This window comes from Paenibacillus sp. FSL R7-0333, from assembly GCF_038000365.1.
GTDB lineage: Bacteria > Bacillota > Bacilli > Paenibacillales > Paenibacillaceae > Paenibacillus_AQ > Paenibacillus_AQ silagei.
Map to the genome: position 1 here is coordinate 4,727,616 of NZ_JBBOBZ010000001.1, position 115,343 is coordinate 4,842,958.

Genomic DNA, 115,343 nt, shown 5'->3' on the forward strand with positions numbered 1-115,343 from the left:
GTCCGCCAGAATCTTGTCCAGCGAATCCGGTGCGCCCTCCGCTCTGTTCAGCAGCCCCCCGCTTCTCTCCTGCTGCTGCATCGCCACGGTCAGCTCCTTGCTGGCATCTCCCTTCAGCAGAGAGATTATCGGGCTTAGCATTGTCAGCAGAACCAGCAGGCTGAGCACCAGTCTGGCGTACCGTTCCATGGATTTGCTGGGCAGCAGCATCTCCACGAATGCAGCCATCAGCACGACGAGAATCAGCTCATGGAGCCAACTGCTGAGCCAGGACATGGCGCACCTCCTTGTCATTTCGTTCTAGCGCATCATCACGGTCACATTGCCCGCAGTGAGCATAATGGTTACAGCCAGGAAGAACATCAGCGAGACGGCGGCCAGCGCCGCGAAGACATAAATCATGCTTTTGCCGATCGTCTGCAGGCAGGTCACGATCGGTGTCTCGCCCAGCGGCTGCATAACGGCGGCGGCCAGATTGTAGATCAGGGCGAGGATCAGAATTTTGATTGCCGGGAACGCGCACAGGAAGAGGATAATGATCACTCCCGACAGCCCGATGGCGTTCTTCACCAGCAGTGAGGCCGAGATGACCGTGTCCGTGGCATCCGCGAACATTTTACCGATCACCGGCACGAAATTCCCTGTAATATATTTGGCCGCACGTATGGTCACTCCGTCTGTAACCGAGCTGGTAATCCCCCGGACGGAGATCACGCCGAGAAACACCGTCAGCAGCACCCCGAGCAGCCCGGCCCCGATATTGCGCAGCAGGTTCGCCAGATGGGTCAGCTTGTATTTCTCAGACATTGCGCTCACCAGATGCAGCACCGCCGAGAAGAACAGCAGCGGGAAGACCAGCGTATGAATCAGCGTGCCTACGGTATGGATCATGAATACGATCAGCGGATGGGTCACCGACACCGTGACGATATTGCCCATTGAGGCCAGCAGCGCAAACAGCAGCGGAATCATAGCCATCATGAAGTCGATCATCCGGTCGATGGCATCCTTGGCATAGCCGATAGCGACATTGAAGCTGTTAACAGCTATGACCAGCACCACCATGTAGCAGAGCATATAAGCGATCTTGCTGACGGATTTCCGTTCAAAAGCGGTCTGCAGCGTCTCCAGAATCATACTCAGCACACTGATCATCACAATCGTGACCAGCAGCTTGCCGTTGTAGAGCACCTCATGCCACATGAAGTTCATCAGGCCGGACAATACGCTTTTGAAGCTTAAGCCCTTATCTCCCGGCAGCAGCATATCCATCAAGGAAGGTGTCCGTCCCTCCGGGAAAAATCCACCGTAATCCTTCATCAGCTGGTCCCAGTAAGACTCGACTTTGTCTTTTGGCAGATGCTCCACCTGCCCTTTCACCCACTGGTCAACAGGAGACGTAGGGCCTCCGCTGCCGCCTGTAGCCGGAGCTGAAGGAACAGGGGACCCGCTTGCAGTACTTGCCACACTTCCCGCGCTTGCAGCATTCGCAACACTTGCCGCACTTGCCGTGCTTCCACACAGCAGAAGCAGCTGGAGCACCAGCAGCAGGGCTGGCAGAAGCAGGAGCGCCTTTCCCCCTTTTGGCGGCCGAAAAATACTATGCTCCTGCATTCCCCTCACCTCCGCTCTACTCCAACTTGTCCGGCATGTCCGCTGTATCAGGCTGGCAGCAGCTTCATGACCGTTTCAATAATAATGCTGATAATCGGAACAGCCAGCACCATGATCAGCACCTTGCCGGCCAGCTCAATCTTGGAAGCAATCGATTCCTGCCCGGCATCCCTCACGATCTGCGCCCCGAATTCCGCGATATAGGAGATGCCGATGATTTTGAACACGGTTTTGATGTGGATCATTTCCATCCCGGAGGACTCCGCCACCCGCTCCAGCGTACCTAGAATCGTTCCGATCTTGCCGATCAGGAACAGGAAAATCAGGATGCCGGCCGCCGTGGTCAGCAGGAAGGCGAATACCGGCTTTTGTTCCTTCAGGACGAGGATAAGGACCGTCGCCAAGATGCCAATTCCCACAATCTGAATGATTTCCATAACTCCAGCCTATTGAAAAAGAAAAATCGTTTTGATTTCCTGCAGCAGCCCATCCAGCATCCGGATGACCATAAACAGGACGATGATAAAGCCGACAATCGTTACCCAGTGGGCGATATCCTCTTTGCCCATCTGCTTAAGCACCGTATGGATCATGGCGATAATGATGCCGATGCCGGCAATCTGAAAGATCGCGTTGACTTCAATATTCATTCCTGGCACCTCGCTAAAAGATCAAAATGACGATCAATGCTCCAAGCAGCAGACCCAGGCTTTTACTCACCTTCTCATACTTGCCCTGATCTTCTCTGGCCGCTGTCTCCTCCTGCTTCAATTGCTGTAAAGCCAGTGCAATATGCGTGCTCTGATTCGGCCGGTCACTGGTTCCGAGCGTGCAGCTTAGCTGCCGGATGATCTCCTTCTCCGTGCCCCGCAGCGATGCGCTGCTCCAGTGGGCTTCCATCGCCCGCCGGATGGCCTCTTCCGCACTGTAGTTATGCGGCGGGTTCATCTCCTCCGCCGCCGTAAGGAAGAAGGCCTGCAGCGGCTCCTTCGTCTGCATTCCAATCCGGCGCAGCGCCTCCGGCAGCGGCGTGTAGCCGTACTGGATCTCGGTCTCCAGCCGCTGGAGCGCTGCAATCAAGGCCCGGATATGTCTCGGCCGGTCAGCATACTGGGCCGCCCGCTTGAAGCCGGCCAGGGTTCCCGCCAGCACGATCAGTACCGCGCCAAGCAGCTTAAGCATGGCGGTCACCCCCTGACACCGGCTGCTGCTCCGGCGAGACCAGCAGCAGACCCCGCTTCTGGGCGTCCAGAATGCGGAAGGACAAGCCAGAGGCTCCGCGGTGCAGTATCACATACCGCTCGAACATCCGGTGCTCCAGCAGCCCGCCAAGTCCGGGCCGCCGGGCAAGCTCGGACACTTCCTTGCCGTGCGCAGAAGCGACCACCGAGATCCCGGCGTGCAGCGCCTCGGTCACCGCCTCTGCATCCTCCATGCGGCCGATTTCATCGGCGATCAGCACATCGGGCGACAGGGAGCGGATCATCATCATCATGCCCTCCGCCTTGGGGCAGCCGTCCAGAATGTCCGTACGCGGCCCGACATCGAAGGCCGGAATTCCCCGGCGGCTGCCTGCGATCTCAGAGCGTTCGTCGACGATGCCGACCTTCAGCCCCGGCCGGCTGCCTTCCCGGCCGCCGCTTGTACCTGCCGACAGCTGCCTGGCCAGATCGCGCAGCAACGTGGTCTTGCCATGCTGCGGCGGGGACAGAATCAGCGTATGCATCACACGCTGCCGCCCCCGGTCCAGCAGATACGGCAGTACGCCGTCGGCGATGCCGTGCACCTCACGAGCAATCCGCACGTTGAAGCCGGTAATATCACGCAGATGCTCCACGCCGCCCCCGCTCAGCACCGTCCGGCCGCAGAGACCGATCCGGTGTCCGCCCGGAATCGTGATGAAGCCCTTGCGCAGCTCCTCTTCCATCGTATAGAGGGAATGATTGCTGATGAGGTCCAGCAGCCGGTGCGTATCCTCCCGGTCCGGCCGGTAAGCCTCGCAGGGAAGCTGGGTCAGGGTGCCGCCGGCACCGATGAAATGATACTTGCCGGAATAGTTGATCTCCAGCGGCCGTCCCTCACGGACGCGAATCTCCTCCACCTTGTCCAAGAGCGCAGCGGGGAGGCCACCGAGCAGCGCTCTTACTTTTTCGGGAAACAACAGAAGCCAGTCATTTGCCATACCAGGTACCCCCAAGCTGTCCTCTACTAAATAGCTTTATTTCATATTTATGCTTGTACTTATGCTTTATGCCTATCATCTATCATTTCTTGAGAATCCCGAATAAGAGAATAGCCACCCCGCAGCCAATCCAGCCGAGCTTCCCCCAGGACAGCTGCTCTGCCATCCCTGTAAGGCCCACAGCCGTGGTCAGAATGAGAATCGTAGGGCCGACAAGCGCCAGTCCCGAATTGACAGCCAGTGCCTTATCCACCTGATTCAGCTTCAGCATAATCAAAGCCGCCGCAATCTCTACACTGCCAGACAGCAGCCGCAGGGCCGACATCCAGCTTACATACTTGTCCAAATATCCCAACTCCCTTTTCCAAATCTATGGGCCCGCCCGCCATTTTCACTGCAAATCAAACAAGCTGTTATCCATGGATATGCGGAAGGGGGCGACTTTAGACAAGAAGAAATGGGGATACTAGCACAGATTTCAGGAGGTGTGAAAGATATCATAGTGCCGCTCTCCATAAAAAAATATCATCGGTATGATAAATTTAATTTTTCCGTATCCAAAGATAACCAGCAAAGAAGGGGATCACAGTCATGCAAGTTCGTAATTTCGTAGTACCGCTTGTATCAGGAACGATAGGCAGACAGGTAAAAGAGGTAGCGATTATTATATTTTCGGCCTTCCTAGTAGCAGCCGGCCTGCGGTTATTCCTGATTCCGCATCAGCTGCTCAGTGGCGGTGTAGCCGGGACAGCTTCCATCATCGGATATTTGACCCATCCAAAGTATATTTCGTTGTATTATTTCGCCATCAATCTCCCGATCCTGATCTGGGGCTTCGTCGCCGTGGGCAAAAAGTACATCTGCTATAGCATGCTGTCTGTACTCTCCACCACCTGGTTCCTGAACGTGATCCCTGTGGTGAAGCTTACCAAGGACCCGATTCTGGCCAGTATCTTCGGCGGGGTGATTATTGCGGGAGGGGTTGGCTTCTCACTGCGGGCGGGAGGATCTTCCGGAGGCTTCGACATTCTCGGCTCCATCATTACCCGCAAGCGGGATATTCCCATGGGGACGGTGCTGTTCGTAATGGACGGTCTCGTCATTCTGTGTCTGGGCTTCTTCAAAAGCTGGGATTCCGCGCTGTACGCGATGCTCTGTATCTTCGTCAAAAGCCGGGTGGTGGACATGATCCACATCCGCCATATCAAGCTGACCTGCTTCATCGTCACGAAGGAGCGCGAGAAAATGCTGAACCGGCTGACCAGTCTGCCGCACGGCATCACGGTTGTGAACGCCGAGGGCGGATACAGTCACGAAGGCAATACGATGCTGATGACCGTAACCACCCGCTATGAGCTGGCAGATCTGCGCAAGACGATTCTGGAGACCGATCCGAAATCCTTCGTTAACGTGCTGGAGACGGTAGAGATTATGGGCAGGTTCCGGCGGCTGAGCTAGCGAGTGCATCATGCAGGCCATTCCTATCCTTATGTATGATACACAAAAGAGTGCTGTTCTCCGCTTTTGCGGGGAACAGCACTCTTTTTGTTTTGCGTCTTAGACCTATTGTTGAATTATAATCTGCGGCTTAGCGGCGGTCCTGTGGACCTCCAACGAAGGCTTGCTCTTGTGTATCCAGGTTATAGGCGGTATGCAGCGCCTGGATGATTTGCTGCAGGTTGCCGGATTCAATCACACAGGATACCTTGATCTCGGAAGTGCTCACCATCTTGATGCTCACGCCTTCATTCGAGATCACCTCGAACATTTTGGCGGCAACCCCCGGGTGGCTGACCATCCCGGCGCCGACAATCGACACCTTGACCAGACTGTCCTCGGAAGTCACTTCACGGTAAGGCAATACGCTGTGCAGCCCTTCGATGACCTCTTTGGCCTTCACAAGATCTCCAAGCGCTACAGTGAAGGAGAAGTCAGCCGTCTTGTTCTGCACTCCGCTCTGCACGATAATATCGACATCCACACCTTCATCGGCCAGCTTGCCGAATACCTGGGCGAGTACCCCCGGCACATCTGGAACTCCCAGAATACTGATCCGGGCCACATTTTTATCATAGGCAATTCCGCTAACTACTACACCTTGCTCCATGCTTGCTTCCTCCTTCACCACAGTACCTTCATTATGGTTAAAGCTTGATCTGACGACCAGCTTCACTTGATATCGTTTGGCATATTCCACGGCACGCGGATGCAGCACGGCTGCCCCGAGATTCGCCAGCTCCAGCATCTCGTCATAGGAGATTTCCTTCAGCTTGCGCGCCGTCTTCACAATCCGCGGGTCAGTAGAGTAGATTCCGTCTACATCGGTATAAATCTCGCAGACATCCGCCTTGATGGCTGCAGCCAGCGCAACCGCTGTCGTATCTGAGCCTCCGCGGCCCAGCGTAGTGATCTCGCCATCCAGCGTCATGCCCTGGAAGCCGGCTACAATCACAATCTGCTCCCGCTCCAGCGACTCCAGCACCCGGCGCGGAACAATCTCACTGATCCGTGCCCGGCCGTGGGTCTCATCGGTGCGGAACCCGGCCTGCCAGCCTGTATAGGATACGGCATTCCGGCCGATTCCGTGAAGCGCAATCGACAGAAGCGCAACGGAGATCTGCTCCCCGGTAGTCATCAGCATATCCATCTCGCGTGCGGGGGGCTGACCGTTCAGCTGATTCGCCTGATCGATCAGATCATCTGTGGTATCTCCCATAGCGGAGACCACCACAACGCAGCGATGTCCTTCATCCTGCTTGGCTGCGATCCGCCCGGCGACCCGCTTCATACGTTCAATGTCGCCGACGGAGCTGCCCCCGAATTTCATGACATAAAGTGACAAAGTTCCATTCACTCCCTATTTCGCTCTAAAGTAGCTTAAATTTTGGTTAATGCTTTAACACAGTATAATACGAAAATCATAACATGCGTTAATGGTTTCACAAAATAAAGTGCCCATTTTTGATGAACCCGGCCATAACCCCGAACCCTCACAGCCGGAATCAGGGGCACTAATGCTCCTCATTCGCTCATATAGCCCGCTTTGGGCCAATTCAGGGGCACTAATGCTCCTCATTCGCTCGTCCAGCCCGCTTTGGGCCAATTCAGGGGCACTAATGCTCCTCATTCGCTCGTCCAGCCCGCTTTGGCCCAATTCTGGTGCACTAGTGCACCTCATTCGCTCATCCAGCCCGCTACGGCCCAATTCAGGGGCACTAATACCCCTCATTCGCTCATCCAGCCCGCTCCGGCCCAATTCAGGGGCACTAATGCTCCTCATTCGCTCGTCAGTCCGTTTCGGCCCAATTCAGGGGCACTAATGCTCCTCATTCGCTCGTCCAGCCCGCTTTGGCCCAATTCTGGTGCACTAGTGCTCCTCATTCGCTCGTCCAGCCCGCTTTAGCCCAATTCTGGTGCACTAGTGCACCTCATTACTCCCTTCACTCCACATTCTGCCCCACCTGAGACGTCCGCCAGAGGGATTTATCCCTTTGTTTCCCTATATGCCGTACGCTTTCTGCAAATCTGAGGGATTTATCCCTTTGATTTACCCTTCCTCTCCACTTTTAGCTTAATCTGAGGGATTTATCCCTTTAATCCCTCCGTTCAGCTAACATTCCACTATATCAGAGGGATTTATCCCTTTCATCATTTTCATCCCTTTTCCCTTCACTTCTTCCCTCTCCCCCAGCCTGACACAGCAAAAAGACCTCCGCCGCATCAAGCGGGGAGGCCCTCAAGTTACATCTGAAATCCAAAAAGGCTCTACGCGCGGGAGATATATTTACCTTCGCGGGTATCGACCAGAAGAACATCTCCTTCATTGATGAACAGCGGTACCTGGACCGTATGACCGGTCTCCAGAACAGCGGCTTTGGTTGCGCCTTGAGCCGTGTTGCCCTTCACGCCCGGTTCGGTCTCGGTAACCTTCAGCTCTACGCTGGTCGGCAGGTTGATCCCGAGGATTTCGCCCTGGTAGCTGACGATATTCACGGTCATGTTCTCTCTAAGGAAGTTAAGCTCCCATTCAAGCTGCTTGGCTGTCAATTCGAACTGGTCGTAAGTCTCGTTGTCCATGAACACATGCTCAGAGCCGCTTGCATACAGGTACTGTACGCCACGGTTCTCGATGATGGCGCGGCCAATCGTTTCACCGGCACGGAACGTGCGCTCAACCGTATTGCCGTTACGCAGGTTCTTCAGCTTGGAGCGGACGAAGGCTGCGCCTTTACCCGGCTTCACGTGCTGGAAATCTAGGACGGTGAAGATGTCCCCTTCTACTTCTACGGTCAGGCCTGTCTTAAAATCGTTAACTGAAATCACAAAAAATCCCTCCTGGAATCCATAAATGAACTGAATGATAGTGTCTTACAGTACCAAATAATCCTTCGATGAATGTGTCAGCAGCGTGATGCCGCTCTCGGTAATGACAATATCATCTTCAATCCGTACGCCGCCAAGGCCCGAGAGATAGATTCCCGGCTCCACGGTGACAACCATCCCCGGCTGGATGACTTCATCCGCCAGCTTGGACAAGCGCGGCCATTCATGTACTTCCATCCCGAGACCATGGCCTGTGCTGTGGCCGAAGTATTCACCATACCCGTAGCGGGTGATGATATCTCGGGCCAGGGCATCACATTCACGGCCGGTCATGCCGGGCTTGATATGCGCCAGCGTATGAAGCTGCGCTTCAAGCACAATATCGTAGATCTCCTTCAGCTTAGGGTCCGGTGATCCCAGAGCAATCGTGCGGGTCACATCGGAGCAGTAACCGTCCAGGAGCGCGCCGAAATCGAAGGTGACGAATTCGTTGTTCCCGATAACCTTGCTGCTCGCTACACCATGCGGCATAGCTGAACGCTCACCGGAAGCGACGATTGTATCGAACGAAGACGAAGTTGCACCATGCGTACGCATGTAGAATTCCATTTCCAGATCGACATCGCGTTCCGTCATGCCCGGCTTGATCACATTCAGGATATGACTGAAGGTGGCGTCTGCCAGATCGGCAGCCCGCTGCATCACAGCCAGCTCTTCCTCATCCTTGAACATGCGCAGGTTCTCAACAGCCTTCGATACCGGTACCATGGCTGCCGGGGCAAGAGCCTCCGCATAAGCGGTGTACGCACTGAAGGTCACATCATCCTGCTCGAAGCCGACACGGACTTGTCCGCCCTTCGGCAGCAGTTCCCGCACGGTGTCAATGAATTTCGAGTCATGCTGTACCACCTTGAGGCCATTCACCTGTTCCGAGGCCTGTGTCATATACCGGAAGTCCGTCAGCAGATAACTGTCATCACCGGTAACCAGTACGTACCCGGAGGAGCCGGTGAACCCACTCAAATAGCGGCGGTTATATCCGCTGGTAATTAACATCGCATCCAGTCCCAGTTCCTGCAGAACCTTACGCAGCTTGGAGACGCGCTTGTTGCCCATTTTCATTCTCCTCTCGAAATAGCCACATTGTATTTTACCATAGCGGCAGGCCAACTGAGAAGTTTTTTCGAAGGGCCTAGGCTAGCTTCGTCTGCTGTTCGCGTTTGCGTTCATCCGTATACTCGATGGCCGCCGTATATCCGATGAATAATCCCCAGAGCAGGAAGAGACAGAATTCGCTGATCACCGTGTCCCACGGCAGCTTGAACGGCGGCTGGAGCAGGAATAAGCGCGAGCAAGCCAGGAACAGGACCGACCACCACAGCACCCCGTACAGCATCCCCGGCCAGGGCCCGTTAAGCTTCCGGAACACCAGCACATAGATTAGGGACGAGAGTACCGACAGAATGATAAAAAATAAATATCCGAGCAAATACCCGGCAGGCGTCACCAAAAACTCATGCTTAAAAAAAGGCTCCGCCAAAAATCCCGGAATAACCTTAGTGAAGTGCAGAACATACATCAGCCAGTGCAACCCTCCCCAGATTAAACCGGCGAAATAACCCAGTTCAATGGAGAAATAAAAAGGATTCGTCTGGACGCTTTTGTGCTTGCTTGAAGAACTCATAGAGCTCCCTCTCTTTCGGTATGGGGTTAATCCGGTTTCCACTCCGCTCTCTACAGCTAGTATGTACAGCTAAAGGCAATCCAACTAGTAATGTGTTTAAAAATTAGTTACAATGTATTATATAAATCATATCAATATACGGGAAGGTGAATTGGTTGTCCCAGGAAACTCCCAGTTACGGCGGCCAAGCCGTCATCGAAGGCGTCATGTTCGGCGGCAAGCATGTCAACGTAACAGCCGTAAGACGAAAGAATCAGGAGATTACATTTTTGGAGGTGCCGAAGAGCGATAAGAGCTGGGTCCTTAAACTGCGCAAGATTCCGCTGCTTCGCGGCATTGTCAGTATTATAGATTCCAGCGCCAAAGGCTCGAAGCATCTGAACTATTCGGCAGAATCCTATGCCGAGGATGAGACGGAGCCGGAAGAGCTTGCCAAGCAGCAGGCGAAGAACAAGAAGAAGGACGAAGGCTGGAGCCTCGGAATGATCTTCGGCGTAGCTATAATGGGGATTCTGTCTTTCCTGTTCGGTAAGCTGATTTTCACGCTGGTCCCGGTATTCGTAGAAGATTTTTTGTTCAAAAATGTATTTGACAACTATATTCTGCACAACCTTGTGGAAGGCGGCATCAAGCTGATTCTCCTGCTCGTCTATCTCTGGGCGATCTCGCAGACGCCAGTGATCAAGCGGCTCTTCCAATATCACGGAGCTGAGCACAAGGTCATCAGCGCCTTTGAAGCCGGTGAAGAGCTGACCGTAGCGAACGTACAGAAATACAGCCGTCTGCATTACCGCTGCGGAAGCAGCTTCATGATGCTGACGATTATCCTCGGTGTAATTATCTACTCGGTCGTCCCGTGGGATTCCCTGATGGAACGGGTACTGCAGCGTATCGTTCTTTTGCCGGTGGTCATCGGAATCTCGTTCGAGGTACTGAAGGGCACGAATGCGGTAAGAGATATTCCCGGCCTTAAGTATCTGGGGTACCCTGGCCTGTGGCTGCAGCTGCTGACTACCAAGGAACCGAAGGACGATATGGTAGAGGTTTCGATCGCTTCCTTCAACCGGATGCGGGAGCTGGACGCTGCAATTGAAGCAAAAGGATATTCGGAGGCAAGTGTGTCAGGCGGCATTTTGGATCCTGCGAAAGGATGATTAGCCAATGATCAGACATGCTTTGATATTTTGGATTACGACAGCTCTTGCCGTATGGGGCCTGATGGTAGATATTATGGCACGCGGCCTGATGGCCTTGTCCATCTTCATCCTACCCCTGATTCTGCTGGGACTGTTGTATTACGCCTACAAAGTGGCCCCCGGTAGAATGGGAGGCGGACCCGGACGTCCGCGCACTAAGGTTAAGCCTTCGGCCAAGACGATGTCCAAGGTTGCCGGCATCCGCAAGACCACTGGCTCACCGGGCAAGCGCAAAAGCTATCCCTTCCAGGTCATCGAAGGCAGTAAGGGTAAGAATGACGATCAGTTGCCCAAATATCACTGAATACTGAATGTAACGAAGCAGAGCTGCAAAAGGCATCCCCACATGATTTCATCACGTGGGGATGCCTTTTTTCTGGTAAGATAAGAATTTATATGTTGTGGTTTAGTTACCGCCTTGGAGCAGCGGGCTGAAGGATTGCCCTCCTGGTGTAGGACGGCGGTGCCGGACGATAGTTAGCGAAGAACTCTTCTCCGGCTGCGATGCCCGCTGTATACAAGGCGTCGGTCTGTGCCTGCGTGATATGAAACTGGGTGGTGGAGATGCCCAGCGTAGGGATTTTGACCGTACGAACGAATTTATCCGTCTCAATATATCGTTCATCATGCGCGGAGAGCATCGTCTCCACCATCGCCTCCAGCATGCTGAACGGCCCTGTAATATGATGCGGCTGCGGAGCTGTCTTCCCAATCAGCTGATAGCCTATGGTCGGTGTCCTGCGCAGCGGTGAGAGGAAGCCGTCCTTCTTCTCATCGAACAGCCAGAGCGGGAAATTACTCAGCACCCCGCCGTCCACCATATAGACCAGCTGCCCGCTGAACGGCTTCCCCCTTGCCGCCTCTCCGGCCAGCATCAGGATCACCGGATCAAAGAAATACGGAATGCTGCAGCTCATCCGCACAGCCTTGGCGACTTCGAAGCTGTCAGGCTCTATCCCGTACAGCACCAGATCGTCGGGCAGCACCACAATCCGCCCGTTGGTGATGTCTGACGTAATTACCCGCAGCTTGCCGCGCGGCAGGTCCCGGAATCTTACTACCCCCTTATTCAGCAGCAGGCCGCGAATCCACGCTTCCAGCGTCTGGCCTGAGTACAGCCCCTTCTTGAGCAGCACACGCAAGGCCGGCCCAACGAAGGCGGTGTTGTAGAGCGCTCCCCGCTTCAGGAAGGAGGTGAACGGTGTCCGCCGGATAATCCGGCTCATGGTCTCTCCGCTGTACCCCGCTGCCAGCAGCGAGGCAATGATCGAACCGGAAGAGGTTCCTGCTACCCGCCCGAAGGTACGGCCCGCGCGTTCCGTCGCCTCCACCGCACCTGCCAGGGCAATTCCTTTGACTCCCCCGCCTTCAAATACCGCGTTAATCTCCATACATGGCAAACCCCCGTTCCATAGAATGTATTGTTATCTATGAGCACGGGGGACTATTCATGACTTAACTCTTGAAATAGAAGCTGAGCAGACTGGCTAGCCCGTAAGGGTCACGGACCACAATATCATTCGCCCGGAAAAGGATGCTGCCAGCCACCTCATCGTATTTCTCATTATATTTGAGCTGGTTGATAATCTGATCTCCGCTCTGCCATTCCGCAGTCTGCTTGGTATCCCCTACCTTGTAGGAGGCAAGACCGATATACAGCTTAACCTTCGTTCCTTTAACCTCGTTCACCCACCAGTCCACCAGCTTATCATAACGGGCAGCGCTGAAGGAGAGGCTCCAATAGACCTGCGGGGCAACATAATCGATCCAGCCGCTCTGAATCCAGGTGCGCACATCCGCATACATGTCATCATAGGCTGACACCCCTGCTGTAGTATCTGAGCCGGTGCTGTCCGCTTTTTTGTTGCGCCATACCCCGAACGGGCTGACCCCGTAAGAAACGGACGGCTTCGCTGCATGAATCTCCTGCCCCAGCTGACGGATGAACTGGTTGATATTATCCCGCCGCCAGTTGCCTTTGCTGCTAATCCCTTGTGAATTGAAGGTCTTGAAGGCCGTATCATCGGCAAAAGCTACATTGGACGGATAGAAATAATCATCCAGATGTACCCCGTCGATATCATACCCTCTGACCACCTCCATCACCGTGTCAATAATATGCTGCCGAGCTTCCGGAATTCCCGGGTTTATGTACAGCTTGTTCTCCGCCTTGACGATCCAATCCGGATGAAGCTTGGCTACATGGTTAGGGGCTAGACTGCTGGTAGAAGCGTCTGTCGTAGCCCGGAACGGATTGAACCAGGCGTGCAGCTGCATTCCCCGGCTGTGGGCACTGCTAACCATATAGGCCAGCGGGTCGTAGCCGGGCTCCTTACCCTGAGTCCCGCTAAGCACCTTGGACCAGGGCACGATCTGTGAAGGATAAAGTGCATCTCCAGACGGTCTGACCTGGACGAATACACTATTGAATCCGGCCGCCTTCAGCTTGTCCAGCAGGCTGTCGAACTCCTTCTTCTGCTTGTCGGGATTGCCTGCCGAAGACGTCGAGGGCCAATCCAGATTATACACAGTGGATACCCAGGCGCCCTTCATCGCCTTACTGGTCTTGGCACCAGGAATAGAAGGTACGGTTGGTGACGGTACCGTTGGTATTGGCACAGACGGCGTAGGTGGTACAGTTGGTGTAGGCACTGACGGAACTGACGGCACCGCAGGCGTTGAAGGCCCGCCGATCTCCTTGCCGGAATATAAGGAAATATGCTTCGTCGCCTGATCCCAGAGTACTTGAAGCCCAAGCTGCTCGCTTACAAACCGCAGCGGCACCATGACCCGGCCCTGTGTAATCTGCACAGAAGTATCCAGACGGACGGCTGTACCGTTAACGATAGCACTTGTTTTGCCGCTGGTCAGCTGCAGTACATTATTATCCTTGCTTATGGTTGCTGTTTTACTGGCCTGATCCCATTTCACACCGGCCCCCAGTCCCTGGCTAATCACTCCAGCCGGCACCATCGTAACATTAGTACGTGTAATATACGGCGGCACATCCGGATTCAGCGTCTCCCCATCCAGTTCAATGGTGATTTGCACAGAAGCTGCGCGCACACCCGGCGTCCATACAGGCAGACATAGCATAATCACGAGCAATCCTACGATCCATTTACGGTAATTCATAATTCCTCCCAGGTCTTGAAGTTGTATAGACAAAAAAATAGCCCTCTCGTCCTTGGGTCAGGGAGAAGGCCGTTCTTTTGTAAACGGAATCCTTCCTTAGTGAAAAAGGAACGGTATCCGTTTTGACGTAAAAAAACTGGAAAGGTTGCGCTAATCAAACAAAAAAAGCCACGTTTATGAATCGCTGGCTATCTCATGGTGAATATCGTACAAGGTCTGCACACGCGCTTCATCCCGGCGGAAATACTCCACCAGCGTTTCGATCCGGGTGATGGAATCCCAGCTCAAGTGATGCTCAATGCCTTCAACATCCTTATAAATATGCTCTTGCTGTACCCCAATAATCCCGAGGAACTCCTCCAGCAGCTGATGGCGGTCCACAAGACGTTTCCCCACTTTTTTTCCTTTGCTTGTTAGGACAAGCCCACGATATTTCTCATAGATGAGATATTCGTCCTTATCCAGTTTTTGGATCATCTTGGTCACAGAGGAGGGATGGACTTCCAGCCCCTCGGCAATATCCGAGACCCGCGCATAACCCTTCTCGTCGATGAGCTTATATATGCGCTCCAAATAATCCTCCATGCTGGGTGTTGGCATTCTAGCTTACCTCTTTTCTATAATGAGCGTAACGGTGGGACCGGGCCTTGCTCTAACAATGATACATGCTTCTGCCGCTCCTTGGCAAGTCCTGCCGGTCATCCGCTTCCCCGCTTAGTGATGTTTACCATGATTCCATTCGCCTGCGGATTGGCACAATAACGGTATCCTCATCCCGAAGGAGCGTGAAATAATGACCTTAATCACACCCGAACGCCCTCCTGCCAAAAGACAGCGCAAGCCCACCGGACTGTTCATCCCGGAGCTGGTTTTCTTCGAGCCCGATGCGCTCAATTATCCCAAAGGGGAGCGGATCATGGAATGGGTCAAGTCCCGGAATATTCCTTACCGCATGACGACCTCGCATAACCGGATTACCAATCTGCCGGGCGAGACAGAAGTCGAGCAATACAAAATCGCCAAACGGACGCTTGTGGTCGGCTTGCGTAAAACGCTCACTTTTGACCAGTCGAAGCCGTCTGCCGATTATGCGATTCCGATTGCCACCGGGTGCATGGGCCACTGCCATTATTGTTACCTGCAGACCACGCTTGGAGCGAAGCCCTACATCCGTGTCTATGTCAACACCGGGGACATCATCGATGCAGCCAAAAAATACATCACCGAGCGTTCCCCGGAAATCACGACGTTCGAAGCGGCGTGTACCTCCGATCCGCTCGGCCTTGAGCATATTACCGGCTCGCTGACGGAACTGATCGAATTCATGGCGGAGGAGCCGCTCGGGCGGCTGCGCTTCGTGACCAAATACCAGCATGTCGAGCCGCTGCTTAAGCTGAAGCATAACGGCCATACCCGTGTACGCTTCAGCGTGAACGCCGACTATGTGATCAAAAACTTCGAGCCGGCCACCTCACGCTTCGAGGAGCGGATTGAGGCCGCCGGACAGATCGCCCGTGCCGGATATCCGCTGGGCTTCATCATTGCCCCTATTATCTGGCATGACGGCTGGGAAGACGGCTACAGCGAGCTATTGGAGAAGCTGGCGCATGCCCTGCCGCCGGGGATTGGCCAAGGGCTGACCTTCGAGATGATCCAGCACCGCTTCACCAAGACGGCCAAGACCGTCATCGAGAAGCGTTATCCCAAGTCGAAGCTGGAGATGGACATCGAGAAGCGCAAGAAGAAATGGGGCAAATGGGGACAGAATAAATATGTCTACCCGGACGAACAGCAAACCGCCCTGCGCGAATTCATCACAGAGCGGATTTTTGAACATTTTCCGGAAGCGGCTATTGATTATTTCACTTAAGTCCCTAATTAGAAAATCAGCCAGCGCGGCGTGATGCCCTGCAGCCAAATCGTAATGCGGAACATCTGGTCGGTGAACAGCAGGATGCCCATGAATACCATCAGCCCGCCGCCCAGCTTCATCAGCAGGTTTGAGTATTTCAGGATCTTGCGCGCCCCGCCCAGGAAAAAGGCCAGTCCGAAGAACGGCAGGGCAAAGCCGATACTGTACGCCGTAATCATCGTAAACCACGTTCCCGGATCACTGGCCGATAGCGCGATAATGGCTGTTAGAATCGGTCCGATACACGGTGACCAGCCTGCCGAGAACCCGATGCCGAAGATGAAGGAGCCCAGGTACCCGGCAGGCTTCCATCTCAGCTCCAGCTTGCGTTCCCGGAGCAGGAACTGCGGCTGGAAGACGCCCAGCAGGAAGAGCCCCATGACAATAATAAGGATCGCCGATAATTGACGGATCAGATCCCGCTGGCCGTTGAAGAATTCACCGAACAAGCCGGCTCCAAAGCCAAGCGTATAGAACACTGCCGAGAAGCCCAGAATGAACGCCAGCGTATGCGAGAGGGTCCGGAGACGGACCTCTTTGCTGTTGCTGCCGCTCTTCAGCTCCTGCACCGATAAGCCGGTAATATAAGATAGATAAGAAGGATAGAGCGGCAGGCAGCAAGGCGATATGAATGACGCCACTCCGGCGGCAAAAGCGATTCCTGCATTCAGGTTGGACACGGGCGCATCTCCTTCCATAGTCGGGGTCACTCGGGTCACTTCATGTAGCAGCAGTACAGATACAGTTATGTAGTTGGTGCTGAGGGCGGCCGGTTATCCTCCTGTTTGTTAGGCTGGCAGCCCTTTTTTGCCGATGAGGGTTAGGGTCAATAGTGCAATTAACAACAGAACAATCGTTGCTCCAGGAGCCAGATTCCATACTCCAGCAATGACCAGTCCGCCAATCACGGCAATCTCGGCAATCGCCACGGACAGAATAACCGAAGACTTGAAGCTCCGTGACAGCAGCAGACTAATGGCCACAGGAATGGTCAACAGTGCAGAGACCAGCAACGAGCCGACAATCTTGATCGCCGTACTGATTACCAGAGCCGTTAACACCGTAATCAGCATATTGAGCAGCTTCACCGGAAGTCCGCTGACACTGGCCGCGTCCTCCTCGAAGCTGAGCAGGAAGAATTCCTTGAAGAATAAGGTCACGACGACCACAACGGCAATCGTTACGATGCCCACCACGATAAGATCAGTAGTATTGAGCGTATAGATGCTGCCGAACAGATAGCTCATTACATCTGCATTATACCCTTTGCCCAGGGTGAAAAAAAGGGAGGCCAGCGCTACACCGCCCGACATGATGATGGCAATGGACAGCTCGGCGTAGCTTTTATAGGCTTTGCGCAGCTTCTCAATCGCAAATGAGGCCACAACCGCAAAGACCAGCCCCGCCCCGAGCGGATAAAAGCCAGTCAGAAAGCCCAGCGCTACCCCGGCAATCGTAACATGCGCCAGCGTATCTCCGATCATAGACAGACGCCGCAGCACCAGAAAAACGCCGATCAGCGGCGCCGTAATGCCAATCATCAGCCCGCCGGCCAGCGCCCGCTGGAAAAAATCACTATACAGGATTTCCAAGATGATGTTCTCCTACCTTTCAAATATAAACCTTTCATTGCAAAAGCTTTTAGCCATCCCTCCCAAACCCTCCCTTCCCGAAGGGAGGGCCCCAAGGGCTCCGCCCTCTGGACACCCGCTGAGTGCAATTGGCGTGGGAGGAACGACTTGCGGCGTTTAGAGACGTTGGCGGAAGGATCGCTTTGCCTCCCTGCGGGATACGCTTAACAGCAGGCGGGATCTACATACGTCACAAGACTAAGATCAGTAGATTAAGATCAAAAGACTAAGATCAAAAGATTAAGGGATCGTCCTATGTTGTACAATGGACGATCCAAGTGATAGACCGTCCTATATTGTACAATGGACGACCTGAGAAATGATAAACTGAACGCTGCTGCAAATCTATTGCACTATGTACAATAGAATTCTAACTTTTAAGCCAAAAATTAATTTCTGTTGTATTTTGTACATTAGAAATTTGAAAAACAGCATAGAAAAGGGCCATTCTCAAAAATCTAATGTATAAACTACAATAGAACCGGAAATTAAGCACTACAGTGAGCAATCTAATGTACAAAATGCAATTGATGCACTAATTCGACCTGCTCGACGTATTCAAGACAAGGTGTGCTGCAAATTATCGACGGCGCAGTCCTGCACATCATGCGAGTGGCGGCAGTAGAAGTTGATTTTACCGTTCTTCTGGACGGGCTCGCTGCCCAGGTAATTCTTCATCATGTCGATATCATGCGAGACCATCAGGAAGGTCATATGGTGATGGGCATGCATGTGCATGATCAGCTCGAAGAATCCGGCCTGGGTCTCGGCGTCAATACCGACGGTAGGCTCATCCAGAATCAGCAGATCCGGGTGGTTGATCAGCGCACGGGCCAGGAAGACACGCTGCTGCTGGCCGCCGGACAGCTGGCCGACTCTTTTCTCGGCAATATCCTGAATCCGCATCACTTCAAGCGCATCCTCACACTGCCGGTGCTGGGCCTTCGAGACCCGCCGGATCAGGTTCTTGTTGTTATACAGGCCGGACAATACGACCTCACGGACAGTGGCCGGGAACAACGGGTTGAACGCATTCTTCTGTGGTACGTAGCCGATCCGCTCCCAATCCTTGAACTTCCGGACAGGCTGGCCGAACAGCCGGATCTCTCCGCTTGAAGCAGGCAGCAGGCCGACGATCATCTTAAGCAGCGTAGTCTTGCCCGCACCGTTAGAACCGAGGATCCCGAGGAAATCACGTTCTTTTACCGTATAATTCAGATTCGAAATTACCTTCTGTTCCCCATAGGAGAAGGACAAATCCTGTATTTCGATCATATGCTGATGGCAGTCCAGGGATACCGGTTGCATGTGAAGTACCGCCTTTCACTTATACTTTCCTTATTATTGTAAGGCCAGAATGAGATTTTGCAAATTTTTCTCCATTAAGGTGAAATAATTGTCCCCGTTCTTCTGCTGGGCCTCGGTCAGCCCTTCTACCGGATTCAGCACCATCGTGGATACCCCGGTCTCACTTGCCAGTGTCTTAGCCAGCTTATCAGATACAAGCTCCTCGAAGAAAATATAACGGATGCCCTCTGCCTTAACCAGCGCCGCCAGCTTCACCAGATCCTGCCCGCGCGGCTCAGCATCCGGCGATAGCCCCATGATAGCATGCTGGGACAGGCCGTAGTCACGCGCCAGATACGAGAAGGCCTGATGAGATACGACAATCTCCTTGCCGGGCAGCTTGCCCAGCTCTTCGGTGAACTTCAGATCCAGCGCGCTCAGGCGGTCGGCCAGCTTCTGGTAGCGCTCCTCATAGCCTTCAGTATGCGCAGGATCAACGGATTGAAGACTATCCTTGATATTCTTAGCCATCACAAGCGCCGACTTCGGACTTACCCAGGTATGCGGGTCGGTGTGCAGGCTGTCGCCATGCCCGTCTGCTTCAGCCTCTTCACCTTCCTGCTCATGGCCGTGATCATGCCCATCGTCTTCATCCGTTGTAATCAGCTTCACCCCTTGGCTAACCTCTACAGCCTTAGTCTTACTGTCACGGTCAAGGCTCTTGAGGAAATTAGGTACCCAGCCCTCCAGACCAGCTCCATTATAGAGGAACAGCTGCGCCTTGGAGGTACTTATGATATCCTGGCTGCGCGGGGTCCAGTCATGCGGCTCTACCCCTACAGGAAGCAGGTTGATAACATTGGCATCTTCGCCGCCGATTTCGGCAGTGAATTCATATATTGGATAAAAAGTAGTTATAACGTTCACTTTTCCTTCCACAATGCTTCCGTTGCTCTTCGGTCCGCATGCGGCCAGTGACAGCGTAAGCAACAGGACAGCGGCGAGCAGCAGCCCTTTTTGCAAGCTTTTTGTAACCATTTCTCTATCGACCCCTTAAATCGTAAAATTTACTATCAGAATTATAATAGTAATCGTTACGATAAGTCAACTCCGATCTACATTTCGTAGTCTGCAAGCTGCCTTCTACCCGGTTATCTTGGAGCAAAAAGAAGCAATCCCCGCTGCCTGTGGCCTGCGGAGATTGCTGTACGGTCATTATGCGGTTGCTCTTGGCAGCCTTATTTCACAATCGCTCCGTTCGGCATGCTGTCCGGCACGGTAGCAATGGTCAGCTGCTCGCCCTTGGAGGCGGCCAGGATCATGCCCTGCGACAGCTCACCGCGCAGCTTCACCGGCTTCAGGTTCACAATGCAGATCACCTTGCGCCCCACCAATTCCTCCGGTGTGTAGAACTTTGCAATACCGGATACCACTTGGCGCTGCTCATAACCAAGATCCAGCTGCAGCTTCAGCAGCTTATCCGCTTTCTTCACCGGCTCGCAGGCGATGACCTGGGCTACGCGCAGCTCTGCTTTGGCGAAATCGTCGATGCCGATTTCTTCCTTATGCTCCTCTTCCTCCGGATCGGCAGCCGCCGCCTCCGGAGTCACCGCTCCCGGCGCCGCCTCTGCAGCGGCCGGCTTCCCGGCTCCCATCGCTTCGGCGATGTACGCTACTTCCTGCGCCACATCCAGGCGCGGGAAGATCGGGTCGCCCTTCACCAGCTTAGTACCTGCTGGAATCAGGCCGAAGGACCTGCCGCTCTCCCAGGTGGTCAGCTCGCCCGGCTGAATGCCCAGCTGCTCCCAGATCTTCTCCGGAGAGCCGGTCAGGAACGGCTGGAGCAGGATGGACGCAGTGCGCAGTCCCTCGACCAGATGTCTCATCACCGAAGCCAGCTCCCCGCTGCGGCTCTCGTCCTTGGCGAGCACCCAAGGCTGGGTCTCGTCAATATACTTGTTCGTCCGGCTGATCAGCGCGCCGATTGCAGTCAGGGCTACGGAGAATTCCATCTTCTCCATCGCTTCTTCTACCTTAGCGTAAGTGCTCTGCACCATCGCCTCAAGCTCACCATCAAATGCGGTAACCTGCCCGGCATAAGCCGGAAGCTCGCCGCCGAAGTATTTCTCCACCATCGCCCCCGTCCGGTTCAGCAGGTTACCAAGATCATTAGCCAGATCGTAGTTAATACGGTCCACGAAGCTCTCCGGCGTGAAGGTTCCATCCGAGCCGAAGGGAACCTCGCGCAGCAGATAATAGCGCAGGGCATCCAGGCCATAGCGGTCAATCAGCGTCACCGGATCGACCACATTGCCCTTGGATTTGGACATCTTGCCGTCCTTCATCAACAGCCAGCCATGTGCGAAGACCTTCTTCGGCAGCGGTTCGCCGAGCGCCATCAGAATGATCGGCCAGTAGATGGTATGGAAGCGGACAATTTCCTTCCCGACGATGTGTACATCTGCAGGCCAGTACTTGTCATACAGACTGCGGTCCTCGGAGCCGTAGCCAAGGGCCGTGATGTAGTTGGTAAGTGCATCGATCCATACATAGACTACATGCTTCTCGTCGCCTTTTACCTTAACACCCCAATCAAAAGTCGTACGGGATACAGCCAGATCCTCCAGACCCGGCTTGATGAAGTTGTTAATCATCTCGTTCTTACGGGATTCCGGCAGGATAAACTCCGGGTTCTCTTCGTAAAACTTCAGCAGGCGGTCAGCATACTTGCTCATGCGGAAGAAGTAACTCTCCTCCTTGACCAGCTCCACCGGATGACCGCTGTCCGGACTTTTTCCTCCGGTAATCTTGCCGTCAGCATCTCGTTCAATATCCACCAGCTGGGTCTCGGTGTAGAAGGTCTCATCCGAAATACAGTACCAGCCTTCGTACTCCCCTTTGTAGATATCCCCCTGCTTCAGCAGGCGGTCAAAAATATCCGCAACCACCTTCTTATGGCGCTCCTCCGTGGTACGGATGAAATCATCATTCGAGATGTCCAGCTTCTTCCACAGATCCTTAATGCCGACTACAATCCCGTCCACGAACTCCTGAGGGGTCTTCCCGGCCTTCCCGGCCTTCTCTTCAATCTTCTGCCCATGCTCGTCCGTTCCGGTCAGATAGCGAACCTCATAGCCGCGCAGCCGCTTGTAGCGGGCCATCGCATCACCGGCTACCGTGGAATACGCATGCCCGATATGCAGCTTGTCACTCGGATAATAGATCGGTGTTGTCAGATAAAAGGTTTTGTTCTCACTCATTACTTCATCATCCCTTCGTTATCCCTAATCGTCCATTTCACACAAAAAACTCCCGCCCCTCTATGGGGCGAGAGTAAACTCACGCGATACCACCCAACATTCCCCGGCTCCTCACAGAGCGCAGGCTTCGTCAGTTCCTTAACAGAACTGTCCATTAACGCTGGAACACGCCATGTGCTTACGCAGACCCCGGCTTCAGGCCTTCCGCTCGAACACAGTTCCTCCCGGACCATCTTCAATCTGGCGTTCCATACCGGCTCCCAGCAGCCCCGGCTCTCTGTAATGGTGTCCACATCTACTTATCCGTTCCTCGGAATATCACTTATTATTCAAAATATACCCATCCCGGCGGCCTGTGTCAAGTCGTATGCAGCGGCTTGTCCCCGGATGGCTGCTCTTTGCGCGGCGGCACCGGGTCAAGGCCTCCCGGATGGAAGGGATGACAGCGGGCGATCCGCCTGGCAGCGAGCCATGAGCCCTTAAGCGGCCCGTGGACCTCAATCGCTTCCAGCGCGTAAGCCGAACAGGTCGGGTAGAACCGGCAGGTAGCGGGCTTGAGCGGTGAAATGAACTTGCGGTAGACCCGGATAGGAGCCTGTACCGTTCTTCGTATGCTAGCCATACTCAGCGTCCCTCTTTGCTGCGGACGGCCCCGGCCGGCTCTTCTTCTCTTCCCTGCTCACAATCCTTGCAGTAGCCGAAGACCTCGAATTTATGCTTGACCACCCGGAACTGATCCGGCGGGTCGGTTAGATTCATCGGGCAGAATTGAATGGGGTACGTCTTCATACACTGCAGACAAATCATATGGTGATGATGGTGATCCTGACTGCAGCTTGCCTTGAATTTGACGCCTTCTTCAAATACAATCTGCTCCAGTACCCCCAGCTCCTCCATAACGCGCAGGTTACGGTAGACGGTATCGAAGCTCAGCCCGCTATACTTGCGGCCCATATGCTCATATACATCCTTCGCAGACAAATATCCCGTATTCTCGCCGAATAATTTGGCAAGCGTCTTGCGCTGATCGGTGATTCGCAGCCCCTGCCCCGACATGGCTTCCAGGATTTGATCTGTCGACAGCATTCGCTCATCTCCCATAACATTAGATCGTTTGTGTTGCACTCTCTTTATAATGCCCCAAAAGCATTGCCCCGTCAATAAAAGCGCCTGTTGCCTGCCCACATCCATGAACTTCCGGCAGATTACAAAACGGCAGCCGCCCCATCAGGAGCGCTGCCGTTTTGTATTGTAGAAGAAATTATTTTTTCGCCGGAAGCGGCGTGAAGACAAAGTTCACAGGCAGGTTACTGCCGGAGGCGACGGAGAACACAATCTCCACACGCCCTTCATATTCTCCGGTGCGGTAGATGACAGCATTCGTGTCTGAGGATAAGCCTAATACGCCCTTATTGGGCAGGTTCACCATTGTACCGTTTACGATCAACGGCCCCAGATAAGGACCCCCGCGCGGATTGAAGGTGATCAGCGTGTTTGCTGCAACACGATCCAGTACGATTTTGTACAGTACCCCGAAGTTACCGGCGTTAGAAACATATGTTCCATTCATTGGATCAAGGCCGTCCAGGTTTTTGTCCATTTTATTGTCGCCCAGAAGCAGCTTGCTTTGCGTGGTACCCACCAGCTCGGTCACGTTCATGACGCGGGTAGAATCGGGGAAGGTTCCCCGGGTATGCACGCCGTCAATGTCAAGAATCGGCAGATAAGGCAGCTCGGCGACAGGATCTTTGCTCTGCTCCACCATAACTACATTATACTGAATCGGCAGATCACTGAACAGGTCTGCGCTCAGCGACATTACGTCTTTGGGCTTCATGGCGATTTTGTTCAGGTCTGTCATAATCGGAAGACTTTGCCCAGGCTGCAGGGTAATTTGCGATTGGGCCAAGCCGGTAACCATGGAATTGAAGTATTTCTCCATCGATACTTTTCCAGTATATTCCGGTGAGGTCACCGGTCCGGCAATTCCTAGATATTGGATGTTAATAGTTGTCGGATACAGGTTGTTATTCGTTGCAATCACATAGAGCTTCTGTCTGGTAGCCATATTGTTCATATGATGCACCAGGAAGCGCGTATTGCCCACTGAACTCTCCCGGTACAGTACACCTTCCGTCTGAACGGTCTCCGGGCTGTTACTGCGGATCAGGGTGTAGCTTTCGGACGACAACGTATACGGCAGGTTAGGGAGCGCCGGAATCATCCCGCCGTCCATACTGATGATATCCCCCGGAATGGTGAACAGCTTCGTTACTTCATCCTGTGTATACAGTTGTTCATTGGTGATTGTAATCATCTTCTCAAAAGTACTGCTAAGACCGTGCTTGTCCGTAACCGTCAGCTGAATGGACAGCGGTCCCGGGGTGAAGTACGCCAGGGAACGATTGTTCCAGGTTGCGGTCAGCTCTTCATTCTCAGGATCATAGCTGGTATCGGTAAGGACTACCGGCTCACCCATTTTGTATTCTTCTTTATCTGTTGTGAATTGGGCTACTGGCGGCTGATTAGGCTGCAGTACCTGAATGGTTACCGGATAAGGGTCACTCCACATGTTGTTGGCATCCCGTACCGAATACATAACCGTATAGAAGCCCGGCTGATCATAGATATCCTGCTTGTTGTCGCTCCAACGCTCTTCAACAATCGGCGTACCGTTCGGGGAAGAGCTGTAGGTAACATAATTCACAGTAGTCTCGCCGGCATAGATTTCTTTGGGCTGAACTGTGAAGGAGGCAGTCGGCTTCGTATTCAGCGTAAGAATAACCCGCTTCTGCACATTGTCCACGGTATAAGGAATATTAAGTGCATAGGTAATGGACGTTAACGGAATCATGAAGGTGCCTTTGAACTGGTAAGCCGGTCCCTTCATAGTGAACTTGGTACCATTGACGGTATAGATTTTGCTGTCGGTCTTGAACCGCATAATGCTGGTACCCTTGGTCACAATGACCTCTTTGGTTTTGGCGTCATAGGTAAAGGCAACGCCGACCATTTCCACCATTGCGCGGATCGATACGTAGGAGACGCCGTTCTTGACTGCCATCGGCTGATTGGCGGTGTAAGGCGTTCCGTTTCTGAACATCTTGTTGCTGTTCATCATCAGAATAAGCTGGCCTGCCCCTGCAGTAGAGGTAGTAGTCATGCTAGGGGTTACAGGCGTATCCGTTAACGGAGTAGCCGTAGGCACAACGGCATCCGTCGGCACAGTACCGTCCACAGGAGCAGCTGTTGCGCCTGGAACCTCAGTAGCAGCCGGAGCTGGAGTCTCTGTTATTGCTGGAATGCCTTGAACCGGTGATGCTGTAGGAACAGGTGTTGGTGTGGGTACCACTGTACCTGCAGGCGGTTCAGTCATTAACGGAGGCAACGGGTCTGTTGACTCAGGCTGAAGCTGTGTTTCAGAAGTATCCACCGCTGCGGCAACATGGCCTGTTACGGTTTGTGTGCTGACTGGAGCTGCAAAAGCCGGAACGGCTGCTGCTAATTGTGATACAGCTAATACTGTTACCAAGAACATTTTCCTAAAATTCATTGTACGACTCCTTCTGCTCCCATTGTAGTGTATAAGGCAGTATATTTAATGCTTTCTGTCCACCTTATAATCCCCGCAAAAACGCAACCGCCCTCTTCAGGACGTCAGCATATTTTGCCACGTTCATTTTACAAAACATAGTATTAGACGCAAGCAACGGAGAAAAGTTTCATTCTGTGTAAAGAAAGATCAATATAAATCCAATTAGCTCCATTATTAATGGGGTGCCCCCACCTGTCACCAGGAGAGTATAATAGTAGCAGACTTCATGTGAAAGGAGTATTTAAGCTGAAATGAATCCATCTGAAGGGTTATACAAACTTATCGACGCCCGCTGTGTTAATCCGGCTGGATCTGAATCTGAAATACATAAGTCAGACAGGCATACCCTCCTCATAGGAATTAAAGGCAGCTGCGAAGTTGAAGCTAAAGGCTTTTGCTCTGAATTTGGTTCTTGCGATGTACTGCTGCTGCTCCCTGATACACCGTGGCGCTTGTTAGTGAAGGAGAAGCACTCTCTGGAATACTGCTGTTTTACCTTTGATGTGTATACTATGGACGGACAGCATACGCTTCAGCGCGGAGAGCTGGAGGCCGATATTTTCCCGCCTGCCCATTGGTCTGAAGCGTTAGCTAAGACTGACCTGATCTGCTCTTGCTGGCAGGGCAGCAGCTGGGAAAGAATGGAGTCATCTATCCGTTTCCAGGAATTGCTGCTTCAGTTATGGAGACCAGACAGTTCGGAGACTAAGCATCGCACTCCCTCAACTGCAATAATTGACCAGTCCAAAGCCTATATAGACAGTCATTTCGGGCAGCCCATGACCAGAGAACAGCTTGCCGAAATGACAGGAATGAGCGTCGCCCATTATTCCCGGCTGTTCAAAAAACAGGTGGGCCGGAGCCCGATGGAATATCTGAATTCTGTCCGCATTCGTCATGCGGGTGATTTGTTGCTCCGCTCTGAAATGACGCTCCGTGACACAGCGCACCGTGTAGGCTATCAGGATGAGTTCTATTTCAGCCGTAAATTCAAATCAGCCATTGGCATTTCACCATCTGTATATGTTAAAAAACACCGTATGTCCACTCGTATTGCCTCCATGGCCCATCCCTACACCTCTCATTTGCTGGCATTAGGTTTAACGCCTTATGCGGCATTGATTAATAATTCATGCGGATCTGCCTATAGCTTGAATAACGTTATCAGCTTGGGGCATGATCAGCCCGACCTCGGCAGACTGGCAAATGCCCGGCCGGAGCTGATTATCAGCTTCGAACATTCAGATTATGCGGAACAGGACAAAGCAGGCTTGTTCCCCCATATTGCCCCAACGTGTACCGTGCCATTTGAAGGGGATTGGCGTGAGCATCTCCGGATAATTGCGAGAGCGGTGAACCGTCTGGAGATCGCCCGGCAGTGGCTTGAGGCATACGAAGAGCTGGCTGAGAGTCTTCGGCTCAGTGTCAGAGAAAAGCTGAAGGACGAAAAAGTTGCTGTGGCGCAATATGAGAACGGGTGCTTCCGCCTGTTCGGCAACCGTAACTTGGGTACCGTGCTGTATAAAGATTTGCAGCTTGAGAGACCCCGGCAATTACTGAATGTAGAGCATTCCATTCTTCTTACTCCAGATCAGCTTTCGGAATGCAGTATTGACCATCTGATTCTATTTACATCGGGTAACTCCGCACAGCGTGATTTGATCCATCGTTCGCTAGCTTCACAAGAAGCATGGAGGGAGTTAAATGCCGTACGAAAAGGAAACGTCTACGAGGCCGCTGATTCAAGTCTCTATTCCTGTTACACCTCGCTGGCCCACGATTTATTTCTGCGCCGTTCAAGCGAATTGCTCCTGAGCCATATGTCCAGGCGATGAGCATTTTTGTCCATGGCACCCACCTATGCCACTCCTTATAATTAAGTCGTGATAATGATTATCAAAATCAATTACGAAAGGTGTGTGGCTTGTGTTTCCTTATACTCGAAAGTTCAAAGACAAATTTAGCCGTGGAGTCATCGGCCTGCTTGGAGTAATAATGCTGGGGCTTGTCGTTGGATGCAGCAACAGCGTGAATAATGGAGGTTCGGCGGTTGCCGGTTCCACCTCTCCAGTACCTGCCAAGACGGCTGAAAATACGGATACCCGTATCATCTCAACCATTAAGGGAGATATAGAAATTCCGGCACATCCGAAAAAGGTTGCGGGCATGCTTTATGTTTTTGCTGACCATCTGCTGGCACTTGGAATTGAACCTCATGCAATGGTTACATACAACGATCTGGGATTCCCCCAATACCTGTCAGACCAAATGAAGGATACTATCGTTATTGGCTCAGGAGAAGCACCTAACTTGGAAGCACTGCTCGAAGCGGAGCCGGATCTCATTCTTGCTTCTAAGACACTGAACGAAGCGAACTATGAGCAGCTATCAAGGATTGCGCCAACGATACTTTTCGACAATGAAAATGAAGATGATTGGACCCGATTCCGGCAAACGGCAGAAATCTTCGGAAAAGAAACTGTGGCTGATCAGGTCCACGCCGATTATGAATCAAAGATAGCTGCGGTAAGGAACGAATTGGCTGCCACTGCTGCCACTGAGACTGTCGCCTATATGCGAATACAGGACAAGCAATTGCAGCTGATTCAACCGGGAGATAATTTTACGCTCTTCGGCCCTCTGGGACTAACCCCCGCTTCCACAGAAGGTATAGATTTCAAGGACTCATGGAATGTAGCCATCTCCGAAGAAGTACTTCCCGAACTGAATCCTGACCGTATGTTCATCATTCTTCGTCCAGGTGACAGTAATCAGACGGCTCTGGATAATATTATGAGCACTTCAATCTGGGCCAACCTTACAGCTGTCAAGAACAAACATGTGTATATCGGTGATGCAAATCTGTGGTTTGCCGGCTATGGCCCAATCGGACTAAGCAAGGTTATCGATGAAATCTCGAATGCCTACCTGCCGGAATCGTGAGGGACGAGCCATGACTCCCACTCCTGACAGCCTGCTCATACGAACGATACGCGACAGAAGAACCATACAGGAATTTAATGGAATGCCCATTGCCCGGAGCACACTGCTCAACTTGCTGGACAATGCGGTATGGGCACCTTTTCATTCCAAAAAAGAGCCTTGGCGATTCATCCTGTTCACAGGGGAGGGCCGGACAATATTTGCCGACGCTATTCTGAAGACACGCCCGGAAGCATTCGTTCAACAATTCGGTGCACAGATACATGATACGTATTGCAGGCGGATTCCGGTCCACCTCATCGTGATCATGCATAGCGCCCTTCCTCCAAAAGCCTGGGAGGAGGCCCTGGCAGCAACTGCCGCTTTGATTCAGAACATTCAGCTGCTGGCCTGGGAACAAGGAATCGGCGTGGTATGGAAGACCACTGCTTTTAATGAAGATTCCTCATTTCGGTCAGCAGCAGGTGTAACTCCTAACGAGAAAATCGTTGGCACCTTGCATATGGGATATTTCGATCCCGAAGACAAGCCTGCTCCAAAACCGCGTACTGCTGCTGTAGACTTGCTGACAGTTATAGAAGGCAATCATTCGGATAAGTGTTGACAAGAGATCGTGGTCGGTTCCTGCTTTAAAAAAACAGAGGGCTGTCCCGCAAGGCCATTTCACGGCTTTCTGGGACAGCCCTAATTACTGGAAAAGCAGACTTACTGTGCTTCAGCCGTCCCGAACCTGCTGCGGTATTCCTTGGGTGTCATTCCCGTCTGCTTCTGGAACACCTTGGTGAAATAACGGCGTTCCTGATAGCCGACGCCCAAGCTGATGGCCGTGATGCTCTTATCGCTGCTGGCGAGCATGAATTTGGCAGCATCAATCCGCTGCTGCGTGACATATTCCACGAAGGTTACCCCGAAGCGGTTCTTGAACAGCAGGCAGAAATAACTGCTGCTGATGCCAATCGTATTCGCCACCTCATCAATGCCGAGATCCGCATGGAGCCGCTCTGTAATGAACTGTGCGGCTTGATTCATCAGCTGCTCCGGTGTTTTTTTGGCTGGCTCATCAGCCGCAGGCACTTCCTGAAACAACGGGATGCTGTTGTACAGCTTATCCTTATACTGCCTGCTGCGAATCCGGGAGCCGATCTCACGCACCTTGTCGCCAAGCTCCCCGTAATGAATCGGCTTGCAGATATACTCCTTCACCCCCAGCCGGATCGCTTCACGCGCATAATCGAATTCCTGGTAGCCGCTGAGCAGCAGCACTTCGCTCTCCAGCCCCATCTCGCGCAGCTTGCCGATGAACGTCAGTCCGTCCATTACCGGCATACGGATGTCACATAGCACCAGATCCGGCGGCTGCTCCTCAGCAAGGCGCAATGCCTCCATCCCGCTGCGGGCCATCCCCGCAACCTCCATCCCCATGTCCTGCCAGGGCAGCACAGTATTGAGATTGCTCAGAATAGGCGCTTCATCGTCAACCAATAATACTTTTAGCATAATGGCCTTCCCCCTGCCCGTATTTCGGAATGACGCACTGGATGATCGTTCCTTCCCCAGGACTTGCACATATGAAAATCCCATATCTGTTACCGTATTCGATCCGTATCCGGTCTGCGACACTGCGCACACCCAGCCCCCGCCGCTCCAGATGAATGCCCTGCCCGGGCTTGCCTGCCGGCTGCTGCTCTGCCGGATCATTCACCATATATTGAAACATCGATAGCTGGGACGGGGTCATCCCGATTCCGTTATCCTGTATCCGCAGCACCAGATTGCCTTGGGTCTCCCACACCTTGACACTCACCAGACCCTTATACCCGATCCCCTCAAAACCATGCTGAATGCTGTTCTCCACCAGCGGCTGGAGCGTAAGCTTCAGAATTCCGCAGCCCAGCAGCTCTGGCGGAATTTCAAGCTCATAATCGAACAGGTCCTCGAACCGGAACTTCTGGATATCCAGATAATTGCGCAGATGCTTAACCTCTTCCTCCAGCGTAATCTCATCCCTGTCCTGAATGCTGATCCGCAGAATACTCGCCAGCCGGTAGACCATCTCACTGACCTTGCGGCCTTCATTCTGCACCGCCAGCACATTGATCGATTCCAGCGTATTGAACAGAAAATGCGGCTTGATCTGCGCCTGCAGCACACGCATTTCCGCCTGATTCTTGCGCTGCTGCTCCACATGAACCCGATTGAACAGCATGTTGATTTTGTCCATAAGATCATTGAAGCCTCTGGCCAGCAGCGTCATCTCATCATTACCCTTCTCCTCGACACGGGTAGTAAGGTCTCCGTCCTCCACCCGGCGCATGAAGCGCACGATCACAGCAATCCCGCCTGTAATCCGGTTCATGAAGAACAGATTGAAGATGACAGCGCCCAGAAGGCACAGGAACATCACTACGACGAACCAGCGGGCGAACACCGTCACCTCATGAGACAAAGTATCCCAAGAAGTGATGGAGACCAGACTCCAGGGATACTCCTTGAGATGGTAGACCGACAGAATGCTTTTCTCGCCGCCGAACTGTGTCTTGAAGCTCTGAAAGCCGGGCTTAAACGTAATCTCCTTCGTGGTGAAGCCGCGGAAATCCTGCCCGTCCAGCTGCCTGTCCGGGTCCAGCAGAATCATCCCGTCATCGTTAACCAGCATGAAAGACACCTTCTGGTCGGTGCCGCCAATCTTAAGATTGCGAAAAATCGACTCGAACTCCCAGTTCTTGATCTGCACCACCAGAATGCCGATATTCTGAAAGAAGCTAAGCTCCTTAATCAGCCGGATTTGCGTAAATACAGCCTCCGTCCCGGTCAGCTCAGGGTACTCATGCGGGGCCAGCCATTTCGGAACCCCGTTCAGCTTCATGACCTCCTGGTACAGCTCGCTGCCTTTGAACTTATCATAGGGCAGGGTGCGGAAGTTCTCCTTGTTGAAGACCGACACGATCTCCGAGCTCCCTTTTCCGTTGAAATTATACAGGAAAGCATAGCTGATTGACGGATGATTATAGAGCAGACTGCGGAAATTGCGCTGGCTGGCATTCAGGCTGAGCTGCTCGGCATCGGTTAAATCCTGCTTGGAGGGATCATCCGCACTGAGTGCCATATGAAAGACCGAGGTGGCAATTCCGTTGTCAGTCACATTGTCCATATCCTTGAACACATTAGAAATGCTGTAACTGATCGCTTTGAGCGAATATTCGGACTGCTGGCTGTATTTCTTCTCAATGGAATTATAAGTCACGAAGAACATAATCATGCCAAGAATGAACAGCGGAATGATAATCAGGCCTAAGAATGCCGTAAACAATTTGTAGCGCAGATTCATCGGCTGTTGCTCCTGACATGATTGATATTATCCTTTTACACTGCCTGCGGTGACGCCTTCAATAATCTTCTCTTGCAGAACCGCATAAATCACGATGACCGGAACCACACTGTAGACAATCCCCGCCGACATCTGTGCGTAATTCATCTGATACTGATCGCGGAACTGGACCATCCCCACCGGGAGCGTACGCAGCTCGTCATTGGAGAGAAAATAGTTGGCCAGCAGGAACTCATTCCAATTTCCCAGGAAATTAACAATGAATACCGTAACCATCGCCGGAACTGTCAAAGGTACAATAATTCTAGCAAATATACCCGGGGCCTTCAAGCCATCCATGACCGCCGCTTCTTCAATTTCACTGGGCAGCGAACGCATGAAGGCCGCCAGAATAATGATCGTGAACGGGATCGCATTAGCAATGTAAGGAATAATCAGCGCCCAGTGGGTATTGAGAATATGCAGCTTGCGGACAATCGTGTAGATGGGCAGCATCAGCGCATTATTCGGAATCAGCATCCCGATCAGGACCAGCGAAAAGAGGATGCCGTTCCACTTCCCCTGACGCATCCGCGTGACCGCGAAGGCAAACATAGACGCCAGCAGAATAGACACTACAGAGGCCAGAACCGAAATATATAAGCTGTTGAAAAAATAAGTACTGATCTTGGCATTCACCCAGGCTTCCACGTAGTTTGACCATTCGAAGCTCTTCGGAATGCCGAAGGGGTTGAGGGCAATCGCATTATTATCCTTCTTCACCGAAGAGAAAAGGACGAAGAGGAACGGAAACAGCACAATCACCAGATACCCCAGCAGGGCGATGTGCGGCAGACTTTTTTTCAGCGGGCGCGACATCAGTATTCAATCCTTTCCGTACGGCGGGCAAACACCAGCTGGTAGAGGGCGGTTACCACGAGTGTGAACAAGAAGATCAGAACAGCGATCGTATTGCCGTACCCGTATTTGAAATTGGTAATCGCATACTTAATCATATAGGTGGCCATCACCTCGGTTGAGCCCGCCGGACCTCCTTTGGTCATAACAATGACGATATCTGCAGCCTTCATCGCTCCGGCAATCGAGAGCATAATCACCACCGAGATGATCGGTACGATCAGCGGCAGAGTGATGCGTGTAGCCCGCTGGAACCCTGTAGCGCCATCGATGGCCGCTGCTTCATCCAGCTCACCGGGAATGGAGAGAATCGCCGCTAGCACCATCACAATGTAGAATCCGGTCCACTGCCAGGCATTTGTAATCAGAATCGACAGCATGGCGAACCGTTCGTCCGACAGCCAGTAGACCGGCTCAATGCCGACCAGACCCAGTACTTTATTGAACAATCCAATGTTCGGCTCGTAGATGAAGCCCCAGAGAATGCCGATAACCGCTGTAGACATAATGGATGGCATGAATACCGCCGTCTTGTACAGTCCCTTTAGCTTCTTCACATTCGCAATCAGTAAGGAGAAGAACACAATCAGCGGCACCTGTATGCCTACGGAGAAGAGAATGAACCACCCGTTATTTTTCACAGAAATCCAGAAGCGTTCATCTCCCAGCGCTTTCTTGAAGTTATCCACTCCGGCGTATTTGACCGTCTCGGATACACCGTTCCAGCTGGTGAAGCTATAGTAGATCGAACTAAAGATCGGATAGATGAAGAACATAATGAACAGCACCAGTGCCGGAATAACGAACAGAATGAACACCAGAGGATTTCTCAGTGCCTTATTCATAGCTACCTCCATATTGCTTTTCTTTTGAAAAATGCACCCTGGAGCAAGCACCAGGGCACATGAATATACGACACACTTAAGATTTGAACTCGAAGCATGGTCGTCACTGCGGTGAACATTTGGACTTCCGGCCGCTGTTGTCCCCAGATTTCTTTATTTTTACCGCTGTTCGCGGTAGAAATCCGGTGACAAAGGCGGACGCTACCGCTCCTCCAGCTCCAAATTTCCCCTCCGTTTCTTTTTGCCTTTTGTTAATTTCTTTAGTGCCTTTTTATACAGTTTACCGCTTCTTCTTATTCCACTGCCGCGTTGGCCTCTTCCTGAATCTTCTGGAGTGCTTCGCCCATCTTCTCAGGAGTCGTCTGCCCGCCGATCAGGCTCTGAATCTGGATATTACTGATTTCAGTGGTGACATCCGCCTGAACCAACGAGTCAAAGGCCGGGAAGGAGGACTGGGAGCTGTTCAATACCGCGACAATCTCACTCATCAGATCATCCGTAATGTTCTTGTTCAGCACAGCCTGATCGATCTTCATGGCAGGCAGGACTCCGTCCTCTACCAGACCGCGCAGCTGCATCTCTTCATTAAACATATTCTTAATGAAGGATTTCACTGCTGCAAGCTGCCGCTCATCTTCACCCGCCGAAGCCGAGAAGCCATAACCATTGTTCACATCGCGCATCAGCGCCGTCTGATCCCCCACTCCGCCTTCAACCGCCGGAATATTGAAGAAGCCGACCTTGCCGATTAGACCTTCGCCGGATTGGCCGGCTTTGAACACGGAAGACTTCCAGGTCCCGTCATACATCAGGATGGCTTCACCGCTGGTGAACTGGGTCGTATATTCAGCATATTCGAAGCCCAGCTCTCCCTTCTTGAAGTAGCCTTTATCCACCCATTCCTTATATTTCGCCAAGCCTTTGATAACATTCGGATCATTCCACTTCGCTTCACCGGTAGCGAACTTCGCGGTCACATCCGGTCCGGCATAGCGCGACCAGAGATGGTTGGCCAGCATCAGCGGTACCCAGCCTGCTTTGGAGGCACCGGCCATCGGCACTTTACCATCCGCTTTAATATCGGCCAGCTGCTTCTCCAGTTCGGCGAAGGTCGTTGGAGCCTTCCAGCCCTTACCGGTATAGTATTCTTTATTATAGAAGAAGCCTTCTCCAGAGCCGCCGATCGGCAGGCCGTAGATTTTGCCTTCATAGGTGAACGGGTCCAGATTGGAGAACTTGTCTTTGATGCCTAATTCATCAAGGATCGGGGTCAGGTCCAGCAGCTTGCCTTCTTTGGCATAGATCTTGGAGTCCGGGCTGCCGAACAGGTCGAAGATCTCCGGAGGGTTACCAGCCGCCATTTCACCGCGCAGCTTTTCCTTACGGTTCACATCCGAATCTACGCCATCAAGCTTGAAGGTCAGTCCAGGCACATCCGCCTGCACCTTGCCCACCACATCCTCCAGAATAGCCAGTCGTTTCTGTTTGTCCGCTCCAACCTGGGTATGACGGATCGTCATTTCAAAAGGCTCAGCATTAGCCGGTTCTTCCGTTGCGGGAGCATTGGTAGCAGCAGCCTCTTCCGTCGCAGCAGGCTCTGTCGTCGGAGACGCATTATTCTTGTTGCCTCCACAGCCAGCCAGCAGCGCCGAGCTAACGAACATCAGGGACAACAGCAGTGTTAGACTTTTTCTCATTACGGGTGACCCTCCCTATTTAATGGTTTCCCTTACAACTCTTATTATAGAAAACCAGATTTGTTACCGTAAGGTTAAGATTCATCTTCAATAGGGATAAAATCCTCTAATGGAAGCGGATTCAGTCAGGTTTCCTGACATAGAAAAAAGCGAAACTCCTCAGAATAGAAGCTTCGCTTTCGATAATTAATATATGCAATTAGACCAATGCGGTCTGCATACGGCCTTCTTCAATCAGCCGGTACGCACGCTGCACTTCTTCATCGGAAGGTGACTCTACCCCTTCAAGCTCATAGGGACGGCCAAGCTCCTTCCATTTGTAGATGCCCATTACGTGATAAGGCAGGATTTCGAACTTCTCTACTCCATTAAGTGTGCCAATGAACCGTCCAAGATTCTGTAGATCCTCTTCCTTGTTGTGAATGCCTGGAACATAGACATGGCGAATCCACATTTTACGGTTATTATCGGATAACCAGCGGGCCAGCTTCAAGGTACGGTCGTTGGACTTACCGGTCAGCTTGATATGCGCTTCATCATCAATATGCTTCAGATCCAAGAGCACCAGGTCAGTAACATCCAGCAGGTCGCTGATTTTCGATCCATCATTATAGCCATTGGTATCAAGCGTGGTATGCAGATTCCAGCGTTTCTTCACCTCGGTGAACAGTTGCTTCACGAAATGCGCCTGGAGGGTTGGTTCACCGCCGGATACGGTCAGGCCGCCGCCGGACGTTTTATAATAATTCAGGTAAGGCTCAATTTCCGCCAGTACTTCCTCGACGGTCATTTCCTTGCCTTCATTGAGTTCCCATGTATCCGGGTTGTGGCAGTATTGACACTTGAGCAGGCAGCCCTGCATAAAAAGCACGAAGCGGATACCCGGGCCATCCACCGTTCCAAATGTCTCCAAAGAGTGGATATGTCCTTTAAGCATGAGATGTCATCCTTTCGAAAAAAACTTAAAATTTTAACCACTTTCAGACAAGAGTGTACCGCCCTCTTGCAAGGGCGGCAGCTCTTTGATTGATTTCAGTTCTTGTAGAACAAGAATGCTTCTTACATGGAATCGTGGAATGTACGGTTGATAACATCCATCTGTTGTTCACGGGTCAGCTTGATGAAGTTAACAGCATAGCCGGATACGCGAATGGTCAACTGTGGATAGTTCTCTGGGTGATCCATAGCGTCAAGCAGCTGCTCACGGTTAAATACGTTAACGTTCAAGTGCTGAGCGTTATTGTGGAAGTATCCGTCCATCATGAAGACCAGGTTGGACTTACGGGAATCTTCGTCTTTACCCAGCGCCTTAGGAACGATGGAGAAGGTATTCGAGATACCATCCTGTGCATCGGAGTAAGGAAGTTTGGCAACAGAGTTCAGGGATGCCAGGGCGCCCTTCTTGTCGCGTCCGTGCATTGGGTTAGCACCAGGAGCGAATGGTTCGCCTTTTTTACGTCCGTCAGGAGTAGTACCAGTCTTTTTACCATATACAACGTTTGAAGTGATAGTCAGTACCGATTGAGTCGGCACAGCATCACGATACGTTTTGTTTTTGCGGATCATCGACATGAAGGTTTCAACCAGTTCAACAGCAATGCCGTCAACAGCGTCGTCGTTGTTACCGTAGCAAGGGAATTCACCCTCAGTTTCAAAGTCGATAGCAATACCTTCTTCGTTGCGGATTGGCTTAACCTTAGCGTATTTGATTGCGCTCAGGGAGTCAGCAGCAACGGACAGTCCGGCAATACCGCAAGCCATAGTACGCAGAATGTCGCGGTCATGCAGCGCCATTTCGATACGTTCGTAGGAATATTTGTCATGCATATAGTGAATGATGTTCAGCGTATTGACATAAGTCTTAGCCAGCCATTCCATCATTGGTTTGAAGCGTTTCATTACTTCATCATAATCCAGGTATTCAGAAGTGATCGCAGGATATTCAGGACCTACCTGAGCACCGGATTTCTCATCTTTACCGCCATTGATCGCATACAGCAGAGCCTTAGCCAGGTTGGCACGGGCACCGAAGAACTGCATTTGCTTACCGATACGCATTGGGGATACGCAGCAGGCAATCGCATAATCTTCACCCCAGTATGGACGCATTACATCATCGTTCTCATATTGGATAGCGCTGGTCTCAATAGATACTTTGGCACAATATTTTTTGAAGCCTTCAGGAAGCTTCTCAGACCACAGTACAGTCAGGTTTGGTTCTGGAGCAGGTCCCAGATTGTACAGGGTATGCAGGAAGCGGAAGCTGTTCTTGGTTACGCGGGTTGTGCCGTCTTCAGCCATACCACCGATGGATTCTGTAACCCAAGTTGGGTCGCCGGAGAACAGGTCGTTATAGTCAGGCGTACGCAGGAATTTCACGATACGCAGCTTCATTACGAAATGGTCAACGATTTCTTGAGCTTGCTCTTCAGTCAGAGTACCTTCTTCAACGTCGCGTTGAACATAGATATCAAGGAAGGAAGATACGCGTCCAAGGGACATTGCCGCACCATTCTGTTCTTTAACAGCTGCCAGATAACCGAAGTATACCCATTGTGTAGCTTCTTTGAAGTTCGTAGCCGGTTTGGAGATGTCCATACCATGAGCTGCAGCCATTTGTTTCAGTTCGCCAAGAGCACGCATTTGCTCGGACAGCTCTTCACGCAGACGGATAACATCTTCTGTCATGGAGTCAACTTCAAGCTCAGCCAGTTGCTGCTTCTTGTCTTTAATCAGGAAATCAATACCATACAGAGCAATACGGCGATAGTCGCCGATGATACGTCCGCGGCCATAAGCATCAGGAAGGCCTGTGATTACGCCGGATTTACGCACAGCTCTCATATCTGGTGTATATGCATCAAATACGCCTTGGTTATGCGTTTTGCGGATGTTCGTGAACATGTCAACGATATTCTGCGGAAGCTCGAAGCCGTAAGCCTTAGTAGCATCGATCATCATCTTGATACCGCCGAACGGCTGAATGGAACGTCTGAAAGGCGCGTCAGTCTGAACGCCGACAATCTGTTCCTTATCCTTGTCAATGTAGCCAGGAGCGTGGGAAGTGATGGTGGAGACAGTATCGAGGGAAACGTCCCATACGCCGCCTCTTTCTCTTTCTTCCTTGCTCAGCTGGGAGATAATCTTCCACAGTTCAGTTGTATTGCTGGTAGGTCCAACCAGGAAATCTTCAGTTCCTTCATAAGGCTTGATGTTCTTGGCAATAAAGTTGTTAACGTCAACTTTCTTGGCCCAGACACCTTTTGTGAAATTTCTCCAACCTGATTTTGCTTCTAATACTTCTTTTTCAATCACCGACATGCTAAATCCCTCCATTTATATTTATTATATTTGTAGAGATCGCGGGCTTGAAGGTTAATCCCGTGTCTCGTGATCCCGAGGCTAATAGTTGTTATAAAATTCACAATCACATCTTCATAACGGGGATCGTTGTCTATATAAACATTTTAGTTTATTTTCTGAAAAAGGACTGTGACAAATATCACTCTTTCGGTGATATTTGTCACTTCCATCCAGTCCCATATTAACCTTTAACCTTATTCTTTGCCAGGCAACCGTTAATTAGTTATCGAATTTGCCGTAGAATGCGTTGCGGTATACATCAGCAAGCTCGGAGACCAGCGGCATTTTAGGATTGGCAGTAGTACATTGGTCTTCAAATGCACGGTCAGCCAGATAGTCTACACGGGATTCAAAGTCCTTAGGATCGAAACCAAGAGCCGAGAAGGATTCTTCGATACCGAGTTTTTTGTTCATGTCGCGGATTGCATTGATCAGGCTGGTTACGCCTTCTTCGGTAGTGCGTGCAGGCAATCCCAGAATACGGGCGATTTCTGCGTACCGTTCGTCAGCTACAAAGTGCGAATATTTAGGGAACGAAGCGAACTTCGTAGGTTTCTTGGCATTGTAACGGATAACATGCGGCATCAGGATCGCATTGGTACGGCCGTGTGCGGTGTGATACTGTCCGCCCCATTTGTGTGCCAAGCTGTGGTTAATCCCCAGGAATGCGTTGGCAAAGGCCATACCGGCAAGCGTCGAAGCATTGTGCATTTTCTCACGGGCCAGCTTGTCGCCTTGCAGTGCGGATTTCTCCAGCCACTGGAACACCAGTTGGATGGCTTTGATTGCCAGACCATCGGTATAGTCACTGGCCATTACAGATACATAAGCTTCGATAGCATGTGTCAATACGTCCATGCCTGTATCGGCAACTGCAGTCTTAGGCAAGCTGTAGACAAACTCAGGGTCAATAATTGCTACGTCTGGAGTCAGCTCATAGTCAGCGAGCGGATACTTGGTATTATTGCCTGTTGTCTTGTCTGTGATAACTGCGAACGATGTTACTTCAGAACCGGTACCCGAAGTGGTTGGAATGGCAACGAATTTCGCTTTGTTGCCGAGCTTAGGGAATTTGTATACCCGTTTGCGGATATCCATGAACTTCTGTTTCAGGCCGTTGAAGTCTGCATCCGGATGTTCGTAGAACAGCCACATGCCCTTGGCAGCATCCATTGGGGAACCACCGCCGAGTGCGATGATGCAGTCCGGCTGGAATCTGTTCATCATAGCTGTACCTTTTTCTACAGTAGTAGTCGATGGATCCGGTTCAACTTCCGAGAACACTTCGATCGCTACAGGAGTCTGGCGCTGACGCAGATAGTGCTCAACTCTTTCAACATACCCCAGTTTAACCATTACTGGGTCAGTGATGATAGCAACGCGTGTGATATCAGGCATTTTGGCCAGGTACTGAGTGGCTCCCTTTTCGAAGTAAATCTTGTCAGGTACTTTAAACCATTGCATATTCACGGTACGACGATTCACCCTTTTCACGTTGATCAGATTGATTGCAGTGACGTTCTGCGATACCGAGTTGCGTCCGTAAGATCCGCAGCCCAGTGTCAATGAAGGGATATTAGTGTTATAAATGTCGCCGATTGCGCCGTGAGTCGATGGCGAGTTGACGAGAATACGTCCGGTCTGCAGACGGTTGGAGAACTTCATGATTACTTCTTCGTTGTTGGAATGGATAGCCGAGCTATGGCCCATGCCGCCAAATTCAACGATTTGAGCTGCGCGCTCGATACCCTGGTCAGCATTCTTCACTTTGTAGCAAGCCAGAACCGGGCTCAGCTTCTCAGCGGACAATGGATATTTAGTACCTACACCTTCAAGCTCAGCTACCAGGATCTTCGTTCCGGCAGGAACCTGAATGCCGCACATTTCAGCGATCTTCACAGCGGATTGGCCAACGATAGCCGGGTTAACTGCACATTTCTCTACGTTCATTGCGCCGCTGGTCAGCTTAGCTGCTTCTTCTTTGTTCACAAAGTAACAGCCGTTTGCAATCATTTTCTTTTTCACTTGATCGAAGATGGCTTCTTCAATGATAACTGCCTGTTCGGAAGCACAGATCATACCATTATCAAAAGTCTTCGACAGGATAAGGTCTGTTACAGCCTGATCAATATCAGCACTCTTCTCAATGAAGGCAGGCACGTTACCAGGGCCTACGCCGAGTGCCGGTTTGCCGCAGCTGTAAGCTGCCTTGACCATTGCCGATCCGCCGGTTGCCAGAATCAGTGCAACGTCCGGATTGTTCATCAGTGCGTTTGTTTTGTCCATCGTAGGAAGCTCAATCCATTGGATGAAGTTCTCAGGTGCGCCTGCTGCTACGCCTGCATCATGCAGAATTTTGGCTGCTGCCGCACTGCACTCTTGCGCTGACGGGTGGAAACCGAATATAATAGGGTTACGTGTCTTAGCGGAAATCAAAGCTTTAAACATCGTGGTGGATGTTGGATTGGTTACCGGTGTGATACCCATAATGATTCCGACTGGTTCAGCAATCTTCTGGAAGCTGTCATAAGCGTTATCCTCAATAACGCCTACAGTCTTGTCGTACTTAATACCGTGCCAGATATATTCAGTGGAGAAGATGTTCTTTGTAATTTTGTCTTCGTATACTCCGCGTCCTGTTTCTTCAACAGCCAGTTTTGCCAGGTACATATGCTTGTCGAGTCCGGCCAGCGCCATTGCATGAACGATTGTGTTTGTCTGCTCTTGATCCAGGCCCATGAACGCTTCGTGGGCTTTCTTTGCTTTATCCACCAAAACCTGAATATACTCTTCAGCGGTGGTTTGTTTCACTTGGGCGGCGACTTCGTTTTTAACTGCCATCTCCCTCGTCCTCCTGTCAATTTTTAGGTTGTTTCTTTCTATACATTTATCTTAGCACATCCTTTTCACCTTGTATAGTGAAATCTTTCACAAAGTTTAAAGTTTTTTTTGAGTTGTTTTCAAAGCGCTTTCATTCGATCATATACTAGCGTTTCTTCCATATTATATGTAATATTTAATTGATATTTGTCTATTCTGCGAACGAAATACGATAGTCTGCAGCGTTGATGGCCCATCATGCCTCGAAATTCCGGTTGGGCTTCGGGAATTTTGCTCATGAATGCCAAGCCTCCACTTCGGTTCATCCGTCGCTTTTCTACAGACTCACTCTGACGGTGAATATAAATATAAATTTCTGCCAAGTGGAAACGGCTTTGCCGTCCTTTTAAAGGACGGTACCGTTTCAGCGAGAAATAGAAGGATAAGTTATCGTGTGCAACCTATAAATTCTTATATTTTCATAAAAAAAGAGACAGCATCTCTGCTGCCCCCCTTATTCATCTCTTCCCCTAAGTCTAGAAAGAGACATCCCAGGCTACTCTACCTTAATGGTATCGAAAAATTTCTTCTGTACGGTTGCGGCTGCTGCATCAAGCTGGGCCTTGGAGTCCGTGCCTTCCTTGGCGAACAGCTCCTGAATGACATTGGACATGGTTGCATAGTAGTCCTGGGTATTGTACTGCGCCTCAGGCTTGCCGTCGAGCAGAGCCATAATATCTGTATTGTATTGATATACAATATCAGAGTATTTGTCATACACTGCTTTGGTCTTCTTGCCGAACTCGGAATCAGCGGCATAGTAATCAAGAAGCGGCGGAATGAAGTATTTGCCGTCCGCCTTGCGCTGCTGCAGAATGGCATCGAGCGCTTCCAGGCCTTTATCCGAGAAATAGTCGAAGGTAATATAACGGAAGGCCATCTCCTGCTCATCCTTGCTGGCGTTAGGGTTGATGACCAGATAGTCGCCGCCGAGAACACCGGTATGCTTGCCGCCTTTCTCAGCCGCAGGCATTGGATAGGTCAGCACATCCTCAGGCTTGAACCCGCCCTGATTAAGCGCCTGTTCAATGACACCGTCAGATCCGGCCATCACCATCGCGGTACGGCCCTGCTGGAAGGCACCTACCGCATCGCCCCAGCCGAGCGCCCAATCCTGGGGAACCGCTTTGGCTTCCCATCTCAGCTTTTTATAGAAGTCCAGCGCTTTAACACCAGCTTCGGAATTGAAGGTGGCCACCACCTTGGCGCCCTCAATCTTCTGAATCTCTCCGCCTGCTTCGAACAGGAAGTTGGTCCAGTTCCAGCCGGCTTCGTTGCCTTTGCCCATCGGGGCAATCCCGGAGATACCTTTCTTGGGATCGGCCACTCCTTTGGCTGTGTTCAGCATGTCGTCCCAGGTCCAATCCATTGGAGGTACGGCTACACCTTTGTCATCCAGCATCTTCTTGTTGATCATTGTTGTAGTGACGTAACCCTTCTGGGTAACCCCATACACCTTGCCGTCAATGATGAACTGGTTCTGCAGCACAGGATTGATCTGATCCTTGAACTCATAGTTGTTCCACAGATCGGTGATGTCGGCAACCCAGCCCTTCTCTATCAGGAATTTGGCTTCGGTGGCATACGTGTTGAAGAAGGTTGGCGCTTCGTTCGCAGCCATCTTCACTCCGATCTCGCTTACATTATACTGCCAGTCGTCCTTGACGATCTCCACGTTCGGATAGACTTCCTGGAACCGCTTGATTTTGTCATCCTCCTGCGCTCTCACCTCGGTCAGGTCCGGCGTAGGATAGTGGATTTTGATTGTTACCTTTCTCTGGGTGATATCGTCAGCCGGTGCTGCAGACGGAATGGCTGACTCTTCCGCCGCCTGGGTCGCTGCTGGTGCTGGTGTCGCTTCTCCCCCGTCAGCCGCCGGCTTGTTGCCGTTATTATTGCCGCCGCAAGCGGACAATAAGGTCCCCGTGACCAGGAGACAGGCGAATACGCTGGAAACTTTACGCATGGTAACTCCCCTTTTCCATATCATAATGAGCTTACAAATTCATCTTAAAAGAGAAACCGTTTACAAACGAGGTGTATTTATATTCCCTTCATGTGCAGGAGTACGATCTCTACCGGAGCTCATCCTTCCTGCTCAGCCTTTGACCGCAGACAATGAAACTCCGCGCATTATGAACTTCTGGAAGACCAGGAATACCAGGATCGGCGGCAGAGAGACAATGAACAGAATTGCGAATTTGATGTTCGTATTCAGCGCTTTTACATTGATAACGTACTTATAGATAGCGGTAGCGAGCGTATACTTCTCCTCACTGTGCATGACCAGCGACGGCCAGAACCAGTCATTCCAGGCTGTGGAGAAGATGAAGATCGCCAGTGTTGCAAAAATCGGAACCGACAGCGGCACCGCAATGGTGAAGAAGCTTCTCGGCTCCGAGGCCCCGTCCATCCGCGCGGCTTCCAGAATCTCGGGATGAATCCCGTCGAAGAAATTCTTAAGCAGCAGGAAGAAGAACGTGTTCGCGCCTGCCGGCAGCCAGAAGGCCGCATATTGATTGAGCAGGCCAAGCTCCTTCAGATTGACAAAGTTCGGAATCATATAGCTCGTGGCCGGAATGAACAGCGTCATCAGGAAGAAGAAATAGAAGACCTTGCGGTACGGCACATTCATCCGTGAGATACTGAAGGACGCGAGTCCCAGTACAATTAAGGTAGCGACCATATTTCCTGCAAAAATATAAAGGGTGTTCCGCAGAAACATAGCCAGATCGATATAATCCAGCGCATCCTTCAGATTGCCGAAATGCCATTCCTGCGGAAAAAAATGCGGTGGAAAGGAATTGACCTCGACATTCGACTTCAGCCCGTTGAACATCGTCATGAGGATGGGGTACAGCATGCTGAATATCATCAGGACAATGAACAGCACCATAATTCCGTAGACCACCCTGTTGCTGGTCTTTTTCAGGTCATGCTCCGAGAGAATACCTCTGTCTGCGCTCTTCATGCTAGTTGTCCTCCTTGTTAAGCTTGAACTGAAGAATGCCCAAACCGCCCAGAACAACAAACATCAGCATCCCCAGCGCAGTCGCCGTACCATAATCCAGTCTGGTAAAAGCATACTTCACAATAAGCAGCGCATACGTCAGGGTAGCATTGTTCGGCCCCCCGTCCAGCAAGGCCAGCTGTGACTGGTAGCCCTGAGAGGTGGCAATCACCTGAAGAATCAGCATCAGCAGAATCAGATTGCGCAGCGAAGGCAGGGTGATGTGGCGGATACGGGCCCAGACTCCGGCTCCGTCAATCTCGGCGGCTTCATACCAGTCCCGGGGAATACTAAGCACCGCAGCAAGATAGATCAGCATCCCCGAGCCAAACTGCTGCCAGGTCTCCATGAAGACCAGCGAGATCATCGACCACCGGGTATCGGTCAGGAAGGCGATCTGCTCCGCTCCGGTGCTGCCGATTACCGCATTTATCGGTCCAACGGGATCATACAGCCAACGCCACAGCCCGTATAGGACTACAGCAGGCATGACATATGGCAAATACGCAGCAACGCGCACGAATCCGCCGAATTTCCGCAGCTCGGAGACGGCAATGGCAAAGGCAATCGGAACCCAGAAGCCGATCACCAGGCAGAGCAGCATATAGTACAAGGTGTTTTTGACAGCAATCAGCACATCGGGGTCAGTAAGTGCCCTGGCATAATTGTCCAGGCCGACGAAGGTATTCCCTTTGACGAAATCAACGGTGTAGAAGCTGTACAGGAACCCTTTGAAGATAGGCACCCACATAAACATAATGAAGATAATCAATGCGGGGACAAGAAACATCACGCCCCAATAATTCTTTTTCCAGCGGTTCTGCTTGTACGGCTTGCTCTCGAGCTCCGCTGGAAGGTGATCATGTAACGCAGCAGACTGATTCATTCCGGCTCCCTCATTCCTGTCGTCTTTCAGCACTTTATGGGAAAGCGCCTCCTGTCTTCATTGTAGGAAATGAGGGAGAGACTTAACATGTCTATATCTATGGCAATCGTAAGCGTTCTTACTTCTTCAGTTCGCTGGGGCTGAGCCCGTAGTATTTTTTGAAAATTTTGCTGAAATGCTCCGGCGACTCGTATCCCACCCGCTCCGCAATCTCATACCGCCGCAGATCGGTGTTCAGAATCATCTCCCGGCTGTCCTCCATCCGCAGCTTAATGACATATTCCCACAGGTTATAGCCTGTATTCTTCTTGAACAGATAGCTCAGGTAATTAGGGCTGACATGATTCTTCTTCGCTACTTCATGGATCGTCAGACCCTTCTGGGCGTAGTTCCCGTCAATGTATTCCTTCGCCTTCTGTACGATCAGATTGCTGTGCGTGTGCAGTTCCTCGGGTGACGGATCAGCAGCATAGCTGTTCCAGTTGAAATCTCCATAATAGAACACATAATGATCGGCATGCTCGTTGTTCCAGAGGATGGCCTTCGAGGCTTGCCGGTTCAGCACATCCATGAAGCTCAGCCCCTTCAGAATCTGGCTGATGCCGATGACAGCCCGCAGCTGCAAATAGCGGTTAATATTGTAATGGAGGCTGCGACCCAGCACCTCCAGCCGGCTCAGCTGGCCGGTGGATGGCTCCTCGTAGCTATGCTCATCCCACTGGATGATGACCGTAATCTCCTGGTCCGGCGAATAGAAGGCAGTGGAATTCCACTCCTGATCCAGCAGCTCCTTGGCAATATTCAAGGCAGCGTAACACAGCAGGGTATGATCGTGGGTAGTGTACCTCTGCTCAGGCCGGTCTTGCGGCAGGGGAAGCTTGATTTTGATCACCGCAAAAAACGGCCCCTGCAGTCTCAGCTCATCCAGCTTACCCCGCTTCTCCTCTGCCCCCAGCACCGCCGCAGTCTCCGTAAGCAGACTGTTCAGCAGCTCGCTGTACTCGGGAAGCGGCTCCTCCAGGCGGAAGCGGTCTGCATTCCCGTCCATATAAGTGGCCAGCTCCGGCGACGGTCTATTCATCTTCAGGACGACACTGCGCACCGAATCCAGGAACTGCTCACTGTTCAGCGGCTTGATCAGATAGTCTCTCGCACCCAGCCGGACGGCCATCTGGGCGTACTGAAAGGTCTCATGCGCAGAGATGACGATCGTCTGCATCCAGGGCCTGGTCATTTTGGCATGCTGCATCAGTTCGATCCCGCTCATAGCCCCCATCTGGATATCGGTCACAAGCAGATCGATCTCCTCCATGCGGATACAATCCAGTGCCTCATACCCGCTGCCGGCCGTATAGATATGGTCAATATCCAGCCCGGAAGCAGCCAGCAGACTGCTCAGTCCTTTGCAAATGAGCGGCTCATCATCAACAACCAGTATATTGAACACCGTATTCTCTCCTCTACTCTATAGTCTCTGACTTCGGAAGGATCACACTTACTATCGTGCCTCCGCACTCGCGCGGTCTATAGCTGATCCCGTAATCCACGCCGAAGTGCAACTGCACACGCTGATGGATATTGCGGATACCGTAGCCGTTCACCGGGTTCGGGCTGTCATCATTAAGTATCTGTTCGATAGCCTTATAATCGACCTGCTTATAGCCGTTATCCTCAATGGTAATCCGAATCCGGCCATCCTCCAGCACAGAGGTAATAATGATTTCGCCGTCCTCCTCCATATGCTTAACCCCGTGGATAATCGCATTCTCGATCAGGGGCTGCAGCGTGATCTTGGGAATCAGATTCCTGGTCGTCCCGGGAGCGATATTCCAGATAACGGCGAACACATAATCATGCCGGTGCTGCTGGAGCTTGATGTAAGCACCGGCATGCTCAAGCTCCTCTTCGAGCGTGATCAGCTCCCGGCCCCGGCTTAAGCTGATCTTCATCAGCTTGGATAATTCCTTGATCATTTCCGCGGATTCCACGTTGCCTTCGAGCGAGCTTTTCCAATAAATACTCTCCAGGGTGTTGTACAGCAGATGCGGGTTGATCTGCTGATAGAGCAGCTGCAGCTGCGATTCCTTCTGCTTCAGCTCCATCTGGTATTTGTACATAATCAGGCTGTTGAGCCTGCGGGCCATATCATACGTGGCGTTAATCAGCACACTGACCTCATCGTTGCTTCCTCTGCGGGGAGTCTCAGGCACACGGTTGCCCGGCTCATACTTGCGCACAAAAAAAGCCAGCTTCTGCAAAGGCGTCATCAGCGAACGCCAGAAGTAGGTAATGATGATCAATCCGAACAGCGCATAGGCCACTGTTATGTATTGAATGACGCGTTTCATTTCGTTTTGCTGCTGGAGCAGGGATTTGACGGGTACCTTGTAGACCAGCTTTTGCTCAAAGGCATGATTGTTGTTCACCACATAGATGAAGTCATCAGTGATAATATCCTCGGTTCCCTCCGGATCTCCCGCCTCCGAACCGTCCGGCAGAACGATCACCTCTCCGGTTGAATTCGTGGTGGAGGCCAGCACACGGTTGCTCATGTCCGTCAGATAGATTTCCCCGTCCGGCAGTGAGATGGACCTTAGCGATTCACCGATCTTCGATTCCATCTTGGTCACCACCAGCACGCCGAGCGTTCCTTCCCCGCGGTAAATATTATTGACAGCCCTGACATACGTAAGCGTCTTCAGATCTTCGGCCTGCGGACTCAGCTTCTCGGTGAACATCAGGGTACCGCGGCCTTTCTGCTGCACCACCTGTTCGAACCAGTACGGCCGTTCCTCCTTGGAGAAAAAATAAACCCCCGCCTTCTTCACCTGCGGAAAATTGGGAGCGAAAAAGTAGTAGTTATCGGGATCATATACATACAGCGAGTAGTAAATCCCGTCACCCCGTTCCGCTCCCTGCGAATAGCTGCCGAGCAGCTTCTCGATGGTCTCATAACGTTCCACCCGCTCCAGCACCGTATCATTCCCGCTCATATTGAGCTGCTGCAGGACCGGATTCTGGATGACGGTGGTCGTTATTTTGTTAACTGTATCGATGTCTCTGTTAATAATGGCGAAATTCTGCTTGTTCAACTCCACATAAGCATTGGTCACATGGTGCTTCAGAATCTCCTCTGCCTTGTAGTTGCCGTAGCTGTTCAGAATCAGAATAGGCGTAATCATGATCAGGAACAGCAGAATCAACTGCTGCTTCACACTGAGCCGGACAATGGGTTTTACAAGCGTGGACAACATCTGGATTCACCTCCAGTTCCAATAATACAAGTGGAAACGGCGTTGCCGTCCTTTTAAAGGACGGTACCCTTTCAGCGAGAAATAAAAGGATAAGTTATCGTGTGAAACAAATGAGTTCTTATATTTTAACAAACCTACAAGCGCTTACACAGGTTTATTTCAAAGTTGTTTATGTCTATTTGTATGGAGTTTTTCAGCCAAGTGAAAACCAGCCCACACACGAACACCCCGTGTTGGACTGGTTTTATAGTGTCTCATCCTGATCACATTGAGCCGGACGGCTTATACTAGCTGTAATTCTTCCTTTACTGTTCTCAAAAAAGCAAGCACAGCAGCAATCATCTGCTCCAGCCCCGGTTGTTCAATCGGAAAATGACCTGCACCCTCTAGAATCACAGATTCTTTCCTGCCTTTAAGATGGTCATAAAATGGTCTGCTGAAACGGTAAGGCGTCATAGGATCTAATTGAGGATGAACGAGTAATACCGGACAAAGGTCAAACTGCTGAGGTTTCAGGACCGGTTTCATATTTAGAAAGGTTCTTAATAAGCGTAAAGGGATTTTTGTTCCTGCCGCATGAGGATCATTCATAATGAGTCTGGTCAGTTCAGCGTTGTTCGTGATCCATTTCATCCGGGATACTTTATTCACAGAGATCTGCAAGGAGTCTAGGAGGTCAGGGAATTGATTCATACACCATCCGCCTAACCGGCTAATGAGTTTGTTGGGAGCTAACTGATCACGAACCTTCACATCACTCGTATCCACAAATGTCGTTGCAATCAACCCTTTGACCTGCTTACTTTGTACTGCGGTGTGATAAGCCAACATGCCGCCAATACTGGAGCCCAGCAGAATAATAGGCTTGCCGTCCCGTTTCAGCTCCTGTTCGATCAGTTCATTCAGGATGTCAATCCAGAGTTGATAATCCAATGATTCCCCTGAATCGGTATAGCTTAGACCATAGGGAGGCAGATCCGGAGAGACGACTTCATAACCATAGGTTTGCAGCATGCGCGTATAAGGCGCGAGCAACCTGCCATTGCCGCCAGCTCCATGAATGAAAATGATTTTTAAAGGTGCGTCAGGAGCTGGCATACGGTCCAGATGAATATGGGCATTATTCCAGATCATCCATTCCTCTGTCGGCAGATATCCTGCATGGACCTGCATTTCTTCAGGGAAAAATCTTTGGTATTGTTTCCAATAAGTCACCGATTGGTTATAGGATGAATCCTTGTTCATGAATAAGCTGTTCCTCTCTCAGGGGACCGGGATTTCTTTTTCCATAATGTAATCATCCATGACGAATCCGTTCCCGATATCTGCCACTTGTTCCCTAAGGATCCGAAAGCCCTTTCTTGTATAGACCGCAATACTTGATTCATTATCACGATTGACTGTCAGCCATATGTGAGTCAGGTTCCGCTCCTGACACAGCTTCTCCAGGAAGACCAACGCCTGGCTGGCATAGCTGCGCCCCCTGTACTCCTTGCCTATATAGAACTTGCTCAGGAAGAGCTTCCCTTCCACTTGTCTGGCCGACATATACCCCACCGTGGAGCCTTCCCCGCTATGGATTAAGTAATATTCGTAACCCTGCTCATGGATCTGCTGCGTAATCGCTGGAACCGACTGGTACTTGCCAAGCATATACTCGATCTGCTCGGAAGTAATAAGGGTGATATAATATTCGCGCCATATCTCTGCCGCCAACAAGGCAACCTCAGCGGTCTCTTCCGCTGTATTCACTTGTTGAAATCTAAGCTCCATAATATGTACCTGCCTTCCCTGAGTCTCTCGTATCACCCTATCCTTGGACACGGACATTGAAGCAGAAGTTCACGTTCTGGTATACCCGTTCAATTGCAGCCACGAGGCACAGGCATCCGTCCAGGTCTTGGTGTGCGGCTCTTCAGGGGCTAAGCCCAGACCGTGTACACCGTGCGCATAGATATGCAGATCAAATGGAACCTTATGACGGCTAAGACCTGCGGCGAACAGCAGGCTGTTCTCCACCGGAACATAATCATCGTCCGAGGTATGCCAGAGGAACGTTGGCGGCGTGTCCGGGGTTACCTGGAACTCGCTGCTGAGCTTAAGCGACAGCTCCGCATCAGGAATGGCTCCCAGCAGATTCTCCTTCGAGCCTTGATGTGTGACCCCTTCGGTCATCGAGATAACCGGGTAGCATAGAATGAGGCGGTCAGGACGGCTGGACAGCCGCTCCAATGGCTCCGGGTGATCAGGATTGCCCAGATCATAAGATACCCCGGCGGTAGAAGCGAGATGTCCGCCCGCCGAGAAGCCCAGAATACCGAGACGGTCTGGGTCAATGCCGAATTCGTCCGCGCGGAAGCGGATCGTACGCAGCGCCCGCTGCGCATCCAGCAGCGCACTTGGGTATTGGTAAGGCGCAACACGGTAACGCAGCACGAATGCTGAGATTCCGAGTGTATTCAGCCACTCCGCAACCGGACCGCCTTCATGGTCGGCACGCATCGCATACCCGCCTCCCGGACAGACCAGAACAACGGCATTCCCTTTGCCTTCAACTAAATAAGGTGTGATCGCAGGCTGATCCTCTTCACTGGCTCCCAGCGCTCCAGGCGCACCTTCAGGCCATAGCAACAACGTTTCCATCATCATCCCTCAAGCTTTCCTTCTATAATAGAATAGATAATAGAGGAAAAAAGTTCCTCAAGGGCCATTCTATCAAGGTCTTACAATTCATGCAATCCGGATATCACCAGATCCGCTGCCTTCAGCACTTCAGCCTTCCCGATGCCGACCACCTGCATTCCTGCCGCCTTGCCGGCGGCTACTCCGGCCTCGGCATCCTCGAATACCACACAGTCCTGCGGCTGCAGCCCCAGTTCCCGGCAGGCACACTGGAACACCTCAGGGTCCGGCTTAGCCCGGGCTACCTTATTGCCGTCAATAACAACGTCGAACAGCCCCGCAATATTCAGCTTATCCAGTATGAATTCCGCATTCTTACTCGCAGAGCCAAGGGCAATAGCCACGCCGCGTGCTCTGAGCGCATTCAGATAGGCTCTGACTCCGGGCAGCAGCTCTGATTCATCCATACCGGAGATATATTCCACATAGAGGCGGTTCTTCTTCTCCGCCATCGCCAGCTTCTCTGCTTCGCTGTATTCAAGGCCGCCAATCTCAAGAAGAATATCCAGGGATCTCATCCGGCTGACGCCCTTGAGCCGCTCATTGTCCTGTTCGGTGAACGGGAAGCCCAGCTCCCCGGCGAGCGAGCGCCAGGCCAAATAGTGATACTTCGCCGTGTCTACAATCACGCCATCCAGATCGAAGATAGCGCCCTTCATATGCTCCAGCATCATTGTCATGCTCCTCTCTGATTGGACTCAGACGCTAACTCCAGGATCGCACCGGGAGGGCACGGCACCGCCTCACCGCCGAACCCGGCGAAGCTTACCGCTTCGCTGTTGCCCGGCGCTGCCGTAACCGTGATCTCTTCGCGGCCGATCCGCAGCCGGAAGCTGCCTCCGCGCAGGATTACCGGCAGCTCAATGGAACTCCAGGTCTCCGGCAGAGAAGGCTTAAGGGTGACGGTCTGGCCATCAAATCGCACACCCGCGAAGCCAAGAACCACAGCCATCCATGCGCCCCCGTTCGCCGCCGGATGCGTCCCGCCAATATAGAGGTCACCAACATACTGCTTCGATTCACCGGTTAGATCTACGGTGGCAGTGCGCATGAAATACGGATATCCCCAATCCGGCAAGCCGATATCCGCTGCAGCCAGCGCATAGATACACGCGCTGAGGCTGGAGCCATGCTCGGTTCGCGGCTCATAGAATTTCCAGTTGGCCTGCTTCACTTCCCTGCTGAATCTGTCCCGGAACAGATGAAGCATGAGCACCACATCGGCCTGCTTCAGGATTCTTGTGGTTGTTGCCAGCCCGTTGCCTCCGCCCCAGTACTCATTCGGGTGAATCATCCGTGCCTTCAGCTCAGCCAGAGACACATCCTCCAGTTGCAGATAACGGTCGAATTGTTCAATCACCAGCGTATCCGGGTCCGGTGCGGAACATAGAGCTGTGCCAGCATTGCTGTGAACTCATCCAGGAACGGCCCGTCTGCATACGATTCAGCAAGACCGTTATACACAGCCGGATATTTGTCCTGCAACCGTTCTGCTGTCTGCAAGGCAATCTTCAGTGTCCCCTGAACCATGGCGCTCGTAAATGCGTTATTATTCACCCGCTCATGATATTCATCCGGGCCGGTAACATCCAGCAGCTCATAACGCCGCTTCACAGGATTATAGTAAGCATAGGAATAGAAGAAACGCGCACATTCCCAGATCACCTCCGCCCCGCCGTCCGCCAGGATGCTGTCATCTCCCGTGAAGGTCACGTATTGCCAGAGTCCATGCACGACATCTGCACTGATATGAATCTGCTTATCGCGGAAATAGGTCCGCATGGGGCGCCCGGTAAATACATCGTTCACATTGAACAGAGTGCAGGCATCATCCCCCGTATCCTGACTCTCCCAGGCATAAAAAGCGCCCAAATATCCGTACTCCGCCGCCTTCCGCCGCGCACCGTCCAGCGTGTGGATGCGGTACATCATCAGATTGCGGGCAATCCCAGGATCACTGTGCAGGAAAAAAGGCAGCATGAACATCTCCGTATCCCAGAATACTGCGCCCTTATAGACTTGCCCGGACAAGCCGCGCGCGGGAATTGAGACCTTCTCCGACTTCGTCGGTGCAATGATCAGCAGCTGATACATACTGTAGCGCAGCGCAAGCTGCGCCGCTTCATCGCCTTCAATGACACAATAACTGCGTGACCATCGCTCCGCCCACTTGCGCCGGTGCGCCTCCAGCAGTCCGACATATCCTGTAGCGGCGGCCGCCTGGACGGTCTGCACCGCCTGCTCGTCAGGTCCGCCTTCCGCCGAATCGCCTTCGCCATCCAGACCCGTGTACACGGCTGCATATTTGCACCATGTATAAGTCTCACCTGCCTTGGCTTCTATAGAAATATGGCGCAGCGCGGTTCCTCCATCCAGCTCGAAAACAGCGTCAACCCGCTTCGCCTGTTCAGCGGTACCCAACGCTATAAGCTCCGCCACCGCCAGCGGCAGCCCCAGCTCCCCGGTAACCGCTGTTGACAGCAGCGCGCCGCCAGCAGAGCGGCTCTGCTGCTCCAGCAGATGGGGGCCGTTGATATCCCACACCGCGCCATCAATTCCTGTCATAATCTCTATCCGGCAGTCGGCGGTGCAGTGAAGGGTCCATCTGGCGGCCAGCAGATGGAGCTGATCCATGCTGGGGAACCGCTCTGCGGTCAGGGTCAGCTTCCCGCCTCCCGGGATGCTGAACGTTGTCTCCCGCCGGTGGATAGCTGAGCGGAGATCCAGGCTCTGAGTATGAGCCAATGGTTCGGTATCCAACACATTTAGCTTGCAGCCGTTGGCGCTGACTACCGTATACAGCCCGTTCGGGGCGTTCACCGGCTCACGCCATTTGTCGCCCGCCCGGTCATACACTCCGGCCAATGTAACCGCCGCAAGCTGCTCCTTCCCGAACTCCTCAAGGACTCCCCGGAAGCCCATATAGCCATTGCCGGTCATAAATTTGTTGCCGTTCGCCGTAATCCGCCCAGGCTCGAAGCTGCGCTCACTTACCGTCCAGTCCATTACACAGTCATCCCTTCAGCGAGAGGAAGCTCGATTCCTGCTTCATCTACGGTCACCCGCTGATCATAGATCAGCACCTCTGTGCTTCCGCCATTGACTGCTCTGAAGGAAACCGACTCTGCATTTACCGTAATACCCAGCAGTACGCCCCTGCACATCACCTGGAAGCTGTAAGTGGTCCACTTCTGCGGCAGCACCGGCCGGAAGGACAGACAATCTCCATCCGAGCGCATTCCTCCGAAGCCGTAGACGATGTTCATCCACGCTGCGGCGATCGATGTGGTGTGCAGCCCTTCCCGGGTATTGCGGTTATAGTTGTCCAGATCCAGGCGCGTGGCGAACTCGAAGAACCGGTACGCTTCCTCCGATTTGCCCAGCTCACTGGCCAGAATCGAGTGAATCGACGGCGAGAGCGAGGACTCATGAATACATCTCGGTTCATAATATTCATAATTCGCCAGCTTGGTCTCGCGGGAGAACTGTCCGTTGTACAGGAACATGAACATCAGCACATCCGGCTGCTTGATCATATCGTAACGGTACAGGCGGTCATACGACCAATTCGAGTACAGCGGGAATTCCGCAACCGGAATCGAATGAATGTCGATATGCGGCATATCAAAAAATCCGTCATGCTCCTCGTAGATGCCGCTGCCGGGATCGAACGGGATTTTCATATGGGCACGCTTGTGGTCCCAGTCAGCCAATTCCTCCTCGCGAAGTGCAGTAACCGCTATAACCGCCGCATATTCTTCAGGCGCCTCCACCTTCATGAGAGCTACTGTTTCGAGCGTATATTCGAATAACTTCTGAGCCAACAGATTGATGTAGCAGTTATTGTTAACCATAAGCTGGAATTCATCCGGCCCCATCACGCCGAAATATCCGTATTCCCCGGTGCGTTGACCCCACTGGCCGCGGGATGCGTAGAAACGGCTGATCTGAATCAGCATCTCGGCGCCTTTGCTGTAGAGGAATTCCAGGTCGCCGGTGTTCTTCACATAATGCCAGATGCCGTAGGCGACCGCCGTCCCGACATGAAGCTGCAGATTGGAGTGCTGCCACAGGTCACAGCTCTCTGTCCCGTCAATCGTGGCAATCGGATAGAATGCGCCCGCGCAATCCACATCCTTCCCGCGCTGGAGCGCCTGAGGTAGCGTCTTGTAGCGGAATTCCAGCAGACTGCGGGCCGCCTTCGGGTTATTGAAGAGATAGAACGGCAGACAGTAGGACTCGGTATCCCAGAAGGCAAGCCCCCGGTAAGCTTCGCCGGTTAACCCTTTGGCACCGATGTTATACCCGGGATGGTCCCCGTGATATGTCTGATACAGCTGAAAAATACAAAAACGGATGCCCTGCTGATTCTCCGGGTCGCCCTCAATCCGGATATCGCTGGTTGCCCAGATGCTGCTCCAATAGGAGGCTTGGTCAGCAACCACCTCTTCCTCCACCAGCCGGTCCGCCGCTGCTGCAAGCTCCAGGCCTTTTGTCCAGAGACGGTCTGCAGCTGGGGCAGCATCCGTGCCTGTCACATTGACCACAAGCTTCGTGAAGGAAGCAGGCTCCCCTTCAGCCAGCATAAGTGAGAATTTCCGCCCGATATACCGGTCATCTTCCACAAGCTCCGTATGCAGCACCTGCGAAGACTTCAGGACAAAGCCCGAGAACAGCTGATTTCCGGTTGTCAGCGTACGGGCCATAATGGCAGTTATTGCTCCTTCCCCGCCGCGCTGCTGCTCTTTCCACATACTCTGGCCGTGTTCCTCATGAACCATGCCGAAGTCAAGGCCAGTACTAATATCTACCTTACCCGTGAAATTAAGCGCGGTGAAGCTAATCTGCTGCAGTCCCAGATGGGACAGAGTCATGCTGACCAGGCGTGTGAAGCAGAGCTTCAGCTTTTTCCCGTCCGCCAGCAGCCAGATGAACTCCCGTGTATAGGTCCCCGTCCGGAAATCCAGTCTGCGTGTATACGCCTCTATGCGGGAGTGCGCCAGATCCAGGGTTTCACCGTCCACCGAGATTCGGATATGCAGCCAGTCCACGGCATTGACCATGTAGCGCAGCGACCGGATAATCCCCTTATAATGGTTGCCAACCTCCATCTGCTCACTCAGCCCGTTGAAATAACTGCCCGGCAAGGAATCGCCGCTGTAGCCCTCGTCCGCATACCCCCGTACCCCCATATACTCATTGCCCAGTGAAAAAATAGATTCCGAAGTCCGGTTGCGTTCCGGATCAAAGCCTTCCTCAATAATTGCCCAGGGATCGACCTTCAGATAGGGATCTGCTACTTTTGCCATAATTGAAACTCTCCTTCGCTAAGTGAGGCTTGGTCCGCTCCTCCGCTCACAGCGGAAACAACGGACACTTTAGTTCCAGAGTATCGCTAAGCCCGCCCGTGACCAAGGTCCGCCTGTAAGCGAGTTATGTGCATTTGTACGGATCATATGGAATGCGGACGTCAAACGCAAAAAAGCCGCTCCCCCTCTGCATCTATCCAGAACAGGTGGCAACTGATATAATATCCTTTGAATCATGTAAAGAAGCCTATCATGCGCTCAAAAACATAAGCTTTCTCACACAATTGAAGTGAAATTTATCACAATGTTAAAAATTCGACACTTTTATACGAAAATACTTACCCATAAAGAGGAATTTCAAGGTATAATTAATTTAAAATTTACTGAAAAACTGAGGGAATAAAGGGGATGTCGATTATGATAAAGGAACATTATAATGTTATCGAAGCCCGCGGCAATACAAACTGTTTCTCCGAGCAGAACTTTAACCGCCTGTTGGTCACCATGAAGGAACGTGTAGTCCCTGAAGGATCACACCTGTTCTGGGAAGGCGATTTCTCGGATAAACTGTTTTATATCAAGCGTGGACGTGTGAAATTGACCAAATCTACAGACGAAGGCAAGGAACTTATTCTGTATATGTATCAGGCTGGCGATATGGTAGGTCAGGCTGACCCGTTCTTCAGCACGAAGCATAGCTTCACGGCTGAAGTCATTGAAGAGAGTGAGGTTGGCGTGATCGAGCAGAAGGATCTGGAGATTCTGATCTGCCAGCACTGCGACTTCTCCATTGACTTCATGAAATGGATGGGGATCCATCACCGTCTCACCCAGACGAAATTCCGCGATCTGATGATGTACGGCAAACCGGGCGCACTCTGCTCCACACTGATCCGTCTTGGCAACACCTATGGTGAGAAGACGGGCGACAGCATTCTAATCAACAAAAAAATCACGCATACAGATCTGTCCAACATGATCGGCGCTACCCGTGAGAGCGTTAACCGCATGCTGAGTGATCTGCGCAAAAAAGATGCGGTGGAGTATGAGAATGGCATGATCGTCATCAAGGATCTGGCGATGCTTCAGGAAATCTGCCACTGCGAATTATGTCCCAATGAAATTTGCCGAATTTAATTTCCTATCAATAATACCCTCTATTCACCTCATTGAAACATATCTGACCCAAAAAATTTAATAGAGTGGTCATGACGCCCTGACCGGCGTCTTTTTTTCTGCCCACTTCCCCTTATCAGTAAGCTATACCCACACGGGCTCTTATGAAATCGCTAGCATCAATTTGACTATAAGTGAATTCCGCTGTATCCGCTACAGATATTTCAGTACCGCCTCCGGGCAAAATATCTCGTCTCACACGATAGGTCCCCATACGTTCTCCTTCCACCAGGGCGGTTGGGCACACAATGGTCCATTTAAGGTTCGATCGCTCCAGCAAGCGATAGGCTTGTTCATGGTCTTCTGCGGCACGGGTAGACCTCCGTTTAGATTCGCTGGATTGGTAACGCAGGAGTTCAGGCGAAAGCTCACTTTGGAGAATACCCGCAGTTCCTACGGTAATAATGCGCTCTATCCCTTCACGAGTCATAGCTCTGATAATAAAAGGCATACTGTCAGATAGCGTGGTTGTCCCATCGGTGTTCAATGCACTAATCACTACATCGTTTCCCTGCACTGCCCGGGCGACATCTTCTTGATTAAGAACATTACCTTGGAGGATCGTCAGGTTGGCATGGGGAGGCTGAACCTTCTCCGGGTTACGGACCAGTACTGTAACATGATGTCCATCCTGAAGAGCATGGGTAACAATGTGGCTCCCCACCCGGCCGGTGGCACCTAGAATCAATATATTCATATGAAAATAACCTCCTGGTAAGAATTATCCCTATTATAGCAGGGATAGAGCGGCAAAAAAGCCCCGCAGCCATGTAGCATCTGCGGGGCTTGATATTGGATCTAGCTTGCTTTCTTAGTCTGAGGGGTAGCAGATACGTTACGCGGAGTCCGTACTGGCGAGATCAGCCAGTAGGCCATCCCTACGAAGACACCGCCGCCGATGATATTACCAAGTGTAACGGGAATCATATTATGCAGCCAGCCGGCGATGCTCACTGTCTCTGGATGATTCGGCAGCAGCACGGCTACGCTGAGCAGCGTCATGTTCGCTACACTGTGTTCATAGCCGCTCGCGATGAAGGCGAACAGACACCACCAGATCAGGACCAGCTTCGCCGCTTCACTCTTGGTGCGGGAGGACATCCACAGCGCCAGGCAGACCAGCCAATTACAGAGGATGCCGCGGAAGAACAGCTCCGAGAACGGTAGGCTCATCTTTTTGGCGGCGGCTGCGAAGATCAGATGCTCGGCAGGCGCTGCCTTGAAGAGGCCCGATCCCTGAATCAGCAGCGCCAACACCACAGCACCGGCCACATTGCCGAGGAATACCAGGACCCAGTTCTTCACCGTGTCCCAGATCGTAGTTCTCCCGGCAAGCGTGCTTACCGTGAAGAACATATTATTTCCCGTGAACAGCTCTGAACCTGCGAATACAACCAAGGTCAAGGCAATCCCGAAGGATGCCCCCATAATCAGCGGCTGGAACGGTGACTTAATCGCCGCCAGCGGTGCCCCCAGTGAGAAGATCAGAATAATTCCAATCCCCACATATGCTCCTGCCAGGAGGGCCGCCAAAAAATATTTGGGCAGACTCTCATTCATTTTGTCGCGCTTCCCTACGGCTGTCTCAACGATATTCTCTACGCTCTGCGTAAACATATCCGCACCTGCTCTTCCTTTAATTTAGGGTTGTTACTGCCGCAGGCAGAGTGACCTTAACAACTCCGCCCTCTACTGTAACCGGATAGACTTCTGCCTGCCCCCGGTCCGGTGCCTGAACCTCTCCGGTACGAAGGTCGATCTTCCAGTCATGCAGCGGATCATATAAATAATAGCCTGATACGATGCCTTCCGCGAGCGGACCGCCCTTCGGGTGGGGACTGTGGTTGCGGACCGCATAGACTGCGCCGTCCGATGTGCGGAATATGGCTAATTCCACCTCTCCTGCATGAACTACCCGGCCGATCTGCAGCATGAACTCTTCCACTGCGCCTATCGTATACTCCCGATTGCTTCGTTCCATTATGCTCTCTCTCCTTCTCCCTTTAGACTATACCTGTGTCTCTTCGAACAGCGCGGTGCGGGTGTTTTTATCATTAAGCATTTTCCGCCAAGGATCACTCACCTGGGCCAGGGCAAAGTCAATACGTGCCGCCAGCTCTTTACGGTTATCGTCATTGCCCATAACCACAGTCTGGATATGCTCAAGACCCATGCGCTCTACCCATTCGGAGGTTCTCTCCAGGTAATTGCCGGTCTCACGGTAGTACTGGATAACAGCGGAGCAGACCTCAACCAGCTCCTCGTCGGTCTTCACCTTGCAGAAGGCATCTGCGATGCGCGGCTTAATCCCGCCGTTCCCGCCGATGAACACTTCCCAGCCGCCGTCATTGCCGACAATCCCGATGTCCTTCGTGCAGGATTCTGCACAGTTGCGCGGGCAGCCGTTAACCGCCATTTTGAACTTGGCCGGCATATCCAGCCGTTCGTACTTGCGTTCCAGCATAGCGCCCATGCCCATGGAATCCTGTGTGCCGAAGCGGCAGAACTGCGAACCCACGCAAGTTTTTACCGTACGCAGCGACTTCGCATAACCATAGCCGGACGGCATATCCAGCTCCTCCCACACCTTAGGTACATCTTCTTTTTTGACACCGATCAGGTCCAGGCGTTGTCCGCCCGTTACCTTCACAACCTTCACATCATACTTCAGGGACACATCGGCAATCCGCTTCAAATCTTCAGGAGTGGTCACCCCGCCATACATCCGCGGTATAACTGTATAGGTTCCGTCCTTCTGAATATTGGCGCTCATCCGTTCATTGACGAACCGTGACTCCTTCTCATCCTCGTGTGTGTCAGGGTAGATCATACCCAGATAATAGTTCACTGCAGGACGGCATTTCGAACAGCCTTCTGCCTGCTTCCAGTCCAGGACATGCATGACTTCCTTGGTGGTCCGGAGGCCTTTAGCCGTAATCTCGGCTACGATCTCATCCCGGCTAAGCGAGGTGCAGCTGCAGATTCCCTGCTTGGCGCTCTGCTGGAAGCTGTCTCCGAGAACGAATTGCAGAATCTGCTCTACCACCGGCTTACAGCCGCCGCAGGAGCGGGTTGCCCCCGTGCAGGCTTTGATCTCATCCACCGTAGTGAAGCCGTTCTCCGTAACAGCATCCACAATCGCTTTTTTGGTTACGCCGTTGCAGCCGCAGACGATTTCTTCATCAGCCATCGCTTCAACGGACATGCCCTTCTTGGCACCGCCTCCGCCGCAGCAGCTCGTGCCCATAACTTCATCATAGATTTCATTGGTCATCTCTGTGCTGTTTTTCACAAGCTTCTGCAGGTTGGCAGATTCCGTTACATCACCGAACAGAACAGCACCGACAATCACATTATCCTTAAGCAAAATCTTCTTGTAGGTTCGCTTCCATTCATCCTTGGCAGAAATGACGGTATGCTCCGGTGTTTCGGTGAATTCACCAGCGGAGAATACATCTACCCCGGAAATTTTGAGCTTGGTTGCTACAACTGAACCTTCATAGCCTGGAGTCTGACTACCTGACAGATGCTTGGCGAGAACCATGCCCTGCTCGAATAACGGTGCGACGAGTCCGTAGCAGGTTCCCCGGTGCTCTGTACATTCGCCGACAGAATACACATCAGCCATAGAAGTCTGCATATAATCGTCAACTACAATCCCGCGGTTAACGGTGATTCCGCTGTCCTTCGCAAGCTGGACATTCGGCTTGATTCCAACAGCCATCACTACAAACTCTGCGGGCAGCTCACTGCCGTCACTGAAGCGCAGTCCGGTCACCCGTTCTTCGCCGGTCAGTTCTACCGTCTGCTTGCCCATGGCGAATTTCACACCTTGACGCGTAAGCTCTGCCTGTAGCATGGAAGAAGCGGTACGGTCCAGCTGACGCTCCATCAGATCCTCCAGCAGATGCACAACGGTAACATCCATGCCCAGATTGACCAGGCCCTTCGCCGCTTCCAGACCCAGCAGTCCTCCGCCGATCACAGCCGCCGTGCGGTACTGCTTCGCCGCTGCCAGCATCGCATCGCAGTCCGCGATATCTCGGAACCCGACTACCCCATCCTTAGTGCTGCCGGGTACGGGGAGAATGAAAGAATTCGAGCCTGTGGCAATAATTGCTTTATCGTAAGGAACCGCCAGTCCATTATCGGTCAATATGAGTTTGTTCTGTTCATCAATCCGGGTAACCGTCGTGCCGGTATGCAGTGTAATATGATTATCTTCATACCACCCGAGATCGTTGAGAATGATGTCTTCAATTGTTTTGCTGCCTTCAAGTACATAGGACAACATAATCCGGTTATAGTTGGGATGCGGCTCACTGCCGAAGACAGTAATATCATAAGCGCCGCCCAGCTTCAGAATCTGCTCAATCGTGCCTACTCCCGCCATGCCATTCCCAATCAGCACTAACTTTTCTCTTTCCGCTGCCACTGGTAGACCCTCCTTCAGAAACTCTGATTTCTTCAATAACTTTACCTGATAGAGAAATTATACTGTCCCCAATTCCATGACAAGTGTGACCACAGTCACATGGTATGTGAATTTTTTCACACAAGTGGAGATGACTTCTCGCGTTCTTTCATAGGACAACTTATGGCGTGAAGCACAGAGATATTTTATTCAAAAAAAACGGATACCCATGCAGTTTCGCACAGATATCCATTCATTCGATACACGATCTCACTCCTATACTTCATTCACTTATTTCAGTACCAGAGAGATCTCCAGCTTGTCCTGCGGACTGAGCTTCATGTCCACTCCATTACCGAGCAGACCTTTATCGTTGACCTTCAGTCTCCATTCCTCGCTGCTGAGCGGGGTATAATCCATCACAGTAAGCACCGTCCGGTTATCCTCGGCAAGCCGAACCATACCGCTGTTCTTCAGCAGTCCCTTGACGGACATATCCTGCATAAAAGAAAGCACATGCGAATGTGTCAGCTCCGGCTGCTCGCTCCCCCCGTTCACAGTGATGATGACAGGCTGAAACATCTTTCCGGTTCCGGCAGGCCCTGCTGACATCGTAATGGCTGAACCCGGTTCAAGGGTTGTATTCAGCTCTTGAACCTTCTTGCCGTTCACCTGAATCTCCCAGTTCATGTCCTCACCCAGGGAGACCTTATTCACCTCAAGAATACTAGTTCCATCCGCTGAAAATGTAACAACGCCGCTCTTTCTGAACAGCTCTATTATTGAATTCCCAGCCACGTAAGCTTCGTTAAGCAATCTGGCCGAGCTTCCGGCCATTTCACTGTCACCCACCTTGACTGAAAAGGTTAATCCCTGGCCTCCGTTACTGCTGCCGCCATTCTCTGATCCCAAGCCACAACCGCTTGCCGCGGCCAGCAAGAGAAGGCACAGCATGAAGCGCATCCATTTCGTGGACATCCCACGGCACCGCCTTCATATGTATTTTCCCGGACTCTTTAAGGATAACGCATAGAGGAAGGGTTCTCAAATCATTTCTGCCGGAAGAAAAAGTAAAAAGTCCCAGAAGGGACTTATCCAATGCAGCAGGTCCTATTGATAACGCAGGAACAGAATATTGTTCTCCAGATGCACATGCTCGAAGGTCATGCCTTCCAGCTCTTCAAGCCGGGCATACGTCAGGCGATAAGTCGTGCAGGCATGTGCGGGCGGTGTGTAGTTATTAGTAACTCTGCGCAGCTCGCGTAGAATCTCTCCGGCCCCGTCATGCTCAGCTTCCAAATTATGCAGCAGTCCGCGCAGCTCCGCAAGTCCTTCTTCGGTTGGGTTCTGGGTGTAGGCCAGCATCTTAGGGAATTCACTCTCTTCTTCCTTCGCCGTATGCTGCAGCAGCTCTTCACGCAGCATATTGAACAGGCGGTGCATTTCTCCCAGGTGCGGTGAATCCTCACCGTGAACGCGGAACACCTTGGTTACATTTTGGCTGATTAGCGGAAGCTCTTCACGCAGGTAGCGGTGATGCTTGTTCACAATATAATCCACCAGTTCCTCTGACGAAGCTTCGTTCCAGGCGGTATCCTCTTCCAGCACCGGATGCTGCTCTTGCAGCTTGTTCAGCTCCTGCACCATTGCTGCCGGATCAAGACCCTTCTCGGCAGCGGCTTCAGCCAGCGGCTTGGCACCTCCGCAGCAGAAATCGATCCGTTGTGCCTTGAAATAATCAGCTGCTTTGGGGAACTGCAGAACAATATCTCTGACCATTGCTTCCGGGGTGAACCCGGGATGAATTGTTGTATCGTTTAATTGATTGGACGCCATGTTGGCCCCTCCTCAGGTTTAGATGTAGGTTTGTGCTTCTTTTCACTTCTACACCTTATCACTGGCCTTAGGCGGAACTTGTGATTGTACGCACTGAATATAACAAATTTTAATGAACGCGAACTTTTAGTATTCTTATGTAAAATATACTAGACATTTTGTTTTATATATTTTACAATATGCGTGAGGTGAGGGAATGGGGAAAAATCTGAGGCTCAAAGCCTCCAGAGCAGCAAAAGACATGTCGCAAAAGCAGCTGGCGGATGCCGTGGGGGTCACAAGACAGACAATTATCGCGATTGAGAATGGTGATTACAACCCCACCCTGAGGTTGTGTATTGACATTTGTGTAACCCTTGGGAAGACGCTGGATCAATTATTTTGGGAGGGAACGAAGGATGAGCAGAACGAACCTGGATGAGAGACAATTGCAGCAGCGGCACAAGGCGGGGAATCAGGCATTTCTTTTGATGGCATTCTTATTGCTGACAGACATGGCGCTGCAAAACTACGGAATGAAGTGGCTGGAATATCCGCTTAGTAATTACGCAATTTTCATGCTGGGTGTGGGTTCCTATCTCGTACGGCTGATCTGGAGCGGTGCATATGTGGGACCGGGCGGACTACAGGGCGGAGCAAAAGGGAAAAACGTTCTGGGTGCAATGCTGGCGACCGTGGTGGCAGCCTGCATCCTTATTGTTACCTTCGTGAATCCAGCCGCCCAATCAGCAGCAAACAGCGGTGCGAACGGGAAGGTGATTCTGGTCATTTCCGTTACAGCAGGACTGGTCATCTTAAGCACCGTGTACTTTATCCGACGGAGGAATAACCGGGCGGAGTAGAGTGGCTTGTGCTGCTGAAGCAAAAGAAGCGGAGGGGAAATTTGGAACTGGAGGAGCGGAGCGATCGCCTTTGTGTTTGGATTTCTACCGCGAAGAGCGGTTTGTATCAGGAAATCCAAACACAATAGCGGCCGGAAGTACAAATATTCACCGCAGCGACGACCTGGCTTCAAGTTCAACTCTTTTTTCGAGCTTCACTTTTCTATCGAACCGTCGCCTGCATGTAAGTCCGCTTGCCCTGCGCATCCTTCAGGTAGGGGCCAAGTCCGGCGAACCGCGAATGATCCACATATACACCCGTCATCCATCTGCCTTCGGTCAGGCCACCGTTCCACTGCAGCACCAGATCGGGGGCAGAGATCCATTCCTGATACACTCTGATGTTCTTATCCTTGTATTCTTTGGCCGGTTTGTTCAATTCGCTCAGCGGTGCCGGGGTAAGGTAGGTGGGCACGAAATATACAGAGATCAGCTCCATATCCTCCTCACTCAGAAAAGCCTCCTCCCCCAAGTAAGGCTGGAGCAGCCGCGTGTTCTCATACATAGACCAGATTACAGCTTGAAGTACCATGCTCTGGCTAATTCCATTATGAAAAGTAAAACGGCGCTGAGCATTTGAGCCACTCCCTCCCTTAGCCGTTACCGGCTCCAGGCAATGCCGCTCACAACCAATACATTTCCAGCCGGACGGGCCTTGAATCCATTTCTGAAACACGCTCCCGCTGTCATTGTCCCCTTTATATAGAGAAGAAATGATCTCATACGGCACACCGATCCACGCATCCCACAGAGAATCCGGGAGATGGTTATGAAGCATGAACAGCACCTTGTCATAGATCAGCTGTACTTTAATCGAAGCAGTCTCCAGTTCGGCGACATCCTTTTTTCCATAGGTTATTTCCCGGGAAAACAAGGTGATGGTCATGGTCCTCGCCTCCTAAAAGTTGTGTGAGCCCTCCGCTTCCTTCCATCAGCATCGTCCAAAACACATCCCGTAAGCATCCGTCTGCCGCATAACCCTGGGCTTTTCCTACTTTTGTTAACGCTTCCACACATCCGTAATATTTAGTATGTTCTATTATATTACACAGGTAGGGCCTAAGTGCAAGGTTTATTTGGGCAAAATTTGCATAAACAAGCGGAAACGGCATTGCCGTCCTTATAAAGGACGGTACCGTTTCAGCGAGAAATAGAAGGATAAGTTATCGTGTGAAACCTATAAATTCTTATATTTCAAGCAGAACAGCATATGAAAAGCCCCTTACCCGGATACCCGGCAAGAGGCTGTCATCAAATATATATTACGGTACTGCTACTCCACCCAGCTCTCGGCCCAGGACTGGATTTGCTGCATGACCGGCTCAAGCGCACGGCCCTTCACTGTTAATTCATACTCAATGCGCACCGGTGTCTCCGGGTACACATGACGTACCAGAATGCCCTCGCATTCCAGATCCTTCATGCGCTCGGACAGCATCTTATCGCTCATTGACGGAATCAGTCCGGAAATATCCTTGAACCGCTTGGGGCCGCTCATCAAGGTCTGAATAATGAGTCCGTTCCAACGCTTGCCCAGAAACGAAAAAGCCGTCTCAAATCTCGGGCACATCGTCAGTTGATGTTCTTCCATGGTTATCACCTCTCACTTATGAAGCTTACAATTAGTTAGTATATATAATTTTACCACATTTATTCTGGAATGAACATCGTTTGCCAAAAAAAAGTTCATTAACCACTATTATTATATTTACGCTCTCAATCCTTGGTGTCTTCTGCCTTGCGTCTTAGCTGGATGGCCTCTGTAACCACATAGGCAAGATCATCGTTGCTGTAGAGGGATAGTACACCCAGTACCGTATCATCGGAGATGAACCCGGCCTCCTCCGCGGATACCGTCAGGGCCAGCGCATTGGCCAGCGCCTGATTGCCCTCCTGCTGCGGATAAGCCTGCAGATACAGGGCATGCGGGTCCAGCTTATTATTCACACACCACTGGGCAAATACGAGAATCATCATTTCCTCGTCCCGCTTGTAGCTCTCGATAATCCTCTCTTCCATCGACTTGTTGTCATAATCCTCCATGTTGTTCTCCTCTCTGCTGCGATGCTGACCGCTCAGCGGCTTAATCTTGCTGCTAATTCATGGCTCGGCAATACGGCCGAAGCGGAAATACCGCATTGCTCCGGTGTCGCTATATTACTGAGATAATGGCTGACCGCTCCGCTGAAGCCTCTGCGCTCCAGCACGGTATCCCAGCTGCCGAAGTTCTGCGTGCGCGGCAACGAGCCCTGCTCATATAATATAACCCGTTCCATGTCTGTCACCTCCACCGACCTGCCATGTCCGTGCAGCTCCAGCTTCTCCAGATCGGCCCCTGCATCCCGGACCATGCTGTAATGGCCGGTGGTCCCATTCTCCCAGCCCAGCATTCCCGAGGCGTGCAGAAGCCGCCCCTCCGCATCAGCCCTCAGGCTGGTGTGCAGCAGCTCATAATCCCCGCCGGACAGCCAGAGCAGCAGATCCAGCATATGAATCAGGTCATCATGGATCGTCTCATGGCTGCTGCCCTGCTGCAGCTTCGTCCGGTGTTTGACAGCGGTGGATTGGCTGATGCCTCCGGCCTTATGCAGCCAGGATTTGGCGGCGGCATACATCGGGGCATAGCGGCGGTTGAAACCCACTCCCAGCAGCAGCCCCTTGTTCTCAGCAAGCTCTGCCATCCGGCGGGATTCCTCCAGATCATAGGAGAGCGGCTTGTCCACATACACGGACACCCCATGCTCCAGGCAAGAGGTAACCAGCTCATAGTGCGTAGTTGTAGGACTATGTATGAACACAGCATCCAGATCCCAGGACAGCAGCTCCGTAAGCTCGGTTGTCCCCCGCTGAAGGCGATAAGCCTGGACTGCCCGCTCGACCGTAGCAGAGGAATGGCTGAGCACTCCCACCACCTCGGCCTGATCATGCCGGGAGAGCAGCGGCAAATAGACTTTACGGGCAATATCGCCTATGCCGATCATTGCCACTCTTTTGCGGACAGATAGTTTCATTACAGCAGCATCTCCCTTACATGTTGGGGGAATTTCTATTCCCTTATAGATGTATTATACCGTGACATGCAGCGGGAACAATGATCTTTGCTTCAATAATTGCTTTAATTGCTTTTTTTTCAGTATGATGAAATGGATGGAGTGAAGAAGGGGCATAGTATAATGAGAAAATGGCTAACGGTTTTTCTGTATGTTTCGTGCATAATCCTCGCGTTTATCTACAGGTATGAACTCCTGGCCTGGCTTAGAGAGGATCATCCTTTGTATTTGTCCATGCTCGCCGCCACAGTGCTGGCCTTATTTCCGGTCCTGCCCTACAAGCTGATTATCGGATTGTTCGGGTATGCCTATGGAAGCTTCGCAGGAGCGTTAATCTGCTGGAGTGCTACCACAATAGCGGCAGCCCTTGTCTATGGAGTCGTTGCATCCATGTTCCGGAGCAAATCTATGGCCTATCTAAGCAGTATTTCGGCGCTGGACAGATTTGTGTCCGCTGTGGAGCAGCGTCCCTTTGCATCCGTAGTGATTGCCCGGCTGGCACCGTTCATTCCGCAGATGGCTGTGAATATCTACGCCGGTGCCGCCGGACTGCCTTTCTGGAGCTATCTTGGAGCCACCGCACTTGGCAAAATTCCCGGCATCGCCCTCTACGCCTTCCTCGGAGGACAGATGTTCCAGCATCCGCGAAGTGCAGCTGTAGCTATAATCGTGTATATTGCCGTACTGGCTGTAGCCGGATTATCCATGCGCCGCCGTCCTTCTGCGGGCCGCTGACGCTTCAAGAATTTCCGGTATGCTGGCAGTAAGCCTCTATTTGATTTATAATTAAATTGTGATCTATTTAATTGCATTCTACAGATGGAGGGATAACAATGAGTGAATTTCAAGCTGATTCTATAAATGTCAAGACCGAGCAAGCCACCTTCGCCGGTGGATGCTTCTGGTGTATGGTATCCCCTTTTGAAGAGCTTCCGGGCATTGTCAAGATTATCTCCGGTTATACAGGCGGACATACCGTGAATCCGACCTACGAGGAAGTATGCTCGGAAACCACCGGACATGTTGAGGCGGTGCAGATTACGTTCAATCCGGATATTTTCCCATATAGCAAGCTGCTTGAGCTGTTCTGGCAACAGATTGACCCTACCGATGCCGGAGGGCAATTCCATGACCGCGGCACTTCCTATGGAACGGCAATCTTCACCCATTCGGAGGAGCAGCGCCAGCAGGCAGAGGCTTCCAAGGCAGCTCTTCAGGCCAGCGGACGCTTCTCCGCTCCCATTGTGACGCCTATTCTTCCGGCCAAGCCCTTCTACCCAGCCGAAGAATATCATCAGGGCTATCACCACAAGAATCCCGGCCATTACAAGCGTTACCGGAAGGGTTCGGGCCGGGAAGCATTCATCGAAGCTCACTGGACGCACAAAGAGGACCCGCAGAGCCTGAAGGAGCGCCTGACACCGCTTCAATATGAAGTAACGCAGAACAGCGCTACGGAATCTCCATTCCGCAACGAATTCTGGGATCACCACGGAGACGGGATCTATGTGGATATTGTCTCCGGGGAGCCACTGTTCAGCTCAGAAGATAAGTTCGATTCCGGCTGCGGCTGGCCGAGCTTCACGCGTCCGATCCGGGACTATGTGGTCAAGGAGAAAACCGACCTCAGCCACCTGATGGTCCGCACTGAGGTACGCAGCAAGACAGCGGACTCCCACTTGGGCCATGTATTCAATGACGGCCCTGGAGCGAACGGACTGCGGTACTGTATCAATTCGGCAGCTCTGCGCTTTGTTCCCAAAGAGGACCTGGAGAAGGAAGGCTATGGCGAGTACCGTGTGCTCTTCCAGCATGCTTAAGGCTGGAGATCCCGGCTTGCCTCAAGCTATAGCTTCATAAATTGCATAACTTACGTGTGGCTCGAATGTATACTGTTTTCCGCATACATTTGGGCCACACGCCTGCGCATCAGCACAATGTATGCTGTTTTCCGCATACATTTGGGCCCCATGCCCGCACATCAGCACAATGTATGCTGTTTTCCGCATACATTTGGGCCACACGCCTGCGCATCAGCACAATGTATGCTGTTTTTGACATACATTCGGGCACATACTTTATCCACAACAGAAAAAAATCATAATTTCCTGAACAAAACAAAGCCTCCAGCCCGGATTCACGGGTAGGGAGGCTTTATTCTTTACATAAATGATCCTATGTTTATTCGTACAGCCCGCTCTACTTGTTCTGCTTATCCGTATTCTCTTCATCCGCTGCGGCCGATACTACAGGTGCCACTTCAGGTTGAGGCTGCGATTCCCGGCCCGGCAGACGGTTGCCGCCCAGCCGTGCCTGTTCAGGGTGTGCAGGTTGCCGCCGCTTGAAGCTTTTCCGTAACCAGAGCACCAGCGCCACCACCACTCCAGCTACCAGCAGGACGGGGAGCGCAGCCGCCAGTACAACAACAAGCCACTGGAACATCACAGACAACGCCTTCATGCTGCTCTTGAGCGCTTCCGAAGCCCGTTCACCCAGCGGCCCCTCGGAATTAGTCTGTGTAAGGGTAAGACTCTTCTCCGTCTGGTAGAGGCGAAGCTCCACTGTAGAGAAAGATACGTTCTGATCGATATACCGCATTCTGCCCTTGATCTGTTCGATTTGCTCCTGAATTTCCCCAAGCTGGTTGGCGAACTGGACGAGATCAGCCGGTTTGGTCGCTTTTTTCATAAAATCAATATACTGCGCCTCCATCATCTGCTTCGCCTTAAGGCGTGACTCCAGGTCCACATATTCCTCCGACACATCCTGCCCCTGGATGCTTCTCTGGAGCTTCTCATGCTTAATCTTCTCCAGATTGTTCAGGAACGGAGAGAAGCCCGCCGCAGGCACTTTTAGGATAAAGGTTCCGCCCTGTTCATATTCAGACATATTCTCTGAGAATTCGATAATGTAGCCCCCGGCCAGAGTAACCATATTCCGCACTTCAGTCTGCGCTGCCCCGTAGTCGCTTACCTCCATATTGAGGTTCGCCTTGTAGATCAGCTTCTTGTTCAGCCCTGCTACCACATCGGTGCCTGTGAATCCGGCAGAAGCATCTGTCCCTTGCTCAGCCCCCGCCCCAGGGACTGCCGAATTTCCGCCGCCGCCCTTCACTGCAGCCTGATCATTGACAGCCATCGCCGTGTTAGCTAGACTATCCTCCTTGACCTCCACCGCAGCAGGCGCACTCTCCGCCGATCCGTCTGATGCTGCTTCATTTCTGAACGCGCTTTCTGTATTCGCGGCCGAATCTGAATTGCTACTCGACGCGCCGCATCCCGTCAGAACCACGGCTACAACCACTAGATACAATAAGTAATGCAGACCCCATTTTCGCATGCTCATTCCTCCATCAAGTGTAATTGTATACTGCTTCCTGTGTTTCAGCTTCCGCGGCGAAAGGCCGTTATCTGTATCGGTCCGTTCCGCGCTTATCCCTCTTGACGTTCCAAAAGCTGGAAGGTTGCAGCCATTTACGGAAAATAACAAATAAGACCATTCAGCCATAGATAGCCAAGTGTGGTCCTGTTTGCGTATTGCCTCTTTATTTGTTACAATTACGATGATAAAACGGCAAAAAAACACCAAAAACCCTATTCGCATAGAATAAGGTTATGGCGCTATTCGGACAAGCTCCACCTTGCCCGGGCAGCTGTAATTGATTTCTTGCCGATTTATGATGCCTACTACTACAAGAGGAGGTGAACCCTCATGGCAAAAGACGTATTGTGCGCAGTTAATTCTTGCACCTACTGGGCTGAAGAGAACAAATGCAACGCTGAGTCCATCTTCGTTGCTTACCACAGCTCCAAGCAGCCTACACAATCTGAGGAAACAGATTGCAAAACCTTCGAAAGCAAATAATGAATCTTTACAGAATATGAAGGAGCCCTCCACAGGTTCCTTCTTTCTTTTCTCATTCTATCAAGAATGAGAATTATTATCAAGTGTTTCCTGCAAAAAACAAACCACTGCGGGCCGGAGACTATACTCTCAGGCTTGCAGTGGTTTTGTTGTGCAAATCTAAGCAACTTAGGCGGAACAGTGCCGTCTGTTAACGGGTCACTGCGCCGTGCTGCTCTCTTACCAGGACCGCGGCCTTCACCATGTTGCGCAGTGCGCCTGTGGTCTCTTCCCAGCCCCGAGTCTTCAGTCCGCAGTCAGGATTGATCCAGAACTGCTGGACATCCAGAACGCGCAGCGCACGTTCGATGGCCGAAGTCATCTCCTCTACCACCGGTACGCGTGGACTGTGGATATCATACACACCCAGTCCAATCCCCTTGTCGTATTCCTGCTCCTCGAAGCTGACGATCAGCTCACCATGGCTGCGCGAGGTCTCAATGGAGATGACATCCGCATCCATCGCCGAGATCGAACCGATCATGTCGTTAAATTCACTGTAGCACATATGCGTATGCACCTGCGTGGTGTCCTTGACATGATTCGTGGCGGTCCGGAAGGATTTCACCGCCCAGTTCAGATAATACTCATGATCTCTCGCCTTCAGCGGCAGGCCTTCGCGGATCGCCGGCTCATCGACCTGGATCATCTCGATACCAGCCTCCTCGAGTGCGGATACTTCATGACGCAGGGCGAGGGCGATCTGTCCGGCCACCGCCTCCCGGCTGAGATCATCGCGGACAAAGGACCAGTTAAGGATCGTGACCGGACCGGTCAGCATTCCCTTAACAGGCAGCTTCGTCAGTGACTGGGCATACACGCTCTCCTTGACGGTCATCGGCTGGATGAAGGCAACATCGGCATAGATTACCGGAGGCTTCACGCAGCGTGAGCCATAGGACTGAACCCAGCCGCCTGCGGTGAACAGATAGCCGGCCAGCTTCTCTCCGAAGAATTCCACCATATCCGTACGCTCGAATTCCCCGTGTACCAACACATCCAGACCAAGCTCCTCCTGAAGCGTAATCGCTTCAGCGATCTGCCGCTTGATGAACAAGTCATAACGCTCCTGGTTCCAGACTCCCTTGCGCCATTTCAGACGGGCCTGGCGGACTTCAGCCGTCTGCGGGAAGCTGCCGATGGTCGTGGTCGGCAGCAGCGGCAGACGCCACTTCTCCTGCTGAACCTTCACACGCTCGGCGAACGGAAGGCTGCGGTGGTCCGGAAGCTGGGCAAGGGCACGCACCTGCTCGGCTACATCCTCACGCCCGCGCTCCGGCAGAGCACGGAATACGGCCAGCACCTCACGGCTGCGCTCCAGATCGGCGGCATAACGCTCTCTTCCCTCGTTCGCGGCTGCCGCAATCAGAACCAGCTCGGTCAGCTTCTCATTGGCGAACGCCAAGGCGTTCTTAACGGCAGCCTTCAGCTTGACCTCGCCCTCAACCGTTACAGGCACATGCAGCAGACTTGACGCTGGCTGGAGAATCAGCTGCTCCTTAGGCACATAGGTCAGCAGCTTCTCTACCAGCTCCAGCTTGGCATCGGTATCGGCGCGCCAGATGTTGCGTCCGTCAAGGATACCGGCTCCGAGTGTCTTATCCTGCGGCCACCCGAGGCGTGCAACCGACTCCAGATTCTTGCCGCCGTCATGGACGAAGTCAAGACCCAGACCCTGCACAGGCAGCGCGAGCAATGCTTCAAGCGGCTCCGCAGCTTCGAAGTACGTCTGCAGCATCAGGTTCAGACCCGGTACGGCCGCAGCAATCTCACTGTAAATGTTCTGCAGCAGCGCGGTATCCTCAGCCGTTAAGCCGGTAACAATCGCAGGTTCATCGATCTGTACCCAGGCCACTCCTTCCGCCTTCAGCTCCTGCAGCAGCTGCACATACAGCGGGAGGAAGCGTGCGGCAACGGCAGCGATGTCTGCTGCCGGGAAGCCCTTGGACAGCTTCAGGAAGGTATACAGTCCGACTATAACCGGCTTGCCCTCAATGCCTGCCCGCTCCTTGGCGAAGCGGTAGGCAGCCAGCGGTTTATTCGCTGTCAATACCGGAATCAGGCTGCCGATCTCAGGCACAATGTAATGGTAATTCGTATTGAACCATTTGGTCATCTCGCAGGCCGGGGCCTCTGCATTGCCGCGCGCCATTGCAAAATACAGATCAAGCGGAATCTCTCCGCCCTTATATCTGTAACGCGCCGGTACGATCCCGAACATAGCGGCGGTATCCAGCACATGGTCATAGAAGGTGAAATCGCCCACCGGTATCAGATCAATTCCGGCCTGCTGCTGGGTCTGCAAATGCTGAAGCTGAATATCCTCCATCTGCGAGCGGAAGCTCTGCTCATCGATTTTGCCGGCCCAATAAGCCTCCAATAATTTCTTCCATTCACGGTTCTTGCCGATTCTCGGATAACCGAGGCTGCTTGTCTTGATTCCTTTACTCATAGGTGTCCACTCCTCTGTATAATTTTCTGCCCTTATGCCTGCAAGCCTTAATCTGATGCCATCTTACTGCACGCCTACCGCGCCCCGCAACAGATTCCACGCAATCCGGCTATACAGATTCCCTATAGCAAAACGCCAAAAAAAGCTGCACCCCATGAAGGAGGAGCAGCTTAGACTCTGAGGCCCGGCGAAATCAGAACCAGATCAGATAGACCACACCCGCAAGTACAATCCGGTAGATTGCGAAGGGCAACAGCTTGATCCGGTTAATCAGCTTCAGGAAGAAACGCATCGATACCAGTGCGAATACGAAGGCGCTGATGAACCCGGCAATGAAGAACGGCAAGGCATCCAGCGTAAAATACTGCCAGTTCTTCAGCAGTGAAATCAGGCTCGCCCCGGCCATAATCGGCACCGCCATGATGAAGGTGAAATCGGCTGCCGCACGGTGGCTCATGCCCAGCAGAACCCCGCCGGATATCGTCGAGCCCGACCGCGAGAAGCCCGGCCACAGGGAGATACATTGAATCAATCCGACTGATAGCGCCTGCCTATATGTAATTTGGTCCACACTCTCAGTCCGGGCATTCGCAGGCGCAAAACGGTCAGCACAGATCATGAACAACGCTCCTACCACAAGTCCAATCAGCACAGTAAAGGTAGAGAACAGATGCTCATCGATGTAATCCTCCAGCAGAAATCCGAAAATACCGGCAGGCAGCAGTCCAACGAGGATATGCGTCAGCTTCAGCCGTCCTTCAACCGGAGCCTGCCGCTGCCCTTCCGGCACTACGGCCAGATCCTGGCGGCTAAGCTTCCTCAGGCCCAGCAGATCAATGAACCGGTTACGGAAAATAATGACGACTGCAAGAATGGAGCCTAATTGAATTACTACCTTGAAGGAGTTGGCCGTGTATTTCCCCAGGAACTCCTGCGATTTAAGCCACATATCATCAACGATGATCATATGGCCTGTCGAGGATACCGGAGCAAATTCGGTCAGCCCTTCTACAATGCCCAGAATGATTGCTTTGACAATGGTCAGCAGCTCCATGGCGATCCCCCTTTATTATTTTCAATATAATAATTGTAAACTCGCACAGCTATTTCTGAATCTTACAATCCCCTTGCAGTATTGCAAATTTTAATTCATAACGCTGACTTGACAGTCCGGAAGGAACACTTTATATTTATATGCATGCGCATGCATTTATAATTAACAATCCCAGGCAAACCGAAGGAGCGAGAAGGATGACGAAAGATCTGTTCACCCCCTATGAGTATAAAAGCTTAAAACTTAAGAACCGGGTTGTGATGCCGCCTATGTGCCAATATTCAGTTACCAATAAAGATGGAATCGCTAACGACTGGCATTACAACCACTATGTAAGCCGCGCTGTCGGCGGCACCGGACTGATCATTGTCGAGATGGCTGATGTGGACCCGGACGGCCGGATTACCGATTATGATCTGGGCCTCTGGTCTGATGAGCAGATTCCTGCGCTGGCGCGGATTGTAGAAGCCAGCCATGCCCATGGAGCCAAAATCGGAATTCAGGTGGCCCATGCCGGACGCAAGGCGGAGGATGCCAAAGTTCCTGTCTCTTCTTCCGCTATTCCTTTTGACGACAAGTCCAAGACTCCTCATGCCCTGACAACAGAAGAAGTTAAAGACATGGTCCGGAAATTCAAACGGGGCGTAGCGCGTGCAGTTCAGGCCGGGTTCGACACTATTGAGCTGCACGGCGCCCACGGCTATCTGATTCACCAGTTCCACTCGCCGCTGACCAACCAGCGGACTGATGAATACGGACAGGATCTGACCTTGTTTGGCCGGGAGGTGATCGCTGCCGCCAAGAGCGTAATGCCTGAGGATATGCCACTGATCATGCGGATTTCCGCCAAAGAATATGTGAAAGGCGGCTACGGCCTCCAAGAGGGTCTGGAGATCAGCAGAGCCTATAAGGAAGCCGGGGCCGATATTTTCCATATCAGTTCAGGCGGTGAAGGAGCCGTTGACGCAGAGAATGGACCGGGCAACCATGCAGCCTATCAGTTACCGCTGGCCAGAACGATCCGCCAGGAGCTGAACGTACCGGTGATTGCTGTCGGCCGCTTGGATGAAGCGGTTCTTGCCAACGCCGTCATTAGCAATGAAGAAGCTGACTTGGTGGCGGTGGGCCGGGGAATGCTCCGTAATCCTTACTGGACGCTGGAAGCCGGTGTGACGCTGCGCAAAGACGCAAATATACCTAAGCAGTACGCATTAGGATTCCCGCGTTAAGGACAATTCGTCAGCAGCTTGCCTATGGTGATGGTATACTGTATAACAACTACTATTCATTAGAGGTATACACCGGGAGGATGAAGACATGACTAACCCCCCTTCAAATGATCTGATTAACAGCTGGTTATCGCTCTCTCTGATACAGATGAAGGTGGCCGCAGTCCTTGAAGCGAAGCTGACCGAGAACTATGAGTTATCGCTTAAGGAATTCTATGTATTGCTGTTTCTGTCCGAAGCCCCTGAGCAAAAGCTGAAGCTCCAGCAGCTGGAATCGATGGTCGGGCTTAGCCAGAGTGCTGTGTCCCGGCTGGTCAGCCGCTTCGAAGCCAAGGGCTGCGGAGCGCTGGAGCGCAAGTCCTGCGAGGCAGACCGCAGAAGCATCTATACGTCCCTGACTGCCATTGGGCAGGACAAGGTTGACCGGGCGAAGCAGACCGTTCATGAAGTGCTGCAGGAAGCCTTTCCTGTAGACGACACGCAGCTGCTGCTGGAGCAGCTTATCCAGCTGAAGCAATCCTAGACCCGGGCAGATGCCTGCCGGGTGAACCCGCCGTCCCTCCCGAGGGATGGCGGGTTTTTGTCTGAACCTCCCTCTCCCCCTGAGCATACATCGTACTAATACGAAATTAAGAATAGCGGGGTGTATGAATGGTGTTCACAGTTATGCAGCTGGTTGGCGGTCTTATTCTCTCTGTAGGCTGGATTCCGCAGATTGTGCAGATCCTCAGGACCCGTTCTGTTGCAGATCTCAGTCTGAAATCTTACCTGCTGATGCTGCTGGGCATCGCACTTATGGAGGCTTATGCGGTTAACCTGGCCGCGCAGGGGGTCGGATTTGCTTTTCTGATCACCAATTCCTTATCACTAGCCGTTGTAACAACGGTAGTCCTGCTGATTATCCGCTACCGGACCCAAGGGTAACAATGAATTCTGTAGGCTGCACTTCCGTCCCATCTGCGTTATACTTTCTGTAATAAAAGGATGTGGGAGGTTCAATGAATGAAGCAAAATAAGTATGACGACGCAGGTTTTTTTGCGAATTACAGCCTGATGCCCCGCTCTACGGGCGGACTGGAGGCTGCCGGAGAATGGGAGGTCTTCCGTACCCTGCTGCCTGATCTGGCGGGCCAGCGGGTGCTTGATCTGGGGTGCGGGTTCGGCTGGCACTGCCGGTATGCCCGGGAGCAGGGGGCGGCTTCCGTCGTAGGCATAGATCTCTCCGCCAATATGCTGGAGCGTGCCCGCGCGATGACAGACGACCCGAAGATTGAGTATCTCCAGCTCGCGATTGAGGATGCCGCATTCGGGGCAGAGCAATTTGATACCGTGATCAGCTCGCTGGCGATCCACTATATTGAAGATTTCGGCAGTCTCTGCCGCCAGGTCCGGCATTGCCTGAAGCCCGGGGGAGCCTTCGTCTTCTCTGTAGAGCATCCGATCTTCACCGCCCTCGCCGCGCAGGATTGGCATTACAGCCCGGACGGGGAGAAGCAGCATTGGCCCGTGGACAACTACCATCTCGAAGGGCTAAGGCTGGCTGATTTTCTCGAACACGAGGTTGCAAAATACCACCGGACCACAGCCACCTACCTGGGTACGCTGCTCGATTCCGGCTTCGTCCTGAAGGAGATGTCGGAGCTGCAGCCGACCCCTGAGATGCTGGAGAAGAATCCGGCCTGGCAGGAGGAGACGCGGCGTCCGATGTTCCTGCTGCTGTCAGCGGTGAAGCAGTCAACAGACTAATCTTATTACGCAAAAAAAAGACCAGCCGGACGGTAGTCCGCTGACCTTTTATCATCCCCGTGGTTCACGGAGTTCACATTGCATTATTCACATTCACTGTACCTTCCTGAGTCTTGGCAAGTGCGGACGGAATCTTAGGTGCCTGAACCAGCTTCTGTCTGCCCAGAGAGGTTGTAAAAGTGATTACATAACCGGCTACAACTACAGCCATCACAGTGTACAGGGTTTCTCTTAACGGCATATAGAAGAGGGAAAAAGCCAGAACGATTACATCCATCAGGATAAATACGGTTCCTACCTTAATACCTTTCCATTCACTGATCAGCACGGACAAAATATCGTCCCCGCCGCTCGCCCCGCCGCCCAGCAGGACCATTCCTGCGCCCAGACCTGTCAATACCCCGGACAACAGCGCCGCAACCGGCAAGTTATCCTGCAGGTCAATAACCCAGCCGGAATAGCGTTCCATCAGCCCGTAGAATACCGTGAAGGCCACTACGGAGATGAAGGTGTTCACTACGAATGATTTTCCTTTGAAGATGATTGCGATGATGAGTACCGGAATGTCCAAAATCAGGATGCTAAGTGATGGTGAAATCCCCAGTACATACTTGCCGAGCAGCGACAAGCCTACGAATCCGCCTTCGGTCAAGTGGTTCTGATAATTAATGTGATAATACGTAAATGCAAGCAATAGTGTTCCGGTCAAAATAATAGCTAACCGGAGCGGCAAACTCATGCCACTGTCTTGTTTCCTCATTACTCGGTCTCCCCTTATCGTATATGGCGGCTAGACGTTCGTGCCAGCCTCTACGAGGGGTTATACCGGAGGAGGTGTTGCTCCTTCGCATACAATACTCCCTTCCCTTCGCAGAAGCGGCTTCGTCAATGAACAACGGTTCGCGCACATTCTACAGGGAAGCTAAGTATAAGACAGATCATAACGTTTCCAAATCGTCCTTTGGGGAATCGTCCTTCGGGGACACATGGTATCCTGATCCTTTCTTTAATTTGATATGTTCTGAATAGATTATACCACGCGGAGGGGCCACTCTAAACAGTTTCCATTAAAAATAAGCAATCAGCCCGGATTCCGCAGCAGACGGTTGACGGTCTCGCGGCGGACGCCGATCAATTGTCCTATCTCTTCCTGTGTCAGCAGATCTGTGAGCTGTGCGCCATGAGAATATTCGGTCAGCCAGCGGGTCAGCAGGGCCATACGCTCCCCCGGCGTTCCAACCGTGAGATGATCGAGCCTCGTCTGCATGAACCGCACCTTCTCCTGAAGCAAAAGGGCGATCTCCATCACCTTCTCTGGATTCTCCCTCAGCTCCCGGTACCATTCTGCAGCCGGAATCAGCTCAACCTCACTCTTCATCATTGCCACTGCGGTTCCATGCGCCTCCTTCGGCGAAATGAGGGAATGATGCGGAACAGTCTCACCCGGATATAGCAGGTTGAACAATACCATGTTCCCGTTCTCATGCAGTCTCGTGACCTTGAACAGTCCGCTCTTCACCTTGAACAGGTTCTGGCCGCCGTCACCCTGGCGGAATAAGACCTCACCTCTGTGCAGAATCATTTCGCATTCTCCTTTGCCTTCTCTGTATATATATTTTTAATTATACCGAAATAAGACACCAAATTGGAGCGGCAAGCGTAAAACAGCCCTGTTTCAGGCTCTAAATGGCAAAAACCGCCTGGGAGCAGAGGACTGTCTCTGCTCCCAGGCGGTTTCAGGGAAAGGCAAGATACGTTATTTTGCTGTGATCGGCTTCTTCCAGAGCCCCAGGATCAGACCGGAAATCACGGAACCGATCAGCACAGATAACAGGAACAGCGCGGCATTGCTGGACAGGAAGGCTACGAACACACCGCCATGCGGTGCGGGAACGTTGAGGTTCCATAGCTGGGTAAGCCCGCCAGCTACGGCAGAGCCCAGAATACAAGAGGTGAGTACCCGCAGCGGATCAGCCGCAGCGAACGGAATGGCCCCTTCGGTGATGAACGACAAGCCCAGCACATAGTTGGTTACACCGGATTTGCGTTCGGTCTCCGTGAATTTATTCTTGAAGAACGAGGTTGCCAGCGCAATCGCCAGCGGAGGCACCATCCCTCCGGCCATCACTGCTGCCATCATCATTCCGTTTGTATTGCCGCTGGACGTAAACACGCCGATGGCAAAGGTGTAGGCTGCCTTGTTGAATGGACCGCCCATATCAATGGCCATCATCCCGCCAAGCACCAAGCCCAGCAGAATCTTGTTGCCGGTACCGAGATTGTTAAGCGCATCGGTCAATCCTCCGTTAATCCAGCTAAATAACGGATCGAACAGGAAGAACATAACTGCGCCAGTAATCAAAAGGCTGAATACAGGATAGAGCAGAATCGGCTTCAGTCCGTCCAGTGTGCGCGGCAGGCCCGAGAAGGCTCTGCGGAGCATAATCACAACGTAGCCGGCCAGGAACCCGGCAGCCAGACCTCCGAGGAAGCCTGAATTAGAGTTAAGGGCCATCAGACCGCCGACCATACCCGGCATAAGCGCAGGCCGGTCACCGATGCTCATCGCGATAAATCCGGCAAGGATCGGAATCAGGAAGTGGAAGGCTCCGTCACCGCCGCCAATGCTCTGTAGCAGCTTGACCAGCGGATTGTCGGGACTGGCCACCTGTTCAATCAGGAAGGAGATCGCCAGCAGAATGCCTCCGCCGACTACGAACGGCAGCATATGCGAGATGCCGTTCATCAGGTCTTTGTAGATTTTGCTTCCAATAGAACCGGACTTCACAGGTGCTGAGCCTTCTTCATTGCGTCCAGAGCCGCGGTAGATAGGTGCATCTCCTGCAACTGCGATCCGGATCAGCTCCTCTGACTTGCGGATACCGTCGCTAACCGGTCGCTGAAGCACAGGCTTGCCGCTGAAGCGCTCCATCTCCACGTTCTTGTCGGCGGCAACAATGACCCCGCTGGCCCGGGCGATCTCGTCTGCGGTCAGCACATTCTGCGCACCCTCTGAGCCATTGGTTTCGACACGGATATTGACCCCCATCTCCTTGGCCTTCTTCTTGAGAGCATCCTCAGCCATGAAGGTATGGGCGATTCCAGTAGGACATGCTGTTACAGCAACAACGAAGCTCTGTGAATCGGGGTTCCCGGTAATCATCCGTGCCGGTTCAGCTTGCGGCGCAGTTGCCTTCGGTGCAGCATCCTTCACCGCCGCTGCCTTAGCTTCCGCTTCTGCCTGGGCTTCCGCCTCCGCTTGCTTGGCATCGAATAATGCGGACACCTCGGCAGGTGTCTTCGCACCCATGAGCTGTTCGATGAATTCGCTTTCAATGAGCAACCTGGACAGTGCAGCGAGTGTCCGCAGGTGCATATTTCCAGCTCCGTCCGGCGCGGCGATCATGAAGAATATGTGGGCCGGCGCTTCATCCAGGGAGGCAAAATCAATTCCGGCGCTGCTCTTCGCAAATACTACTGTTGCTTCGCTAACGGCCTTGGTCTTGGCATGAGGCATAGCAATGCCTCCGCCGATGCCTGTGCTGGACTGGGCTTCACGCTCCAGAATCTTCTCCTTGAACAGCTTCGCATCCGTGATGCGTCCGCTGGCCGCGAGGCTGGCAATCAGCTCGTCAATGACCCCTTCCTTCGTTGTCGCCTGCAGCTCCATAATCATCGTTTCCTGTATCATCAAATCTGTAATTTTCATCAATTCTCAACTCCCCGAATGTACTTGAACCTGTTAACCTCTGTTATTCATAGCTGAGATATGGCAATAAGCGGACGAAGCTCTTCAATCAATGCCCGGTCTGCCAGATCATCGGAGAACGCTGTGGCACTTCCTGATGCCACACCGGCACGGAATGCTTCCAGCACATTCCCTGTCAGCGACAAGGTGCCCACGAATCCGGCAATCATCGAATCTCCCGCACCTACTGAATTCCTCACCTGGCCCTTAGGAGCGCTGGCATGGTAAACTTCTTGCCCGGTAAGGAACAATGCGCCTTCGCCAGCCATCGAGACCAGCACGTGCTTGGCACCACCCGTAAGAAGCTTGCGTCCGTAAGTGATAATCTCTTCTCTGGTACTGATCTGAACACCGAACAGCTCTGCCAGCTCATGGTGATTCGGCTTGACCAGCAACGGCCCCCGGGATAAGGCGTCCTGCAAGGCCTGCCCGGTCGTATCAATAACGAACTCCGCGCCCTTCTGCCTGCATACTGCAATCAGTCTGCTGTAGAAATCTCCACCCAGCGAAGGTGGCGTGCTGCCTGACAGGATCACAATGTCACCCGGCTTCAGGGCTTCCAGCTTAAGCAGCAGCGAAGACGTCTCGGTCTCCGTAATGACAGGCCCGGCCCCGTTAATCTCTGTCTCCTGCCCGGCCTTAAGCTTGATATTGATCCGGGTATCGTCCGCAATATGAACGAAGTCGCCGGAGATCCCCTCCTGGCCCAGCCAGGTATCAATGTAGCCACCGGTGAAGCCGCCCAGAAATCCGGTTGCCGTATTCTCAACGCCCAGCTGCTTCAGAACGCGGGATACGTTGATTCCCTTCCCGCCGGGCAGCTTCATATCGCGCTTCATCCGGTTGAGTCCGCCTAGTGTTAGCTCTTCTACCTCCACGATATAATCGACGGAAGGATTGAGTGTCACCGTATAAATCATCATTCATCCCTCATTTATAATGTTTGTCTTCCCATCCCGTCACACCAGTGTATAATCCACATCCAGCTTCTCAAGCTGCCTCCTGAAGCTATCCGGAATCCCCGTATCCAAAATGCAGTGGTCCATCTCCTGCAGATCCGCAACCTTGCAGAAGGAGATCTGCCCAATTTTGCTATGGTCGGCCAGCAGGATCGTCTGCTTCGCTACAGCGATCATTTTGCGCTTGGTGGCCGCTTCCAGCATATTCGGCGTCGTAACCCCTTCGCGGATATCCAGCCCGTTGGTGCCAAGGAAAGCCTTATCCACCCGAACCATATCCAGCGAGCGTTCGGTCATCGGTCCGACAAAAGCCATGGTGTCCGGCCTTAGCATCCCGCCTGTAATAGACACCTCAATATGGCGGCAGTCCTTCAGCTCGTTCAGCGCCATGATTGAGTTGGTAATGACCTTGAGATTGCGGAACGATTTCAGCGCCCGGGCAATCTGTAGGGTGGTGGTACCTCCGTCAAGGAGAATGGCATCACCATCCTCAATCATCTCCACAGCCTTCCCGGCAATCCGCAGCTTCTCCTCCAGGAACCGGTCTTCCTTGTCCGTAACCGCCGCTTCAAAGTTCACACTCTGCAGGGACACCGCCCCGCCATGCGTACGCTTCAGCAGCCGCGCTTCCTCCAGCTCCTTGAGGTCCCGGCGGATGGTCGATTCCGAGACGGACAGCTCGTGGCCCAGCTCCTGAACCGAAGCTCTTGTATGCTTCTCGACAAACAGCAGAATCATCCGTTTGCGTTCTTCTTCAAACATGCAGCTCACTCCTTAGGATGTGCAGCTACCCGCTGCCGGATTCCTATATATACAGTAACTACTGAATTGAAAGATAAGATGACTGGATTCAAATCACTTGTGACTGATGTTGATCGTTTGTGCTCATTTATGATTGTAACAGCGTTTTCATGACCTGTAAAGAGGCTACTATTCCAGCCAGATACACTACTGATGTAAGAATTGGCGTATGCTCTGCTCATTTATGCTCATTTCAACCTTGTAACTTTATGATCCGGTGCGGTAAATTACCTCCCGATTGCCCATTTCACAATGGCAGCGAGCGACATATTTATATTACATATGGGGAAAAGCGGGTGAACAGGAGATGGCCTATTACAATAACAACGGATATGGCAGCGCGGGAGGTAACGGCGGTAATGGCAGTAGCAGCGGCATTAACGGCCACGGAGGGGGCGGCAGTGACGGCCCAGTAGAAACCGAGGAGCTCAGTGCAGAGGATTATGCGATTATTGCTGCCGGCTTCGGCGTGCTCGGGGAACTGTTTGCTTTTTTCTCTCTGGTAAAAGCCAAGCAGGTGACCAAGGAAACAGGCGGACAGGTAGGTGCCGGCATCGACCCGGTGCTGTTCGTACAGAACCGCAAAAAAAAAGCAGCCAGACGAAAGTCCCGCCGGCTGCGTTGATCCCTTATCTTTTCCGAACCCATCACTTACTTCAAAGGTATGACCTCATGCTTCGCAAATATGGTCTGCACTCTCTCCCGCAGCTCCTCTTCGGGCAGAAGGACAATGACAATAATATGCTCCAGATCAGCATGCTCCGCATACGCCTCCGCGTCATCTTGCGGAATCCCCATTCCGATCAGGCTGACCGCAAGGCCGTCTGTCTCCAGATCCGCCCCCGCGAGCTTGCGGGCTGCCGGACCTGCTGCGACCGCAGAATCCGCGACCATATCCAGGCCTACACCAAGCCCGCGGGCTGTACCGTACAAGCCATTATTCCCCTGCCCCGTCTCCACATCTCCAATCGCGGCATCCTTGCTGATGATCTCCAGCGTATTCTTCTGCTTCGTGACAGCTGAGATATGCTTCGCCTTGATCCCATTCTTCTTCAATTCTTCGATCGCCAGCACCGCATCACTCCGGTGTCCAAAAATCCCCAATACCAATGTTGGCATGCGGTATCCCTCCTATTACTGCTACTGCAATATTACCACTCTGCTACTGCGATATTACCACTCTGCCTGTGGCTTGAATCCCGCATGTGGCGGCGGCTCCCGGTCTGGCCTGAATCAATCTCTTCTAATTGGGTTATAAAGATACGTATACATAAACATAACTTAAGAGATAGGGGGGGCTGCTGTGCTTCAAAGCAAGTATTTTCGGACCTGCCTGGCCATTATCGCCTTTTTGACGATTCTGTACCTTGGCTCGAAGGTCATTTTTCTGTTCACACCGCTGGTATCTATCATTCAACTGCTGCTCGTACCCATGATGCTGTCGGGCTTTATGTATTATCTTCTGCGGCCGATTGTCAACTATCTGGGGACCAAAAATGTTAACCGCGGGCTGTCCGTCCTGCTGATTTATCTTGTGTTCACCGGACTGTTCGTCTTATTCTGGGTGCTGGTCTGGCCTACACTGCGCGAGCAAATCCAGAATTTCATCGACAATACGCCGTATCTGGTCGAGGGTATACAAAACCAGTTCAACAAGCTCCAGAATGATCCGTCGTTCTCCCGCTTCTTCAAGGGTGACACGGATGTGACCACACGCTTGACGGAGTATGTGAACAGTGCCATTAACTGGGTGACCAATTCGATGTCCAACCTGATCACAGTGATCTCCAGTATTGTCGTGGTTATCGCTACCCTGCCAATTATTCTCTATTACATGCTGAAAGACGGGCACAAGCTGTCCCCGATTCTTCAGGGCCTGATTCCGAGAAAATACCGCAAGGAAGGCCAGGAGATGTTCAAGGATATTGACTCTGCACTCAGCGGCTTCATCGTTACACGTGTCCTGCTTAATGTGGTGCTGGGCATCTTGCTATACATCGGATTTTTGCTGATCGGCCTGCCTTATTCTCTGCTGCTCGCCGTGATCTCCATCCCGCTGAATTTCATTCCCTATGTGGGCTCTCTGCTGGCGGCGGTTCCGGTTGTTATCGTGGGGTTCATAGAATCGCCTTCTATGGCTATCTGGTCAGCGGTCGTCATTCTGATCGCGCAGCAGATTCAGGATAACGTGCTGTCACCGGTCATCTATGGCAAGTCGCTGGATGTTCACCCGCTGACAACAGTACTGCTTGTACTCGTGGGGGGCGACTTCTATGGACTGATCGGCGTCCTCATTGCGCTTCCGGTCTATATGATTATCAAAATCATCTTCCTGCGCATTTACGAGATCATTGTCGCCGAACGGGTGGATCAACCCGTACCCGAGCCAAGTACTCCGCCGGGGATTGAGATTGAGATCGTCAAGGACGATAAGGTATAGTAAAACAACCCCACAAAGTGGGGCTTTAGCGTAGGTGATAACTCAGGTACTTTGCGGGGGCCCCAAAACATATAAATTCTTATCTTTTAATAAAAAGCCCTCCGGCGCTGATGATCTCCGCGCCGGAGGGCTTTTCAATGTACACGCTTGAATGTATCTGGACTTCATCCCCGCAGCGAGCGGACCACGAAAGTGTGGTTGCCCTTAGGCAGGTTCTGCCCGTCACGCAGCGTCACGGAGCCTTTGGTATGTGCGATGATCGTCGCATTGAATGCAACCAGCTGGTCCCCTTTCCAGACCGTAACCGCTGATTTGAAATAGACGGCATTATCAAACTGCAGACGTTCTCTCATAATATATCCGACCGAATGGAGAACCGGGGGCAAAGCCCTCTCTTTGGGAGCCAGAGCCTTGATGTACACAATATCGCGGAAAGGGACGGCAATCTCCTGATGCCCGATGACGGCTACCGAAGCTGCAAGATCCCATCTGCGCAGAACGCCTTTCATAATCGTATATGGCTGCTCGCCGCAGTACATAATGACCGGTCTGCCAACCCAATGCTTCATGGCTCCACGCCCTTCCCTGTGCCTGAACTACTTATACCTTCGGTATGGACCAGTCTATGCCCTTAAGCCCATGCTGCTCCAGATACTGGTTGGCCTGAGAGAACGGGCGGCTGCCGAGAAATCCGCGGTGTGCTGAGAACGGGCTCGGGTGCGGGGACTGGATCACCTTGTGTCTGCTGCGGTCCACTACCGCGCCCTTAAGCTGGGCATGACTGCCCCACAGGATGAAGACCATCGGTTCCGTCCGCTCGTTCAGCTTCTCCATAATGGCATCCGTGAAGGTCTCCCAGCCCAGCCCCTTATGCGAATTCGGCTGGCCCTCGCGTACTGTCAGTACGGCATTGAGCATCAGCACGCCCTCCTCCGCCCAGTGCAGCAGCGATCCGTGGCCCGGCACCTCCAACCCGAGATCACTGTGCAGCTCAGCGTAGATATTGCGCAGAGACGGCGGAATCCTTACACCCGGCTCTACCGAGAAGCTAAGGCCATGGGCCTGTCCTGCGCCGTGATAAGGGTCCTGTCCGAGAATGACTACCCGGGTCTTACTGTAAGGCGTCAGCTTCAGCGCCGAGAACAGCTTGTCTTTCGGGGGATAGACTGTATACTGCTTGTACTCGCGTGCCAGGGCATAGCGCAATTCCTCAAAGTAAGGCTTCTGCGTCTCTTCCTGCAGCACTTCATCCCAATCGTTGCCAAACATTCGGTTCTCCTCCCAATTCCCCTGCTATTAGTATTGTTTCATTACCTGTTATTAACCAGAATAACAGGAACTTATTTGCGGCCATAGTCCGCCTTGATCTCGCCCCATGACTTCGTCTGCCATTTCAGCACCTTGTTGTCATAAGTATGGCTGCGCAGCCAGCTCTCCGCCCGGTCAATCAGCTGCCAGATCTCCTCTGTAGAGGCATCCCGGGGCAAGGTCGTGGCCACCTTTTTCTGCTTGACCCATTTCATTGCATTGACAGAATCACTGTAGACCGTCTTGCTGCTGCCTTCCTGCTTAAGATGAGCCAGAGCATGCACAATCGCCAGGAACTCTCCGAGGTTATTAGTCCCTTTACGGATCGGACCGCAGGAGAAAATCACATCCCCGGTCTGGGTATCTACGCCTTTGTATTCGACCGGTCCGGGATTCCCCCGGGTGCCTACATCCACGGAGATGCTGTCATAATCAATCTCCTCAGATGTCTCCACGCCGGCACTCCGGCTCCAGGACTTGCCTGACTTGCTTGTGCCGGAAGTCCCTGAAGCTGCCGCACCCGTTCCCCAGTTGCCCTTCCAGCCTGCCTTGAAGGCTGTCTCAGCCGCCGCCTTGCTCTCATAGGACTTATATTTCGCTCCGGTATAATGATCCGTCTGCGCCTGACATTCCGCCCATGTATTGTAGACTCCGGGCTGCTTGCCTTCCCAGACTACGTAGTATTTCTGCTTAGCCATTCCTATTGCTCCCTCCTGCCGGTGTAACCTTATCCAGAATAATATTGTACTGCATACTGCGTTCTTATTGAAGTCTGAATACACCCGCACGCCTGCTGCCCTCCCGAATATCTGTTTGGATAATTACCGGCAGGCGCGTTCATACTAATACGGCAGCTCAGTCCAGCACAGCCAGCGTAGTATCAATAATGGTCTGGAGCTTGCCTTCATCCCTCGTTGCCTTGACCATAACCCGCAGTCCAACCAGGGCATTGTGCAGATAAGCAGCAAGCGCCGGAGCCGCATGCCGGGAGGAGAGTTCTCCGGTCTCCTGTCCATGCAGGATCAGCTGTTCCATTAATCTCTCGGTATTCAAAAAAGCCTCATTGGCCCGCTCAGCAGCTTCCGGATCATGAGCCGACAGCTCCACTGCCGTATTCACCAGCATACAGCCCTTCGGCTCCGCTTCACTTCTGTAAACTGTGGCTTCGAATAAGAGGCGGATGGCAGCCTTGGCAGAGGTGATGCCCTCGATCCGGCTCTCCAGCCGGGAGCTTTGAAGGGCTGCAAAGCGCTCCAGCGCTTTTATATATAAGGTATGCTTGTCTCCAAAGGTGTCATACATGCTTCGCTTGTGAATTCCCATGCCGGCTACAAGATCCTGCATGGACGTCTTCTCATAGCCCTGCTGCCAGAAAATCGTCATTGCCTTGAGCAATACATCATCAATGTCAAACTCTTTGCTTCGCGCCATGATCATGCTCCTTTCGCGGTCTATTTTACCATTTATAGAACGATCGGTAAATATCTCACCCTTACACACCCCAAGGAGGTTATCACATGAGAAAACTCGCAGTAATACTTGCGGCATTCACCCTGACCCTGCTGATCGGATGCGGCAACAATAACAAAAGCACAGAGAACACTAACACCTCAGCGAACACGGGCAATACGGCAACCGCTGCCCCGGATGCGGTCACTTCAGCTTCAGTGGTCGACAACGGCGAAGCCTTCAAGAAGGCGATCAGCAAGGATGGCACCTGGATTGCAGCCACCCTGAAAGACCTGAGCTTCTCCGAGGAGCTTGTGGTGGACGGACAATTCATTAACAAGGAAGAACCTGCCCGCAAAATCGCGCTCTATACCCAGGATGCCGATCACAACATCACGAACTCCTTCAAGCTCACCGCCCCCAAATTGACGATCCGCAGCGAGAATGCCCGGATTCAGGGAGGGACCTTTGTGGGTGATGTCTATGTGGAGGCTGACGGCTTCGCCGTCGTGAATGCCACTATTGAAGGCAATGTCTATTTCTCCGATGCCAAGTACCAGGCTACCTATACGGCAGCTGATCAGGGTAAGGTAACCGGCGTCACCGAAGTGAAAAAATAATGCGGCAGGGTGCGGGGTGTTCCTCTTCGGGCAAGCGGCCGGGGAGGATACCCCTTTTTCTTGTTCCTGCCCGCGAAAAGGGGTGCTGGCCTAATGAAGTTCATCCGTAAGTATGCTATTCTTCCTCTTCTGCTCCTGATGCTCCCCTCCTGTGGCGGACAGGATGTAGCGGAGCCGGAGCCGCAATACCGGATTCAGTCCGGCCATGATCTGAGTATTCTGACAACGAGCGACACCCATTATTTAGCGCAGGAGCTAAGAGATCTCGGACCTGCCTTCCAGCAGTTTCTGGCTGCCGGTGACGGCAAGCAGCTCGGCTACAGCAAGGAGATGATGGAGGCGCTGGGCTATGATATCGGAATCCGCAAGCCGGATGTGGTGATTATCAGCGGGGATCTCAGCAACAACGGGGAAGAAGCCAGCCATAAGGAGCTGGCCGGACATCTGAAGCGCATTGAGCAAGATACCGGAACCCGGATCTATGTGATCCCGGGCAATCATGATATCCGGAATCCCTGGGCCCGGAGCTTCCGCGATAAGCGCCAATATGCCGCAGATTCCGTGAGCGTCAAGGCATTCCGCCAAATCTACGGCAGCTTCGGTTATGATGAGGCCCTGCTGAGAGACGAGGATTCGCTCAGTTATCTGGCCGCCCCGTCGGAGGATCTGTGGCTGCTCATGCTTGATACTGCACAGTATAAGGACAATAAAGCGCTGGGCCATCCCCAGCTGGAGGGCCGGGTGAGCGGACGGACTCTGGAATGGGTCGCCGCCTGCGGCGCGAAGGCCGCGGCCGCAGGCGCGCAGCTCGTGACGGTCATGCATCACAGCCTGCTGAATCACAGTGAATTCATTCAGGAGGGCTTCACTGTAGAGGATCATGCCAAGGTTACAGATGCCTTGATGCAGAGCGGTGTGCGGACGGTTCTCAGCGGGCATATACACATTCAGGACATCAGTGAATATAGTCATGACGGGGAACATATCTATGACATCGCCAGCAGCGCTTTATCTGTTTTTCCCCATCAATACGGACTCTTAACCTATTCCTCCGCCCGTCAGACTCTGGATTACAGCACGGCAAGATTAGGGATGGAGCAATGGGCAGCAGCCACCGGCAATACCGATCCGAATCTGCTGGGCTTCAGGGCCTACAGTGAAGCCAGCTTCCGCAAGCGGTCTGCCACCCGGAGTTATTCCCGTCTGGCTGAAGACCCCGCTTATGCCAGCTATACGGAGGCTGAGCTGAAGCAAATGGCTGACGTTGTCGGAAGGCTGAACGAGAATTACTTCGCAGGCTCTGCCAGTACGGGTAATGCCGCCGTGACCGCCACACCAGGCTACCGGCTCTGGCAGGACGCCCCGGCAAGCGGAACGAGAAGCTATGTTCTGGAGATGGCCTCGCAGCAGCCGAAGAACAATCATGAACTGCATGTCCAGCTTCCTCAGCGGTGATGTTTGAAAAACTGGAAATAGGTGTAAAATAGACAAGTATGCTTACACCTACTGCTGAGGAGATGATGATCACCATGTTCACACGTATGGATGAGATTATGATTGAAATCCCGGACGTCGAGAAACCAGATCCTAATGCTGCAGCAGCCGTACAAGAGCTGCTCGGAGGCAAATTCGGTGAAATGTCAACACTCAATAACTACTTGTACCAGTCCTTCAACTTCCGCTCCAAGGACAAGCTGAAGCCCTTCTACGACCTGGTAATGAGCATTACCGCCGAGGAGCTGGGCCATGTTGAGCTGGTCTCCCACGCCGTGAACAAATGTCTAAGAGGTTCCACGGCTTATAAGAAACCGGATTCCACACCGCTTGCGGATGTCAAAGACGCACGGCTGTCTTATCATTTCCTGGCGGGCGCACAGGGGGCCATGCCGTTCGATTCGATGGGCAATCCATGGACCGGAGCCAATGTGTTCAACAGCGGTAATCTGGTGGAGGACCTGCTTCATAACTTCTTCCTGGAGTGCGGGGCCAGAACCCATAAAATGAAGGTCTACGAAATGACCGACCACCCTGCAGCCCGGGCGGTAGTCGGCTTCCTGCTTGTCCGTGGAGGTGTTCACGTGGTCGCATACGCCAAGGCGCTGGAGATTGCCACAGGCGTCAATGTTACCAAGCTGGTGCCCATTCCTTCCTTGGACAACAAAGCTTTCAATGAAGCCAGAAAGTACGAGGAAAAAGGCGTTCATACGAAGCTGTACACCTGGAGCGATAAGGATTTCAGCTCCATTGACCAGATCTGGAAGGGCACTCACCCCGAGGACGGGCTTCCGCTTGAGGTCATTCAGGGCGTACCGGAAGGCTTCCCTATCCCCGAGGCCCCGGAAGTGAAGGAAGAATTCGCACCGGGCATCTCTGCCGAGGAATTCAAGGAGATTGCCAAACGGCTGAAAATGGCCGGGAATATTCATGACTAGCAGCCAGAGCCAAGCCTAGCGGATAATAGCACCCATAGAGAAGCGGATGTCCCGGAAGCCATGAACTGGCTGCCGGAACATCCGCTTTGTTTGGGTATGGATACTTCTAAGATCTCTGCCTTATAACTCCGGCTCAAGCAGCAGTAAGGTATCGGCTACAGCCCGCCCATTCACAAGCAGCACAATGGTATGCTCTCCGGGATAGTGCTTCCGTGTAGTCAGGTTGGCCCAGCGGTGGGTCCTTGTACCGGAGAGTCTGGTACCGCCGGGCACGGTTTTGTCGGATAACAGAAACAGCTTGCGCGAGGTCTTGCCGCCGGCCTTGACGAAGTTGATTCCGTATTCAATGCGGATGCGCACCGGACCGCCCTCCCGGATCGTCAGAGTGTATTGCAGCTCACAGTGCTCCCCAATCCGCAGCTCGGCCGGTTCGGCCGTTAGGACAGCCGAGCTGACCAGCGGGGTGCCGCTCTCCTCCGGGGCATATCCGAACAGCTCCATGATCTCAGGGTCCGCCTTGCGGATCAGAGAGCGGCAGCCATGCCGCACAATCCAGTTCGTATTTACGTTACTGCCCAGCCAGCGGCGGGCGGTAGCTATCACGATATCAGGGTGATCCTTCGCGATATCGTTCAGGTTGTTGGCTACACTTTTGCGCACATAGAGTGACGGGTCAGCCTTCAGCTTCTCCAGCAGCGGCAATAGCGGAGACGGATCGCGCTTGAACATCGGCAATGCCTGGCCCCAGGGCAGGCGGGGACGGCTGCCCTCACTGGCGAGCCGCCGCACATGCTCCCCCGGATGCTCCGCCCAGACCAGCATCTGGTCCATCATCGCTTGCGGATCACGCAGCAAGAACGGCCTGACGGCAAATTCCGCCGAGGACCTCTGGGTGAACCGCTCCAGCGCCTCCATCGACAGCTCCCAGTGCTCCTCACTTCCGCCATACACCTCCACGAAATCCGGGAAGATCAGATACGGGAAGCCGACACAGTCCTTATCTATCGCATACAATATCTTCAGCGCTTCCTCATAGGCCGGGGGCAGGCAGCTGCCCAGTGTCTCTGTAATCCTCCGCATCCGTGCCTTCAGCTCCAGCTCCTCCCACGGCTCCCTCATCGCCTCAGCCATGAAGCGGCCTAGCTCGAACGAACTGTAGACGGCTTTAATCTTCATTCCCAGGCTGTGCAGGAATTCTTGGTTGTACATTGCTTTCAGGGGTTCGGCCATTCTTGAATTCCTCCTGCTGATGTAATTGGATTCTCTTATAATGAGAGCTTACCATACGAACCGGACATCCCTGTGTCAACTTTCGGCTGGATATATATACACCAAGTATAGCCTATGTTCAAATCCGGCAGCCTGTCGTACAATAAGATTTAAGTTTTTTTGCCCGCTGACGATGTACTACCTCATGAAAGGACTGGGACTTTTGCCACAGACACTTGTTAAAAACATTGATTTTTTCGTAGCCGCACTGTCACAGACCTTCGTATCCGCCCTCCAGCTTGACCCTGACGGAATGTACTCCCAGGTAGGCAGCGGAGTCGTTGAGAAATTCTCTGATGAGTATGTCCGGCTGAAAAGATTCGACGGCACCACCTCGCATTACGCCCGCGATATTACGAAATTCCAGCACAACCATGCCTGAGAAGGCTTCGGGGTCTCTTCATCAGAGGAGAAGCAGCGCTCGCCGGTGATCCTTCCTCCCCTCTTCAAACGCAGACCCTGGACCCTCATCCGGGTCTGTTTTTGCGTTGACTTTTCACAAAATATTAACGTGTGCATTCCAATAAACTATTGACTTGACACTGCTGGAGAACTAAACTGAAATCGTTAACAATTCCATGTACCCGGGGAGAACCTATGATTACCATCAAAGATATTGCCCGTGTTGCCGGTGTGTCCCATACTACCGTATCGAGGGCGCTGAACGGCAACCCGCTGATCAAGAAGGCCACCCGGGATAAGATTGAACGGATCGCCGCCGAAATGAATTATGTGCCAAATTACAGTGCCAAGAGCCTGGTCACCAAGAGATCGTTCATCATCGGCCTGTTCTTCTCCAGTATTGAGCAGGGGACTTCCTCAAGCTTCCTGGTGGATGCCATCAAAGGCATTACGCATATTCTCGATGAAAACTATAATCTGACGGTGAACGGGATCGACGGTGTGCAGCATTTCAGCAATATTCAGCCGCAGCGCTTCGACGGCATTCTGGTCATGAGCCAGAGCGATGAAGACAATGCCTTTATCTATCATGTGAAGAAGACGGGCATTCCGCTAGTGGTGCTGAACCGCCAGCTGGAGGACCCCGGCATCATGAACGTGGTCGCCAATGACCGCGAAGGCGTCAAGGAAGCGATTGATTATGCTGTGCAGCAGGGTCACCGCAAGCTGGCTATTATTGAAGGCAAGCCCGGCTTCAAGTCCTCAAGCGAACGTAAGCAGGGCTTCCTGGACAGTCTGATTGCAGGCCGGCTTCCGCTGAATCCTGATTATTTTGCCCCGGGAGATTACAGCATTGAGAGCGGATATGCGGCAATGAGCAAGCTGCTTAGCCTGGAGGACCGGCCTACGGCTGTGTTCTGCTCCAATGATGATATGGCGATAGGCGCCATGAATGCCTGCTATGCCCACAAGGTGCAGGTGCCGGAGCAGATCTCACTGATCGGCTTCGATGATATGATGTTCGCCCGCTATACGAATCCTGCCCTGACCACGGTCCGCAAGCCGATTGCCGAGATCAGTGAGCTGGGCATTACCATGCTGATCGAGCTGCTTCAGCAGCCGGAGACCCCGCCGCAGCAGCTGTTCGTTAAGACTTCGCTGGTGGTAAGGGATACGGTTGCAGGAGTATAACTCTATTTCAACCCACCCGCTATTTTCTGCAGATACGGAGCCTTCCTGGACAAGAGAGGGAATTCCGGATCTTGCTTAAAATAAAATGTTAACGTGTGCAATTTATCACTGTATTCTAAAGGAGATCATGACCACTATGACAAACCGTTTATCCAGAAGCACTCACCCGGGGCTAACCCTCCATCCGGAACGGATGATTCAGTTCGGCGAAGGCAACTTCATGCGTGCGTTCGTAGACTGGCAGCTGCAGCAAATGAACAATCAGGGTCTGTTCAACGGAAGCGCTGTCCTCATTCAGCCCATTGCTCAGGGAACCGGAGGCGTAGCTGATCTGATGGCCGCTCAAGACAACCTCTACACCGTGCTGCTTAATGGCATCATGGACAACGAGACCGTCAATTCCCGCGAAATTATCAGCTCGGTCAGCCGGGTGATTAATCCATACATGGATTATGAAGCTTATCTCGCGCTCGCCGAGAATGATGATCTGGAGTTCATCACCTCCAATACTACCGAAGCCGGCATTGCCTATCTTCCAGGCGACCGCGCAGACGAGGTTCCCCCTAAGAGCTTCCCGGGCAAGCTGACCGCCCTGCTCCACCGCCGCTTCCAGCTTGGCAAGAAAGGCTTCGTTATTATTCCTTGCGAGCTGATTGACCGCAACGGCGAGAAATTACAGGAGATCGTAGAACGTTATGCGGCTGACTGGAATCTTGGTGCAGAATTCCTGCAATGGCTGAAGTCCGAGAATACCTTCTGCTGCAGTCTGGTGGACCGGATTGTCCCTGGTTATCCGCGTGACCAGGCTGCTGCTCTCGAAGCTGAGCTCGGCTATCTCGATAACGTAATGGTAACCGCAGAGCCGTTCCTCTTCTGGGTCATTGAAGGACCGGAGTCTCTGGCAGAGCGCCTGCCGCTGGCTAAGGCCGGACTGAATGTCGTGGTGACACCGGATATGACGCCTTACCGTGAACGCAAGGTTCATCTGCTGAACGGACCGCATACCGCTATGGTCCCTCTGGGCCTGCTTGCCGGTCTTGAGACGGTTGAAGACGTCATGAATGACGGTACCTTCTCCCGCTTCGTGAAGCAGTTGATTGAAGAGGAGCTGATCCCTATGCTGGATCTGCCTGCCGAGCAACTATTGTCCTACGCCGATGCCGTACAGGAGCGCTTCCGCAATCCGTTCATCCGCCATGAGCTGACCTCCATCTCGCTCAACAGCATTTCCAAATTCAAGGCCCGCCTGCTCCCGGTTCTGCTTCGCTACCAGCAGGAACGCGGCAAGCTTCCGGAGCGGATGACTCTCGCCTTCGCCGCCCTGCTGCTCAGCTACCGGGGAGACCGTATTCCCCGGCAGGACGGCGCAGAGGTACTGGCAGTGTTCGATCAGGCCTGGAGCCAGCCGGCCAGCTTCGTGAACACCATTCTTGGCGACAGCAGCCTATGGGGACAAGATCTTACCCTGCTGCCGGGACTAGCTGATGCGGTTGCCGCCCATTTGCAGCAGCTGGAGCGTGAAGATTCCCGCGCAGCATTACAGGAACTCGTCGGCTGAACCGGCGTGTTTGTACGAAGGAGCTCAGGAAAGCGCAGAATTACTAACTTTTAGGAGGGCCAACATGAAGAACTTAATGAAAATGAACCCGCGAGATACGGTAGCTGTAGCCTTACGGCCGATTGCTGCCGGAGAAGAACTGACGATAGACGGACTAACGCTTCAGGCCGCCCAGGAGATTCCGCAGGGTCATAAGATTGCCCTGACCGGTTTCAGCAGCGGAGACATCATTACCAAATACGGTTCCCCGATCGGCCATGCCACGGCTCCGATTGCCGCAGGCGACTGGATTCATACGCATAACATCAAAACCAATCTGTCCGGCGAGGAAGAATATGAGTATGTGCCCGATGTCCATCCGGTGATCTATCCGCGCCGTGATCTGACCTTCCAGGGATACCGTCGGAGTAACGGCAAGGTGGGCATCCGAAATGATCTGTTCATTATTCCGACCGTGGGCTGTGTGAACGGCGTTGCCGAGCAGATGCTTCAGGAGTTCAAGGCCGAGCATCCCGATCTTGGCGGATTCGACAACCTGACCGTGCTGAAGCATCCTTACGGCTGCTCCCAGCTGGGCGATGATCACCGCATGACCCGCAGCATTCTGCTCGATGCCGTCAATCATCCCAATGCAGGCGGTGTACTCGTCTTCGGCCTTGGCTGCGAGAACAATATCGTCTCCGAGTTCCGCAGCATGCTGGGCGATTATGACGAATCCCGGGTTAAATTCCTAGTGGCCCAGGAGGTAGGCAATGAGCTGGAAGCTGGACTTGTCCTGCTGGAGGAGCTGTATGAAGCCGCAGCGAACGACGTCCGTGAGCCAGTTCCGCTCAGTGAGCTGAACATCGGGCTGAAATGCGGCGGCTCTGACGGGTTCTCCGGCATTACGGCCAACCCGCTGCTGGGCGCATTCTCCGACTTCATCATCTCCCAGGGCGGAACCTCAGTGCTGACGGAGGTGCCGGAAATGTTCGGTGCGGAGAAGGTGCTGATGGCCCGTGCTGAGAGCAAGGAGGTCTATGATGATATCGTCTCGCTGATCAATAACTTCAAGCAGTATTTCCTCTCTTACGGCGAGCCTGTCTATGAGAATCCGTCTCCGGGCAACAAGGCTGGCGGCATCAGCACGCTGGAGGACAAATCGCTCGGCTGCACCCAGAAGGCCGGATCGTCGCCGGTGGTGGATGTATTGCAGTATGGCGTGAAGCTGCGCAAAAAAGGGCTGAGCCTCTTACAGGCTCCCGGCAACGATCTGGTCGCTGCGTCTGCGCTTGCCGCTTCCGACTGCCAGCTCGTGCTGTTCACCACCGGCCGCGGCACGCCTTTCGGCAGCTTTGTGCCTACGGTTAAGATAGCAACGAACAACGACCTTTTTGCCAAAAAAGGCCACTGGATGGACTTCAACGCAGGTCCCCTGCTGGAAACGCCGATGGCCGATGTGCTGGAGGAATTCATCACGTATATCATTGATGTCGCCAGCGGCCAAAAAACACGGAACGAGCAGAATGAAGTGCGTGAGCTGGCTATTTTCAAAACAGGCGTTACCTTGTAGAACTTATTCCAATCCATTCAAAGGGAGATCCTACTCATGTTCCTAAACGAGGACTTCATGTTGTCCGGCGAAACAGCACGGCTACTCTTTCATAATCACGCCAAAACCATGCCCATTATCGATTACCATTGTCATCTGGACCCGCGCGAAATCTATGAGGACCAGCCCTTTGAGAATCTGACCGCAGCCTGGCTGTACGGCGATCATTACAAATGGCGGCTGATGCGTGCGAACGGCGTGCCTGAATCGCATATTACCGGCGACGCCTCTGATTATGATAAATTTTTGGCCTGGGCCCGTACATTGCCTAAGGCAGTAGGCAACCCTCTGTATAGCTGGACGCATCTGGAGCTCCGCCGTTTCTTCGGTGTAGAGGAGCTGCTGAATGAAGCCACGGCGCCGGCCATCTGGGAGAAGGTCAACCGCAAGCTGGCTGAACCGGGCTTCACCCGGCGCGGCCTGATCCGCAGCAGCGGTGTCAAGGTGATCTGCACCACCGATGATCCGGCAGATTCCCTGGAGTATCACAAGCTGCTGCAGGGGAGTGAGACCGCCTTCCAGGTGTTCCCGACCTTCCGTCCTGACAAGGCGCTGAACATCGATGCCGAAGGCTTCGCCGCCTGGACCCTTAAGCTGGAGTCGGCCTCCGGCCTGCCGGTCAAGAGCTATGCCGGACTGCTGGATGCCCTGCGTAACCGGGTTGCCTTCTTCCACGAGCAGGGCTGCCGCCTGTCGGACCATGCGCTGGATGTCCTGCGTTACGAAGCGGCTGCGCCTGAGGTGGTGGAAGCTATTTTTGCCAAAAGAATGCAGGGAGCTGCGCTGTCACCGGAGGAAATCACCCGCTACCGCACAGAGCTGCTGACCGCGCTGATCGGCTTCTATCATGACAAAGACTGGACCATGCAGCTTCACCTGCATGCCTACCGCAACAATAATACGCCGATGTTCCAGCGGCTTGGACCGGATACCGGCTATGACGGCATCAACGATCTGCCGCTGACCACAGCGCTGTCGCATCTGCTGGACCGGGCCGAGAGCGGCAGCGGCTTGCCGAAGACGATCCTATACTCGCTGAATCCCGGCGACTACCCTGCCCTGCTGGCTCTGCTGGGCTGCTACCAGAAGGACACCCCCGGCAAGCTCCAGCTTGGCTCCGGCTGGTGGTACAACGATACGCGCAGCGGCATGCGCCAGCAGCTGACCCTGCTGGCCGAGAACAGCCTGCTCGGCAACTTCGTCGGCATGCTGACCGATTCGCGCAGCTTCCTGTCGTATACCCGGCATGAATATTTCCGCCGGGTCCTGTGCGGACTGCTCGGTGAACTCGCCGAACGCGGGGAAGCGCCGGATGACCTCGAAGTCCTCGGGGCTATGGCCCGGGATATCTCTTACAATAACGCAGCCGGGTATTTCGGCTTCCAGACTGCCGGCAGCGAAGCCGGAGTCACCGTCTAGATGGAGGCATGCTGAAGATGCCGACTATCTATATCGCCGGAGACTCTACCGCCGCCCAGAAGGGCGGCGGGGAATGGCCGATGGCCGGATGGGGCGAATACCTGCAGCAGTATGTCAGCCGGAAGGTGCGGATTGAGAACCGGGCTATCAACGGACGGAGCACACGCTCCTTCCTGGCTGAGGGAAGGCTGACAGATATGGAACGGGACTTCATCCCCGGAGATTTCCTGCTGATCCAGTTCGGTCATAATGACCAGAAGCTGGAGGACCCTCTCCGTTACACGGAGCCGCATACCGAATACCGCCGGAATCTGCAGGTATTCATTGATTCCGCCCGCAGCCGGGGCAGCTTCCCTGTGCTGCTGACTTCCGTGAGCCGCCGCCGCTTCACTAGGGACGGGGAACCGGACCCGCAGGCTGTCGGACTCTATCCACAGGTTATGCGGGAGGTTGCAGTGGAGACTGGAACACCTCTGCTTGATATTTTTTCCTCCTCCCAGCAGCTCTACCGCAGACTTGGGACCGAAGCATCAGCCGGGCTGTTCATGCACCTGCCGCCGGGTGCCCGCCCCAACTACCCGGACGGCATTACCGATGACACGCATTTCTCCCAATCCGGAGCGCAGCAGATCGCAGCGCTGGTAGCCGAAGCGCTCACACAGTGTGCGGAGCTGAAGCAGCTGCATCCGTATCTGCGGGTGTAGCTAGGGGAAGCAGGCAAGTGTGTCGCGCAGATTAGGTTATGCATTAGCCTGTGTACATTGCAAACGTAGCGCACATAATTGGCCATTCTTACATGCGGCTTCAATCCTCAGTCAGCATGATCAGGCCGCCTGTGACCACTTGGACACAGGCGGCCTTTTTAGTGGAAACCGGCCCATCGGCGCTCCATGCGAACTCTTATATCTGAATACAAAGGAGTCTAACCCTATGACCGTTCCATTTCACCTGGGCGTCCGTGCCCATGACTTCAAGCGGTGTCCGCTACCGCAATTGATAGATAAACTGAAGGAGCATGGCTTCCCGGCGATTCAGTTGGCGTTACATAAATCTTTTCCGGAGAGTGTGGCTGAGCTTGGCGCACTGAGTCCGGGGACTGCTGCCTATTATGGCGATGCCTTCAGACAAGCCGGTATCAAGATTGCAGTCCTCGGCTGTTATGTAAATATCATTGATGCTGACCCTGCCAAGCGCGCGCAAGCGCTGAGCGACTTCAATACTCATCTGCGGCTGGCCCGTGACTTCGGCGCAAGTCTGGTAGGGACAGAGACCGGCAGTGTGGGTCAGGGGTATACACCGGATAACTTCACGGAGAAGGCTTTTCTGGAGGTCGTCGCCTCGGTTAGCGCCATGGTTGCTGAAGCCGAACGGTTCGGAGTAACTGTAGGCATCGAGGCAGGCGTCAACCACCCGCTCTACACGGCCCCGTTAGCCCGGCGTCTGCTGGATACCGTGCCATCCAATAATCTGCAAATTATACTGGATGCTGCGAATCTAATGACTCCAGACAATTACCTTCAGCAGGAGCAGATTGTGGCAGAAGCGCTGGAGCTTCTCGGAGACCGGATCGCGGTCCTGCATCTGAAGGATTTCACAGTCAAGAACGGCACCATCGACATCGTTCCTGCCGGACAAGGGATGCTGAACTTCGCCCCGCTGCTCCGCTACATGAAATATAAGCGCCCGCATATCCAGGGCCTGCTGGAGAGCACTCCCGAGGAACATCTCAAGGCCAGCGCGCAATTCCTGCGGAGAATGTATAACGAGGTTTAACAAAAGTGCTCTGCAGATGGATGTTGGGTGCTTGATGAGGGTAATCTTGCACAAATTGCAGCTTCTCCCCCAACGTATACACTCATAGCTGGAATAGTTGCACAAAAGGCAGGATTCCTCCTCTAACTAAGCATCCTGGCCTGCACATTCCTGCATTTCCTGCAACAATCCTTAGGCAGGCCCCGGTTTCGGGGTAGCCAGGTTGCATAACTTGCAACATTTGAGGGTATTCGCTCTAAGTGAGCGGTCCTCTAAACGATTGCTCCCTTAAGCGGAGCACTTTAGAAATAGCAATAAGACCGCCCATAGTTAATCGGGCGGTCTCTTGCTTGAGGCCGCTATTCCCCGGCCTCGGGGGAAATCACACCTTTTTTGAGTATAATATTCCCGTAGAGTGCCTCTTCCCCTGTAATTAGAATGGCGTAGCTGTGCTTGGAGCGGTCATAGAAGTCGAAACGCTCTTCATACTCCACCTGCACCTCAGGATCATGCCGGGTGAGAATCTCCTTGTACGTGTCCCATATCACAGGGACTGTGGGGTCTCCCTCCACTACAGCCATGAAGGCCGCCTGAGCCGGAGCATAATGATCCAGCGGTAGCAGCTCCAGGATGGCGTCAAGCAGCCGGGGGATACCGATCCCGTCAGCCCGCAGCACCCGGGAATGCAGCGCATGTCCCGGATAATTGGCATCCGCCAGCACCAGCTCATCCCCGTGGCCCATCTCCATCAGGGTGCGGACGAGCTCGGGGGAGAGCAGTTTAGGTATTTTTTTGAGCATAATCATATCTCCTCTCGGCTTCATTACATCCCGTAAAATGATCTCAGCGCCACCAGCTCCTCAATCCGGTGCGGCGGCAGCTCACGCTCTCCCCCGATCATGCGGGTCAGGAAGGTCAGCTTCGCTGTATACTCAAGCCGCTCCATGTTCATATAAGCAGCCATTACATCCTTGCCCCAGGTCAGGGCCCCGTGGCTCTCCAGCAGCACTGCGGTCTTCTTGCCCAGGAAGGGAGTCAGCGAATCCGGGATCTCTTCGGTCGAAGGCGTCCCGTATACCGCCAGTGGAATGTCCCCCATGGCAATGACGGATTCCGGCATCATCATTTTGTCCAGAGCTTCACCCTTGATGGCAAAAGCGGTAGCATACGGCGGATGCGCATGAACCACCCCGCCCATCTCCGGCAGCTCGTTGTAGATCTTCAGGTGCATCTTCACTTCCGTGGACGGCCGGTAGCCCTCCGCTGCATCCAGGATCTCTCCCTGCAGATTGACTTTGATCAGCATATGCGGCTGCAGATAGCCTTTGCTGACTCCTGTGGGCGAAGTAATGACCTCGGTGGCCGACAGGCGGGCGGAGATATTGCCGTCATTGGCCGCGATGAAATCCTTGTTGAACAGATTCCGGCCGATATCGCAGATTAGGCGCCGTAGTTCTTCTTCATGATTATTCATAATTGCCCCCTTGATTGCTGCTTGATTGCTGTATGAAGCTTATCCGTTCTGATGTGTTAAAGACGGCTGGTACCGGAGCGTTGAGCAGGACCGGGCTGCCACCCTTCGGACCTCTGCGGGATCGACAGCTCCAAGTGCCGCCAATTGCACCAAAATATTGCCGATCGCGCTCGCTTCTACCGGTCCGGCAATAACCTCTTTGCCGGTGGCATCCGCCGTCAGCTGGCACAGCAGCTTGTTCTGAATGCCGCCGCCGACCATGTGAATGCGGCGCACCGGACGGCCGGTGAGCGCCTCCAGCTCGCGGATCGTATCCGCATAAGACCGGGCCAGACTCTCCAGAATCGAGCGGATGATCTCCGCCCGGGTCTGCGGCACCGGCTGTCCGGTGCGGATGCAGTAGGATTCAATCCGCAGCGGCATATCGCCCGGCGTGCTGAAGAGCGGATCGTTCGGGTCCAGCTCTGCTATGCACGCACTTGGCCGGTCCAGCTGCCCGGCCAGCTCGGCGGCTTCCTGATGGCTGAGCGGTTCCCCCGCTTCAGCCCAGCACCGCTGGGTCTCCTGGAGCAGCCAGAGGCCGGTGATATTCTTCAGCAGCCGGTTGGTGCCGCCGAAGCCGCTCTCGTTGGTGAAGCCTCTGGCCCGGGCGCCGTCGCTTAATACAGGCTCTGCTGTCTCCAGGCCGACCAGCGACCAGGTTCCGCAGCTGATGAATGCAGCGGACGGCAGCGTGGGGCTGAGTCCGGCGGGTCGGTCAGGTCCGGCGGAGCTTGGATCTGGGGAGCTAAGATCGGCGTTGCTAGGATCAGCGCTGCCAGGGCCGACACAGCTAGCATCGGTGCAGTTAGAGTCGAATCCGCCGTAAGGAATGGACGCCACGGCGGAAGCCGTATCATGTGAGGCTCCAGCGATGATCTGGAGCGGGCCGCTGCCCAGCTCTTCCTGGAGTGCGGGCCGGAGCTCCCCCAGCACCGTGCCTGCCGGAACCAGCCGGGGCACAAGCGTCACCGGCAGCCCCAGCCTGCGCAGCACTTCGGCTGCAGGCGCTGTGGACTGCGGATTCAGCAGGCCGCTGGTGCTCCAGATGGTCTGCTCGGCCACGGCCACACCGCTGAGCATATAATTGAACAGATCCGGCATCAGCAGCAGCTGTCTGGCGGTTGTCCGCAGCTCCGGCTTCGCCATAAGATCGGCAAACAATTGATACACCGTATTAATCGGGCTGGACTGGTTGCCCGTCAGCTTGAATTGCTCTGCCGGAGGCAGCGCAGCCTCTAGTACTGAGGCGAAGTCCACCGCCCGCTGATCCCTGTAATGATGCGGAGCGTCCAGCAGCCCGCCCTGCTCATCCAGCAGGCCATAGTCGACTCCCCAGGTATCCACGCTCAGAGAGCGCAGAGGGCCATACTTTGCCGCAGCCGCTGCAATCCCTTGCTTGATCTCCTCAAGCAGCCGCTGCACATCCCAGTGCAAATGTCCGTTGACCTCTACCGGTCCGTTAGGGAAGCGGTGAATCTCCTCCACCGTCACCTTTCCGTCCCTGTAGCTTCCCAGCATCACTCTGCCGGAGCTGGCTCCCAGGTCGATGGCCAGCAGCCGGATTCCTTGGTTACCGGTTACCTCCATCACTTGCGTCTTCGCCTCTGTCATCTTCCCACCTCTTCACGTGGAGGATTAGTAGAGCGGGCCAAAGTTGCGGCAGGCTCTGTAATCGGCACTCTCCAGATTCTCTGTGCCGAACAGCGACCAGACGCGCGGGCGGAAAATCCGCGTTTCTTCCACGTTATGCATACTGACCGGAATCCGCAGGATCGAGGCCAGCGTAATGAGATCTGCGCCAATATGTCCGTAGCTGATCGCCCCGTGATTGGCACCCCAATTGTTCATCACATCGTAGACAGACTGGAACGAGCCCTTGCCGGTCAGCTTAGGTGCGAACCAGGTTGTCGGCCAAGTAGGGTCCGTCCGCTGGTCGAGCGTGTCATGCACTTCTCCCGGCAGCTCCACCGTGTAGCCTTCCACCAGCTGCAGTACAGGTCCCAGACCCTTGACCAGATTAAGCCGGGCCATGGTGACCGGCATACCGCCACGGGTCAGGTAATCCGTCGAGAAGCCGCCTCCCCGGAAATATTCCTGGGAAGCCGGACGGAACTGGGTCTGCGCGATACAGGCCGCCGCCTCTTCATCCGTGATGTCCCAGAACGGCTTGATCGCCGGCTTGCCGTCAATACTCTGCTCGCCGGTGCCGTCCAGCGCTGCCGAACCGGAATTAATCAGATGCAGCAGGCCGCCTGCCGCTGCTCCCTCCAGCTCATACCCGGTCACGCGCTTCACAGCAGCCGGACTCCAGAAGGTGCGCACATCGGCAAAGATCTGCGCTGTATTCGTCAGCAGATAATTGAACAGCATCGTCACCCCATTCAGGCTGTCATTCTCGGTGGCGACGATATAAGGCGCCCGTCTGCCGTTCCAGTCGAACGAGGAGTTCAGAATCGTCTCCATGAAGTCGCCGTTCGGGAAATGGTCGGTCCATTGCCGCTGGCCCTGGAAGCCGCCCAGCAGGGCATTGTGACCACTCGCTTCTTCTTCGAAGCCAAGCTTTGCAAGCTGCGGATTGCCGGTCATGAGATCACGGGCAATCAGCGTCATTTTGACAACCGTCTCCCACTGCTCTTCCTTAACCTCTTCACTGAGCTGCAGATGCTGCGGGTTATTATCCGCCCCCACACGGCAGTTGTCCTTCACCCAGGCCAGCGCCCGCGCGAACTCCTCGGGATCATAGATCCCTTCCTCAAATCTGCGTACAAATTCAGACATATCGATATATTCATTGCGCATGCCGAGATATTCCTGGAAGAACTGCTCGTTGACGATGGAACCGGCAATCCCCATAGACACGGAGCCCATCGACAGATAGGACTTCCCCTTCATCAGAGCAGCCGCCAGCGCGGACTTCGCGAACTGCAGCAGCTTCACCTGAACATCCGCCGGGATCTCCTCGCTGCTGGATTCCTGGACATCCTCTCCGTAGATGCCGAAGGCCGGAATGCCTTTTTGCGCATAAGCAGATAGAACTGCCGCCAGATATACCGCCCCGGGGCGCTCCGTTCCGTTGAAACCCCATACCGCATGCGGGATTGTCGCATCCATGTCCATCGTTTCCGATCCATAGCACCAGCACGGGGTGACTGTAATGGATACGCCTACACCTGCACCCGCGAACTGCTGCGCCGCCGCCGCAGCCTCCTTCACACCGCCAATCGTAGAATCGGCAATGATACATTCCACCTGAGAGCCATCAGGATACCTTACATTCTCCTGCAAAAATGCCGCCACGCGCTGCGCCATGCCCATCGTCTGCGCCTCCAGCGATTCGCGCACCCCGCGTCTTCTGCCATCAATTGTCGGCCGGATTCCAATCTTCGGATAATTTGCTGTCACTGCTGTTCCTCCCCGAATGGTAAGTTGATAGTATGAGAACATTACACTGGAGCTATAGCTCCGATTAGTAAGCGCTACCAAATACAGCCTCTGCGGTCTGCACCCTTTTGTCTTTTGCCGCCGACTAATCCATTTCCTCTACATCATAGAATCACTCACCTGCAAAGTCAACACTATTCCACACTTTAAATTTGGTTTTTGTGTGGTTTTGTGTGATATAATTTCGATGAACTGTGGCATTGTTTGTGATTGCGGGATTTATGTTAGGCAGCAGATTATAGTAAACTGTATACAACTACATAACGTAAGGGTGGGCATGATATGAAGGCTTTTGAACGGCGGGATCTGGTCATTAATGAGCTCTACAGGCACAAGAAGGTTCACGTTGCGGATCTGGCGCAGAAATTCGGTGTATCGGAGGAGACGATCCGGCGCGATCTCGACCGGCTGGACAAGGAGGGCATTGCCAAGAAGAATTACGGCGGGGCGATTCTGAACGCTCACACCAATGAGGACCCCTCTTACTCGCACAGGCATCAGGTCAACATTGAAGCGAAGCGGATGATTGCGGTAAGTCTGCTGGAGCTGATTAATGACGGGGACAGTGTGATGACCGACACCAGCACAACGGCTTTTGAAGGATTGCGGAGAATCGTGGAGGACAAAAAAAATCTGACCATCATCACCAATTCCCTGGCGGTATTGTCAGAATTCCAGCATTCCGGGCAAAAGCTCATCTCCACGGGGGGCCTGCTCGGGCCAGAGACCAGCTCTTTCGTAGGGCCTACGGCCTCGCAGACCATCCTGAAATATAATGTGGATGTGGCTATTTTCAGCTGCAAGGCACTCTCCATGAACGGCGGACTCTGTGATTCCAACGAGGCGGAGACCGAGCTTAAGGTGCTGATGCAGCAGCAGGCGAGCAAGGTGGTCCTGCTGGCTGACCATTCCAAGTTCGACCGGATCGCCTTCATCCGGCTCTTCAGCTTCGACAAGGTCGATTATATCGTCACCGATCAGCGGCCGTCTGAGGAATGGATGGAGTTCCTTGCCAAGTATCAGATCTCCCTGCTCTACCCTGCTGACTCACAATAAGTCTTAATTTTCACGCTTAAAAGCCTGCGCTGACACGTACACGAACCGTTCCGCTCTGGCCATCATATGGAACTTCTGCTCCGGGAAGTGGCGGTAGAGGTGATCCACGAAATAGCCCGGATTCTCGGCGTTGCCGGCGAACAGGTCATAATGCAGCGGCACCACAGTCTCAAAGCCTGAGGTCGCCGCGAACTCCGCCGCTTCCCGGTAATTCATATTGCCGACGATATTGCGGCTTCCCCGGTAATAGTCACGGCCGTTAATCGGCAGCAGCGCCAGATCGATCTTGCGGCTACCTACCTCCTCAATCAGCTCAGGGAACAGCACGGTATCCCCGGCATGATAGAGCTTTACCCCGTTCAGCTCCAGAATGTAGCCGACATACTTGGGATTGCCCTGTTCATCGCGGTCCAGTTGCTCATGCGCCGCTGCCACCGGATATACCTTCAGGCCTTGTGCGGGCTCTGCTTCACTGGCAGGCAGGGCAGCGGTGAGGCGCTCCTTGCCAATGCCCAGCTCCTGCAGACGCTCCAGGCAGACCGCCGGAGCCATGAACTGCGCCTGCGGATTCAGTCCGGCAAGCACGGGCAGGGCCTCCTCATCCAGATGATCCGAGTGGTCGTGGGTAATCAGGCAGACCTCCATATTCTTAATATCTGCCGGTGCAACCGGCGGCGGGAAGCTGCGGTCCGGATTCGGTGATACATACGGGTCAATATATACGGTTACATCTGCGCCCTTGACAATAACGCTGGCTTGTCCGAGAAACCAGACCGCCAGGCAGCCGTAAGGCACCTCTGTGCTGCGGATTTCTTCGATTAATTCTGGTCCTGCTAATGGCATAGCGGGTTGCTCCCTTCCTCTTCTATCTCTCATTCTTCACAGCTGTATGTTACATCCCTGTTTAGTTTATACCCGCGAGAAGACAAATGGAAGCGCTTGTGATAATCCCTGCTTGTTACCAATGCCATTTCATGGGTACAATTATTAGATAGTCTACTTCTATAATGGACAGATAAAGGACAGGTGAAATGAATGCAGAATTACGGATTCGCAAGAGTCGCCGCCGCTTCCCCGGAGCTCCGGGTGGCTGACTGCGTATTCAATGCAGACCAGATAATTGAAGCCATCAATACAGCCAGCACCCAGGAGGTGGAGTACCTGGTACTCCCGGAGCTGTGCATCACCGGCTACAGCTGTGCGGACCTGTTCCTCCAGCCCCGGCTGCTGGAATCCGCGATGCAGGCGCTGCTGCGGATTACAGCCGCAACGGCAGAGCACCGGATGATTGTCATTGCCGGTCTGCCGGTCTCCATCAAGAGCAGGCTGTTTAACTGTGCCGCTGTCCTCCAGCAGGGCCGGATTCTCGGGATTGTGGTCAAGACCTGCATTCCCGGCTACAGCGAATTCTATGAGCCGCGCTGGTTCGCCGGAGCCGAGGAGCTGGAGGTGACCGAGCTGCGGATCGGCGGATCGGCGGTGCCGGTGGGCAATGATCTGATTTTTGCCTGTGAGAGTGACGGGAACCTGTCGTTCGGTGTGGAGATCTGCGAGGATCTCTGGGTGCCGGTGCCGCCAAGCAGCCTGCTGGCCCAGGCCGGGGCCACGCTGCTGTTCAACCCGTCGGCCAGCAACGAGCTGGTCGGCAAGGCTGATTACCGCCGCCAGCTGGTCGGCAGTCAGTCTGCCTCCTGTGTGGCCGGTTATGTCTATGCCAGCTGTAATACCGGCGAGTCGACAACAGACGTTGTCTTCGGCGGACATTCGCTGATCGCGGAGAACGGCCAGCTGCTGGCCGAATCGGAACGCTTCACCCATGAGAGCCGGATGATTACCGCCGACATTGACCTGCCGCGGCTGCAGTATTCCCGCACCGTGATGGGAACGTTCCGGGCCGGCAAGGGCGGACGCAATTACCGCGAGATTCTCTACGCTGCGCCGCTCAGCAGCAGCACGCGGCGGGAGCTGAAACGAAGCGTAGGCGTCAACCCGTTCGTGCCGGGCAATCCGCTCCAGCGGGACGAACGCTGCCAGGAGATTCTCTCGATCCAGACCTCCGGTCTGATGAAGCGCATCCGCCACATCGGCACCAAGCAGGCTGTGATCGGCATCTCCGGCGGCCTCGACTCTACGCTTGCGCTGCTGGTTGCCGTGCGGGCTATGGAGCTGCTCGGGCGTCCGGCCAGTGATGTGCTGGCGGTCACAATGCCGGGCTTCGGCACGACCAGCCGCACGTACGACAACGCGGTAGGCTTGATCAAGGCACTCGGCGCCTCGATGAAGGTCGTTGACATCAAGGCGGCCTGCCTCCAGCATTTCGCGGACATCGGCCACGACCCCGAGGTGCATGACCTGACATACGAGAACGTACAAGCCCGCGAGCGTACCCAGATTCTGATGGACCTCGCCAACAAGAACGGCGGGATTGTCATCGGCACGGGCGACCTGTCCGAGCTGGCGCTGGGCTGGTGTACCTATAACGGCGACCATATGTCGATGTACAGCGTGAATTCGGGCATTCCGAAGACGCTGATCCAGTATGTTGTCGCCTGGTATGCAGACCACGAAGCACACGAGACGGTGAGCAAGTATCTCTACAGCATTATCGAGACCGGAATCAGCCCGGAGCTGCTGCCGCCTTCGGCAACCGGAGAGATTGTCCAGCTGACCGAGAATATTCTGGGCCCTTACATTGTGCATGACTTCTTCCTGTATTACATGCTGCGTACAGGCGCTTCTCCCGGCAAAATGCTCTACCTCGCCCAGCACGCCTTCGGCGAAGCCTATCCTAAGGAGCAGCTAACCGCCTGGCTGAAGGTGTTCGTCACCCGCTTCTTCACCCAGCAGTTCAAGCGCTCCTGCCTGCCGGACGGACCGAAGGTCGGTACGGTCAGCCTCTCGCCGCGCGGCGACTGGCGCATGCCAAGCGATGCTTCCGCCGCGCTCTGGCTGCAGGAAATCGAAGAATTGTAGCTCCTGAATACAGCAGTGCTTAATCAAGGCGTTTCCTATCTTCAAGTGAGGATAGGAGACGCCTTTTTTATGTGTAGTAGCAAAAACCTGAATCCGTATGATGAGTAATTCATAACAGACAACAGAAACTCATTGTTGTATGATTGGCATGTACACTTCACAGTTGGAGGCGGGACCATGAGATGGAAGGAACACTATGAAATTCAGTATAGGGAGGGCATCAAAACACTAATAACAACATTATTCGTCTTTGCCTTTATAAGTATTGTCCGCGTCAATGTGACAGTTTTAGAAAGGTGGATCAACACCTACACATATTTAGAATTTCTTTTGTATGGAGTTTATTTTATATCTATTATTACAGTTATTCTGACCTACTTAGGATTGGGTGGCAGGACTTGGAGGTCAAAGCATAGACTTTTTGTTTTAACTGGCGATTTTTTTGCTGTTGCCGTAAGCTCCGGCATATTGCTTAACTATTTTAGCGGAATGGGCTTTAAAAGCATCGACAATGGGCGGATTCTTTCTTTTCTATTCGGTTGTACGAGCATAATGGCTATCGGTTGGCTGATTTTTTTTCTTTTCACATGGCTCTATCCATTCTTCAAAAAAAGAAAGGAGAATACCGATAAACTAGCAGATACTATTGTTCGTTCTAGTCCCAAAGTCATGATTAACCGGGAGACAGACGGTTCAAAGGAACAAGACCTTCTAAACCGGTATCCGTATGCCGAAAAGCTAAAAGAACATTTATTAACCGTACGGACTGAGAGCTATACAATCGGTATATTGGGTGCATGGGGTTCCGGAAAAAGCTCCTTTATTGCTATGACCAGGAAACTTCTTAAAGAAGTGAACAATTCAGACTATATAATTATGGATTTTACCCCATGGTATTTCGGGGATGGCAATCACATTGTTCTTCAAAAATTTCTAATCCAGCTTTCAGAGGAAATCCGAAAAAATTATGGAGCCTTTCCGAAGTTAAATCGGGAAATAAGGCAGTATGCAAAATTACTATCTTCGGTAACCTTTCGGCCTGATTCATGGAGCTTCTCTTTTAAGGATTCTTTGGAATCGCTTTTTCCGGGAGATGAAGCCAAAAGCTTATACTCTCTCAAAAAAGATATAGAAGTGTCGCTTAAATCATTAGAGAGAAACTTCATAATCTTTATAGATGATCTAGACCGGCTAGACCCAAATGAAATACAAACTGTGCTAAAATTGATTCGGCTTGTCGCAGATTTCCCCAATATCACTTACGTACTATCTCTGGATGAAGAGATTGCGGCAATGTCTATTCAGAACCTGTATACACCTGGTGGGCACGGGGAGTACGAGCACGGAAAAAAGTATCTTGAAAAATTCATTCAACTTCCCATCTATCTCCCTAAGACAAATGCTTCCTCACTTTTCAGCCTCTTCACTGAGGGGTTAGAAGAAATCAGAGGAAATCTGGAGATCAAAGATAGCCTGTTATTTAATGATGTGTTGAAAGAACTTGCCCCCTTGGACTTTTCCCCCAGAAACATCAAACGTATTTTGTTTACATATGAATTCCATTTGAAAATTCTTCATGACGAAGTGGACAAGGCCGACCTGTTCCGTTTGACCATCCTTAAAATTATCAAGCCCGAAATATATGAATACATATATCAAAACAAAGCTTTTTTCACTTCTACGAACAATACTCTCGAAGCAGCTAAGAAGGGTGAATTCCTTGCAATCAGGGGTTATGAACCATTTAAGCAGTTGTTAGTTCATCTAGCTCCCAATAGCGGAAGACTGTACGGAGATTCAAACATCAAAGACAATATTGTGCCTGGTAAGAAACGTCTGGCTGACAAGACTTATTTCGAGCGCTATTTTCGGAATGTACTATTGGACAACGAGGTATCTGCGCACAGCATCAATGAGTTTCTTAATAAAATTATAGAGCTTAATGATCCCGGAGAGCAATATGCGTGTTATGAAGAATATCTAAAGCCATATCATATAATTGATTTCCACGTAGAGCTACTGAATAAAATATCTGATCTTGAGCAAACACGACTGTTAGTTATCATTGAGCTTGTTTCAGAAAAATATAAGAATATACATGAGTCCAGAACAAGGCATGAACAAGTATACACCTCTTTATCGAGTTGTGAAGTCATCATTAGAGCTTCAGCTAAGATTGTACGCGGGCACCTCTTATCTCTACAAAAATTCATACAATGGCCGCTTAAACTCTGGATGGATACATTGCTGTTTATGCACAGAGAGGAACTTGATGTCAGCCAAGAACAGGTAATTGAACTTCTCGATGCCCGTATGAGTACAATTACACTTCCAGAAATGATGTCCTTTGCTCCCGGCATATCCTTTGAGATGTTTCAGCAAATCCAACAATACAGTTCATTTCCAAATATTAAGCTTATGCTGGGCAACTGGATTCAAGATGAAGCAACTTTAAAGAGTGCTCTAACTTTTCTGTTTGATTACAATATAATTAAGTCAGGAGAGGAATTGCATATAATCGGGAATTTTACAAATATTTTAAAGTATTTTCCTGATCAGATTATATTGCCTTTAATTCGTAACCAAAAAAATAAACTGAAATTGAAAAATGTAACCTTGAAGGTTTTCAGAAAATTTCTTTCTTCCGATCAAGCTATGACAGAAGAGTTATTGCTAGAATTATTTCTATTACTATTACAATTCAGCTTGGATTATACAAAGGAGGTACTTAGGGACTTCTACAATAATACAATACAATCTGAAGGCAACTATATACCTATGAATGATAACTTGCAGCAAATACTTATTAATCTGGAGAATTTCAGTTCCGAGCATGAAATAGCAAATGTATTAGACATACAACAGTGATTATGTGTAGAAGGGCTGTCCCAAAAGTAGGTTTTCTACGGCGGAAGACCGTTCTCTTCATTCTTAATGCTACAAAAAGTGAGCGGAGCAGAGAATCTCCCGTTATTGGAGGAGCGCTGCTCTGCATTTTTGGTCATTGGCGGCTTGTTTCAGCAAATTATGAGAAAGGGAAAGCCATACGACCTCCAGCGTCACTTTCTCCACGCCGCGAAGCAGAAATCACCGGAAGCCCCGGTTGTTCTTCAGTTGTCCGAATACACTTTCCGGCTCCGTCATTCGGCGTACGGCCAAGGTGTAACCTTCTTCACTCCGTAGAATTTCACGCGCCTGTTTCTGGTATCGCAGCCGTTCCAGGCTGACGACCACTTCCCGATTTCCTGCCACTTTCGTGCAACACTCCTTTAGGGGGCAGCCTTCACAGGAGCTGCTTCGGCAATGCCGTCTGCGAATTTCATAGCCACTCTCTAGGGTCTCCTTGCTCTCCCTGTGGAAATGCAGCCTGTTCCCAGTTGGGCACGTCCAGTGATCCTCGGTGTGTCGTATGTCCAGTTTTCGATTTTACCAACATTCGCTTTCCAGGCTTTAGTCTTTTCCTTGTGGTAGCTGCCGTACTTCACCACCGCCTGTATCTCTTTCTTTTCCAGATAGGCGTATTTTTCTTCGCTGCCGTAGCCTGCATCCGTAATGACTGTCTTTGGCCATTTCCCGAGGATCTGCTGGACTTTTTCCAGATGCGGCTCTAAACAGCGGGTGTCGGTCGGTCTTTGATGTATACTTAGGTTAAAATAAATTGGTTTTCGGTCCCGATTTGCACATTGTATCCCGGTTTCAGTTGGCCATTTCGCATGTGATCTTCCTTCATCCGCATAAACGTTGCCTCGGGATCGGTCTTGCTGAAACTGTTCCGGTCCCCAAGCAGCTTTTGATATTGTTCGTACTTCTGCAGTCGAGGGAGCAAATCCTTACGCAACGTCCGAACCGTCTTGTTTAGGGGCTTGTCTTTCGGTTTTTCGGCAAGCTGAGCTTCAAGCTTTTGCACGGCTTGTTCGAGTTTCTCACTGTCCATTTCCGAACCCGTGCTGAGTTCAGCCAGATCTTTGCCCTGGTTCTCTTGTTCTTCCTGCTCTTCCGCTGCTTCAATGTCAGCGAATAGGGCCTGCACCTTATCTTGCAGTTTCGCTTTGTGTTTGCTGACCGCTTTGCTCCAGACAAAGGTGTAGCGATTGGCATTCGCCTCGATCTTAGTTCCGTCCACAAAATAATGCTCCAGAGACACGTATTTTTCGTTAGCCAGAAACTGAAGCACGGCGGTAAATACCGTTTCGAGGACATTTCTCATCCGCTGGGAACGGAAGCGATTCAGCGTGCGGAAGTCGGGTCGCTGCCGTCCGGCCAGCCACATGAAGGGAATGTTCTCCCGGACCGCTTTGGCGATTTGGCGAGACGAATAGATTCGCTGAGTGTAAGCGTAGATGATGACTTTGGTGAGCATTTTAGGATGGTAGCTGTCACGGCCGCCGCCGGGATAGGCCGCGTCAAAAATGGCGTTGTCCAGCCGATTGACGGCGGCATTCACGACGCGAACGAGGTGATTTCCCGGGATATCTTCTTCCAGATCCATTGGCAAGCAAAGTTGGTCCATGGTATATTGAATGTACAAAGAAACCTCTCCTTTGAAATGGTTGTGTGGTAACTCCATTTTAACAAAAGAGAGGTTTCTTTTTTTGCGTTTTTATAAATATTGTCGTCCATTTTCCGCTTAAACAGCGGAGAGAACGGAACGATTGTGTAAAAGCGATAGCGGTCGCCTTGGTCTCCGGATTTTCACCGCTAAGGGGAATGAAAAAAATCTGGAGACCACAGCGATTGGAACAACGGTCCGTTCGCGCAGCGTCC

103 protein-coding genes and 1 pseudogene (1 of these 104 only partly in view) are annotated in these 115,343 nt (G+C 52.6%); 32 read left to right on the forward strand and 72 right to left on the reverse strand.

Annotation, left to right across the window (positions count from 1 at the left end; all coding sequences use genetic code 11):
- The 7 genes from spoIIIAF to MKY86_RS20165 form a co-directional block, all read right to left on the reverse strand.
- Positions 1-276, reverse strand: the start of a protein-coding gene (gene spoIIIAF, locus MKY86_RS20135) for a stage III sporulation protein AF (RefSeq protein WP_076079902.1). 528 nt of this gene lie to the left of the window's left edge; the window shows 276 of its 804 coding nt (coding positions 1-276); its start codon is at positions 274-276; its stop codon lies beyond the left edge, outside the window.
- Positions 277-300: 24 nt separating this feature from the next.
- Complete coding sequence (spoIIIAE, locus tag MKY86_RS20140; RefSeq protein ID WP_076079903.1) at positions 301-1,614, reverse strand: stage III sporulation protein AE; 1,314 nt, start codon at positions 1,612-1,614, stop codon at positions 301-303.
- A 47-nt stretch (positions 1,615-1,661) separates the two neighbouring features.
- Positions 1,662-2,051, reverse strand: coding sequence for a stage III sporulation protein AD (spoIIIAD, locus tag MKY86_RS20145; protein ID WP_036698407.1), 390 nt, complete (start codon positions 2,049-2,051; stop codon positions 1,662-1,664).
- A gap of 9 nt (positions 2,052-2,060) precedes the next feature.
- Positions 2,061-2,264, reverse strand: a complete 204-nt coding sequence (gene spoIIIAC, locus MKY86_RS20150; protein ID WP_020426549.1) for a stage III sporulation protein AC — start codon at positions 2,262-2,264, stop codon at positions 2,061-2,063.
- A gap of 13 nt (positions 2,265-2,277) precedes the next feature.
- On the reverse strand, positions 2,278-2,796 hold the full coding sequence (gene spoIIIAB, locus MKY86_RS20155) for a stage III sporulation protein SpoIIIAB (RefSeq protein WP_076079904.1): 519 nt from the start codon (positions 2,794-2,796) through the stop codon (positions 2,278-2,280).
- Positions 2,789-3,796 carry a stage III sporulation protein AA gene (gene spoIIIAA / locus MKY86_RS20160; RefSeq protein WP_076079905.1) on the reverse strand — a complete coding sequence of 336 codons (1,008 nt, stop codon included), beginning with the start codon at positions 3,794-3,796 and terminating at the stop codon, positions 2,789-2,791. Before spoIIIAA ends, spoIIIAB begins: the two co-directional genes overlap by 8 nt.
- Before the next feature lie 82 nt (positions 3,797-3,878).
- Complete coding sequence (locus tag MKY86_RS20165; protein WP_425355101.1) at positions 3,879-4,142, reverse strand: YqhV family protein; 264 nt, start codon at positions 4,140-4,142, stop codon at positions 3,879-3,881.
- Positions 4,143-4,387: 245 nt separating this feature from the next.
- Here MKY86_RS20165 and MKY86_RS20170 point away from each other — a divergent pair, with 245 nt between their 5' ends.
- Positions 4,388-5,254, forward strand: coding sequence for a YitT family protein (locus MKY86_RS20170; RefSeq protein ID WP_340827355.1), 867 nt, complete (start codon positions 4,388-4,390; stop codon positions 5,252-5,254).
- Positions 5,255-5,384: 130 nt separating this feature from the next.
- On the opposite strand, the gene MKY86_RS20175 is transcribed toward MKY86_RS20170, so the two are convergent.
- The 4 genes from MKY86_RS20175 to MKY86_RS20190 form a co-directional block, all read right to left on the reverse strand.
- Positions 5,385-6,638 carry an aspartate kinase gene (locus MKY86_RS20175; RefSeq protein WP_036731918.1) on the reverse strand — a complete coding sequence of 418 codons (1,254 nt, stop codon included), beginning with the start codon at positions 6,636-6,638 and terminating at the stop codon, positions 5,385-5,387.
- Positions 6,639-7,561: 923 nt separating this feature from the next.
- On the reverse strand, positions 7,562-8,119 hold the full coding sequence (gene efp / locus MKY86_RS20180) for an elongation factor P (RefSeq protein WP_036731916.1): 558 nt from the start codon (positions 8,117-8,119) through the stop codon (positions 7,562-7,564).
- A gap of 45 nt (positions 8,120-8,164) precedes the next feature.
- Complete coding sequence (locus MKY86_RS20185; protein ID WP_036731914.1) at positions 8,165-9,235, reverse strand: M24 family metallopeptidase; 1,071 nt, start codon at positions 9,233-9,235, stop codon at positions 8,165-8,167.
- A gap of 76 nt (positions 9,236-9,311) precedes the next feature.
- Positions 9,312-9,803, reverse strand: coding sequence for a YqhR family membrane protein (locus MKY86_RS20190; RefSeq protein ID WP_076079906.1), 492 nt, complete (start codon positions 9,801-9,803; stop codon positions 9,312-9,314).
- A gap of 206 nt (positions 9,804-10,009) precedes the next feature.
- Between MKY86_RS20190 and MKY86_RS20195 the strand changes: the two genes are divergently transcribed.
- Both MKY86_RS20195 and MKY86_RS20200 read left to right on the forward strand, forming a co-directional pair.
- Positions 10,010-10,957: a DUF1385 domain-containing protein gene (locus MKY86_RS20195; protein ID WP_143803754.1), complete on the forward strand. Its 948-nt coding sequence runs from the start codon at positions 10,010-10,012 to the stop codon at positions 10,955-10,957.
- Between the two features lie 7 nt (positions 10,958-10,964).
- Positions 10,965-11,303: a hypothetical protein gene (locus MKY86_RS20200; protein ID WP_036731908.1), complete on the forward strand. Its 339-nt coding sequence runs from the start codon at positions 10,965-10,967 to the stop codon at positions 11,301-11,303.
- A 106-nt stretch (positions 11,304-11,409) separates the two neighbouring features.
- Here the strand turns inward: MKY86_RS20200 and MKY86_RS20205 are convergent, their stop codons facing one another.
- The 3 genes from MKY86_RS20205 to mntR all read right to left on the reverse strand — a co-directional run bounded on the left by MKY86_RS20205 (position 11,410) and on the right by mntR (position 14,734).
- Positions 11,410-12,390 (reverse strand): patatin-like phospholipase family protein, encoded by a 981-nt coding sequence (locus MKY86_RS20205; protein ID WP_076079907.1) that lies wholly within the window; start codon positions 12,388-12,390, stop codon positions 11,410-11,412.
- A 64-nt stretch (positions 12,391-12,454) separates the two neighbouring features.
- Entirely contained in the window at positions 12,455-14,134 is a 1,680-nt protein-coding gene (locus tag MKY86_RS20210; protein WP_076079908.1) for a family 10 glycosylhydrolase, read from the reverse strand.
- 174 nt (positions 14,135-14,308) lie between these two features.
- Positions 14,309-14,734 (reverse strand): transcriptional regulator MntR, encoded by a 426-nt coding sequence (mntR, locus tag MKY86_RS20215; RefSeq protein WP_036698430.1) that lies wholly within the window; start codon positions 14,732-14,734, stop codon positions 14,309-14,311.
- Between the two features lie 193 nt (positions 14,735-14,927).
- Between mntR and splB the strand changes: the two genes are divergently transcribed.
- Positions 14,928-16,004 carry a spore photoproduct lyase gene (splB, locus tag MKY86_RS20220; protein WP_076079909.1) on the forward strand — a complete coding sequence of 359 codons (1,077 nt, stop codon included), beginning with the start codon at positions 14,928-14,930 and terminating at the stop codon, positions 16,002-16,004.
- An 8-nt stretch (positions 16,005-16,012) separates the two neighbouring features.
- Here the strand turns inward: splB and MKY86_RS20225 are convergent, their stop codons facing one another.
- The 8 genes from MKY86_RS20225 to MKY86_RS20260 all read right to left on the reverse strand — a co-directional run bounded on the left by MKY86_RS20225 (position 16,013) and on the right by MKY86_RS20260 (position 25,777).
- Positions 16,013-16,726, reverse strand: coding sequence for a cytochrome c biogenesis CcdA family protein (locus MKY86_RS20225; RefSeq protein ID WP_036698435.1), 714 nt, complete (start codon positions 16,724-16,726; stop codon positions 16,013-16,015).
- Positions 16,727-16,834: 108 nt separating this feature from the next.
- On the reverse strand, positions 16,835-17,638 hold the full coding sequence (locus tag MKY86_RS20230; protein ID WP_036731899.1) for a metal ABC transporter permease: 804 nt from the start codon (positions 17,636-17,638) through the stop codon (positions 16,835-16,837).
- Positions 17,639-18,235: 597 nt separating this feature from the next.
- A complete protein-coding gene (locus tag MKY86_RS20235) occupies positions 18,236-18,985 on the reverse strand; it encodes a metal ABC transporter ATP-binding protein (protein ID WP_076079910.1) in 750 nt (249 codons plus the stop codon).
- Positions 18,986-19,018: 33 nt separating this feature from the next.
- Entirely contained in the window at positions 19,019-20,002 is a 984-nt protein-coding gene (locus MKY86_RS20240; RefSeq protein ID WP_076079911.1) for a metal ABC transporter solute-binding protein, Zn/Mn family, read from the reverse strand.
- A 200-nt stretch (positions 20,003-20,202) separates the two neighbouring features.
- Positions 20,203-22,224, reverse strand: a complete 2,022-nt coding sequence (gene metG / locus MKY86_RS20245) for a methionine--tRNA ligase (protein ID WP_076079912.1) — start codon at positions 22,222-22,224, stop codon at positions 20,203-20,205.
- 358 nt (positions 22,225-22,582) lie between these two features.
- Positions 22,583-22,846, reverse strand: a complete 264-nt coding sequence (gene yidD / locus MKY86_RS20250; RefSeq protein WP_076079913.1) for a membrane protein insertion efficiency factor YidD — start codon at positions 22,844-22,846, stop codon at positions 22,583-22,585.
- Positions 22,847-22,848: 2 nt separating this feature from the next.
- Positions 22,849-23,310, reverse strand: a complete 462-nt coding sequence (locus tag MKY86_RS20255) for a Fur family transcriptional regulator (RefSeq protein WP_076079914.1) — start codon at positions 23,308-23,310, stop codon at positions 22,849-22,851.
- Positions 23,311-23,485: 175 nt separating this feature from the next.
- Positions 23,486-25,777, reverse strand: a complete 2,292-nt coding sequence (locus MKY86_RS20260) for a stalk domain-containing protein (RefSeq protein WP_076079915.1) — start codon at positions 25,775-25,777, stop codon at positions 23,486-23,488.
- A 293-nt stretch (positions 25,778-26,070) separates the two neighbouring features.
- Here MKY86_RS20260 and MKY86_RS20265 point away from each other — a divergent pair, with 293 nt between their 5' ends.
- From MKY86_RS20265 to MKY86_RS20275, 3 genes are all read left to right on the forward strand, one after another.
- Positions 26,071-27,654 (forward strand): helix-turn-helix domain-containing protein, encoded by a 1,584-nt coding sequence (locus tag MKY86_RS20265; protein WP_076079916.1) that lies wholly within the window; start codon positions 26,071-26,073, stop codon positions 27,652-27,654.
- 91 nt (positions 27,655-27,745) lie between these two features.
- Positions 27,746-28,762 (forward strand): ABC transporter substrate-binding protein, encoded by a 1,017-nt coding sequence (locus MKY86_RS20270; RefSeq protein WP_143803752.1) that lies wholly within the window; start codon positions 27,746-27,748, stop codon positions 28,760-28,762.
- 10 nt (positions 28,763-28,772) lie between these two features.
- Complete coding sequence (locus MKY86_RS20275; RefSeq protein WP_076079917.1) at positions 28,773-29,366, forward strand: nitroreductase family protein; 594 nt, start codon at positions 28,773-28,775, stop codon at positions 29,364-29,366.
- A gap of 101 nt (positions 29,367-29,467) precedes the next feature.
- Here MKY86_RS20275 and MKY86_RS20280 read toward each other — a convergent pair whose 3' ends face one another.
- The 20 genes from MKY86_RS20280 to MKY86_RS20375 form a co-directional block, all read right to left on the reverse strand.
- A complete protein-coding gene (locus MKY86_RS20280; RefSeq protein ID WP_076079918.1) occupies positions 29,468-30,259 on the reverse strand; it encodes a response regulator transcription factor in 792 nt (263 codons plus the stop codon).
- A complete protein-coding gene (locus tag MKY86_RS20285; RefSeq protein WP_076079919.1) occupies positions 30,237-32,090 on the reverse strand; it encodes a cache domain-containing sensor histidine kinase in 1,854 nt (617 codons plus the stop codon). The genes MKY86_RS20280 and MKY86_RS20285 overlap by 23 nt, the downstream gene beginning before the upstream one ends.
- 27 nt (positions 32,091-32,117) lie before the next feature.
- The gene (locus MKY86_RS20290) at positions 32,118-32,948 is read right to left on the reverse strand and encodes a carbohydrate ABC transporter permease (RefSeq protein ID WP_076079920.1); all 831 of its coding nucleotides are present in this window, start codon (positions 32,946-32,948) and stop codon (positions 32,118-32,120) included.
- Positions 32,948-33,832 (reverse strand): carbohydrate ABC transporter permease, encoded by an 885-nt coding sequence (locus MKY86_RS20295; protein WP_076079921.1) that lies wholly within the window; start codon positions 33,830-33,832, stop codon positions 32,948-32,950. Before MKY86_RS20295 ends, MKY86_RS20290 begins: the two co-directional genes overlap by 1 nt.
- Before the next feature lie 293 nt (positions 33,833-34,125).
- Positions 34,126-35,529, reverse strand: a complete 1,404-nt coding sequence (locus MKY86_RS20300; protein WP_076079922.1) for an ABC transporter substrate-binding protein — start codon at positions 35,527-35,529, stop codon at positions 34,126-34,128.
- A gap of 199 nt (positions 35,530-35,728) precedes the next feature.
- Entirely contained in the window at positions 35,729-36,466 is a 738-nt protein-coding gene (gene pflA, locus MKY86_RS20305; RefSeq protein ID WP_036731876.1) for a pyruvate formate-lyase-activating protein, read from the reverse strand.
- A 122-nt stretch (positions 36,467-36,588) separates the two neighbouring features.
- Positions 36,589-38,850: a formate C-acetyltransferase gene (gene pflB, locus MKY86_RS20310; RefSeq protein WP_076079923.1), complete on the reverse strand. Its 2,262-nt coding sequence runs from the start codon at positions 38,848-38,850 to the stop codon at positions 36,589-36,591.
- Positions 38,851-39,111: 261 nt separating this feature from the next.
- Positions 39,112-41,733, reverse strand: coding sequence for a bifunctional acetaldehyde-CoA/alcohol dehydrogenase (gene adhE, locus MKY86_RS20315; protein WP_036731873.1), 2,622 nt, complete (start codon positions 41,731-41,733; stop codon positions 39,112-39,114).
- Positions 41,734-42,268: 535 nt separating this feature from the next.
- Complete coding sequence (locus MKY86_RS20320; protein WP_076079924.1) at positions 42,269-43,738, reverse strand: ABC transporter substrate-binding protein; 1,470 nt, start codon at positions 43,736-43,738, stop codon at positions 42,269-42,271.
- Between the two features lie 132 nt (positions 43,739-43,870).
- Positions 43,871-44,743 carry a carbohydrate ABC transporter permease gene (locus MKY86_RS20325; protein WP_076079925.1) on the reverse strand — a complete coding sequence of 291 codons (873 nt, stop codon included), beginning with the start codon at positions 44,741-44,743 and terminating at the stop codon, positions 43,871-43,873.
- 1 nt (position 44,744) lies between these two features.
- Positions 44,745-45,572, reverse strand: a complete 828-nt coding sequence (locus tag MKY86_RS20330; protein ID WP_143803755.1) for an ABC transporter permease subunit — start codon at positions 45,570-45,572, stop codon at positions 44,745-44,747.
- A gap of 214 nt (positions 45,573-45,786) precedes the next feature.
- Entirely contained in the window at positions 45,787-47,115 is a 1,329-nt protein-coding gene (locus MKY86_RS20335; protein ID WP_076079926.1) for a response regulator, read from the reverse strand.
- 13 nt (positions 47,116-47,128) lie between these two features.
- Positions 47,129-48,922 carry a cache domain-containing sensor histidine kinase gene (locus tag MKY86_RS20340; RefSeq protein WP_076079927.1) on the reverse strand — a complete coding sequence of 598 codons (1,794 nt, stop codon included), beginning with the start codon at positions 48,920-48,922 and terminating at the stop codon, positions 47,129-47,131.
- A gap of 282 nt (positions 48,923-49,204) precedes the next feature.
- Positions 49,205-50,167 carry an alpha/beta hydrolase gene (locus MKY86_RS20345; protein ID WP_076079928.1) on the reverse strand — a complete coding sequence of 321 codons (963 nt, stop codon included), beginning with the start codon at positions 50,165-50,167 and terminating at the stop codon, positions 49,205-49,207.
- Between the two features lie 18 nt (positions 50,168-50,185).
- Entirely contained in the window at positions 50,186-50,695 is a 510-nt protein-coding gene (locus MKY86_RS20350) for a GNAT family N-acetyltransferase (RefSeq protein ID WP_076079929.1), read from the reverse strand.
- A gap of 69 nt (positions 50,696-50,764) precedes the next feature.
- The gene (locus tag MKY86_RS20355; protein WP_076079977.1) at positions 50,765-51,565 is read right to left on the reverse strand and encodes an alpha/beta hydrolase; all 801 of its coding nucleotides are present in this window, start codon (positions 51,563-51,565) and stop codon (positions 50,765-50,767) included.
- 80 nt (positions 51,566-51,645) lie between these two features.
- Positions 51,646-52,275, reverse strand: coding sequence for a beta-phosphoglucomutase (gene pgmB / locus MKY86_RS20360; RefSeq protein ID WP_076079978.1), 630 nt, complete (start codon positions 52,273-52,275; stop codon positions 51,646-51,648).
- 5 nt (positions 52,276-52,280) lie between these two features.
- Positions 52,281-52,964, reverse strand: coding sequence for a glycosyl hydrolase family 65 protein (locus tag MKY86_RS20365; protein ID WP_340827364.1), 684 nt, complete (start codon positions 52,962-52,964; stop codon positions 52,281-52,283).
- Positions 52,961-54,610 (reverse strand): hypothetical protein, encoded by a 1,650-nt coding sequence (locus MKY86_RS20370; RefSeq protein WP_340827365.1) that lies wholly within the window; start codon positions 54,608-54,610, stop codon positions 52,961-52,963. The genes MKY86_RS20365 and MKY86_RS20370 overlap by 4 nt, the downstream gene beginning before the upstream one ends.
- Complete coding sequence (locus MKY86_RS20375) at positions 54,610-56,913, reverse strand: glycoside hydrolase family 65 protein (protein ID WP_076079930.1); 2,304 nt, start codon at positions 56,911-56,913, stop codon at positions 54,610-54,612. The genes MKY86_RS20370 and MKY86_RS20375 overlap by 1 nt, the downstream gene beginning before the upstream one ends.
- Before the next feature lie 417 nt (positions 56,914-57,330).
- On the opposite strand from MKY86_RS20375, the gene MKY86_RS20380 reads away from it, so the two are divergent.
- Entirely contained in the window at positions 57,331-58,050 is a 720-nt protein-coding gene (locus MKY86_RS20380; protein ID WP_245368069.1) for a Crp/Fnr family transcriptional regulator, read from the forward strand.
- Between the two features lie 115 nt (positions 58,051-58,165).
- Here the strand turns inward: MKY86_RS20380 and MKY86_RS20385 are convergent, their stop codons facing one another.
- From MKY86_RS20385 to ric, 6 genes are all read right to left on the reverse strand, one after another.
- Entirely contained in the window at positions 58,166-58,786 is a 621-nt protein-coding gene (locus tag MKY86_RS20385; RefSeq protein ID WP_076079931.1) for an NAD(P)-dependent oxidoreductase, read from the reverse strand.
- 101 nt (positions 58,787-58,887) lie between these two features.
- Positions 58,888-59,706 carry a formate/nitrite transporter family protein gene (locus tag MKY86_RS20390; RefSeq protein WP_076079932.1) on the reverse strand — a complete coding sequence of 273 codons (819 nt, stop codon included), beginning with the start codon at positions 59,704-59,706 and terminating at the stop codon, positions 58,888-58,890.
- A gap of 19 nt (positions 59,707-59,725) precedes the next feature.
- Entirely contained in the window at positions 59,726-60,070 is a 345-nt protein-coding gene (gene nirD, locus MKY86_RS20395) for a nitrite reductase small subunit NirD (RefSeq protein ID WP_036731853.1), read from the reverse strand.
- A 27-nt stretch (positions 60,071-60,097) separates the two neighbouring features.
- Positions 60,098-62,524: a nitrite reductase large subunit NirB gene (nirB, locus tag MKY86_RS20400; protein WP_076079933.1), complete on the reverse strand. Its 2,427-nt coding sequence runs from the start codon at positions 62,522-62,524 to the stop codon at positions 60,098-60,100.
- 270 nt (positions 62,525-62,794) lie between these two features.
- Entirely contained in the window at positions 62,795-63,481 is a 687-nt protein-coding gene (locus MKY86_RS20405) for a hypothetical protein (RefSeq protein ID WP_076079934.1), read from the reverse strand.
- A gap of 132 nt (positions 63,482-63,613) precedes the next feature.
- On the reverse strand, positions 63,614-64,309 hold the full coding sequence (gene ric / locus MKY86_RS20410) for an iron-sulfur cluster repair di-iron protein (protein ID WP_143803756.1): 696 nt from the start codon (positions 64,307-64,309) through the stop codon (positions 63,614-63,616).
- Between the two features lie 226 nt (positions 64,310-64,535).
- Here ric and MKY86_RS20415 point away from each other — a divergent pair, with 226 nt between their 5' ends.
- The gene (locus MKY86_RS20415; protein ID WP_036698494.1) at positions 64,536-64,760 is read left to right on the forward strand and encodes a helix-turn-helix transcriptional regulator; all 225 of its coding nucleotides are present in this window, start codon (positions 64,536-64,538) and stop codon (positions 64,758-64,760) included.
- A complete protein-coding gene (locus MKY86_RS20420) occupies positions 64,738-65,181 on the forward strand; it encodes a DUF6773 family protein (protein WP_076079936.1) in 444 nt (147 codons plus the stop codon). Before MKY86_RS20415 ends, MKY86_RS20420 begins: the two co-directional genes overlap by 23 nt.
- A 202-nt stretch (positions 65,182-65,383) precedes the next feature.
- Here the strand turns inward: MKY86_RS20420 and MKY86_RS20425 are convergent, their stop codons facing one another.
- From MKY86_RS20425 to MKY86_RS20440, 4 genes are all read right to left on the reverse strand, one after another.
- Positions 65,384-66,106 (reverse strand): hypothetical protein, encoded by a 723-nt coding sequence (locus MKY86_RS20425; protein WP_076079937.1) that lies wholly within the window; start codon positions 66,104-66,106, stop codon positions 65,384-65,386.
- Positions 66,107-66,493: 387 nt separating this feature from the next.
- The gene (locus tag MKY86_RS20430; protein ID WP_036698497.1) at positions 66,494-66,811 is read right to left on the reverse strand and encodes a winged helix-turn-helix transcriptional regulator; all 318 of its coding nucleotides are present in this window, start codon (positions 66,809-66,811) and stop codon (positions 66,494-66,496) included.
- A 125-nt stretch (positions 66,812-66,936) separates the two neighbouring features.
- Complete coding sequence (locus tag MKY86_RS20435; RefSeq protein WP_036698498.1) at positions 66,937-67,263, reverse strand: hypothetical protein; 327 nt, start codon at positions 67,261-67,263, stop codon at positions 66,937-66,939.
- A 32-nt stretch (positions 67,264-67,295) separates the two neighbouring features.
- Positions 67,296-68,231, reverse strand: a complete 936-nt coding sequence (locus MKY86_RS20440; RefSeq protein ID WP_076079938.1) for a Gfo/Idh/MocA family protein — start codon at positions 68,229-68,231, stop codon at positions 67,296-67,298.
- 162 nt (positions 68,232-68,393) lie between these two features.
- On the opposite strand from MKY86_RS20440, the gene MKY86_RS20445 reads away from it, so the two are divergent.
- Together MKY86_RS20445 and msrA are read left to right on the forward strand one after the other, a co-directional pair.
- Positions 68,394-69,005: a TVP38/TMEM64 family protein gene (locus MKY86_RS20445; RefSeq protein WP_076079939.1), complete on the forward strand. Its 612-nt coding sequence runs from the start codon at positions 68,394-68,396 to the stop codon at positions 69,003-69,005.
- Between the two features lie 98 nt (positions 69,006-69,103).
- Positions 69,104-70,090, forward strand: a complete 987-nt coding sequence (msrA, locus tag MKY86_RS20450; RefSeq protein ID WP_076079940.1) for a peptide-methionine (S)-S-oxide reductase MsrA — start codon at positions 69,104-69,106, stop codon at positions 70,088-70,090.
- A gap of 379 nt (positions 70,091-70,469) precedes the next feature.
- Here the strand turns inward: msrA and MKY86_RS20455 are convergent, their stop codons facing one another.
- Positions 70,470-71,609 (reverse strand): DUF4349 domain-containing protein, encoded by a 1,140-nt coding sequence (locus MKY86_RS20455; RefSeq protein WP_076079941.1) that lies wholly within the window; start codon positions 71,607-71,609, stop codon positions 70,470-70,472.
- A gap of 372 nt (positions 71,610-71,981) precedes the next feature.
- Between MKY86_RS20455 and MKY86_RS20460 the strand changes: the two genes are divergently transcribed.
- Positions 71,982-72,134, forward strand: a complete 153-nt coding sequence (locus MKY86_RS20460) for a DUF1540 domain-containing protein (protein ID WP_076079942.1) — start codon at positions 71,982-71,984, stop codon at positions 72,132-72,134.
- A 190-nt stretch (positions 72,135-72,324) separates the two neighbouring features.
- On the opposite strand, the gene metE is transcribed toward MKY86_RS20460, so the two are convergent.
- Positions 72,325-74,625 (reverse strand): 5-methyltetrahydropteroyltriglutamate--homocysteine S-methyltransferase, encoded by a 2,301-nt coding sequence (gene metE / locus MKY86_RS20465; RefSeq protein WP_076079943.1) that lies wholly within the window; start codon positions 74,623-74,625, stop codon positions 72,325-72,327.
- A 193-nt stretch (positions 74,626-74,818) separates the two neighbouring features.
- Positions 74,819-75,679 carry an undecaprenyl-diphosphate phosphatase gene (locus tag MKY86_RS20470; RefSeq protein ID WP_076079944.1) on the reverse strand — a complete coding sequence of 287 codons (861 nt, stop codon included), beginning with the start codon at positions 75,677-75,679 and terminating at the stop codon, positions 74,819-74,821.
- A 197-nt stretch (positions 75,680-75,876) separates the two neighbouring features.
- Here MKY86_RS20470 and MKY86_RS20475 point away from each other — a divergent pair, with 197 nt between their 5' ends.
- The 4 genes from MKY86_RS20475 to MKY86_RS20490 all read left to right on the forward strand — a co-directional run bounded on the left by MKY86_RS20475 (position 75,877) and on the right by MKY86_RS20490 (position 78,654).
- Entirely contained in the window at positions 75,877-76,908 is a 1,032-nt protein-coding gene (locus MKY86_RS20475) for an NADH:flavin oxidoreductase/NADH oxidase (protein ID WP_076079945.1), read from the forward strand.
- A gap of 88 nt (positions 76,909-76,996) precedes the next feature.
- Positions 76,997-77,431, forward strand: coding sequence for a MarR family winged helix-turn-helix transcriptional regulator (locus MKY86_RS20480; RefSeq protein ID WP_036731817.1), 435 nt, complete (start codon positions 76,997-76,999; stop codon positions 77,429-77,431).
- Positions 77,432-77,559: 128 nt separating this feature from the next.
- Positions 77,560-77,832: a PQ-loop domain-containing transporter gene (locus MKY86_RS20485; RefSeq protein WP_076079946.1), complete on the forward strand. Its 273-nt coding sequence runs from the start codon at positions 77,560-77,562 to the stop codon at positions 77,830-77,832.
- 78 nt (positions 77,833-77,910) lie between these two features.
- Positions 77,911-78,654, forward strand: coding sequence for a class I SAM-dependent methyltransferase (locus MKY86_RS20490; RefSeq protein ID WP_076079947.1), 744 nt, complete (start codon positions 77,911-77,913; stop codon positions 78,652-78,654).
- 73 nt (positions 78,655-78,727) lie between these two features.
- Here the strand turns inward: MKY86_RS20490 and MKY86_RS20495 are convergent, their stop codons facing one another.
- From MKY86_RS20495 to MKY86_RS20515, 5 genes are all read right to left on the reverse strand, one after another.
- Positions 78,728-79,414, reverse strand: coding sequence for a YitT family protein (locus tag MKY86_RS20495; protein WP_076079948.1), 687 nt, complete (start codon positions 79,412-79,414; stop codon positions 78,728-78,730).
- Between the two features lie 321 nt (positions 79,415-79,735).
- Positions 79,736-80,236, reverse strand: coding sequence for a Crp/Fnr family transcriptional regulator (locus MKY86_RS20500; protein ID WP_076079949.1), 501 nt, complete (start codon positions 80,234-80,236; stop codon positions 79,736-79,738).
- Between the two features lie 174 nt (positions 80,237-80,410).
- Complete coding sequence (locus MKY86_RS20505; RefSeq protein ID WP_076079950.1) at positions 80,411-82,363, reverse strand: PTS fructose transporter subunit IIABC; 1,953 nt, start codon at positions 82,361-82,363, stop codon at positions 80,411-80,413.
- A gap of 47 nt (positions 82,364-82,410) precedes the next feature.
- Complete coding sequence (gene pfkB / locus MKY86_RS20510; RefSeq protein ID WP_076079951.1) at positions 82,411-83,322, reverse strand: 1-phosphofructokinase; 912 nt, start codon at positions 83,320-83,322, stop codon at positions 82,411-82,413.
- A 39-nt stretch (positions 83,323-83,361) separates the two neighbouring features.
- Positions 83,362-84,123 (reverse strand): DeoR/GlpR family DNA-binding transcription regulator, encoded by a 762-nt coding sequence (locus MKY86_RS20515; RefSeq protein ID WP_076079952.1) that lies wholly within the window; start codon positions 84,121-84,123, stop codon positions 83,362-83,364.
- A 346-nt stretch (positions 84,124-84,469) separates the two neighbouring features.
- Here MKY86_RS20515 and MKY86_RS20520 point away from each other — a divergent pair, with 346 nt between their 5' ends.
- Positions 84,470-84,787, forward strand: a complete 318-nt coding sequence (locus tag MKY86_RS20520; RefSeq protein WP_036731795.1) for a hypothetical protein — start codon at positions 84,470-84,472, stop codon at positions 84,785-84,787.
- A gap of 26 nt (positions 84,788-84,813) precedes the next feature.
- Here MKY86_RS20520 and MKY86_RS20525 read toward each other — a convergent pair whose 3' ends face one another.
- Positions 84,814-85,281, reverse strand: a complete 468-nt coding sequence (locus MKY86_RS20525; RefSeq protein WP_076079953.1) for a general stress protein — start codon at positions 85,279-85,281, stop codon at positions 84,814-84,816.
- 184 nt (positions 85,282-85,465) lie between these two features.
- Here MKY86_RS20525 and MKY86_RS20530 point away from each other — a divergent pair, with 184 nt between their 5' ends.
- Positions 85,466-86,602 carry an AI-2E family transporter gene (locus MKY86_RS20530; RefSeq protein WP_076079954.1) on the forward strand — a complete coding sequence of 379 codons (1,137 nt, stop codon included), beginning with the start codon at positions 85,466-85,468 and terminating at the stop codon, positions 86,600-86,602.
- Between the two features lie 164 nt (positions 86,603-86,766).
- Here the strand turns inward: MKY86_RS20530 and MKY86_RS20535 are convergent, their stop codons facing one another.
- From MKY86_RS20535 to MKY86_RS20550, 4 genes are all read right to left on the reverse strand, one after another.
- On the reverse strand, positions 86,767-87,171 hold the full coding sequence (locus MKY86_RS20535) for a hypothetical protein (protein ID WP_076079955.1): 405 nt from the start codon (positions 87,169-87,171) through the stop codon (positions 86,767-86,769).
- Positions 87,172-87,202: 31 nt separating this feature from the next.
- Positions 87,203-87,871 carry a uracil-DNA glycosylase gene (gene ung, locus MKY86_RS20540; protein ID WP_076079956.1) on the reverse strand — a complete coding sequence of 223 codons (669 nt, stop codon included), beginning with the start codon at positions 87,869-87,871 and terminating at the stop codon, positions 87,203-87,205.
- A 71-nt stretch (positions 87,872-87,942) separates the two neighbouring features.
- Positions 87,943-88,608, reverse strand: a complete 666-nt coding sequence (gene rnhA / locus MKY86_RS20545) for a ribonuclease H (protein WP_076079957.1) — start codon at positions 88,606-88,608, stop codon at positions 87,943-87,945.
- 157 nt (positions 88,609-88,765) lie between these two features.
- On the reverse strand, positions 88,766-89,341 hold the full coding sequence (locus MKY86_RS20550) for a TetR/AcrR family transcriptional regulator (protein ID WP_076079958.1): 576 nt from the start codon (positions 89,339-89,341) through the stop codon (positions 88,766-88,768).
- An 86-nt stretch (positions 89,342-89,427) separates the two neighbouring features.
- On the opposite strand from MKY86_RS20550, the gene MKY86_RS20555 reads away from it, so the two are divergent.
- From MKY86_RS20555 to MKY86_RS20565, 3 genes are all read left to right on the forward strand, one after another.
- On the forward strand, positions 89,428-89,979 hold the full coding sequence (locus MKY86_RS20555) for a hypothetical protein (RefSeq protein ID WP_076079959.1): 552 nt from the start codon (positions 89,428-89,430) through the stop codon (positions 89,977-89,979).
- Positions 89,980-90,072: 93 nt separating this feature from the next.
- A complete protein-coding gene (locus MKY86_RS20560; protein ID WP_076079960.1) occupies positions 90,073-91,434 on the forward strand; it encodes a metallophosphoesterase in 1,362 nt (453 codons plus the stop codon).
- Positions 91,435-91,508: 74 nt separating this feature from the next.
- Positions 91,509-92,411, forward strand: coding sequence for a manganese catalase family protein (locus MKY86_RS20565; RefSeq protein WP_036731772.1), 903 nt, complete (start codon positions 91,509-91,511; stop codon positions 92,409-92,411).
- 120 nt (positions 92,412-92,531) lie between these two features.
- Here the strand turns inward: MKY86_RS20565 and MKY86_RS20570 are convergent, their stop codons facing one another.
- Positions 92,532-93,641 carry a hypothetical protein gene (locus MKY86_RS20570; RefSeq protein WP_076079961.1) on the reverse strand — a complete coding sequence of 370 codons (1,110 nt, stop codon included), beginning with the start codon at positions 93,639-93,641 and terminating at the stop codon, positions 92,532-92,534.
- A gap of 202 nt (positions 93,642-93,843) precedes the next feature.
- Between MKY86_RS20570 and MKY86_RS20575 the strand changes: the two genes are divergently transcribed.
- From MKY86_RS20575 to MKY86_RS20605, 7 genes are all read left to right on the forward strand, one after another.
- Entirely contained in the window at positions 93,844-94,062 is a 219-nt protein-coding gene (locus tag MKY86_RS20575) for a hypothetical protein (RefSeq protein ID WP_036698535.1), read from the forward strand.
- 215 nt (positions 94,063-94,277) lie between these two features.
- Positions 94,278-95,273: a LacI family DNA-binding transcriptional regulator gene (locus MKY86_RS20580; protein WP_076079963.1), complete on the forward strand. Its 996-nt coding sequence runs from the start codon at positions 94,278-94,280 to the stop codon at positions 95,271-95,273.
- Positions 95,274-95,409: 136 nt separating this feature from the next.
- Positions 95,410-96,831 carry a tagaturonate reductase gene (locus MKY86_RS20585; RefSeq protein ID WP_083685263.1) on the forward strand — a complete coding sequence of 474 codons (1,422 nt, stop codon included), beginning with the start codon at positions 95,410-95,412 and terminating at the stop codon, positions 96,829-96,831.
- 64 nt (positions 96,832-96,895) lie between these two features.
- Positions 96,896-98,383 (forward strand): UxaA family hydrolase, encoded by a 1,488-nt coding sequence (locus MKY86_RS20590; RefSeq protein WP_076079965.1) that lies wholly within the window; start codon positions 96,896-96,898, stop codon positions 98,381-98,383.
- Between the two features lie 36 nt (positions 98,384-98,419).
- Positions 98,420-99,841 carry a glucuronate isomerase gene (gene uxaC / locus MKY86_RS20595; RefSeq protein WP_076079966.1) on the forward strand — a complete coding sequence of 474 codons (1,422 nt, stop codon included), beginning with the start codon at positions 98,420-98,422 and terminating at the stop codon, positions 99,839-99,841.
- Between the two features lie 17 nt (positions 99,842-99,858).
- Complete coding sequence (locus MKY86_RS20600; protein WP_076079979.1) at positions 99,859-100,545, forward strand: rhamnogalacturonan acetylesterase; 687 nt, start codon at positions 99,859-99,861, stop codon at positions 100,543-100,545.
- A gap of 226 nt (positions 100,546-100,771) precedes the next feature.
- Complete coding sequence (locus MKY86_RS20605) at positions 100,772-101,614, forward strand: sugar phosphate isomerase/epimerase family protein (protein WP_076079967.1); 843 nt, start codon at positions 100,772-100,774, stop codon at positions 101,612-101,614.
- Positions 101,615-101,952: 338 nt separating this feature from the next.
- Here the strand turns inward: MKY86_RS20605 and fucU are convergent, their stop codons facing one another.
- Genes fucU through MKY86_RS20625 form a run of 4 tightly spaced genes read right to left on the reverse strand, consistent with a single transcriptional unit; the run spans position 101,953 to position 106,511 of the window.
- Positions 101,953-102,393, reverse strand: a complete 441-nt coding sequence (gene fucU, locus MKY86_RS20610) for an L-fucose mutarotase (protein ID WP_076079980.1) — start codon at positions 102,391-102,393, stop codon at positions 101,953-101,955.
- 23 nt (positions 102,394-102,416) lie between these two features.
- Positions 102,417-103,067 (reverse strand): class II aldolase/adducin family protein, encoded by a 651-nt coding sequence (locus MKY86_RS20615; RefSeq protein ID WP_076079968.1) that lies wholly within the window; start codon positions 103,065-103,067, stop codon positions 102,417-102,419.
- A 39-nt stretch (positions 103,068-103,106) separates the two neighbouring features.
- On the reverse strand, positions 103,107-104,720 hold the full coding sequence (locus tag MKY86_RS20620) for a rhamnulokinase (protein WP_340827383.1): 1,614 nt from the start codon (positions 104,718-104,720) through the stop codon (positions 103,107-103,109).
- A 24-nt stretch (positions 104,721-104,744) separates the two neighbouring features.
- Complete coding sequence (locus MKY86_RS20625; RefSeq protein ID WP_340827384.1) at positions 104,745-106,511, reverse strand: L-fucose isomerase; 1,767 nt, start codon at positions 106,509-106,511, stop codon at positions 104,745-104,747.
- Between the two features lie 321 nt (positions 106,512-106,832).
- On the opposite strand from MKY86_RS20625, the gene MKY86_RS20630 reads away from it, so the two are divergent.
- Positions 106,833-107,606, forward strand: a complete 774-nt coding sequence (locus tag MKY86_RS20630; protein WP_076079970.1) for a DeoR/GlpR family DNA-binding transcription regulator — start codon at positions 106,833-106,835, stop codon at positions 107,604-107,606.
- Positions 107,607-107,609: 3 nt separating this feature from the next.
- Here the strand turns inward: MKY86_RS20630 and MKY86_RS20635 are convergent, their stop codons facing one another.
- Complete coding sequence (locus MKY86_RS20635; protein WP_143803753.1) at positions 107,610-108,449, reverse strand: MBL fold metallo-hydrolase; 840 nt, start codon at positions 108,447-108,449, stop codon at positions 107,610-107,612.
- Positions 108,450-108,641: 192 nt separating this feature from the next.
- Between MKY86_RS20635 and MKY86_RS20640 the strand changes: the two genes are divergently transcribed.
- Positions 108,642-110,579, forward strand: a complete 1,938-nt coding sequence (locus tag MKY86_RS20640) for an NAD(+) synthase (RefSeq protein ID WP_076079972.1) — start codon at positions 108,642-108,644, stop codon at positions 110,577-110,579.
- Positions 110,580-110,756: 177 nt separating this feature from the next.
- On the forward strand, positions 110,757-113,447 hold the full coding sequence (locus MKY86_RS20645) for a KAP family P-loop NTPase fold protein (protein WP_076079973.1): 2,691 nt from the start codon (positions 110,757-110,759) through the stop codon (positions 113,445-113,447).
- Positions 113,448-113,549: 102 nt separating this feature from the next.
- Here the strand turns inward: MKY86_RS20645 and MKY86_RS34180 are convergent.
- A pseudogene (locus tag MKY86_RS34180) lies at positions 113,550-115,107 on the reverse strand (IS1182 family transposase).
- Positions 115,108-115,343: the final 236 nt, after the last annotated feature.

What these genes read in the sequence shown, in the direction of transcription:
- pgmB (WP_076079978.1), bottom strand. Translation starts at nt 52,275, where the DNA reads ATGCTGGAGCATATGAAGGGCGCTATCTTCGATCTGGATGGCGTGATT.
- MKY86_RS20275 (WP_076079917.1), top strand. Translation starts at nt 28,773, where the DNA reads ATGACTCCCACTCCTGACAGCCTGCTCATACGAACGATACGCGACAGA.
- MKY86_RS20585 (WP_083685263.1), top strand. Translation starts at nt 95,410, where the DNA reads ATGACAAACCGTTTATCCAGAAGCACTCACCCGGGGCTAACCCTCCAT.
- MKY86_RS20565 (WP_036731772.1), top strand. Translation starts at nt 91,509, where the DNA reads ATGTTCACACGTATGGATGAGATTATGATTGAAATCCCGGACGTCGAG.
- MKY86_RS20580 (WP_076079963.1), top strand. Translation starts at nt 94,278, where the DNA reads ATGATTACCATCAAAGATATTGCCCGTGTTGCCGGTGTGTCCCATACT.
- spoIIIAD (WP_036698407.1), bottom strand. Translation starts at nt 2,051, where the DNA reads ATGGAAATCATTCAGATTGTGGGAATTGGCATCTTGGCGACGGTCCTT.
- MKY86_RS20555 (WP_076079959.1), top strand. Translation starts at nt 89,428, where the DNA reads ATGAGAAAACTCGCAGTAATACTTGCGGCATTCACCCTGACCCTGCTG.
- MKY86_RS20615 (WP_076079968.1), bottom strand. Translation starts at nt 103,067, where the DNA reads ATGAATAATCATGAAGAAGAACTACGGCGCCTAATCTGCGATATCGGC.
- yidD (WP_076079913.1), bottom strand. Translation starts at nt 22,846, where the DNA reads ATGGCTAGCATACGAAGAACGGTACAGGCTCCTATCCGGGTCTACCGC.
- metE (WP_076079943.1), bottom strand. Translation starts at nt 74,625, where the DNA reads ATGAGTAAAGGAATCAAGACAAGCAGCCTCGGTTATCCGAGAATCGGC.
- MKY86_RS20430 (WP_036698497.1), bottom strand. Translation starts at nt 66,811, where the DNA reads ATGGAAGAACATCAACTGACGATGTGCCCGAGATTTGAGACGGCTTTT.
- MKY86_RS20620 (WP_340827383.1), bottom strand. Translation starts at nt 104,720, where the DNA reads ATGACAGAGGCGAAGACGCAAGTGATGGAGGTAACCGGTAACCAAGGA.
- MKY86_RS20485 (WP_076079946.1), top strand. Translation starts at nt 77,560, where the DNA reads ATGGTGTTCACAGTTATGCAGCTGGTTGGCGGTCTTATTCTCTCTGTA.
- MKY86_RS20260 (WP_076079915.1), bottom strand. Translation starts at nt 25,777, where the DNA reads ATGAATTTTAGGAAAATGTTCTTGGTAACAGTATTAGCTGTATCACAA.
- MKY86_RS20265 (WP_076079916.1), top strand. Translation starts at nt 26,071, where the DNA reads ATGAATCCATCTGAAGGGTTATACAAACTTATCGACGCCCGCTGTGTT.
- MKY86_RS20515 (WP_076079952.1), bottom strand. Translation starts at nt 84,123, where the DNA reads ATGTTTGAAGAAGAACGCAAACGGATGATTCTGCTGTTTGTCGAGAAG.
- MKY86_RS20340 (WP_076079927.1), bottom strand. Translation starts at nt 48,922, where the DNA reads ATGTTGTCCACGCTTGTAAAACCCATTGTCCGGCTCAGTGTGAAGCAG.
- MKY86_RS20295 (WP_076079921.1), bottom strand. Translation starts at nt 33,832, where the DNA reads ATGAATAAGGCACTGAGAAATCCTCTGGTGTTCATTCTGTTCGTTATT.
- MKY86_RS20385 (WP_076079931.1), bottom strand. Translation starts at nt 58,786, where the DNA reads ATGAATATATTGATTCTAGGTGCCACCGGCCGGGTGGGGAGCCACATT.
- MKY86_RS20185 (WP_036731914.1), bottom strand. Translation starts at nt 9,235, where the DNA reads ATGGGCAACAAGCGCGTCTCCAAGCTGCGTAAGGTTCTGCAGGAACTG.
- MKY86_RS20635 (WP_143803753.1), bottom strand. Translation starts at nt 108,449, where the DNA reads ATGCCATTAGCAGGACCAGAATTAATCGAAGAAATCCGCAGCACAGAG.
- MKY86_RS20445 (WP_076079939.1), top strand. Translation starts at nt 68,394, where the DNA reads ATGAGAAAATGGCTAACGGTTTTTCTGTATGTTTCGTGCATAATCCTC.
- MKY86_RS20350 (WP_076079929.1), bottom strand. Translation starts at nt 50,695, where the DNA reads ATGGAGCTTAGATTTCAACAAGTGAATACAGCGGAAGAGACCGCTGAG.
- MKY86_RS20170 (WP_340827355.1), top strand. Translation starts at nt 4,388, where the DNA reads ATGCAAGTTCGTAATTTCGTAGTACCGCTTGTATCAGGAACGATAGGC.
- MKY86_RS20645 (WP_076079973.1), top strand. Translation starts at nt 110,757, where the DNA reads ATGAGATGGAAGGAACACTATGAAATTCAGTATAGGGAGGGCATCAAA.
- pflA (WP_036731876.1), bottom strand. Translation starts at nt 36,466, where the DNA reads ATGCTTAAAGGACATATCCACTCTTTGGAGACATTTGGAACGGTGGAT.
- MKY86_RS20590 (WP_076079965.1), top strand. Translation starts at nt 96,896, where the DNA reads ATGAAGAACTTAATGAAAATGAACCCGCGAGATACGGTAGCTGTAGCC.
- nirD (WP_036731853.1), bottom strand. Translation starts at nt 60,070, where the DNA reads ATGGAACGAAGCAATCGGGAGTATACGATAGGCGCAGTGGAAGAGTTC.
- MKY86_RS20345 (WP_076079928.1), bottom strand. Translation starts at nt 50,167, where the DNA reads ATGAACAAGGATTCATCCTATAACCAATCGGTGACTTATTGGAAACAA.
- MKY86_RS20420 (WP_076079936.1), top strand. Translation starts at nt 64,738, where the DNA reads ATGAGCAGAACGAACCTGGATGAGAGACAATTGCAGCAGCGGCACAAG.
- MKY86_RS20415 (WP_036698494.1), top strand. Translation starts at nt 64,536, where the DNA reads ATGGGGAAAAATCTGAGGCTCAAAGCCTCCAGAGCAGCAAAAGACATG.
- MKY86_RS20320 (WP_076079924.1), bottom strand. Translation starts at nt 43,738, where the DNA reads ATGCGTAAAGTTTCCAGCGTATTCGCCTGTCTCCTGGTCACGGGGACC.
- MKY86_RS20205 (WP_076079907.1), bottom strand. Translation starts at nt 12,390, where the DNA reads ATGGAGATTAACGCGGTATTTGAAGGCGGGGGAGTCAAAGGAATTGCC.
- spoIIIAC (WP_020426549.1), bottom strand. Translation starts at nt 2,264, where the DNA reads ATGAATATTGAAGTCAACGCGATCTTTCAGATTGCCGGCATCGGCATC.
- MKY86_RS20605 (WP_076079967.1), top strand. Translation starts at nt 100,772, where the DNA reads ATGACCGTTCCATTTCACCTGGGCGTCCGTGCCCATGACTTCAAGCGG.
- MKY86_RS20460 (WP_076079942.1), top strand. Translation starts at nt 71,982, where the DNA reads ATGGCAAAAGACGTATTGTGCGCAGTTAATTCTTGCACCTACTGGGCT.
- pfkB (WP_076079951.1), bottom strand. Translation starts at nt 83,322, where the DNA reads ATGATTTATACGGTGACACTCAATCCTTCCGTCGATTATATCGTGGAG.
- MKY86_RS20475 (WP_076079945.1), top strand. Translation starts at nt 75,877, where the DNA reads ATGACGAAAGATCTGTTCACCCCCTATGAGTATAAAAGCTTAAAACTT.
- ung (WP_076079956.1), bottom strand. Translation starts at nt 87,871, where the DNA reads ATGTTTGGCAACGATTGGGATGAAGTGCTGCAGGAAGAGACGCAGAAG.
- MKY86_RS20380 (WP_245368069.1), top strand. Translation starts at nt 57,331, where the DNA reads ATGATAAAGGAACATTATAATGTTATCGAAGCCCGCGGCAATACAAAC.
- MKY86_RS20535 (WP_076079955.1), bottom strand. Translation starts at nt 87,171, where the DNA reads ATGAAGCATTGGGTTGGCAGACCGGTCATTATGTACTGCGGCGAGCAG.
- MKY86_RS20355 (WP_076079977.1), bottom strand. Translation starts at nt 51,565, where the DNA reads ATGGAAACGTTGTTGCTATGGCCTGAAGGTGCGCCTGGAGCGCTGGGA.
- MKY86_RS20480 (WP_036731817.1), top strand. Translation starts at nt 76,997, where the DNA reads ATGACTAACCCCCCTTCAAATGATCTGATTAACAGCTGGTTATCGCTC.
- MKY86_RS20235 (WP_076079910.1), bottom strand. Translation starts at nt 18,985, where the DNA reads ATGCAACCGGTATCCCTGGACTGCCATCAGCATATGATCGAAATACAG.
- adhE (WP_036731873.1), bottom strand. Translation starts at nt 41,733, where the DNA reads ATGGCAGTTAAAAACGAAGTCGCCGCCCAAGTGAAACAAACCACCGCT.
- MKY86_RS20325 (WP_076079925.1), bottom strand. Translation starts at nt 44,743, where the DNA reads ATGAAGAGCGCAGACAGAGGTATTCTCTCGGAGCATGACCTGAAAAAG.
- MKY86_RS20190 (WP_076079906.1), bottom strand. Translation starts at nt 9,803, where the DNA reads ATGAGTTCTTCAAGCAAGCACAAAAGCGTCCAGACGAATCCTTTTTAT.
- MKY86_RS20495 (WP_076079948.1), bottom strand. Translation starts at nt 79,414, where the DNA reads ATGAGGAAACAAGACAGTGGCATGAGTTTGCCGCTCCGGTTAGCTATT.
- spoIIIAE (WP_076079903.1), bottom strand. Translation starts at nt 1,614, where the DNA reads ATGCAGGAGCATAGTATTTTTCGGCCGCCAAAAGGGGGAAAGGCGCTC.
- MKY86_RS20240 (WP_076079911.1), bottom strand. Translation starts at nt 20,002, where the DNA reads ATGGTTACAAAAAGCTTGCAAAAAGGGCTGCTGCTCGCCGCTGTCCTG.
- pflB (WP_076079923.1), bottom strand. Translation starts at nt 38,850, where the DNA reads ATGTCGGTGATTGAAAAAGAAGTATTAGAAGCAAAATCAGGTTGGAGA.
- MKY86_RS20300 (WP_076079922.1), bottom strand. Translation starts at nt 35,529, where the DNA reads ATGAGAAAAAGTCTAACACTGCTGTTGTCCCTGATGTTCGTTAGCTCG.
- MKY86_RS20500 (WP_076079949.1), bottom strand. Translation starts at nt 80,236, where the DNA reads ATGATTCTGCACAGAGGTGAGGTCTTATTCCGCCAGGGTGACGGCGGC.
- MKY86_RS20405 (WP_076079934.1), bottom strand. Translation starts at nt 63,481, where the DNA reads ATGTCCACGAAATGGATGCGCTTCATGCTGTGCCTTCTCTTGCTGGCC.
- MKY86_RS20505 (WP_076079950.1), bottom strand. Translation starts at nt 82,363, where the DNA reads ATGAAAATTACAGATTTGATGATACAGGAAACGATGATTATGGAGCTG.
- MKY86_RS20425 (WP_076079937.1), bottom strand. Translation starts at nt 66,106, where the DNA reads ATGACCATCACCTTGTTTTCCCGGGAAATAACCTATGGAAAAAAGGAT.
- rnhA (WP_076079957.1), bottom strand. Translation starts at nt 88,608, where the DNA reads ATGGCTAAGCAGAAATACTACGTAGTCTGGGAAGGCAAGCAGCCCGGA.
- MKY86_RS20285 (WP_076079919.1), bottom strand. Translation starts at nt 32,090, where the DNA reads ATGAATCTGCGCTACAAATTGTTTACGGCATTCTTAGGCCTGATTATC.
- MKY86_RS20525 (WP_076079953.1), bottom strand. Translation starts at nt 85,281, where the DNA reads ATGCCAACATTGGTATTGGGGATTTTTGGACACCGGAGTGATGCGGTG.
- MKY86_RS20550 (WP_076079958.1), bottom strand. Translation starts at nt 89,341, where the DNA reads ATGGCGCGAAGCAAAGAGTTTGACATTGATGATGTATTGCTCAAGGCA.
- mntR (WP_036698430.1), bottom strand. Translation starts at nt 14,734, where the DNA reads ATGCCAACACCCAGCATGGAGGATTATTTGGAGCGCATATATAAGCTC.
- spoIIIAA (WP_076079905.1), bottom strand. Translation starts at nt 3,796, where the DNA reads ATGGCAAATGACTGGCTTCTGTTGTTTCCCGAAAAAGTAAGAGCGCTG.
- MKY86_RS20560 (WP_076079960.1), top strand. Translation starts at nt 90,073, where the DNA reads ATGAAGTTCATCCGTAAGTATGCTATTCTTCCTCTTCTGCTCCTGATG.
- MKY86_RS20255 (WP_076079914.1), bottom strand. Translation starts at nt 23,310, where the DNA reads ATGCTGTCGACAGATCAAATCCTGGAAGCCATGTCGGGGCAGGGGCTG.
- MKY86_RS20375 (WP_076079930.1), bottom strand. Translation starts at nt 56,913, where the DNA reads ATGGCAAAAGTAGCAGATCCCTATCTGAAGGTCGATCCCTGGGCAATT.
- MKY86_RS20195 (WP_143803754.1), top strand. Translation starts at nt 10,010, where the DNA reads ATGTTCGGCGGCAAGCATGTCAACGTAACAGCCGTAAGACGAAAGAAT.
- spoIIIAB (WP_076079904.1), bottom strand. Translation starts at nt 2,796, where the DNA reads ATGCTTAAGCTGCTTGGCGCGGTACTGATCGTGCTGGCGGGAACCCTG.
- MKY86_RS20520 (WP_036731795.1), top strand. Translation starts at nt 84,470, where the DNA reads ATGGCCTATTACAATAACAACGGATATGGCAGCGCGGGAGGTAACGGC.
- MKY86_RS20435 (WP_036698498.1), bottom strand. Translation starts at nt 67,263, where the DNA reads ATGGAGGATTATGACAACAAGTCGATGGAAGAGAGGATTATCGAGAGC.
- MKY86_RS20290 (WP_076079920.1), bottom strand. Translation starts at nt 32,948, where the DNA reads ATGTCGCGCCCGCTGAAAAAAAGTCTGCCGCACATCGCCCTGCTGGGG.
- MKY86_RS20455 (WP_076079941.1), bottom strand. Translation starts at nt 71,609, where the DNA reads ATGCGAAAATGGGGTCTGCATTACTTATTGTATCTAGTGGTTGTAGCC.
- MKY86_RS20570 (WP_076079961.1), bottom strand. Translation starts at nt 93,641, where the DNA reads ATGGCCGAACCCCTGAAAGCAATGTACAACCAAGAATTCCTGCACAGC.
- MKY86_RS20440 (WP_076079938.1), bottom strand. Translation starts at nt 68,231, where the DNA reads ATGAAACTATCTGTCCGCAAAAGAGTGGCAATGATCGGCATAGGCGAT.
- MKY86_RS20280 (WP_076079918.1), bottom strand. Translation starts at nt 30,259, where the DNA reads ATGCTAAAAGTATTATTGGTTGACGATGAAGCGCCTATTCTGAGCAAT.
- msrA (WP_076079940.1), top strand. Translation starts at nt 69,104, where the DNA reads ATGAGTGAATTTCAAGCTGATTCTATAAATGTCAAGACCGAGCAAGCC.
- MKY86_RS20200 (WP_036731908.1), top strand. Translation starts at nt 10,965, where the DNA reads ATGATCAGACATGCTTTGATATTTTGGATTACGACAGCTCTTGCCGTA.
- uxaC (WP_076079966.1), top strand. Translation starts at nt 98,420, where the DNA reads ATGTTCCTAAACGAGGACTTCATGTTGTCCGGCGAAACAGCACGGCTA.
- MKY86_RS20600 (WP_076079979.1), top strand. Translation starts at nt 99,859, where the DNA reads ATGCCGACTATCTATATCGCCGGAGACTCTACCGCCGCCCAGAAGGGC.
- splB (WP_076079909.1), top strand. Translation starts at nt 14,928, where the DNA reads ATGACCTTAATCACACCCGAACGCCCTCCTGCCAAAAGACAGCGCAAG.
- MKY86_RS20370 (WP_340827365.1), bottom strand. Translation starts at nt 54,610, where the DNA reads ATGGACTGGACGGTAAGTGAGCGCAGCTTCGAGCCTGGGCGGATTACG.
- metG (WP_076079912.1), bottom strand. Translation starts at nt 22,224, where the DNA reads ATGAGTGAGAACAAAACCTTTTATCTGACAACACCGATCTATTATCCG.
- MKY86_RS20210 (WP_076079908.1), bottom strand. Translation starts at nt 14,134, where the DNA reads ATGAATTACCGTAAATGGATCGTAGGATTGCTCGTGATTATGCTATGT.
- MKY86_RS20390 (WP_076079932.1), bottom strand. Translation starts at nt 59,706, where the DNA reads ATGTTTACGCAGAGCGTAGAGAATATCGTTGAGACAGCCGTAGGGAAG.
- fucU (WP_076079980.1), bottom strand. Translation starts at nt 102,393, where the DNA reads ATGCTCAAAAAAATACCTAAACTGCTCTCCCCCGAGCTCGTCCGCACC.
- MKY86_RS20640 (WP_076079972.1), top strand. Translation starts at nt 108,642, where the DNA reads ATGCAGAATTACGGATTCGCAAGAGTCGCCGCCGCTTCCCCGGAGCTC.
- MKY86_RS20470 (WP_076079944.1), bottom strand. Translation starts at nt 75,679, where the DNA reads ATGGAGCTGCTGACCATTGTCAAAGCAATCATTCTGGGCATTGTAGAA.
- MKY86_RS20490 (WP_076079947.1), top strand. Translation starts at nt 77,911, where the DNA reads ATGAAGCAAAATAAGTATGACGACGCAGGTTTTTTTGCGAATTACAGC.
- MKY86_RS20630 (WP_076079970.1), top strand. Translation starts at nt 106,833, where the DNA reads ATGAAGGCTTTTGAACGGCGGGATCTGGTCATTAATGAGCTCTACAGG.
- MKY86_RS20330 (WP_143803755.1), bottom strand. Translation starts at nt 45,572, where the DNA reads ATGTTTCTTGTCCCCGCATTGATTATCTTCATTATGTTTATGTGGGTG.